Below are 112840 nucleotides of genomic sequence, written 5' to 3' on the forward strand. Positions count from 1 at the left end.
GAGGACTTACCAACAAAGAAGCTACGCGTCCACTGTGCAGTATCTGAAACAACACACAGATACAGGCAGACAGGAACCGAACCCTCGCAAGGGGATTCGTGACCTGGCTCTCTGTGTGACAGTTTCATAGAGTTACGGCGGCTATAGCGGTGGGGAAACGCCCGGTCCCATTCCGAACCCGGAAGCTAAGGCCACCTGCGCCGATGGTACTGCACTCGACAGGGTGTGGGAGAGTAGGACACCGCCGGAACATCATTCGCGAAGGCCCCCAGCTTATTAGCTGGGGGCCTTTGGCGTTTTTTGGGAAGATCCTTGGGTGAGTTGGGATCTTGAAGAGCTCGTAGTCAGCCGTACGTTGCGACTGCCCGATATCGGGGGGCCTGGCGGGGACGGCGTGGTCGCCACGAGGCAGTTCGATGCGATATTGATGTCCGTGGGGTTCAAGCTTTCCGGGGAACTCGTCGCGAGACTGTCGGGATCGGCCGCGGAGGCGGTGATCGATATGGCGGTGCGGGTGTTGCCGATCGTGCGCCGGATGGCCGGCGCGCATGTCGAGCACAATGTGTATTTCCAGGACTTTCCGGCGAATGTGCCTGACACCGTGGAGTTCTGGACCGCCCGTCTGCTGGACGCGCTCGGCGATGAGTCGGCGGCCGCGGCGGTGTCCGAGGGTTCGGCGCAGGGGGTGTTGAACCTGCTCGCTCTTCCCGAATACGGGAGGTATCAGCACGGCTATGCCGAAATGGTTGCGGCTCATGATGAGCTGATCGAGTCCGTGCGGGATCGGGTGACCGTGCTGCACCTCGGGCGGTCGCTCGAGGACGAGGTATCCGCTCTCTACCTGTCCCTGGCCGGACGGGCCACGCCGCTCGGTGCGGAAGATCTGCTGATTCTTCGGGAGTTGGCGCTCCGCTGTGCGTCCGGCCCGCAACCGGATTCGATTCCGGTGCGTGAGCACCGGGCGATCATCGACGAGGTCCGGCTCGCGGCGGGTGAGAAGCTGTTGGCCGACACCGTCACCGATGTGCTGCGCCTGGCATGCCTGCTTTCGGACGGCGACGTGTCGCTGTCGACTCCCACGCGGTTCCGTTCGCTGTCGCGGCGTTCGCGCCGTGGTCTACTGGCGGCATTGGATGCGGTGATCGCGGATCAGCCGGCCAAACTGGGCGATGTGGCCGCGCACCGGGAGGCGTGGAAGCGACTGGGTGAGCGCCTGCATCCGCACGAGTTCCCGCAGTGGGAGCATGCCGCAACGGTTTTCGAGGTCGCGCGGGGTGAGCGGCGCGCCCGGTCGTTCATGTCGCGGTTCGAGGCGTTGTTGGCGGTCGATGATGTTGTGGGCGCCGCACAGCTGTTGCGGGCCGCGCCCGGGTTGTTGTTCCGCTCTCTCGATCGCCTGTTGCGCACGGCCACAACGGATGCCGAGCAGGAGGCGGTGCTGGCTGCGGTCGAATCGACGATCGGCGAGGTGTCGGCTCGCGTGATCCTGTCCGTCCGTGAGCATGTGGACAACCGCGACGGTGTCGCGCAGCGGGTGTTCGCGAACCGTCTGGGCCGCGGCCGGGTACAGCCGGATGGCCGGGAACCGATCGACGCGAATGTCCTCGACCGCTTGCGCGTACTACTGGACGCAGAACTGAAGCGCCGCCTGCCCGCCCCGGCCCGGCTGGTGATCGATCCGGACGCCGTCGATATCGCTCTCCCCCTGGGCGGCAAGGCGATCAGCGGTGGCCTGGGTGTGCTGCCGCGCGGTTCGGTGTCGCCGGTGTACGGCGAGCGACTCCGGTTCTTCGTCTACTGGCGAGAACAGTCCGCGTCCACGGACTTCGACCTTTCCGCGCTACTGCTCGATCAGGATTACGAGCTGGATGGCTGGCTGTCCTACACCAACCTGACCGACGTGGGTGGCGTGCACTCCGGCGATATCACCGCGGCCCCCGACGGCGCGTCGGAGTTCATCGAGCTGGATCTGGACAAGGTGGTCGCGCACGCGATCGTGCCGCAGGTGAATGTCTATTCCGGCGAGGGCTTCGACGAGGTGGCCGAGTCCTTCTTCGGCTTCATGCTCCGGGATGGTGACCAGCGGGGCCTGCCCTACGAGCCGCGCACCGTGCGCATGAAGTCGGACCTGCGCGGTGCGGGGCGCGTCGCGTTGCCGCTGGTCTTCTTCCGTGCCCCGTCCGGAGAGTGGCGGGTGAAGTGGCTGCACCTGAATCTACGAGGTAAGCCGGTGTTCAATGCCGTGGAGAACAACGAGGTTTCGGCGTCGGCGCTCGCGCGCGCTGTGATCGATCGCCGATACCTGACCCTCGCCTACCTCGCACGCCTCATGGCCGGGGAGGTAACCCTGTGGGACGGGCGGTCTTTCGACGAGCCGGTCATGTTCATCGGCCTGACGCGCCCGGAGGGCTTGCCGGAGGGGTCGCAGGTGTTCACGCCGGAGAATCTGAGTGACCTGATCCCGGCTTGACTGCTACCGTGATGTCCGGCGAGGCCATGGGGGAGCTTCCTTCTAATTAAAATTCAGCTCCTCTGCTTTCCTTGCCGCCCGAGGCCCCCGGCTTACCGCCGGGGGCCTCGGCATTCGCCCCCCTGGACACAAATGAGAGCAGTGCTCTTGACTTGGATCGCTGGTTAGATGATCATTGTTCAAAACAAAGAGCACTGATCTCGGAGTCGCCATGATCGCCACTGTCTGGTCCACCCTCAACTTCACTCTCGCCTTCGTCTTCGAGCTGGTTGCCGTTGGCGCACTGGCCTATTGGGGTGTGCGTACCGGCCGCAGCCGTGTCGCGAAGATCCTCCGGGGCGCCGGCATGGCTGTCGCGGCCATGGTGCTGTGGGGGCTGTTCGCGGCTCCGGAGGCGAGTTTCTCGGTTCCGGTGGCCGCCGTCGCCACCAAGGTTCTGGTCTTCGGTGGTGCGGCTGCCGCGCTCTGGCAGCTGGGGCATCGGAGGCTCGCGGTCGCCTTCCCGCTGTTGGTGGTCGCGAACTTGGCGGCGATCCACTTCGGGCATCTGTCGCTGTGAAAATTCACGCGACACCGCGGGTATCGCCCCGATACGGTCAGACCATGATTTCTTTGCCGGCTCGGTGCCGGCTGCGCGGCCGTACCGAGTAGCCCTGGGAGTGTCTTCTCCGTCAGGGGGAATCGCGCTGTTCTCTTCCGGATCAGCACGAAGGACGGATGACCGTGCGTACCAATGTTTCTCGGCAAGACCTGGCTGTCGTTCGCAATCTGGGGATTCTCGCGCATGTGGATGCGGGGAAGACCACGGTGACCGAGCGGATGCTCTTCCTCACCGGTATCACCCACAAGCGCGGCGAGGTGCACGACGGCACCACCGTGACCGATTTCGATCCGCAGGAACGGGATCGGGGCATCACGATCTTCGCGGCGGCAGTCAGCTGTGAGTGGGCCGGGTACCGGTTCACCGTCATCGATACCCCTGGGCACGTCGACTTCTCCGATGAGGTCGAGCGCTCGTTGCGGGTATTGGACGGCGCCGTAGCGGTTTTCGACGCCGTCGCGGGGGTGGAGCCGCAGAGCGAGTCGGTGTGGCGGCGGGCGGATCGCTACGGGGTGCCGCGGATCGCGTTCGTCAACAAGATGGATCGCGCCGGGGCGGACCTGACGGCCGCGGTGGCCTCGATTCGCGCACGGCTGCACCCGGTTCCGCTGCTCGTTCAGCTGCCGGTGTTCGCCGGTGAGGATTTCGCCGGTGTGGTGGACCTCGTTCGCCTGCGGGAACTCAGGTGGGAGAACGGGTTCGCGGAGGGGCCGATCCCGGCTCATCTGGCGGACTCGGTGGCCCGGGCCCGCCGGGAGCTGGAAGAGGCGGTGGCGGAGCGGAGTTCGGCGGCGCTCGAGGAGTTCGTCGAACACTCCGCGCTGTCCGGCGACACCCTGACCGTCGCGCTGCGGGAGCTCACGCTCTCCGGTGAGGTGGTGCCGGTGCTGTGCGGCGCGGCCTACCGCGATATCGGTATCGAGCCCCTGCTCGACGCCGTGGCCGCGTACCTGCCGTCGCCGCTGGACCGGCCCGCGGTCGGGAGTGGTGACGGCGCCCGCGCGGCGGATCCGGCGGAACCGCTGGCGGCGCTGGCGTTCAAGGTGCATGCCACGTCGACGGGTCGGCTGACGTTCGTCCGCGTGTACTCGGGTGTGCTCCGCAAGGGGGACACGGTGCTGGATGCGGGCGTCGGCCGTCGCGAGCGGGTCGCGCGCATTCTGCGGGTGCAGGCGGACAGGCATGCGGAGGTGGAGTTCGCACAGGCGGGCGACATCGTCGCGCTGGTCGGCCCGAAGTCCGTGCGGGTCGGTGCGACTCTGTGCGCGCCGGACGCCCCGGTGCTGCTGGAACCCCCGGCTCCGACCGAGCCGGTGGTCTCGGTGGCGGTGGAGGTGAAGTCCGGTGCGGATCTCGAGAAGCTGGCGGTGGCGCTGGCCCGGCTCGCCGAGGAGGATCCGTCGCTCACGGTGCGGACCGATCCGGAGACCGGGCAGACGCTGCTGGCCGGACTGGGTGAGCTGCATCTGGAGGTCGTGGTGGAGAAGCTGCGCCAGGACCGCGGGCTGGCGGTGACGGTCGGGCGGCCGCAGGTGGCGTACCGGGAGACCGTGGTGCGCGGCGTGCGGGGCTTCACCTACCGGCACGCCAAGCAGGACGGCGGATCGGGACAGTGGGCGCACATCGTGTTCGACGTGCGGCCGCTCAGCGAATCCGAGCCCGGGGCCACGGGTTTCGAGTTCGAGTCCACGGTGGTGGGCGGCCGGGTGCCGGCGGAGTTCGTGCGCGCGGTCGAGGCCGGGTGCCGGGACGCGCTGGCCGAGGGCCCGCTCGCGGGTCATCCGGTCACCGGTGTCCGGGTCACGCTGACCGACGGCGCGACGCACTCCAAGGATTCGTCGGAGCTGGCGTTCCGGACCGCGGGCCGGCTGGGGCTGCGAGAAGCCTTGCGCGCCAGTGCGATGGCCGTGCTGGAGCCGCTGGCGGAGCTCACCGTCACCGTGCCGGAGGATGGTGTCGGCGCGGTGCTCGGTGACCTCGCGGCCCGGCGTGGCCGGGTCACGGGATCGGTCTCGCGGACCGGCACGGTGGTCGTGACGGCCACGGTCCCGCTGGCCGAGTTGTTCGGCTACGCAACGCGTTTGCGTAGTCGCACGCAGGGCCGGGGCACGTTCACGACGCGCCCGCTGGGCTACGCCCTCGCTCCGTAGCGGCGGGTGACCGGGGCCCGGTGACGGCGGCATTTCGATGCCGTTCGTCACCGGGCCCCGTGTCATGGGCGGCAGTCGTCAACACCCGAGGGGTTGATTGTTGTCGCGACTACAGTTACTGTTGTCGCAACAACAGATTTCCCCGATAGGAGACGACGATGATGTACTCGTTCACCGAAGAGGCCGTGATCACCGGCGATGTCGCCCGCATCTGGGCCGTCGCCACCGACGTCGACCGCTGGTCGGAATGGGACCCGCACGAGGAGAAGTCCCGCATCGACGGCGAGTTCGCCGCCGGAACCAAGGGCTGGGTGAAGCCGAAGGGGGCCCCGGCCGGGCCGTTCACTATCGTGGCCGTGGAGCCGGGACAGTCGTGGACCAGCGAGGCGGGCATCCCCTTCGGGAAGCTGCGCGGGCACCGCACCTACGAGCCGCTCGGCGACGGCACGGTCCGGGTGGCCGAGCACGTCGAGGTGCACGGGCCGATGGGCCCGCTGTTCAAGCTGATCTGGGAGAAGGGCATGCGCGCAGATATGCCGCTGACCTTCGCCGCATTGGAACAGGAGGCACTACGGCGTGGCTGAACCACGGGGACCGTTGATGAGTCCGGGCTTCTGGCTGCACCACGCCGCCCTGGAGTGGCGGGCGACGCTGGAACGCAATCTGCGCGCGCTCGGGCTCACCCCCACCCAGTTCAACCTGCTGGCCTCGGCCGGGTGGTTGAGCCGGGCGGGGGAGCTGCCGACCCAGCAGCAGGTGGCCGACATGTCGGGCGCGGATCGGATGATGGCGTCCAAGGTGATTCGCGGCCTGGAGGAGCGCGGCCTGCTGGCACGGCGCGCCGACCCGGCCGACGCTCGCGTGCTGCGCATCGAACTCACCGCCGAGGGCCGGGAATTGGCGAGCCGGGGCGTGCGGATCGCCGTCGACACCGACGAGCAGCTCTTCGGCGCGGACGCGGACCTGCTGCGCGAGCACCTGAAACCGATTGCCGCGCACCGGCTGCCGAACTGACGTCGCGGCCCTCGGCCGGCGCGCACGGGTGGTCAGCCCTTGACCAGGATGGCCCGGGTGTAGAGCAGCGCGAAGCCTTGACGCTGGACGTTCTGCTGGGATTTCGAGCCGGGCTGGGTGGTGACCACCGCGATGTCGCAGCCCGCCGCGGCCGCCTCGGCCAGGCGGACCGACAGCAGTGACGATTGCACGCCGTGCCGCCGCTGCGCGGGATGGGTTGCCGCGCCGGTGAGTTGGGCGATACCGCCGGACAGGCGCAGGCTCGCGCCGCCCGCCACGTCGCCGGCGCTCCGGGCGAGATACCGCTGGACGCCCGCCGCGCCGGTCAGGTCGCGCATGGCGCGGGCGATGATGTCGGCCGGGAATTCCTCGTGGGCGGCGACACCCTGGGTGTCGGGATGCGCGAAGCCGGTCGCGACCACGTCGAGCCAGGCGTCGAATTCGTCCTCGCCGCTGGATCGGATGTCGACGCCGTCGGCCACCCGCGCGGCGCGTTCGCCGTCGAGCTCCAGGCCGAGCACGTTTTCGAACGACACCAGCCGATACCCGCGTTCGGTGAGTAGTTCCGCGACGCCGGGGTCGCCGAGTTGGGAGACCTCGGCCTGCACCGGCGTCTTGCGGGCCGCGAACAGTCGCTCGATCTCGTCGAGCTCGGCCTCGTCCGGTATCCCCGCGAAGCCGAGCCCGGCCACCTTGTTCAGCGGCGACCCGTCCTCGGCGAAGGACGCCACCCCGCCCGCGATCGGGATCACGAAGCCGGCGTCCGGACCGAGTCGGTCGGCGGCGGCCGCGCTGCCCTTGGCGATCAGCTCGGTTTCGACGCCCTCGATGCGCGCGGCCAGCTCGGTTCCACAGAACAGCGTTCCCTGATCACTCGGCATGCGGTCGAGCCTAAAACGAGGATCAGCGGCTTCGCCCCCGATTTTCGCCCGGCCGGGTTCGCGCGGCGGCGTGCGGTTGCGGGGGTCACAGGGGCGTTGGTCGGGGCGCGGAGCCTGAAACGGCAGGCCGTAGGGTCGGGGCGTGGCTGTTGATGATGCGTGCGGTTCCACCGGTGGTCTCGTGGTCGGGTTCGACCTGGATATGACGCTGATCGACTCGCGGTCCGGAATCGCCGCGGTGTGGGACGCGGTCGCCGCGAAGACCGGGGTGCCGATCGATTCGGAGCTGGCGGTGTCACGGCTGGGCCCGCCGCTGGCCCACGAGGCAGCGCAGTGGTTCCCGGAGCACGAGGTGCCGGGGATCGTGGCCATGTACCGGGAGATGTACCCGGAGCTGGCGGTGCACGCGTCGGACCATCTGCCCGGCGTGGTCGATGCGCTGGCCGCCGTGCACCGGGCGGGCGGCCGGGTGCTGGTGATCACGGCCAAGAACGGCCCGCACGCGCAGCTGCATCTCGACCATCTGGGTCTGGCGGTCGACGAATTGGTCGGCGGCGCTTGGGCGGAGGAGAAGGGCGAGGTGCTGCGTGCGCGCGGCGCCTCGATCTATGTGGGGGACCATCTCGGGGACGTGCGGGCGGCCGCGGTGGCCGACGCGACCTCGGTGGCGGTGACCACCGGGCCCTACTCGGCCGAGGAGTTGTCGGCGGCGGGCGCGGACGTGGTGCTGCGCGACCTGACCGAGTTCCCGGTCTGGCTGGCCGCCCACCTGGCCGCGTAAGCGACTGGCTCGCAACCCATTCCCGGCGACGACGCTGGTCGTTGCCATCAGGGTGATTGCAATGCTGTCCGTTTCCGGTGGCCCTGGCTACTTTTCTGCACATGAGCACGAAGGTGTCCCGGTCGCTTGGCTTCCGGATCGCGGTGGGTATCGGAGCGGTGTCGCTGGTCGCGGGATCGGCGGCGGCCTGCGGTAGCGAATCGTCCGGAAGTGGTTCGGACACGGTCTATTTCGGGGTGTCCGGGCCGAAGACGGGGGGCTCCGCGGAATACGGCCGGCTCTGGCAGCAGGGGTTCGACCTGGCGCTGGACGAGATCAACGCGGCGGGCGGGATCGATGGCAAGAAGGTCGCGCTGAAGTGGGAGGATTCGCAGTCGGATCCGAAGCAGACGGTGCCGATCGCCACCAAGTTCGTGGGGGATCAGTCGATCGTCGCCGAGCTGGGTGACTTCTCCTCGCCCGCCTCGATCGCGGCGTCGCCGGTGTACAACCGCGGCAAGCTGGTGCAGTACGGATTCACCAACTCCTCGGTGGATTTCACCAAGGGCGGCGACTATTCGTGGAGCCCGTCGATCACCTTGGACGTGTTCCAGGAACGCAATGCCGAATGGGTGAAGTCCAAGGCCAAGAAGGTTTCGGTGGTGTACCTCGAAACCGACTGGGGTAAGCAGGCTTTCAAGTTCTTCGAGCAGTTCGCGAAGGAGAAGGGCATCGAGATCGCCTACTCCTCGCCGATTCTTCCGGACTCGCAGGACTTCCGGCCGGTACTGATCAAGGGCCGCGACGCGAACCCGGACGCCTTCGTGCATCTGGGTTACGGGCCGGACGGCGCGCTGGTGGTCAAGCAGCTGCGCGACGTCGGGTTCGCCGGGCAGTTCTTCGGCGGCCAGAACACCCCGCAGTTCATCGATCTGGCGGGCAGCGCGGCCGAGGGCGACATCGTGAACGGCGTGTTCACCCCGTCGGATCCGAGCCCGAAGATCCAGAGCTTCGTCACCAAGTTCAAGGCCAAGTTCAACACCGACCCGGGCGACTTCAATGTCTACGCCTACGACGCCCTCAACGTGCTGGTGAAGGCCGCCAAGACCGGCGGCGCGACCCGTGAGGGCGTGCTGAAGGGCCTGCGCGAGGTCAAGGACTTCGACGGCATCGGGCTGGGCACCTTCGCCTTCGATCAGCAGACCCGCCGCCCGAGCGGGGTGAAGCCGATCGAACTGGTGCTGCAGAACGGCAAATTCGTGCCGGTCGGAAGTAAGAAGTAGATGTTCGACACGCTCATCGCGGGTCTGGTCCACGGCAATGCGTACGCCCTCATCGCCGTGGGCATCACGCTGATCTTCGGGGTCAGCAATGTCATCAACTTCGCGCACGGCGCGATCTTCGCGTTCGGTTCGGTACTGGGCTGGTGGCTGATCGCCCAGCACGGGGTGCCGTGGTGGGCGGCGCTGGCCGTGGTGGTGGCGGTGACGGCACTGGTCGGCGTGGCCATCGATGTGCTGGCGGTGCGGCCGCTGCGCCGCGCCCCGGCCATCGCCGCGCTGCTGGCGACGGTGGCGGTGGGGCTGATCATCGAGAACGTGGTCGCCCTGGTGTTCGGCCCGGACACCCGGCCTTTTCCACAGGTGCTGCCCACCAACAATATTCGAGTCGGCGGTGTGCGCCTGGGCACGTCGGACGTGGTCATGTTCGCCATCACCCTCACGGTGATGGCGGGACTGTGGGCGTTCCTGCGCTACAGCCGCCACGGCCTGGCCATTCGCGCCACCGCGCAGGATCCGGACGCGGCCGCGCAGATGGGTATCGGGGTGGGCCGGGTGCAGTCGCTGGCCTTCGCCATCGCCTCCGGATTGGGTGGCCTGGCAGGTATCTTCGTCGGCCTCTACAACTCGAACATCTCACCGACCAGCGGCGGCATCGTCGGTATGACGGGGTTCGTGGCCGCCACCATCGGCGGGCTGGGCTCGATTCCGGGCGCGGTGGTCGGCGGATTCGTGCTGGGTCTGGTGGAGGCGTTCGGCATCTACTGGTTCGGTGACGGCTATCGGGATCTGATCACCTTCGGCCTGCTGGTGATCTTCCTGGTGCTGCGGCCCGGCGGCCTGCTGGCCCGGCCGCCCGCCATCGAATCCGAGCCCATGACCGGCACCTTCCTGGGCTCCGGCCGGGAACTGCGGGTGCGCTGGTGGCACGCGCTGATCGCGTTCGCCGTTGCGGGCGTGGCGATTCCGCTGGTCGCGGACGACTACGGCATTTCGGTGGGCACCCAGATCCTGGCCTACGCCATCATCGCGGTCTCCATGACGCTGGTGGCCGGGTCGGCGGGACAGTTGGCCATCGGGCAGGCGGGTCCGATCGCCATCGGCGCGTACACCTCCGCGGTGCTGACCGTGTCGCACGGCTGGGCCTTCCTGCCGGCCATCGTGGCCGCGGGCGTGGTCGCGGCGGTGGCGTCCTCGGTGCTGGCCGCGCCGCTGTGGCGGCTGGGCGGCCACTATGTGGCCATCGCGACGCTGGGCATCGGCATCGTGACGGTGGCGATCATCCGCAACTGGGAATCGGTGACCCGCGGCAGCTACGGCATCTTCGGCATCCCCGCGCCCAGCGTGTTCGGCTACGAATTCACCACGCACACCCAGGTTTTCCGTCTGGAGCTGGCGGTGCTGGCCGTCGTGCTGGCGGTCATCGTCGGGGTGCAGCGGTCCCGTCTCGGCACGGCCATCCGGGCCATCGGGGCCGACGAGGTGGCGGCGCGTTCGGCGGGTGTGCCGGTGCGCGACTACAAGGCGCTGGCGTTCGCGGTGGCGGCGTTCTTCTCCGGCATCGGCGGCGCGCTGCTGGCGCACCAGTACTCCTACATCGATCCGACGGTGTTCAACCTGCCGATGTCACTGCTGGTGGTGACCATCCTGGTGCTGGGCGGCACGGCGTCGCCGTACGGCGCGGTGCTGGGCGCGGCGGTGCTGATCGGGGTGCCGGAGGTGCTGCGGCTCGCACCGTCGTGGCGAATCGTGTTGTACGGCTTGGTGTTGCTGCTGGTGGTGCGGTTCCGGCCGCAGGGAATTCTGGTGAGGAGGGATCGTGTCACTCGAAACGAACAGGGCGCTGGAAGCGACCACAGCGCCGCGAACGAGTCCAGCCCGGTCGGCGTCTGATGCCGCCGAGGCGGTGCTGACCGTGACCGGTCTGCGCCGGGCCTTCGGCGGCGTGCGAGCCGTCGATGGAGTCGAATTCTCGATCGCGCCCGGCGAATTCGTCTCGATCATCGGACCGAACGGGTCCGGCAAGTCGACGACGGTCAACCTGATCTCCGGTGTGCTGACACCGGATTCCGGGGAAGTGCTGGTGCGCGGCAAGCGGATTCGACCGGGTCGCCCGGAGGCCGCCGCGGCGGCGGGCATCGCGCGGACCTTCCAGAACGGCCGGGTGTTCGGCAATATGACCGTCCGCGAGAACGTCGATGTCGGTCTCCAGCCCACTTTGCGTGCCACCCGGCCGCTGCGTGCACTGGCCGATATCCCGGTGCTCAAGTGGATTTCGCTGCTGGCCGAGCTGGGGGTGGCCTTGGTGCCGACTCCGGCGGCGCGCGCCGAACGACGCGCGACGGCGGCCCGCATCGACGCTCAACTGGCGCGTTTCGAGGAGCGACTGGTCCCGCGCGCCGACCACCCGACCTACACCCTGTCCTACGCCAACCGCCGCCGCACCGAGATCGCGCGGGCGCTCGCCTCCACGCCGGATCTGCTGTTGCTGGACGAACCGGCCGCGGGCATGAACCAGACCGAGACCGCCGAAATCGGCCGGCAGCTGGCCGAATTGAAGGCGCAGGGGCAGACGGTGCTGCTGGTCGAACACAAGATGGACCTGGTCCACGAGCTGTCCGACCGGGTGCTGGTGCTGGACGAGGGCCGGATCATCGCCGCGGGCACCCCGGACGAGGTGCTCGAGGATCCCCGCGTCATCGAGGCGTATCTGGGCCGCAGCCGGGCCGGGGGAAAGGTGGCCGTTGATGTCTGAGTTCGACGAACACGCCACCCCGATCCTCGAATTCGACCGTGTGGTGGTGTATTACGGCCCGTCGCGGGCGCTCGACGAGGTCTCCCTGACGGTTCGTCCCGGCGAGATCGTTTCCCTGCTCGGCGGCAATGCGTCCGGCAAGTCGACCACCATGAAGACCGCGCTCGGACTGCTGAAGCCGACCTCCGGCACGGTTCGCATCGACGGCGCCGACGTGAGCGGCACCCCGGCGTCCGCGCGGATCCGGGCTGGGCTCGCTTCGGTGCCGGAAGCGCGGCGGGTGTTCCCGGCCATGACCGTCGAGGAGAACCTGTTCGTCGGCGGCTACATCCGCAAGGAGCGGCGCGCCGTGCTGGCCGCCCGCGCCGCCGAGCTGTTCGAGCATTTCCCGCGGCTGGCCGAGCGGCGCGCGCAACGGGCGGGCACCCTGTCCGGTGGTGAGCAGCAGATGCTGGCCTTCGCCCGCGCGTTGATGAGCAAACCTCGCCTCATCTGCATGGATGAGCCGACCATGGGATTGTCGCCGCTGTTCGTGGATCGGGTGCTGGGTGAGATCGCCCGGCTCAATCGGGAGCTGGGCCTGGCCATCCTGATCGTGGAACAGCAGGCGGAACTGGCCCTGAGCATCGCGCACACCGCCAATGTGCTGCGCAGCGGCCGGATCGTGCTGCACGGTCCGGCGGCGGATCTGGTCGGCGATCCGGCCGTACGCGATGCCTACCTAGGAAAGGTGACGACATGACCGCGCGACGCCTGGGCTTCTTCACCCGGCTGGTCCGCACCGATCCGGCCGAGGACGCGGCCACGGTGTACCGGCAGGCCCTGGAACAGATCGACCTGGCCGAACGGCTCGGCTACGACACCGCCTGGGTGGCGCAGCATCACCTGGATCCGGACGAGGGCGGGCTGCCGTCGCCGTTCGTGTTCCTGGCGCACGCGGCCGCCCGCTTCCCCCGGATCGGCTTCGGGACGGCCATCGTGACCCTGGCGCTGGAGGATCCGATCCGGGTCGCCGAGGACGCGGCCGTGCTCGACCGGCTCTCGGACGGCCGCCTCGAACTCGGCTTCGGCGCGGGCGGGTCCCGGCACGCCTTCGAATTGTTCGAGGCGGCGGATGCCGACCGGCAGCGGCTGTACGCGGACAAGCTGGCGAGAGTGGTCGCGGCACTGGACGGTGCGCCGCTGATCGGGGACCGCGCGCTGAACCCGCCCGCGCCGGAGCTGCGGGATCGCCTGTGGCAGGCCACCTTCTCCTCGGGCGGTGCGGAGCGGGCCGGCCGGAGCGGCGACGGACTGCTGCTGTCGAAGGCGCAGCCGCGGGATCCGGCCGCGCCGGACGCCACGCTGTGGGAGATCCAGCAGCCGCTGGTCGACGCCTACCTCGATGCCCTGCCGTCGGGGACGAAGCCGCGAATCGGAGCGTCCCGAGGCGTTTTCGTGGCCGACGACCGCGACGAGGCACGCGCTCTCGCCGAGCGCGGGGCGTCGCGGTTCCTGAACCTGCTGGGCCGCGGCCTCGGCGGACCCGAGGCGGCGAACTCCATCGACGAGGTGCTGCGCGACATCTATATCGGCACTCCCGACGAGGTGGCGGAGCAGTTGTCCGCCGACACCGCCTTGCGGCACGCCACCGATTTCATCGTGCAGGCGCACCCGGTCGACCCGGGCCACGCCGCCACCCTGCGCTCGATCGAACTCATCGCCACCAAGGTTGCGCCGCAACTGGGTTGGCGATCCGACGAAAGGACCACCCCGTGACCGAAGCACCCGCATTCGAGGATGCGCCACCTGGCGGTCGCCACGCCGATGTCATCGATGCCGTGCTCGGCGCGCGGGCGGACGCGGTGCGGGCGCTGCGGGCGACACGCCCGGCGGTCGTGGAGCACACGCAGGGTGTCTACGAGGCCCTGCTGAATGGTCCGGGCGCTGCGGCCGTCGGCCGGGAGCGGCTGATCGCGGCGGCGGTCGCGGTGGCGGAGCTGGCGGGCGCGCCGGAGCTCGCGGCGCATTATTCGGGGCTGGGAACCGTGCCGGCGGAGGGCGATCCGGTGCTGGCCGCGATTCTGCGGCACGCGGCCCGGGTGACCAGCGCGCCCGCGGCCATCACCCGCGCGGATATCGATGCGCTGTCTGCGGTGGGGCTGTCCGAGCGCGACATCGTGACGGTGGCCCAGCTCATCGGGTTCGTGCACTACCAGGTCCGGCTGCTGGCCGGTCTCACACTGATCGGAGCGGAGCATGGGTGAACAGGTCGTGAGCGAGGTGCGCAGCGTCGAAACAGCGCGCCGCCCAAAGGGATTCACGCAGGAGCAGCTGGACTGGGTGCCGTGGGTCGAACCCATCCGATTGGACGATGCCGACGAGTTGCAGAAACCCCTGCTCGAGGGCGATCGGGGGATCGGGCCTTATTTTCGGCTACTTGCTCGCAACCCTGAGGTGCTGGCGCATCGCAGCGCCAACGACAAAGAGATCTTCTACGGTCGAGGGGGATTGACCCGCGCCGAGCGCGAACTCGCGGCGACCGTTACCTCCCGGCACAACGGGTGCGAGTACTGCGCCTCCGTTCATTCGCGTTTCACATCTGCGTTGTCCAAGCGGCCCAACGATGTGCAGCGGTTGCTGGACGAAGGCAACGAGGTGCGGATCGACGAGAGGTGGGACGCTGTCATCGATTTCGTGGACGCGCTCGCCGCGAACCCGCCCCGCGCCACCGATGAACAGCTGAACCGCTTGCGGCAGTTGGGGTTCGGTGCCGATGAGCTGCACGATCTGGTGTTGTCGGCGGCGTCGTTCTCGTGGGCCAACCGCCTGATGCTCACCCTCGGCGAGCCGGAGGTTCCCGCGTAATCTAGCGCTCTATCGACCTGGTTCTAGAAAGTTCGTCCGAAAACTTCCCTCGGTGGGTACCGGCTCGGTATCGTCCGGTTGGCAAACAGTCAGTGATGGCACTGGCAACCGTTCGGATCGGAGCACCACCATGGCGAACTTCCTTTCGGATGTTCTTTCTCAGACCCTCCTCAAGCTGCTGGCTACCGGCTCGGCGAGCCTTTCTGCCAAGTAGCCACGCGAGCGCCATCTTTCGGCAACTGAACGGGTGTCGGAGCGATGCGGAAGGGCTCGGCCTCGTATGTGAGGTTCGGGCCCTTTTTTCGTGTCCGGATTAGCCCGCGGGCCGCGGGGTACTCCGCCCCTGCGTAGGCTCCCGCCCTGGTCCGGCGGCGCGTCGCGAGGGTCGGTCAAATAAAAACTAAAAAGATCCTCCAAAAGTATTCCGTCCAGTTCGCCCGCTCTGTATCGTGATGAACGGCAAACGATCAGTGACTTTCGGGTCAATGCGACATCGGCCCGCGAGTTCCTCCCCCCGGACCCGCGTACCGAACTCGGGACGGTTCCCCTGCCTATACCCACCGTCCCGGGTGCGTCGCACGACCCGAAGTCACTGAGCCAACTTTCGGCTAACGCGCGGTAAGTCGAAGGTTCAAACGAAGGGCCCGATCCATGACGAGGGGATCGGGCCCTTCGGTATTGTCTGGCGCAATGTCACAGGAAACGAACGCGGGAAGAATGTACGCCGGGCAGCCCGTAGAAGACCGGCAGCGGCAGCGTCGTGCGCGTTTTCTGGAGTCCGGGCTCACGGTGTTCGCGCGCGACGGATACGCCAACAGTTCCGTCGGGGCCATCTGTAAGGACGCCGGTCTCTCCTCCAGACAGTTCTACGAGGAGTTCACGGGTCGTGAGTCGCTGCTGCTCGAGCTCTACGAGCACATCGATCGCGAGTCCCGGGAAGCCGTGGCGGCCACCATCGCCGAGCACTCCGACGCCAGCGCCATCGAGATCATCGACGCGGCGGTCCGCGCCTACATCGAGTCCATCGGACGCGACCCGCGCAAGGCCAGAGTCGCGCTCGTCGAAGTCGTCGGGGCGGGACCCAAGGTGGAGAAGTTCCGCCTGGAACTGCGCCGCGCCTGGGGTGCGCTGCTGGCCAGCGCCGCCGAGGACGCCGCCCTGCACGGTGAGATCCCGCCCGGGGACTACGAAATGCGCGTGCTCGCCATCATCGGCGCGGTGAACTACGTGGTCGACGCCTGGAGCGGTTCGGAGCCGCGGCAGCCGCTCGACGACGTCATCCGGGTGCTGCGCCGCATCATCATGGGCGCGGTCAGCGCCTGACCCGAACACCCACCTTCCGACGACCTTTCGCGCCCGTCCGCTGCCTCGCGGACGGGCGCGAACTTTGCGGGTAGCGTGCCGATCATGGAGACGGTGCCGATCCAGCTGCCCGACGGGACCACAGTGCCGGTGCGGCTGATCCCCGCCAAGGGCGCGCACCGGCATCCGATCACCGCCGACACGCCGCGCCCGGTGGTGGTGATCGCGCCCGGCCTGGGCGTGCCGGGGGAGTACTACTCGCTGTTCGGAATGCCGTTGGCGGAACGCGGGTTCGACGTGGCGCTGCTGGAGATCCGCGGCAACGGCGGTCAGCCGACGCCCGGCCCGGCCGGCTACGGCTATCAGGAACTGGTCGCGGTGGACTTCCCCGCCATGTTCGAGGCCGTGCGCCTGCGCTTCCCCGACAGCACCCCGTACCTGCTGGGCCACAGCATGGGTGGCCAGCTCGGCGTCATGTACGCCTCCCGGATCCGGGGCCGGCTGGGCGGGCTCATCCTCATCGCGTCCGGCACACCGCATTTCCGCGGCTACTCGGGGCTGGCCGCGGTCGGCAGCGCGGCGCTGTCGCTGACCGCCAACCTGGCCGGGTTCTGGCCGGGCGACACCATCACCGCGGGCGGCTTCGGGCGGCAGTCCAAGGCGCTCATCGCCGATTGGGCGCGCCTGGCCCGCACCGGCCGATTCCAGCCCGCCGGAGCCGATATCGACTACGAGGAGCGCATCGGGCGGCTGAAACTGCCGGTGCTGTCGATCACCATGACCGGCGATGAGCTGACCCCGCGCGGCTCGGCCCGCCAATTGCTCGCCAAGCTGCCCGAAGCCGACATCACCACCTGGCACAATCCGGCCCCGCTCGGACACAACGGCTGGATCAGCGATCCGGGTTCCACCATCGACTACGTCGAAAAATGGCTCCGGGACCGCTGATCCGACCGCGCGGCGACCGGGACCCCGTCAGGTGGTTCGCGCGCGCGGCGCGGTCATGTTCTCGGGACTGAGCAGATCGTCGAGCTCGGCCTTGGTCATCGCCCCGCGCTCGAGCACCAGGTCGTAGACGCTGCCGCCGGTGTGCAACGCCTCCTGCGCGATGGCCGCCGACTGCTCGTAGCCCAGCTTGGGCACCAGCGCGGTCACCAGGCCGATGCTGTGCGCCACCAGATCCCGGCAGTGCTCCCGGTTGGCGGTGATGCCGGTGATGCAGCGGCTGGTCAGGGTGACCGCGGCATTGCGCAGCATCATGGTGCCCATCATGAGGTCGTAGGCCATGATCGGTTCGGCCATGTTCAGTTCCAGCTGGCTGGCCTCGGCGGCCATGGTGACGGTCATGTCGTAGCCGATGAGCTGGAAGCAGACCTGGTTCACCACCTCCGGGATCACCGGATTGACCTTGCCCGGCATGATCGACGAACCCGGTTGCATGGCGGGCAGATTGATCTCGCCCAGGCCCGCGCGCGGACCGCTGGACAGCAGCCGCAGGTCGTTGCAGATCTTGGACAGCTGCACGGCGGCGCGTTTGAGGGTGGCCGAGACGGCCACGAAATCGCCGGAGTCCTGGGTGGCCTCGACCAGGTTCTCGGCCTGGGTGATGGGCAGCCCGGTGATCTCGGCCAGCTTGACGGTGACCAGCTCCGCGTAGCCGGGCGGGCTGGTGATGCCGGTGCCGATGGCGGTGGCGCCCATGTTCACCGCGAGCAGGTCCCCGCCGATGCGCTGGAGATGATTGATCGCCTCGCCGATCATGACCGCGTACGCGCCGAATTCCTGGCCCAGCGTCATCGGTACCGCGTCCTGTAGCTGGGTGCGGCCCATCTTGATCACGTCGCCGAATTCGACGGCCTTGGCGCGCAGCGCGTTCTGCAGTTCGCCCAGCGCCGCGGCGGCGTCCTGCAGGGACAGGTAGACGCCGAGCTTCACCGCGGTGGGGTAGACGTCATTGGTGGACTGCGAGCGGTTCACGTCGTCGTTGGGGTGCAGGAAACGGTATTCGCCCTTGCGGTGGCCCAGGATCTCGAGGCCCCGATTGGCGATCACCTCGTTGGCGTTCATATTGGTGGAGGTGCCCGCGCCGCCCTGCACCATGTCGACGACGAAATGCTCGCGCAGCCGGCCGACCAGCAGCTCGTCGCAGGCCGCCACGATGGCGTCGGCCTTGGCCTGGGCGAGCGAGCCGAGTTCCGCGTTGGCCAGCGCCGCAGCCTTTTTCACGTGGGCGAGCGCATTGATCAGGTGCCCGAACCTGCGCAGCTTTACGCCGGAGATCTGGAAATTCTCGACCGCGCGCAGGGTCTGCACGCCGTAGTACGCCGAGGCGGGCAGTTCGCGGGTACCGAGCGAATCATGTTCGGTGCGAATGCCGCCCAGCTGCTGCTGTGCCGCGATGGCCGCCGACAGCTGGGTGGAAACCATGCGCATGCGGTGTGCGACGAGCTGGGCGACCCGGGAGACCATGCGGTAGTAGCGATCCGGGTGCACGACCGCGAGTTCCCGCAGCGTTTCCCGGGGCACCGTCAGCACCACCGCGCCGGTGACGCTGCGCCCGGTAGCGGTGTGCGGGGTGTCGTCGACGAGCGCGAGCTCCGAGATCAGGCTGCCGGGGCCGAGCAGGGCCAGCTCGGTGACGTGGCCGGTGAGGCCCGAGGTGATCCGGATCTCGCCCTCGACCACGATGCCCGCCCACTCGCGCGGGGTGGACTCGTGGAACAGCACCGCCCCGGCCGGGTATTCGCGCCGTTCCGCGGTGGCGGTGAAGGCGCGGACGTCCTCGGGGTCGAGCCCGGTGGCCGCGGCGGTGCTGTTGATCAGCTCGTCCAGAGTGTCCACGTCGACTCCTTGCTCGGAAGGCGAAAACCGAACTAAGCAGTCGCAATCCTAGTGGCGGTCACTCGCCGCGGACGGCACCGTCCATCAGCTGCTGGAGGAAGAACTCGTAGATCAGCGCGGCCTGGAACGCCGACTGCTTGTTGTCGGCCGCGCCGCCGTGGCCGCCCTCGATGTTCTCGTAGTACCAGACGTCGTGGCCCTCGGATTCCAGCAGCGCGGCCATCTTTCGCGCGTGACCGGGGTGCACGCGGTCGTCGCGGGTGGAGGTGGCCAGCAGGATCGGCGGATAGGCCCGGTCCGCGCTGGTGTTCTGGTACGGCGAGTACTTCGAGATGTACTCCCACTCCTCCGGCTTGTCCGGGTCGCCGTACTCCGCGATCCAGGAGGCGCCCGCCAGCAGCAGGTGATAGCGCTTCATGTCCAGCAGCGGCACCTGGCACACGATGGCCCCGAACAACTCCGGATACCGGGTCAGCATGACGCCCATCAGCAGGCCGCCATTGCTGCCGCCGACCGCGCCCAGCTGCTCGTGCGTGGTAATGCCGCGCGCTACCAGATCCCGGGCGACGGCCGCGAAATCCTCGTACGCCTTGTGCCGGTTGGCCTTCAGCACCGAGGTGTGCCATTCCGGGCCGTACTCGCCGCCGCCGCGGATATTGGTCATCACGTAGGTGCCGCCGCGTTCCAGCCAGCCCATGCCGGCCGCGCCGCTGTAGGCAGGGCGGCGGGAGACCTCGAAACCGCCGTAGCCGGACATCACGGTCGGTCCCGGGGTGCCCCGGCGATCACGGTGGCGGATCACGAAATACGGGATCTCGGTGCCGTCGTCGGAACGGGCGAAGAACTGCTCGGTCTCCATGCCGTCGGCGTCGAAGAACGCGGGCTCCTGCTTCAGCACCTCCACCGCGCCGCCCACCGAACTCGACATGAGCGTGGCCGGACTGGTGAAACTACTGGTGGACAGCATGAACTCGTCGCCGCCCTCGAGCCGGTCCAGGTTCATGACGGTGGTGGTGGACATGGCCGGGGCGTCGGCCAGCGGGGCGCGGGTCCAGCCGTCCGGGCCGGGGGTGAGCACATGCAGTTCGGTCTGCACGTCGCGCAGGGTGGCCAGCAGCAGATGATGCTCGGTCCAGCTGTAGCCGTGCAGCGCGGTGTGCGGGTCCGGGGTGAACAGCACGTCGAAATCGCGTGCACCGGACAGGAATTCCTCGAAATTGGCGGCCAGCAGCGCGCCGGCCGGGTGGGTGGTTCCGTTCACCTCCCACGCCGTCTTCAGGCGTACCAGCAGCCAGTCCCGGAACCAGGACACGGTGGCGTCGGTGGGCGCCTCGATCAAACGCCGGCTGTCGCCGGACTCGAGCAGGTAGACCTCTTCGTTGAAGAAGTCGGTGGCGCGGCTCAGGTAGTGCCGCTCGTAGCCGGGGGTGCGGTCGTAGCCCGCCGAGACGGCCACGTCACCGGCCAGCCCCTCGTACACGAATTCCGCTTCCGCCAACGGGGTTCCGCGCCGCCAGCGCTTCACCACCCGCGGGTAACCGGAGTCGGTGAGCGAGCCCGGACCGAAATCCGTGCCCACGTACAGGGTGTCGTGATCGATCCACGCGAAATCGGATTTGGCTTCGGGTAGGTGGAAGCCGCCGTCCGCGGGCTCGATGAAAGTCTTTGTCTCGATGTCGAATTCGCGGACCACCTTGGCGTCCGCGCCGCCCCGGGACAGGCTGATCAGGGCGCGCCGCTGCTCCGGCCGCTTCACCGCCGCGCCGCCCCACACCCAGTTCTCGCCCTCGGTCGCCGAGAGCGCGTCCAGGTCGATGAGGATCTCCCAGTCCGGCTCGGCCTTCGCGTACTCGGCGAAGGTGGTGCGCCGCCACAGCCCCTTCGGGTGCTCGCGGTCACGCCAGTAGTTGTAGAGCCACGGGCCGCGCCGGCTCGGATAGGCGATGCGGGTGTCGGTGTCGAGCATGGCGAGCACCCGCGCCTCGAGTTCGCCGAAGCGCTCGGTGGACGCGAAACGCTCCTTCGACACCGCGTTCCGTGCTTGCGCCCAACTCAGCGCGCGTTCGCTCTCGACTTCTTCGAGCCACAGGTAGGGATCCGTCACGCCCGCTTCAACACCGGTCATGCCCTCATTGTTGCCCAGGCCGGTGTTCGCCGGTCGCGAACGTGTTGCCGGTGACAGCCGCGCCTCGTCAGTAGGATTGCGGCGTGTCGCCTGAGCCCCGGTTGTGGGAACAACACTGCTGCCTGCCGCTGCTGCCGATCGCGGACGTGACCGAGCTGACGCGGTATCCGCTGGGCTCGTATCTGTCGGTGAATATCGGGTATTCGCCGCAAACCACTCGTGAGTCGCTGGAACTCGTCACCCAGTTCCGGCGAGATGCGTTGACCGACGGCCGGTTCCGCCTGGTGCACAGCGTCGAGGACGCCTGGCCGGTCACGCCCACCGCCGAGTCCGAGGCCACCATCGCGCTGGCCTTCGACCTCGAGGACGCCGGGCCGCTGGACGGCGACCTCGACAATGTCGAGCTGTTCCACGAACTCGGCCTGCGTTCGCTGCTGCCCACCTACAACCACGCCAATGCCGCCGGCTGCGGCTGCCTCGACACCGAGGACACCGGCCTCACCGGCTACGGGCGCGACCTGATCCGCACCCTCAACGAGGTGGGCGTGTTTGCCGACGGCTCGCACTGCTCGCGCCGCACCGGCCTGGACATCGCCGAGACCACCAGCGTCCCGATGATCTACAGCCACTCGAATTTCGCGGCGCTGTGGGCACATCCGCGCAATATCGGCGACGAGCAGGCCAAGGCGTGCGCGGCCACCGGCGGCGTGATCGGCGTCAACGGCGTCGGCATCTTCCTGGGTCGCAACGAGCCCGACGACCACGCCGGTCGGGTGGAGGCGATGGCGGACCACATCGCCTACGGGGCGGAACTGGTCGGTATCGAGCACATCGGTGTCGGCTCCGACTACTCCTTCGACGCCGACGACTTCAACAACGAGCTGGCCACCAACCCGGAGAGCTACTCCGAGGAGTACACCCGGTACGGCCAATTGCAGTGGACGCCACCGGAAGATCTGCTCGGCACCTCGGGCGTGCGCGGCCTGGACGCGGCGCTCGCCGCCCGCGGGTTCTCCGACGACGACCGCGCGGCCGTCTTCGGCGGCAATTTCGCGCGCGTCGCCCGGCAGGTCTGGCGGGGGTGATTCGCCCAGCATGACGAACTGATCGGTCGCTTCTGGATCCTGGGAGTGACCGCTTTCACGTGGCCCGCGTCTCACCTGGGCGGGGGATGGCTGAGTGAGCACCCGGCAACAGGTCTAGTCTCGAACCCGTGACTTCCCACTACGATGTCGTCGTTCTCGGCGCTGGTCCCGGCGGTTATGTCGCCGCGATTCGCGCCGCTCAACTCGGCCTGCGAACAGCGATCGTCGAGCAGAAATACTGGGGTGGCGTGTGCCTGAACGTGGGCTGCATTCCGTCCAAGGCACTGCTGCGCAATGCGGAGCTGGCTCATATCTTCACCAAGGAAGCGAAGACCTTCGGTATCTCGGGTAACGCGACCTTCGACTTCGGCGCGGCGTTCGACCGCAGCCGCAAGGTCGCGGACGGCCGGGTCAAGGGCGTCCACTTCCTGATGAAGAAGAACAAGATCGACGAGTTCGACGGGACGGGCACGTTCACCGGTCCGAAGTCGCTCTCGGTCGCGCTGACCAAGGGCGGCACCGAGGAGATCACGTACGACAACGTGATCATCGCGACCGGTACCGAGACCAAGCTGCTGCCGGGCACCTCGCTGTCCGCGAACGTGGTTACCTACGAGGAGCAGATTCTCACCCGTGACCTGCCGGGCTCCATCCTCATCGTGGGTGCGGGCGCCATCGGCATGGAGTTCGGCTACGTCCTCAAGAACTACGGCGTGGACGTCCGCATCGTCGAGTTCCTCGACCGCGCACTGCCCAACGAGGACGCCGACGTCTCCAAGGAGATCACCAAGGCGTACAAGAAGCTCGGCATCACCATCACCACCGGTGCCGCCGTGCAGTCCATCGACGACGACGGCTCCAAGGTGACCGTCGCCATCAAGGACAACAAGTCCGGCGCCATCGAGACCGTCACCGTCGACAAGGTGCTGCAGGCCGTCGGCTTCGCGCCGCGCGTGCAGGGCTACGGCCTGGAGAACACCGGTGTCGCGCTCACCGACCGCGGCGCCATCGCGATCGACGACTTCATGCGCACCAACGTCCCCGGCATCTACGCCATCGGCGACGTCACCGCCATGCTGCAACTCGCGCACGTCGCCGAGGCGCAGGGCGTGGTGGCCGCGGAGACCATCGCGGGCGCCGAGACCCAGGCGCTGGGCGACTACCGGATGATGCCGCGCGCCACCTTCTGCCAGCCGCAGGTCGCCTCCTTCGGTCTCACCGAAGAGCAGGCCCGCGCCGAGGGCTACGACGTGAAGGTCGCCACCTTCCCGTTCACCGCCAACGGCAAGGCACACGGCCTCGGCGACGCGCAGGGCTTCGTGAAGCTGATCTCCGACAACAAGTACGGCGAACTCATCGGCGGCCACCTCATCGGCCCCGACGTCTCCGAACTGCTGCCGGAACTGACCCTGGCCCAGAAGTGGGACCTGACGGTCAACGAGCTGGCCCGCAACGTCCACACCCACCCGACCCTGTCGGAAGCCCTCCAGGAAGCGATCCACGGCCTCGCCGGCCACATGATCAACTTCTGACTCCGAAGGGTCTGGGGCCCGGCCCCCCACCGGCAACGGCCCGGTGCCAGCGAAACACGCTGGCACCGGGCCGTTTTCGTGGAGCCGTGAGTCAGTTCGCCAGGTGGAGGCGGCGGTGGAGGGCGTAGACGCGGTCGGTGAGTTCGGGGAAGGGGCCGGAGACCGGGATGCCGGGGGCGACCTCTTGGATGGCGAGGGGGCGGATCGGGCCCGCGGGGACGCCGAACTCGTTGAGCCAGTCGGTGAGCTGGGCGGTGGAGGCGGCGTAGACGATGCGGCCCAGGCCGACCCAGGCGTGGGCGGCCGAGCACATGGCGCAGTGTTCGCCGGAGGTGTAGACGGTGGCGGTCGCGCGCTGTTCGGGGGTGAGGTGGTCGGCGGCCCAGCGGGCCAGCTCGAATTCGGGGTGGCGGGTGGCGTCTCCACCGGAGACCCGGTTGCGGTCCTCGGCCAGGACTTTCCCGTCGGTGTCGACCAGCAGTGACCCGAAGGGCTCGTCGCCCGCGTCGAGGGCCTCCTCGGCCAGTTCCACGCAACGTTCCAGGTACTGCAGATCGGTATCGGCGGACATGCGGCTCCCTACTGGCGGTGGTAAGCGGCCTGGGCCGCTTCGATCTTCGCGATATTGGATTCGAGGATGTCGATCAGGCCGAACAGCTGGTCGGCGACCTGCGCGCCCAGGTCGGTGAGGGTGTACTCGACGACCGGCGGGATGGACTGCTGGACTTCGCGATTGACCATGCCGTCGCGTTCCAGGGTCTGCAGGGTCTGGGAGAGCATGCGCTCGGAGATGCCGTCCACGCGCCGGCGCAGGGCCGAGAACCGGTAGGGGCCCTCGCGCAGGGCGGCCAGGGCGAGCACGCCCCAGCGGCTGGCGACGTCCTGCAGGACCGGGCGGGAGGCGCAGTTGCGAGCGAAGACGTCGGCTTCCAGGGTCGGGTCGTCCGTGAAGGACTGTTCGGGAGGCCGTGCGGTCATGAGATTCAGATTACCTGTCATTCGGGTAGCGGTGCGGGAATGGGATGTGCTTACTATTAGTTAGTACACGTCGAGAGAGCAGTTCATTCCATCCACCTTGGAGGTAGTCATGACCGTCGCAGTCACCGGAGCAAGTGGTCAGCTGGGTCGTCTGGTCGTCGAGGCGCTGTTGAAGGACGGGTCGCAGCCCGTGGTCGCCGTGGTCCGCGATCCCGCCAAGGTGGCCGATCTGGCCGCACGCGGCGTCGGGGTGCGGGTCGCGAGTTTCGATGATCCGGCGGCGCTCGAGCGCGCCTTCGCGGGTGTCGACCGGGTCCTGCTGATCTCGGGCAACGAGTTCGGCAAGCGCGTCGCCCAGCACACCAACGTGCTGCGCGCCGCCGAGGCCGCGGGCGTGCGACTGCTCGCCTACACCAGCATTCCGCAGGCCGACCGCAATCCGCTGATCCTCGCGCAGGAGCACACCGGCACCGAGGCGGTGCTGGCCGGAGCCGCCATCCCGACCACCCTGCTGCGCAACGGCTGGTACTGGGAGAACTACGCCGGCGGCCTGGCCCACGCCGTCGAGAGCGGCGTGCTGCACGGCGCGGCCGGCGCCGGCCAGGTATCGGGCGCGGCCCGCGCCGACTACGCCGAGGCCGCCGCCCGCGTGCTCACCACCGACGGCCACGAGGGCAAGGTCTACGAACTCGGCGGCGACGAGACGCTCTCGTATGCCGAACTGGCGCAGGTGATCTCGGAGGTGTCCGGCAAGCCGGTGCGCTACCAGGACCTGCCGCAGGCCGACTACGCCGCCGCCCTGCAGGGCGCGGGTCTGGACGCCGGGTACGCCGCGGCGCTGGCCGACGCCGACGCCGGGATCGCGAACGGCATCCTGGCCGTCGACTCCGGTGACCTGCAGCGGCTGCTGGGCCGCCCGACCACTCCGGTGGCCGAGGTCTTCCGGGCCGCGTTGAGCTGAATCAGCGGACGGGCAGGCTCATCAGTACCAGTTGTGGGCCTGCCAGAACGCCCACGCGGCGTTCGGGCTGCCGTAGCGATCGACCATGTAGCGATAGGCCCAGCGCAGCTGGGTGAGCGGGTTGAACATCCAGTCCGGGCCCTCGCTGAACATCTTGTGCGCGGGGAGGGCCTGGGGCAGGCCGTAGGCGCCGGAGGACGGGTTGATCGCGAAGACCTGCCAGTCGCTCTCGTGGGTGATGATCTGGTTGAACGAATCCCATTGGTTGAACGGGACCATGAAGCGGGACATGGTCTGCAGGGCCGGCTTGGAGTACCGGGTGGCCGCGCCTACCAGTTGCAGCAGGGAAGCCGGATCCACCGGGAGCGCGGCGGGAATGCCGGTGTCCGAGATGGGGTTGGCGACTTCGGTGCGCGCGTCGGCCTGGCCGACGCCGACGGTGAGCGGCGTGAGGGCCGCCACCAGCAGTCCGAGCGCGGTGACCCGGATGGGATGCTTGCGGCCGCGGGAGTTCTGGAAAGCAGGCAACGCTCGGTCCTTCCGTGTCGTTCACGAAAAAACAGACCAATCCGTCTTCCAAACAGAAATCGACCGTACGCCCTTCGGCATTGTCGGAAGGGTCAGCGACACGCGGTGAAATACCTGATCAGAGGCGATTCGCTGGTCAGGCGGTCGGGCCGCTCCCAGAATCGGCTCGGCGAAGCAGTAATTCGCGCTCGATCTCATTGCCGGTGAGTTCGGCGGCCCGCTCGAAGGCGGCCCGCGCCTCCGCGGCCCGGCCCAGCCGTTCCAGCAGATCCCCGCGGACCGCGTGCAGTAGGTGATAGTCCGCCAGCACAGCCGACCCGGCGATCTTGTCCACCAGATCCAGCCCCGCGCCCGGCCCGTGCACCATGGCCACCGCCACCGCCCGATTCAGCTCCACGATCGGCGACGGAAACCGTTCGGCCAGTAGCGCATACAGTCCGGCGATGCGCCGCCAATCGGTGTCCGCGGCGGTCGGGGCCATCGCGTGGACCGCCGCGATCGCGGCTTGCAACGCATACCTGCCCGGCGCTCGCCCCCGGCCGCGCTCGAGCGTGTGCGCCCGGCCGAGCGCCGCGAATCCGCGCCGGATGTAGAGCCGATTCCACCGCGACCGATCCTGATCCGCCAGCAAGACCAATCCGTTGTCCGCATCGCTGCGGGCCGGGGTTCGCGACGCCTGCAGTTCCAGCAGCGCGGCCAGCCCGTGCGCCTCCGGTTCCTCGGGCAGCAGCCCGGCGAGTATGCGAGCCAATCGCACTGCGTCCTCGCACAATTCGGCCCGCACCCAGCGGTCGCCGGAGGTGGCGGCGTAGCCCTCGTTGAAGATCAGGTAGATCACCTCGAGCACCGAGTCCAGGCGCTGCGTCAGTTCCGGGCCCGCCGGCACCTCGTACGGGATCCGTTTGGTCGCGATGGTGCGTTTGGCGCGCACGATGCGCTGCGCCACAGTCGATTCCGGGACCAGATAGGCGCGCGCGATCTCGGTGGTGGTCAGGCCGCCCACCATGCGCAGGGTGAGCGCCGCCCGGGCCGGGGGCGTCAGGACCGGGTGGCAGGCGGTGAAGATCATGCGCAGCAGGTCGTCGGTGATGGCCGAATCAGGCTCGCCGGGCGGCTGCTCGGCCGTGATCGCCTCCCGGCCGAGCAGTTCCAGCTTGCGCGCGAAGTTCGCGTCCCGCCGGATGCGGTCCACCGCACGGTGTTTGGCGGTCACCATGAGCCAGCCGCCGGGATTCGGCGGGACGCCGTCGCGTGGCCACTGTTCCAGCGCCGCGACCAGCGCGTCCTGGGCGAGTTCCTCGGCGGTGGCGATGTCACCGGCCAGTCGGGTCAGGGCGGCGACCAGGCGCGGCCACTCGATGCGCCAGGCCGCCTCGACGGCCTGACGCGCCGCGTGCCCGGGTGTGCCCGCGCCGGTCATGCCGGCAGTTCGCCGGTCATGGCGGGGTCAGCCCTCGCCGTCGAGCTGCCGGACCTCCACGCCGATCTCCCACTCCGGTCCGTGCACGCGCAGGAATCGGCGCGCCCATTCCACCGCCTCCTCATTGGTGCGGGTCTGCAGCAGACAGTAGCCGCCGACGATCTCTTTGGATTCGGTGAACGGGCCGTCGATGACGGTCTGCGTGCCGCCGGCCTGCCGGATCCGGGTGCCCTCTTCGAGGGGACGCAGTCCGGCGGTGTCGAGCAGCACCCCGGCCTTGGTCATCTCCTCGATGAGCTCGTTCATGTCCTTCATGAGCTGGTCGTCGGGGCCGCCCTCGGGGGCCGCGGCGGGGTCGAGGCGGATCAGGATGAGGCTTCGCATGGTCGAATCTCCTTCTCGGGTAGCGGGCCCTGTTTCGGTCCCTCGACTACTCCTCGATCGGGGTGGGCCGGAATCGACACGGATCAGACCCACTGAACCAGTTGGATGACGATTCCGTTGGGATCCAGCGCCTGGAAGTACCGCTCGCCCCACGGCTCGGTCTCGACGGGCGTCACGATGGGCACGCCCTCGCCCTGGACGCGAGCGTATTCGGCGTCGATGTCGTCGACCACGAAGACCACCAGCAGGCCCTGGCCGGCGCTGCCCGCGATGCGGTCCGGCTTGAAGCTGCCCAGGCCGGTGCGCAGGTAGATGACGTCGAATCCGGCGTCGGGCCGGGTCAGGTTCACGAAGCCGTCGGCCGACATCTTCTCGGTGAACCCGAAGTGGTCGATGAGGAACCGCGCGGAGGTGGTCGGGTCGGGCACGTTCAGGGAGATCGCGGAAGCGGTGATGTTCAAGAGTCCTCCTGGGTGGTGCCGATAATCTCTGTACTAAGTACGCTATACTTTGTACGGAAATTCCGGACGGGTCGCAAAGTGATGACCATCACATCGATACGATCGGCGGCGGAGGTGACGCGAATGGCCGCACGAAGCGGGGAACGCAGCGGTGCGGGAGACCCGGTGCGCACGCTGGAACTACTGTGGCGCGAACCGGGATCCGGCGGTTCCGGGCGCGGGCCCAAACAACGCACCACGATCGAGGCCGTCATCGCGGCCGCCCTCGGGATCGCCGACACCGAGGGCCTGGCCGCCCTCACCATGCGGTCGGTCGCCGCGAAACTCGGCATCACGCCCATGGCCACCTACACCTACGTGCCCGGCAAGGCGGAATTGCTGGACCTCATGCTCGATGTGGTCTACCAGCGCATGAATCGCCACGATCTGACCGGAATGGCTTGGCGGGAAAGGGTTTCCACGATCGCGGCGGAGAACCGCGAAATGCTGAGCGCCCACCCGTGGGTCGCCTATCTGCCCACCACCCGGCCGCCCCTGGGCCCCGGCGTGGCCGCGAAATACGATCACGAACTGCGCGCCTTCGACGGTCTCGGCCTGTCCGACCTCGATATGGACGCGGCCCTCACCTACGTACTGGGCTTCGTCACCTCGACCGCTCAACTGGCCATCGACAGCGCCGCGGCCGCGGCGGAAAGCGGCCGCTCCGACCGTGATTGGTGGGAACGCGCGGCCCCGCTGCTGGCCCGCGTCTTCGACGCCGACCGCTACCCGCTGGCGGCCCGGGTCGGCGAGGCCGCAGGGCAGGCGCACGACAGCGCTTACAGCGCCGACCACGCTTACGAATTCGGCCTCGCCCGGGTCCTCGACGGCTTGGCCGCGTTGATCGAAAACCCCGGGCCCTGAACATTCTTCGGACCCTCTCCGAACGACAACGGGCCGCAACCGATATCGGTTGCGGCCCGCTTCGAGCTCGGTGGGATCAGGAGTGCGTGAGCACCACGTCCGCGAGGACCGGGGCGTCGTCACGCTCGACCACGGTCACCGCGATGACCAGCTCGCCGTCCTGCTGCCAGATGCGCGAGCGCAGCGTCTCACCCGGGTACATGACGCCGGCGAAGCGGGCGCGGAAACCCTTGACGCGCGAGACATCCGAGGCCAGCACGGTGTCGGTGGCGGTCTTGAGGACCAGGCCGTAGGTGCACAGGCCGTGCAGGATCGGGTTCGGGAAGCCGGCGTTGCGGGCGAACTCCGGGTCCGAGTGCAGCGGGTTGCGGTCACCGCACATGCGGTAGAGCAGCGCCTGCTGCGGCAGGGTCGGGGTGAGGACCTCGAAATCCGGGGCCCGGTCCGGCAGTTCGGCCTTGGCGCTCGGGCCGCGCTCGCCGCCGAAGCCGCCCTCGCCCTTGGCGAAGATGGAGGAGCGCGAGGTCCACAGCGGCTCGCCGTCGGAGCCGACCGCGGTGTCCTCACGCCAGATGACGGCGTTGGAGCCCTTGTCCCAGATCTCGGTGATGCGGCCGGAGATGGAGCCCTTGCCCGAGGCCGGGATCGGCCGGTGCACGATGGTCTCCTGGCTGCCGTGCACGACCTTGGCCAGGTCGATGTCGATGCCGTCGAACTTCACCTTCGGCGGCTCGGTCTCGTGGAAGGACGGCGCGACGGTCGCGAAGGACGGCAACACGGCCGGCTCGCGGTCGTCGAGGTAGGCCAGCTCGGCGGCGTCGGTCCAGCGGTTGCCGGCGCCCAGCGCCAGGTTGTAGGTCTGCACGTCACTGGCCGACCAGCTGAATTCGCGCGCCGGGATCTGCGCGCCGAGCGCCACGCTCAAGTCGATGGGCATGAAAAAGTTCTCCTCGTGATCGCGACCCACTCGGGATCCGATGGTTCAACGCGGCCGCCGAGTCCGCAAGCCTGCGCCCGCTGACCGGGTAGCGCGTTCACCGCGCTCGGCTCCACTTCTACGTGTGGTTATACGCCGGACCCGCCACCGGAAAGAGCGTTCGCGGTGGCGGATCCGGGTTCTTCAGTTGTGGTCACACACTCCGCCGGGATAGAGCGGTACGACGGGGTGTGTGGGTGGGTTGGGCGCGGACTCGACGTGACCCGACTCGCGCCCAACCCGATCCTGAACCGGGTTGGGACGGTTCAGGACGCCTTGTCGGCCGTGACCGGCGCGCCGTTCTTCGCCTTGGCGGCGATGTCGAGGGCGGCCAGGTAGCCGAAGGTGATCGCGGGTCCGATGGTCGCGCCGGGACCGGCGTAGGTGTGGCCCATCACGGGGGAGGAGGTGTTGCCGGCGGCGTAGAGGCCGTCGATGACACTGCCGTCCTCGCGCAGCACGCGGGCGTCGTTGTCGGTGACCAGACCGCCCTTGGTGCCGAGGTCGCCGGGGACCATCTTGACCGCGTAGAACGGGCCGACCTCGAGCTTGTTGAGGCACGGGTTCGGCTTGATGGTCTCGTCGCCGTAGTAGCGGTCGTAGGCGCTGTCGCCGCGCTGGTAGTCGAGGTCCTTGCCGGTCTCGGCGAAGCCGTTGAAGCGCTCGATGGTGGCGGCCAGGTTGTCGGCGGGGACGCCGATCTTCTCGGCCAGCTCGGCTGCCGTGGGGGCGACGACGATCAGGTCGTTTTCCATCCAGCGGGACGGAATCCGCTGGCCAGGCTGCAATCCGGCGAAGATGTAGCGAGACCGGTAGCGATTGTCGAACACGAGCCAGCAGGGCACGTTCTCGCCCGGACCCTCACCCTGCCCGTATTCGCCGCCGTACATGGTGTGCACGGCCTCGACGTAAGGAGCGGACTCATTACCGAATCGCTGACCTTGCGTGTTGATCATGATCGATCCGGGCAGGTTGCGCTCCGCGAGGCAGAACCAGGGCTTGCCTTCACCGCGGAAGGTCGTCGGACCCCACCACGAGTCGTCCATGAAGTCGATCGCGCCGCCCGCTTCGATGCCCGCGCGGATGCCGTCGCCGGTGTTGGCCTCGGCGCCGGTGGTCCACTCGGTGGTGATGGGCTCACGCTGGTACTTGTGCCGCATGTCGGCGTTGCGCTCGAAGCCGCCGCTGCCCAGGATCACGCCGTACTTGGCGTTGAACCGCACGGTCTCGCCATTCTCGGTGGCCTCGACGCCGGTGACCACGCCGTTCTCCACGATCAGCCCGGTGAGCGGAGTGTTCAGCAGCACCGGCACATTCGCGTCCAGCAGGCCCTTGCGCAGACCCGCGATGATCGCCTGGCCCATGCCGACCAGCGCCTTGCCGGTGGCCTTGCCCCACGCCCAGCGGGTGCCGACACGCAGCACGCGCAGGATGCCGCTGGGGTGGCGGCGGATCAGGTTGAGCTTCTTGTAGTCGGCCTGCATGACGACCACGTTCAGCGGCGCCTTGCTGTAGGGGGGCTCCAGGTTGAAGCGCTCGGCGCCCAGCACCTTCAGGTTGAACGGCTTGGGCTCGCAGGAGCGGCCGTCCGCCTTGCCGCCCGGGGCCTCCGGGTAGTAGTCGGAGTAGCCCGGCACCCAGGTCATCTTCAGCGCGGAGTGGTCCAGGACGTAGTCGAACGCCTCGGCGCCGCGATCGATGTAGGTATCGATCTTCTCCTTGGGCACCACATCGCCGATGATGCTGTAGAGGTAGGTCCGCGCCTCGTCGAGGTCGTTGCCCTTGCCCGCCGCCTTCAGCACCTTGTTGCCGGGAATCCAGACGCCACCGCCCGAACGCGCGGTAGAACCGCCGTAATGAGCGGCTTTTTCGATGAGCACCGTGCGCAGACCGTGGTGCGCAGCGGTGAGGGCGGCGGACATACCGGCGGCACCGCTGCCGACCACCACCACGTCGTAATCCCGATCAGTCATGTAGAACACGTTATAGAATCAATCCTGGTTTGGTCTATGTTGGTCTGGCAGATGGGACTGCTGAAGCGATGTTCTTCACAAAAACTCGTTTCAATTTCTAGTCTCGTTACCGTAGGGCCACCGGCCGGTACCCCCGATGGAAGGAACACAGCGTGCTGACCGACGCGCTTCGCAAGGAACTGGCTGACGAGCTCGCGGCGGCCGAACGGGATCGGACTCCGATCGACCCGCTGGTCGCGCGCTACCCCGAGATCGACGTGGTCGATGCCTACGAGATCCAGCTCATCAACATGCGGCAGCGGTTCGCCGGCGGCGCGAAGGTGGTGGGCCACAAGGTCGGCCTGTCCTCGCTCGCCATGCAGCAGATGATGGGCGTCGACGAACCCGACTACGGGCACCTGCTCGCGGAAATGGAAGTCTACGAAGACGTTCCGGTCGACACCTCCAAGTACCTGTACCCCCGGGTCGAGGTCGAGGTCGGGTTCATCCTGGGCGCCGACCTGCCCGGCGAGGACTGCACCGAAGAGGACGTCCGCAAGGCCACCGTCGCCTACGCGCCCTCCATCGAGCTGATCGACACCCGCATCAAGGAGTGGAAGATCGGCCTCTGCGACACCATCGCCGACAACGCCTCCTCGGCCGGCTACGTGCTCGGCCAGGCCCGCGTCGCGCCGGAACTGCTGGACATCAAGGCCATCGACGCCGTGCTGACCCGCAACGGCGAGGTCATCGCCGAGGGCCGCTCCGACGCCGTGCTCGGCGACCCCACCATCGCCGTGGCGTGGCTGGCCCGCAAGGTCGCCTCGTTCGGCGTGCGGTTGAAGGCGGGCGACATCGTGCTGCCCGGCTCCTGCACCCGTGCCATCGACGCCCGCCCGGGCGACGAGTTCATCGCCGAGTTCGCCGGACTCGGTTCCGTCCACCTGGGTTTCGCGTAAGCGCCGCCCCGACTGACACAGACCTCACCTGAGTAGGAGAAAGCCGTGACTGCAAGCAAAGTCACCGCCGCGATCGTCGGGTCCGGCAACATCAGCACCGATCTGCTGTACAAGCTGCTGCGTTCGGACAAGATCGAGCCGCGCTGGATGATCGGCATCGACCCGGATTCCGAGGGCCTCAAGCGCGCCCGCGGCCTGGGCCTGGAGACCTCCGCCGAGGGCGCGGACTGGCTGCTGGCGCTGCCGGAGAAGCCGGACCTGCTGTTCGAGGCCACCTCCGCCTACGTGCACCGCGCCTACGCGCCGAAGTACGCCGAGGCCGGCATCCGTGCCATCGACCTCACCCCGGCCGCCGTCGGCCCCGCCGTCATCCCGCCGGTCAACCTCGACACCCTGCGTGACGAGATGAACGTCAACATGATCACCTGCGGTGGCCAGGCCACGATTCCGATGGTGCACGCGGTGTCCCGCGTGGTGCCGGTCGACTACGCCGAGATCGTGGCGTCGGTGTCCTCGGTGTCCGCCGGTCCCGGTACCCGCGCCAACATCGACGAGTTCACCAAGACCACCTCGGCCGGTGTCATGAACATCGGTGGCGCCAAGCGCGGCAAGGCGATCATCATCCTGAACCCGGCCGAGCCGCCGATGATCATGCGCGACACCATCTTCTGCTCCATCCCCGAGGATGCCGACCGCGACGCGATCACCGAGTCGGTGCACCGCATGGAGAAGGCCATCCAGGAGTACGTGCCCGGTTACCGCCTGCTCAACGAGCCGCAGTTCGACGAGCCGTCGCTGGTTTCCGGTGGCATGGCGAAGGTTTCGATCTTCGTCGAGGTCGAGGGCGCGGGCGACTTCCTGCCGCCGTACTCGGGCAACCTCGACATCATGACGGCCGCCGCCACCCAGGTGGGCAATGTGCTGGCCGACCAGATCATCTCGGCTCGGGTGTAAGGAGAACCGACAGTGAGCAATTCGAACATTCTGAAGCCGTTCTCCGCGGATCTGGACGTCCGGGTCACCGACACGTCGCTGCGTGACGGCTCGCACCACAAGCGCCACCAGTTCGTGGTCGAAGAGGTCCGTGACATCGTCGCCGCCCTCGACAACTCCGGTGTGCCGGTCATCGAGGTCACCCACGGTGACGGCCTCGGCGGTTCCTCGTTCAACTACGGTTTCTCGAAGACCCCCGAGCAGGAACTGATCAAGGTCGCGGCCGAGACCGCCAAGCAGGCCAAGATCGCCTTCCTGATGCTGCCGGGCGTCGGCGTCAAGGAAGACATCAAGATCTCGCAGGACAACGGTGCGTCGATCTGCCGCATCGCCACCCACTGCACCGAGGCCGACGTCTCGATCCAGCACTTCAACATGGCGCGCGACCTCGGCCTCGAGACCGTCGGCTTCCTGATGATGGCGCACTCCACCACCCCGGAGAACCTCGCCAAGCAGGCCCGCATCATGGCCGACGCGGGCTGCCAGTGCATCTACGTCGTCGACTCCGCCGGCGCGCTGGTGCTGGAGCAGGTCTCCGACCGCGTCTCCGCCCTGGTCGCCGAGCTCGGCAACGACGCGCAGGTCGGCTTCCACGGCCACGAGAACCTGGGCCTCGCGGTCGCGAACTCGGTGTACGCCGTGCGCGCGGGCGCCACCCAGATCGACGGCAGCGCACGCCGTTTCGGCGCGGGCGCGGGCAACCTGCCGGTCGAGGCGTTCATCGGCGTCTGCGACAAGCTCGGCATCAAGACCGGCGTCGACTTCTTCGCCATCACCGACGCCGCCGAGGATGTCGTCCGCCCGGCCATGCCGAGCGAGTGCCTCCTCGACCGCCAGGCCCTGATGATGGGTTACGCGGGCGTCTACTCCTCCTTCCTCCGCCACGCCGAGCGTCAGGCCGAGCGCTACGGCGTCTCGGCTGCCGAGATGCTCGTCCGCGCCGGCCAGCGCAAGCTCGTCGGCGGCCAGGAAGACCAGCTGATCGACATCGCGCTGGAGCTCCAGCGCGAAAAGGAGAAGTCGGCCGCCAACGCCTGACGATCCAACGCTCGAAACAGGGCCGGGGAGAAATCCCCGGCCCTGTTTTGCGTCCGCGAGGCGATACGCATGGATAAAAAACCGAGATTCCAGGCCATTCAGAGTCTTCGTGATGCTGCCTAACGTTGTCGATGTTCGGTTCGACGGACGAACCGGAGACAGCATCGGAGGAGACGGTCATGCGTGCGGTGATTCAGCAGAGCTTGGGTGGGCCCGAGGTCTTGGAGGTCGTGGAGATCGACAAGCCGGAGCTGTTGTCGGGCGAGGTGCTGGTTCGGGTGCGGGCCAGCGGGGTCAATCCCGTCGACGTCGCGGTGCGGTCGGGAGCCTTCCCGTTGCTGGGACAGCCGCTCTTCGGCGTCGGGTGGGACATCTCGGGGGTGGTCGAGGCGGCGGGGCCCGGCGCGCGGTACGAGGTCGGCGAGGAAGTCTTCGGGATGCCGTTCTTCCCGCGCGCCGCAACGGGATACGCGGAGTATGTGGCCACGCCCTCGCGTCAGGTGGCGCGGAAGCCCGAGTCGCTCGATCACGTCGAAGCGGCCGCGCTGCCGTTGGCCGCGTTGACGGCGTGGCAGGGACTGGTGGACAAGGCGGGGGTGAAGGCCAGGGATCGGGTGCTGATCCATCGGGCCGCGGGCGGGGTCGGGCATCTGGCCGTGCAGATCGCGAAGGCGAAGGGCGCGTACGTGATCGCGCTCGCCAGCGCCGGCAAGCACGAATTCGTGCGCGGACTCGGCGCCGATGAGGTGATCGATTACCAGACAACGGATTTCACCGAGGCGGTGTCCGATGTCGACATCGTCTTCGACTCCGTCGCCGACGGGGAGCGGTCGCTGTCGGTGCTGCGGCCGGGCGGTGTGCTGGTGACCATCCTCGAACATGCGAATCCGGCGTTGGCGGCCACCGTCAAGGCGGCCGGTCGGCGGCTCGCCGGTGTCTCGGTGGAGCCGGATTACGCTGCGCTGGAGCAGATCGCGGAGTTGGCGGACGCGGGTCTGCTGCGCCCGACCATCGCCGAGGCGCTGCCGCTGGAGCAGGCCGGGAAGGCGCATGAGATCGTCGCGTCGGGGCAGACCGTGGGCAAAGTGGTGCTGACCGTCGAGTGAAGGAGAGCGGCGATGGATGTGCTGAGTGAGGCGCTGGCCTCGATGCGGACCGGCGCCCCGCACTCGGTGCGGACCGACGGCCACGCGCCGTGGGCGATGCGGTTGCCGCCCACGGTCGGCGCGGGATTCCACGTGGTGCTGCACGGCACCTGCTGGTTCTACCCGTTCGACAACGGCACGCGGCCGATCGAGCTGGGCTCGGGCGATGTGGTCTTCGTGCGTGACGGGGCCGGTCACGTGCTCGCCGACCATCCCGACACCGATCCCGAGATTCCCCGCCCCGAGCAGTTCATCACCTGCCCGCCGGTCGGCGCGCTCCGGCTCGGCGGCGACGGGCCGGCCGCCAGCCTGCTCTGCGGCAACTATCACCTGGACGGGCAGCGGCCGCATCCGCTGCTGCGGCAGCTGCCCGAGGTGATCCACCTGCCCGCCCGGCCCGACCGTTATCCGGAATTGGCCGCGGCCGTTCAGCTGCTGCGGGCGGAGCTGGACAATCCGCGCATCGGTTCGCACGGCATCGTGCCGGCGCTCATCGATTCGCTGTTGCTGTACATCCTGCGGGCCTGGGTCGAGGACCAGCCGCGGGCCGAAGCCACGGGCTGGGCCGCGGCGCTGCGGGATCCGGCTGTCGCCCCGGCCCTGGACGCCATGCACGGCGACCCGGCCGCACCCTGGACCGTCCAATCCCTCGCCGACCACGCGGGCCTGTCCCGCGCCGCCTTCGCCCGCCGGTTCAACGCCATGGTCGGCGAACCGCCGCTGGCGTATCTGACCCGCTGGCGGCTGACGACCGCGGCCCGCCTGCTCCGCGAGGACGATCTGGCCATCGAAAAGGTCGCGGCCCGAGCGGGTTACAGCTCGGAATTCGCGTTCGGGAAGGCGTTCAAGCGCGAATACGGTCTCGCTCCGGGGCAGTATCGCCGCCAGGCCCGAGCCGCCGCCTGAGAGTTATCCACAACCGTCCTCAACAAGAAAGGCCCCTGTGGATGAAATCCACAGGGGCACTTTTCTATCGCCAGGGTTCTGGAGGAACCCGACTTACAACCACGTATCGAGAGTGGTGGTCGTGAGGAAGTGTTCGAGGTCCGCGCGCCAGGGGGCGGGGGTCGTCTTCTCCGGTTCGATGGCCGTGTACTGGCCGCGGTAGAAGAGCAGCGGCCTGCCGGAGTCGGTGGACTCCGACAGGGCCTGTACCCGGCCGATCACGATGTAGTGATCGCCGCCGTCGAGCACGTTGTCCACAGTGCACTGGATCGTGGCCAACGCGCCGTCCAAAACCGGGAGGTCCAGTTCCGAGGTGTGCCAGTCGATTCCGGCGAACTTGTCGGGTTCGCGGGAACCGAAGCGGGCGCACACCGGCTGTTGCTCCTCGGCCAGCATGTTCACGGCGAAAGAGCCGTTGCGTTCGATCGCCTTCCAGGAGCGGGACTCCTTGGTGGGGCAGAACAGCACCAGCGGCGGATCGAGGGACAGGGCGGCGAAGGACTGGCAGGCGAAGCCGATCGGCGCCTTCTCCTCGCCCTCACCCTCGAAGGTGGTGATGACGGTGATGCCGGTGCAGAACTGCCCCAGCACATTCCGGAACTGACGGCCGTCGATGACGGGCGCGTCGATGGTCGCTTCCTTGGTCAATTCAGCCTCGGTCAATGTTCTGCCGCCCCTAGTCCGTGCTCGCTACTTGAAACCGACGGTGAAGTCGTGGCCCCACAGGCTGACCGCGGTGGATTCGCGGGCGATCCACGAGTGGTCGTCGACTTCGAGTCCCTCACAGCCGAATTCGATGTCGAATCCGCCCGGCGTCTTCATGTAGAAGGAGAGCATCTTGTCGTTGATGTGGCGACCCAGGGTGGCCGACATCTTGACCTTCTTGCGGTTCGCGCGATCCAGGCAGAGGCCGACGTCGTCGGAGTTCTCCACCTCGACCATGAGGTGCACGATCCCGGTCGGGTTGGGCAGCGGCAGGAACGCCAGTGCGTGGTGGCGCGGGTTGCAGCCGTAGAAGCGCAGCCAGGCCGGGTCGCCGTCGGCGGGACGGCCCACCATCTGCGGGGGCAGACGCATGGAGTCACGCAGCCGGAAGCCCAGCACGTCCTGGTAGAACGCCTGTGCCGCAGCGTCGTCGGTGCAGGTGAGGACCACGTGGCCCAGACCCTGCTCGGCGGTCACGAACTTGTGGCCGTACGGGCTGACGAACCGGCGGCCCAGGTACTGGGCACCGTAGAACGCCTCCAGCGTGTTGCCGGACGGATCCAGGAATCGGATCATGCCCTCGACGCGACGCTCACCGAGTTCTTCCTTGGTGCCCTCGGTGTAGGAGACCCCGGCCTTGTCCAGGCTCTCGCGCAGCTCCTGCAGGCCCTTGGCGTCGGTGACCTCCCAGCCGGAGACCAGCAGCCGGTCCTGCTCGCCGGGCACGATGATCAGGCGGGCGGCGAAGTCGTCCATGCGCAGGTAGAGCGCGTCGGGGTTGAGCCCGCTGCCCTCCATCATGCCGAGCACCTTGAGGCCGTACTCGCGCCAGGCCGCCATGTCGGTGGCCTCGATGCGCATGTACCCGAGTGCCTTGATACTCATGGTCACTTCTCCTTGACGCCGAGCAGGAAGTCGGTTGCCAGGCGGTTGAACTCGTCGAACTTCTCCAGCTGCGCCCAGTGGCCGCAGCCGCCGAACACGTGCAGCTGCACGCGCGGCACCATCTTCAGAGCCACGAGCGCGCCGTCGATCGGGTTCACGCGGTCCTCGCGGCCCCAGATCATCAGCACCGGCTGACGCAGCTTGAACGCGTCCCGCCAGATCATGCCCTTGGCGAAGTCGGCGCCGGCGAAGGACTTGCCCATCGCGCGGGTGGCGGCCAGCGATTCCGGCTGCGAGGCCGAGGCGAAACGCTCCTCGACGAGTTCCGGCGTGATCAGCTTCTGGTCGAAGACCATGATCCGCAGGAACGCCTCCAGGTTCTCCTTCGTGGGTTCGAAGTTGAACTTGGACAGCAGCTTGACGCCCTCGGTGGGGTCCGGCGCGAACAGGTTGGTGGACAGGCCACCGGGGCCCATCAGCACCAGCTTGCCGGCGCGGTCCGGGTAGTCCAGCGCGAAGCGGGTGGCCGCGCCGCCGCCGAGCGAATTGCCCAGCAGGTGCACGCGATCGGTGATGCCGAGGGTGTCGAGCAGGTCCTTCAGCGCCGAGGACGAGTGCACGAAGTACTGCGGGTGCTCGGTCGGCTTGTCGGACTGGCCGAAACCGGGCTGGTCGACGGCGAGGACGTGGAAGTCCTTGGCCAGCACCGGAATGTTCTTGGCGAAGTTCGACCAGGAGCTCGCGCCCGGACCGCCGCCGTGCAGCAGCACGATGGTGGGGCCGTTGCCGACGCCCGCCTCGTGGTAGTGCAGCTTCAGATCCGGACGCACCTGCGCGAAGCGCGAGGTGGACTCGTAGGTGATTTCCTCTACGGCGGTCACGGATTACACCATTCCGTCGGTGACCGGCAGGCCGAACGCGTGGGTGCCGTACATGACGTAGGCGCGCTCGGGATCCTGCGAGGCGTGCACGCGGCCGGCGTGGGCGTCACGCCAGAAGCGCTGCAGCGGAGTGCCTTCCACCAGGGCGGTGGCGCCGGCGGCCTCGAAGAGGCGGTCGACGGAGGCGATCACGCGGCCGGTGGCGCGCACCTGGTCGCGGCGGGCGGCGGCACGCATCTCGAACGGGACGTCCTTGCCCGCCACGATGCACGCGTACTCGTCGGCGATGTTGCCCGACAGCTGACGCCAGGCGGCGTCGATGTCACTGGCGGCCTCGGCGATGCGGACCTTGGCGAACGGGTCGTCCTTGGCGTTCTCGCCGGCGAAGGCGGCGCGCACGCGCTTGCCCTGGTGCTCGACGTGAGCCTCGTAGGCGCCGTAGCCCATGCCGATGATCGGCGCGGTGATGGTGGCGGGGTGGATGCTGCCCCACGGCATCTTGTACAGCGGGTCGGTGTTCTGCTCCAGGCCGGGCGACTTCAGTTCGCCCATGGTCCGCATGCTCAGGAAGCGGTGCTTGGGGACGAAGACATCCTTGACCACAACGGTGTTGGAGCCGGTGCCGCGCAGGCCGACGACGTGCCACACGTCGTTGACGACGTACTCGCTGCGGGGGATCAGGAACGAGCCGAAGTCGACCGGCTTGCCGTTCTTGATGACCGGACCACCGACGAAGACCCAGTCGGCGTGATCGGAACCCGAGGACCAGGCCCACGAACCGTTGACGGTGTAGCCCGAGCCGTCCTCGGTCACCACACCCGCGCCCATCGGGGCGTAGGAGGAGGAGATCCGGACCTCGGTGTCGTTGCCCCAGACCTCTTCCTGGGCCTTCTGGTCGAACAGGGCCAGGTGCCAGTTGTGGATGCCGAGGATGCCGGCACACCAGCCGGTGGAACCACACGCGCTCGCGAGCTTGCGGACGGTGTCGTAGAAGATCACCGGATCCGCGGCGTAGCCGCCCCACTGCTTGGGCTGCACGAGCTTGAAGAAGCCGGTCGCCTGCAGATCCTTGACGGTCTGGTCCGGAAGGCGGCGCAGATCCTCGGTCTCCTGGGCGCGTTCACGCAGGGTCGGCAGCAGCGCCTCTACCCGCTCAACTACTTCTTGCGTCATCTCGCCAGTTGCTCCTGCCTGGTGCTGAGACCGGAAGCGGTCTTCGTTTGCCCCTGAGAGTAGAACACGTTCTTATTCCTGTCGAGAACGCGGTTCACGCCCAGCTCAGAGCGCCCCCATCCTGGTAGTTGCTCCTATCGCTGGCAAACGGCCAGCCGATTTTGTAACGTGTTCTAGTACATCCACAGGAGGATCAGGAAATGGCGACAACCCCCCAAGGGCCCCGCGGAAAGGTCCGCGAGATCGATGTGGGCAGCGCGCCCACCCGCTTCGCCCGGGGCTGGCACTGCTTGGGCCTTGCCAAGGACTTCCGCGACGGCAAGCCGCACTCGGTCAATATCTTCGGCACCAAGCTGGTCGTTTTCATGAACAGCAAGGACGAGCTGAAGGTACTGGACTCCTATTGCCGGCACCTCGGCGGCGACCTCTCCATGGGTGAGGTCAAGGGCGACTCCATCGCGTGCCCGTTCCACGACTGGCGCTGGGGCGGCGACGGCAAGTGCACCGGCATCCCGTATGCCCGGCGCGTGCCCCCGCTGGCCCGCACCCGCGCGTGGACCACGCTCGAGCGCAACGGCCAGCTGTACGTGTGGCACGACCACGAGGGCAACCAGCCCACCGACGAGGTGACGATCCCTTACATCGAGGGTCCCTTCACCAACGCCGACGGCACCGGCTCGGACACCCTCAACGAGGGCTGGACCGACTGGACCTGGCACTCGCTGCTGATCGAGGGCTCCAACTGCCGCGAGATCATCGACAACGTCGTGGATATGGCGCACTTCTTCTATATCCACTACGCCTTCCCGACGTACTTCAAGAACGTCCTCGAAGGGCACGTCGCCACGCAGTACCTCGAGACCAAGGCCCGCCCCGACATCGGCAACGCGGCCAAGAATGGCATCGACGTGCTGCTCAAGTCCGAGGCGTCCTACTTCGGCCCGTCGTACATGATCAACCCGCTGCTCAACATCTACAGCGGCTTCGAGGTCAAGACGGTCCTCATCAACTGCCACTACCCGGTCTCGCAGGACTCGTTCATGCTGCAGTGGGGCGTGTCGCTGGAGAAGCCGAAGGGTCTGCCCGAGGCGCAGGCGGAGATGTTCGCCGCCAAGATGACCGAGGGCGTGTCCGAGGGCTTCCTGCAGGACGTCGAGATCTGGAAGCACAAGTCCAAGATCGACAACCCGCTGCTGACCGAGGAAGACGGCCCGGTCTACCAGCTGCGCCGCTGGTACGAGCAGTTCTACGTCGATGTCGCCGACATCGACCCGAAGATGACGCAGCGCTTCGAATTCGAGATCGACACCTCCAAGGCCAATGAGCAGTGGGGTCTCGAGGTCGAGGAGAACCTGCGCAAGAAGGCGGAGGCCGAGGCCGCCGCGCAGGAGGCGAACGCCTGATGACCACCTGGGCGAAGGCACCCGATTTCGCGGACCGGCCGGAACAGCGAGCGCAGGTGCGCGCCCAGACGGTCGTCGACAAAGAGCACTACATGGAGGCCGGACTGACGCCGATCGCGTGCCAGTCCTGCGGTACCGAGGTGCTCGTGCGCAAGCACAGCCACAACCAGAAGACGGTGCAGTGGACGGCCGACCCGGCCACCCACTGCCCGGTCTTCCGCAAGCTGGCCGAGGCCGGTCCCACCACCGGGAAGCCGGACTCCTGCCCGAACCTCGAGAAGACCATCGACCACGCGGTCGCCGAGGGAATTCTCGAGATCGACCGCTGACGTCGATCGACCTACCGGGTCGCTGCTACTCGTGCCCGCCGCGCCACAGCGCGGCGGGCACAGTGCGTCGAGGGGGAAATCCGTTCAGTCGAGCCGGAAGTCGGCGAAGTCGAATCCGGGCGCGACGACACAACTCACCAGCGCGTAGTCGTCTCCCGCCGGACGGGCGGCCTGGCTGACGCCGCCGGGAACCACCGCCTGCGGGCGCTGCCCCCGCTCCGCGTCGGGCCCGAGGACGACCTCCTCGCCGCCGATGTTCAGCAGCAGGGGCCCGCCCCGATGCCAGAACCAGATCTCGTCCGAGGTCACCGTGTGCGGCGCGGACCGCTCACCCGGCAGCAGCAGGAAGTAGATCGCGGTCGCGCTCGCGCGCGGGCCCGGATAGTCCGGCGGGGTGAATTCCACCTCGCTGCGCCAGGTTTCGCGATACCAGCCGCCCTCGGGGTGCGGCTGAAGGTCCAACTCTGCGGCCAGTGCCGGGCGGTCGTCGCTCATCGATTCACTGTAGGGCGATGCTCCAGGTGATGCCGTGCGGCGCGAGCGCGTCCAGGAACTCCGCGGCATCGAAGGCCTCGGCCGGGGCGAGCGCGCCCGCCCGGGTGCCGCCCGCGGCGAGCCGGGTGGCAACCTCGACGGTGAGCAGTGCCGAATCTCGGTAGGAATCACCGCCGCTGGCCACGGCCTGCGCGCGGGCGCCGGCCGGGCCGAAGGCGTCGACGATCACGTCGTAGCGCAGATCCGAGTCGGGGGCGTCCGGAATGAGATCCAGTGCGTCGGAAGTGAATCCGCTCAGGTTCGCGTGATACGCCAGTTCGATCGCGCCCGCCACGTAGGTCACGTCGGTGTGGCGCGGAATGGTGAGCACCGCCGACTGCGGGGACTTGGTCACGGCGGTCGGGGCGGTGTCGCCGGGGAACGTCAGTTCCCGATGCCGCGCGGCCGCGCCGGTGCGCAGCTCGCCGGTCTCGTAGTGCCAGCCGCCGTTCCGGAACCAATCCAGGTTGGCCAGTACGGTTTTCGCGCTGCCCTTGGAGCCATTGCCGCCGCTGCGGCTGCGGTGGGTGACCACCAATTCGACCGGGCCGGCCAGCCGGGGCACGGTCAGATCGGCCAGCAGGTCGGCGGCCAGGTTGTTGTCGGTGACCCCGGAGATCACCGTGACCCCGGCCTTTTCGGCCCGCGGCCCGTACTCGTCCAGCACCCGGCGCAGGAACTGCTGCTCGCCGGAGGTGTCGGTGTAGTGCGCGCCCGCCTCGATGGCCGCGGCCAGCACCGCGCCGCCGAGGTCGACGAAGGCGACCAGGCTGCTGATCACCACGTCCGCGCCGGTGAAGGCGGCGACCAGGGCGGCGTGATCGTCGAGGTCCGCGATCCGGATCTCGGCGTCGGGCAATCCGGCCGCGTCGGCGGCGGCGCGCAGGCGTTCGGCATTGCGGCCCACCAGGATCGGGGTGAGACCGCGGCGGCGCAGCTCGGCGAGGATGTACCCGCCGGTGTGGCCGGTGGCGCCGTAGAGGGCGATGGCGGGGGTGCGGTCCGTGTTCGTCATGAACCAAACAGTATTCGGCACTGGTGAGTGAATTAATGGCTGTAATGCTCATTAGAATGTCTATAACGCTCAGATGGCGAGTGATACGGTCGTAGCGTGGACATCCTCAGCGAGACCATCGCCGCCATTCGCACCGGCAATCCCGGATCGGGATTGTTCGTCCGGCACGCGCCCTGGGGCCGCCGGTATCCGCGCGTGCCGGGCGCGAGTTTCCATGTGGTGCTGCAAGGTTCGTGCTGGGTGCTGGCACCGGGCGGGGAACCCATCGCCCTGGGCGCCGGGGATGTGCTGTTCATGCCGCGCGGCGCCGATCACGACATCGTCGATACGCTCGGCAGTCCGATCACCGAGGTCGCCGCACCCGGGGAGCCGCGCGAGATCCCCGGGCCGGGCGTGCGCACCGCCCTGGTGTGCGGGGCCTACGAGCTGGGCCGCCGCCGCAGCCACCCGCTCCTCGACGAACTACCCGAATTCATCCATCTCCCAGCCCGTCCCGGCCGGCACCCGGCCCTGCGCGCCGCAGTGGATCTGCTCGCGGGGGAGATCGCCGAACCCCGTCCGGGGGCCGATGCCGCCATTCCGGCGCTGCTCGACACGCTGCTGCTGTTCCTGCTGCGCGCCTGGTTCGACGAGCAGGGCGACGACCGGACCGGCTGGGCGGGCGTGTTCGGCGACCCGGCGGTCGCGGCCGCCCTGCACGCCATTCACGACGCGCCGGACCGGGCCTGGACCGTGCCCGAGCTCAGCGCGCTGGCCGGAGTCTCCCGCGCCACCCTGGCCCGCCGCTTCACCGCCACCGTGGGCGAACCGCCGCTGGCCTACCTCACCCGCTGGCGCATGCTCACCGCCGCCCGGCTGCTGCGCGAGAGCGACACCCCGTTGGCGGGTGTCGCCCGCAAGGTCGGCTACCAGTCGGAATTCGCGTTCGCCAAGGCCTTCAAGCGCGAATACGGGCTGGCTCCAGGGCAATACCGGCGTGCCGAGGAGCCGCTGGAAGCCGTCGCGGTCTGAGGCCGCAGGACCGGGCCTGGGGTGGCCGCGCCTCGAACGGCCGGTAAACCGGAAGCGGGGAGGCGGCGGGTCGGCATAGGCTGGCAGCGTGACGGACTGGCGTGCACGCAAGGGGCCGATCGGGGTACTGACTGGCGCGGGCATCTCCACCGAATCCGGGATTCCGGATTTCCGTGGACCGCGCGGAGTCTGGACCGAGGATCCGATCGCGGAACTGCTCTCCACCTACCAGAACTACGTGGCCGATCCGGAGTTGCGGCAGCGGGCCTGGCTGGCGCGGCGCGACAATCCGGCCTGGACGGCGACACCGAACGACGCCCACCTGGCGCTGGCGCGGCTGGCGACGGCCCGGCAGGTCGGGATCATCACGCAGAACATCGATCGGCTGCATCAGCGGGCCGGTTCGGACTCGGTGGTGGAGATCCACGGCAACATGTTCGAAGTCGTCTGCATCGACTGCGAATTCACCGATTCCATGGCCGCCACACTGGAACGGGTCGCGGCCGGGGAACCGGACCCCGCCTGCCCGGAGTGCGGCGGGATTCTCAAGGCCGCCACCATCATGTTCGGGCAGCACCTGGACACCGATGCGATTCGTGCGGCGGTGCAGATCGCGGAGACGGCGGAAATCTTTCTGGCCGTGGGCAGTTCGCTCCAGGTCGAGCCTGCGGCCTCGATGTGCGCGGTGGCGGTGGACGCGGGCGCGGACCTGGTCGTGGTGAACGCCGAACCGACCCCGTACGACGAGTACGCCGCCGAGATCGTGCGCGACCCGATCGGGGTCGCGCTACCGCGGCTGGTGTCGGAGATCCTGGGGGACTGAGGGTTTCAGCTGAACGGGGAGTGCGGGCGGGCCTGGAGTTCGCCGTCGATCCAGATGTCGACCTTCTCGTTGTAGAAGCACGCCATTCCGGCTATCTTCTGGCTTTCCGGGAGCGGGGTGCGGTAGATCCAGACCAGGTCCCGGAATTCCTCCGTACCCAGCAGGACCGACCGGTATTCGGCGGTGCCCTTGTACGGGCAGTGCGTCTCGGTGTCCGACGGCGTCAGCAGGTCCAGGCGGAGATCGGTGAGCGGCAGGTAGTAGCGCGCCGGCAGCCCGGTCTCGAACAGGATGCGCGGGCTGTGCGAGTCGGCCAGCACCACACCGTTCAACTCCACACGGACGTGCCGCGAGCTGCCGAGGATGTCCACCCGGGTGTAGGGGTCGCGCGGGTGCACGTAGATCGGCTCGTCCTCCTCGAACCACTCCGTCATCGCCTGGAAATCGAGTTTCACCAGGTCGCGCAGTTCCGGGATCGGGGAGTCGAGGTGGCGTACGGCCGCGCCCGCCGCGACGACGCCGTCGGCCACCACATCGAACTCGGTGCCCGGCCCGCGGCTGGGGGAGGGGCGGGTATTGCCGTTCGGTTCCAGCTTCGCCCGCAGGTCGGCGACGGGCAGGTAGTAGGTGGGGTAGTGCGGGGATTCCCACACCAGGGTCGGATGGACGGTATCCGCGGCGAGTTGACCGCCGAGGTAGGCGCGTACTCGCTTGGAGCTCGGTTCGACGCGTACTCGGCCGCGCTGAGTCTCGGTCATACCGTCCGACGGTACGCCCGCCATGGAAACGGCTGGCGGCGAAGCGGATTCACCGCCCCGGCCGATTGCCCGAACCGAGGGTCGCGGAGGCGATTTTCCCCGGCTGACCAGGCCCGATAGGGTGGTCTGGCAATTTATGGGCAACACATGAAGGTGGCGGTCAGATGTCGGAACCGGTCGGCGCGAAGGTATCGGAGACCGGCGCAACACCCGAGCCGCCGCAGGGCCTGCGAACCGGGCTCCGACGTCGGCACATGACCATGATCGGCATCGGCGGCGCGATCGGCGCCGGCCTGTTCGTCGGCAGCGGCTCGGTCATCCGGACCGCGGGACCCGCGGCCGTGCTCTCCTACGCCGCCGCCGGGCTGGTGGTGCTGTGCGTGCTGCGGGCACTCGGGGAAATGGTGGTCGCCCGCCCGGTCGCCGGGTCGATGGGCGAGTACGCGCGCCTGGCCATGGGACCGTTCGCCGGGTTCACCGTCGGCTGGCTGTACTGGTACCTCTACGTCATCCTGGTCGGCGCCGAGGCGGTGGCCGGCGCGGCCATCCTGGGCGCCTGGATCGACCTGGACCAGTGGATGCTGTCGGCCGGGCTGCTGGTCATCATGACCGCGGTCAACCTGCTGTCGGTGAAGTCGTTCGGCGAATTCGAATTCTGGTTCGCCTCGATCAAGGTGGTGGCGATCGTCGGCTTCCTGGCCGTCGGCCTGGCCTGGATCTTCGGCCTGTGGCCCGGGTCGGAGGCCGGATTCGCGAACCTCACCGGGCACGGCGGTTTCGCACCCAACGGGGTCACCGGCATCTTCTCGGCGATCGTGGTGGTGATGTTCGCGTTCGGCGGCACCGAGATCGTCACGGTGGCGGCCGCCGAGACCACCGAACCCGCCAAGGCGGTCACCCGCGCCACCAACTCGGTGCTGTGGCGGGTCGGCCTGTTCTACGTGGCCTCGATCTTCCTGGTGGTGACGATCCTGCCGTGGAACGACGCCAAGGTGCTGCAGAGCCCCTTCGTCAGCGCCCTCGACCACATCGGCATCCCCGCCGCGGGCACCATCATGCAGGTCGTCATCCTGACCGCGGTGCTGTCGGTGCTGAACTCGGCCATCTACGTCTCCTCCCGCATGCTCTACGTCCTCACCCGCGACGGCGACGCCCCCGCCGCCCTGGTGAAGCTCAACAAGCGCGGCGTCCCCGCCCGAGCCGTCCTGCTCGGCACGGTCGCCGCCTGGGCCGCGGTCATCGCCTCCTACATCTCCCCAGACAAGGTCTTCACCTTCCTGGTGAACTCCATCGGCGTGGTCCTGGCCTTCGTCTACGTGGCGATCATGTTTTCCCAGCTACGCCTGCGCGCCCGCCTCCGCCGCGAAGACCCCGCCGCCCTCACCTACCGCATGTGGGGCTACCCCTACCTGAGCTGGGCCGTCATCATCGCCCTCTTCGCCGTCTTCGTGGCCATGGCCCGCAACCCCGACCAACGCAACCAGCTGATCGCCTCCACCGTCAGCCTCCTGGTGGTCATGGCCGCCTACCCCTTGCGCGCCAGGTTCGGCCGCAAGCCGCCGGTCCGCGAGGTCGAGGTGCTCCACCACTGACCGGACGAACTACTTCTCGACGGGCTTGACCACGACCGCGGTGCCGTAGGCGGCGACCTCGCTCATGGTGTTGGCGATCTCGTTGCAGTCGAAGCGCATGGCGATGACGGCGTTCGCGCCATAAGCCATGGCGTGTTGACACATTCGCATGATCGCCTCGTGCCGCGACTGGTACAGCAGCTGCGTGTACTCGTGAATCTCGCCGCCGCCCAACGCCCGGAACCCGGCCGCGAAGTTCGCGCCCAGGCCGCGGCTGCGTACGGTCAGGCCCGCGACCTCGCCGATCACCTGGACGATCTCCTGGCCCGGCACATCGTTCATGGTCGAGACCAGGATCGGGAATTGCGGGGCCGGAGGCTGCTGCGGCTGACCCTGCTGCGGGTAGGGCGCTTGGCCCTGCGGCGGGTACGGCTGCTGGCCCTGCTGCGGGTACGCGGGCTGGGACTGACCTTGCTGCGGGTACGGGTACTGCCCCGGCGGCGGCATGGGTTGGTTCATGAGCCGGATGGTACGGGGTGGAATCGAATACGGACCGCACCCTGTGGGTGCGGTCCGCGAACGGTGGGCGATCAGTCGTCGCCGAGGGTGATGGCTTGGTCCTCGGCGGGAGTGTGGGTGGCGGGGGCGTGATCGTCCATGTGGGACAGGAGCTTTCGGCCGGAGTAGAGGACGGCTACGGCGGCGGCGGTGCAGGCGGCGCCTACCCAGAAGGGGAGGGAGGCCTGGTGTTCGCCGAGTTTGCCCGCGAGGTAGGGGGCGGCGGCGCCGCCGGCGAAGCGGACGAAGCTGTAGGCGGCGGAGGCGGTGGAGCGTTCGACGGGGGCGGCCTCCATGACGGCCTCGGTGATCAGGGTGTTGTTGACGCCGAGGAACAGGCCGGAGAGGACCGTGCCGATGACGAGCACCGGCTTGTGGTCGGTGAATACGGCCATGACGGCCAGATCCGCCGCGAAGAGGGACAGCGCGAGGGCCATCATGGGCACGGTTCCGAAGCGGCGCTGCAGTTTCGGGGCGATGACCACCGAGGACAGGGCGAGTAGCAGGCCCCAGCCGAAGAAGATGAAGCCGATCGAATAGGTACCCATGTTCAGCGGGAAGGGGGTGTAGGCGAGGAGCGTGAAGAAGCCGTAGTTGTAGAGCAGGGCGGTCACGCTCACCAGCAGCAGCCCGGGGAAGGTGAGGGCCTTGAACGGGGCGGTGATCGAGGTGGGGTGCGCCGGTTTCGGCGACTCGGGCAGCAGCACGACCAGGGCGATGAAGGCGATGGCCATCAGCGCCGAGACGCCGAAGAACGGTGCGCGCCAGCTGAAGTGGCCGAGGAACCCGCCCACCAGGGGGCCCGCCGCGATACCGATGCCCAGCGCCGCCTCGTAGAGGACGATGGCGCGGGCGACGCCGCCGGAGGCCGCGCCCACGATGGTGGCCAGCGCGGTGGCGATGAACAGCGCGTTGCCCAGACCCCAGCCCGCGCGGAAGCCGACGATCTGCCCGACCGTGCCGGAACTGCCTGCGAGAGCGGCGAAGACGACGATGATGCTCAGGCCCGCCAGCAGTGTCTTCTTGGCGCCGAAGCGGCTGGAGACGACTCCGGTGATCAGCATGGCCACGCCCGTGACCAGCATGTAGCTGGTGAACAGCAGCGTCACCTGGGACGGTGAGGCGTGCAGCTGCTCGCCGATCGGCTTCAGGATCGGATCGACCAGGCCGATGCCCATGAACGCGATGACCGAGGCGAAAGCGACGGCCCATACCGATTTGGGTTGTCCGGGTTTGGATACCGCGGCGTTGTCGGGGCCGAGGGCGGCGGGGAAGGCGGGCCTGGTGATCGGGGCGCTGGTGGTCACGGGAGAGTCCTCATCTACGAATGATGGTGAGTCGCGGCTGCTTTCGTTCGAGTTGCGAGGTGCCGGGTTCAGGCTCCGGCGGCCTTGAAGGCTGCGGCGAGCTCGTCCAGGTCCCGGCTCAGGCGGGTGAGCAGGGCGGGGTCGAGGTCGGGAAGCCGTGCGGCGAGGGAGTTTCCGAGCTGGTCGCGTGCGGCGGCGAGCCGGTCTCGTCCCGCGGAGGTGAGCTCGACGACCACGGCTCTGGAGTCGTCGGGATCCTTGGTCCGCGTGGCGAGACCGGCCTCGGTCAGCCGTCCGATCAGCGCCGTTGCTGATGGTTGCGAGCATCGGTCGATGCGAGCGAACTCGCTGATCCGCAGGGGGCCGTACTCGTCGAGGGTCCCGAGGGCCCGCATGACGGCGTGCGGAACATCGATGCCGCCGAGAACTCCGGCCAGGCGGTTGAGCCGGGTGGTGGCGACGACGATGTCGACCAGCCGGTCCCCGGTGTCGTCCGGGGTGGGCTCGGTTGCCTGTCTCGGCTGCACCCCTAGATTGTTGCATAAGCTAACTATGTATTTACATAGGCTAACGATGTTTGGTCGGGTGAGATGCCGCACAACACGAACGGCCCGTGCGCAGCGAACTGCGCACGGGCCGCTTCCCGGAGAACTTCGCCGCTAGGCCGGGCGGGCCAGCGGACGCGCGGGAGTGCCGAAGAGCTGGGCGTCGGCGTGAGCGCGCTTGAAGAACAGGTGCGCGTCGTGCTCCCAGGTGATGGCGATGCCGCCGTGCATCTGCACGGTCTCGGACACCACCTGGTTGAAGGTGTCGATGGCGTGCAGGCGGGCGGCCTGGATGTCGATCGGGTCGACCGCGCCCTCGGCGAGGCCGGCGATCGCCAGGTAGCCCAGCGAGCGAGCCGATTCCACCAGCACGTACATGTCGGCCATGCGGTGCTTGAGGGCCTGGAAGCTGCCGATCGGGCGACCGAACTGCACCCGCGACTTCGAGTACTCGACGGTCATGTCGAGGCACTGCTCGGCCGCGCCGATCTGCTCGGCGACCATTGCGGCCCAGGAGATCTCGCGCAGGCGGGTGACGTCCAGCTGCCCCAGCGGCGCGGCCGCGACCGCGTCGAAGTCGACGCGGGCCAGCTTGCGGGTCGGGTCCTGGGTGACCACGACGGTGCGGGTGACACCCGCCGCGTCCGCCGCGACCTCGAACAGGCCGTCGGCGGTGAGCACCAGCAGGGTGTCCGCGAACGCGCCGTCGAGCACGTAATGCGCGGAGCCGGACAGGGTTTCACCGGTGGCCTGGACTCCGAAGGAGTCCCAGCCGGACACCCCGGCCCAGCACAGCGCCAGCGTCCGCGCGCCCTCGGCGACCTCGGGCAGCAGCCGCTCGTTGGCCTCGGTGTTCCCGGCCAGCAGCAGCGCCTGCACACCCAGCACGGCCGAGCCGAGCATCGGCGGCGCGGACAGCGTGCGGCCGAGTTCCTCGACCACCAGCAGGGATTCGACCAAGCCGACCCCGATGCCGCCGAATTCCTCCGGAATGGCCAGGGCCGCGACGCCGACCTGTTCGCACAGCAGCTTCCACAGCTGTTCGTCGTAGCCGCGGTCGGACTCCAGCCCGCGCCGCATGGCCGCGCTGTCGCCGTGCTTGGTCAGCACCGCGCGCACGGTGGTGACGAGTTCCTGCTGTTCGGCAGTGAGGCTCATGCGTTCGCTCCCAACGGGTAAAAGGTGCTCATGCCACGTTGCCGGCGCGCAGGGCGGCGGCGATGCGGGCGCGGTGCTCGGCCGGGGTGCCCCAGGCCGAACGCAGGGCGGTGACCTTGGTCAGCCACAGCGACAGATCGCATTCGGCGGTGTAGCCGATCGCGCCGTGCACCTGCAGCGCGATGCGCGCGGTCTGGTACGCCGCCTCGCCGCAGGCCAGCTTGGCCGCGGAGATGTCGCGACCACGGGTCTGCGCGTCCGCGCCCGACTCCAGGGTCAGGGCGGCCCGGTAGAGCAGCGGCAGCGCCATCTCCAGGCCGATGTGGGCATTGGCCAGGTGGTGCTTGATCGCCTGGTTGCGGCCGATCGGGGTACCGAACTGCTGGCGCTGCTTCACGTACTCGACACTGGTGTCCAGCATGGCCCGGCCCGCGCCGAGCAGCTGCGCGGCGGCGGCCAGCGCGGCGGTGTCGAAGGCGAGATCGATTGCCTCGCTGACGCCTTCGCCCTCGGCGAGGGTCTCGCCCGCGGCCACGGTGAACAGGCGGCGCGCGGCGTCCACCGACGTCACCAGGTCACCGGCGGCGCCCACCGCGATGCGGTCGCCCTCGGCGATCAGCACCAGGTCGGCGACATCGGCGTCCAGCGCCAGCGCCGAACCCGCGGAGCGGCCCGCGTTGGCGCCGGCCGACGCGGTCACCGCGAGGGTGCCCAGCTTCGCGCCCTCGGCCAGCTCCGGCAGCTGCTCGGCGGCGAGCGCCGAGTCCGGAAGCGCCTGCAGCAGTGCGGGAATCGCGGCGGCGGTCTCCACCAGCGGACCCGGCACGGCGGCCCGGCCGATCTCGGTGAAGGCCACGATCATCTCGACCGGGCCGGCGCCGAAGCCGCCGTTGTCCTCGGAAATGGTCAGCCCCAGCGCGCCCGCCTCGGCCAGCTGGCCGATCAGCGTGCGCCCGGCGGCGGCCTCGCCCTCACCCCACGCCCGGACCAGGCCGGGAGTCTTGGCGGCCTCGCCCATCTTGCGCAGGCTGGCGGCGAAATCGTTCTGTTCTGCGGTCAATGCGAATCGCATGTCGTCGTCCTCCCTGTGGCTATCGCGGCAGGCCGAGCAGGCGTTCGGCGATGATGTTGCGCTGGATCTCGTTGGTGCCGGCGTAGATCGGGCCCGCCAGCGAGAACAGGTAACCGTCGGTCCAGGCCGACTCCTGCTCCGCGGCCGCGCCGTGCAGGTCGAGCGCGGTCTCGTGCATGGCGATGTCCAGATCCGACCAGAACACCTTGTTCACCGAGGACTCCGCGCCCAGCTGGCCACCGTCGGCCAGGCGGGTCACGGTGGCCCAGGTGTTGAGGCGGTACGCCTCCGCGCCCACCCACGCGTCGACCACGCGGTCGGCGGCGGCGGTGTCGGACTCGGCGGCCGAGTCCTTCCACAGCTCGATCAGCTTGCGGGCGGTGGCGTTGAACCGGCCCGGCGCGCGCAGCGACAGACCGCGCTCGTTGCTGGAGGTCGCCATCGCGACCTTCCAGCCGTTGTTCGCCTCACCGATCACGTCCTGATCGGGCACGAACACGTTGTCCAGGAAGATCTCCGCGAAGCCCGGCTCGCCGTCCAGCTGCGGAATCGGCCGCACCGTGACGCCGTCCGCGGTGAGCGGGAACATCAGGTAGGTGAGGCCCTTGTGGCGCTGCGCCTCCGGGTCACTGCGGAACAGGCCGAAACCCCAGTCCGCGAACGAGGCCCGCGAGCTCCAGGTCTTCTGGCCGTTGAGGATCCAGCCGCCCTCGGTGCGCTTGGCGGTGGAGCGGATACCGGCCAGGTCGGAACCGGCCTCCGGCTCGGACCAGGCCTGCGCCCAGATGTCGTCCGCGCGCGCCATTCTCGGCAGGATGCGGGCCAGCTGCTCGGGGGAGCCGTGCTCGAACAGGGTCGGCGCGAGCAGGAAGATGCCGTTCTGCGAGACGCGACCGGGCGCGCCCGCGGCGTAGTACTCCTCCTCGAAGATGACCCATTCGGTCAGCGAGGCGTCACGGCCGCCGTACTCGGCGGGCCAGGCCACACACGACAGGCGGGCGTCGGCCAGCTTGGCCTCCCACTCGCGGTGCAGCTCGAAACCCGCCTTGGTGTCCATGGACGGCAGGGGAGCGGCGGGCATGTTCGCCGCCAGGAAGTCGCGCACCTCGGCGCGGAATTCCTCGGTCTTGCTGTCGAATTCGAGATCCACTTACTTTGCCCCGTCGTTCGTAGTGTCCGATGCACGGCTCGCCGTGGCCGCGGCCGCTTTCATGGACTTCGCGTCCATACCGCCCAATGAGCCCTGGCCGACCTCGGCATTGTGGGCGTGCGCGAAGTGATGCAGGCCGAACACGGAATCCATGCCGGCGCGCATCCCCATCAGGTCCTCACACTGGTTGACGGCCTTCTTGGTGAGCGCCAGCCCGAACTGCGGCATCTCCGCGATCTTCTCGGCGAGCGCGATGGTCTGCGCCTCCAGCTCCTCGCGCGGGACAACGCGATTCAGCATGCCCCACTCGTAAGCCTGTGCCGCGGTGAAGCGCTCACCGGTGAACAGCACCTCCTTGGCGCGGCGAGGTCCCAGCACCCACGGGTGCGCGAAGTACTCGACGCCCGGAATGCCCATGCGGACCACCGGATCGGAGAAGAACGCGTCCTCGGAGGCCACGATCATGTCGCAGGCCCACGCCAGCATGAGAGCACCGGCGATGCACGCGCCCTGCACCATGGCGATGGTCGGCTTGGGGATCTCCCGCCAACGCCGGCACATGCCCAGGTACACCTCGGACTCGCGCGCGAACCGCTGATCGCCGCCCGGCCGGTCCACGTGGTCCCACCACATGACGGCCTGGTTCTCGTAGGAGATGTGGTGGTCGCGGCCCTGCGTGCCGATATCGTGCCCGGCGCTGAAATGCTTTCCGGCGCCGGCCAAGACGATCACCTTGACCTCGGCGTCCTCGACGGCCTTGGTGAAGGCGGCGTCGAGGGCGTAGGTCATGACCGAGTTCTGCGCATTGCGGAAGTCCGGCCGGTTCAGCGTGACGACCGCGATCGGGCCGCGCTTCTCGTAGAGGACGACTTCGCCCTCATCGGGGATGGGCCCCAATTCCTGGCTCACGCCTTCTCCTCATCACGTAGGTTGCGCTTCAGCACCTTGCCTGCGGCGTTGTAGGGCAGCGCGTCGCGGAATTCCACGAACCGCGGCACCTTGAAGTTGGCCAGCATGGTCTTGGCCTTCGCGATCACGTCCTCGGCGGTCAGCTCCGACCCGGCCCGGCGCACCACGTACACCTTGCCGACCTCGCCCATACGCTCGTCCGGCACGCCGATGACCGCGGTCTCGGCGACACCCTCGATGCGGGCCATGGCCTGTTCCACCTCGGCGGGATACACATTGAAGCCGCCGGAGATGTACATGTCCTTGAGCCGGTCGGTGACCTTCATGTAGCCGCGCTCGTCGATGACGGCGACATCGCCGGTGTGCAGCCAGCCGTCCGGGTCGATGGTGGCGGCGGTGGCCTGCGGGTCGTCGAGGTAGCCGCGCATCACCTGGTCGCTGCGCAGCAGCAGCTCGCCGTTGTCGGCCAGCTTCATCTCGAAGCCGTCGATGGTGCGGCCGCAGGTGTTGGCGATGGTCTCGCTGGAGTCCTCGGGCCGGCACATGGTGCCGAAGCCGCCGGACTCGGTCTGGCCGTAGGCGGTCAGCACCACGTCGAAAGTCAGCTCCGAGCGCAGTCTTTCGATGAGCACGACCGGCACCGTGGCCGCACCGGTGACCGCGACGCGCAGGCTGGACAGATCCGCCCCGTCCCGCTCGGGGTGATCGAGGATGGTCTGGTGAATGGTGGGCGGACCGGTGAGCACGGTGATGCGCTCGGCGCTGATCAACCGCATGGTCTCGGGCACGTCGAAGACGGCCTGCGGCACGATGGTCGCGCCGGTGGCCAGGCAGGTGATGATGCCCGCCTTGTAGCCGAAGCTGTGGAAGAACGGCGGCACCACCAGATAGCGGTCGTCGCTGTTCAGGGTCGCGCAGTCGGCCCACGCGCGGGCACTGGTCAGCAGCTGCCGGTGCGCGATGAGCGCTCCCTTGCTGCGGCCGGTGGTACCGGAGGTGAACAGGATGTCGGACAGGTCGTCCGGCGAGACCGATTCGGCGCGTGCGACGACCTCGTCGAGGCTCACGGTCTCGGCCACCTTGCCCAGGTCGGACCAGGCGATGGCGTTCTCGACGGGCGCTTCGCCCTCGACCGGGATGACGACGACCGTCTCGATGCCCAGTTCCGGTGCGTGCGCGCGCAATTCGGCCAGCCGGTCGCGGCCGAGGAATTCACCCGCGATGAACAGCGCCTTGGCGTGCACCCGCGACAGCGTGTCCGCCGCCTCGTCGGCCACGTACCGGGTGTTCAGCGGCACGATGGTCGCGCCCACGTAGTGGGTGGCCAGCACCGCGCTCACCCAGTGGTGGGTGTTGGGCGCCCAGATGCCGATGCGGTCGCCGCGCTGGATGCCGCGGGCCATGAGCGCGCGGGCGGTCTCACGGACCGAGTCCAGCAGTTGCGACCAGCTCAGGCGCACGGCGCCGTCTGCCACGGCGGGCGCGTCACCGTAGGCGTGCGCGGCCGCGTGCAGAGCAAGTGGCGTGGTCTGCGGAGGAGATGTCACAGGGCTTCCTCGCTGTCCGGGAATGGGTCTAACAAAGCAAGTGCTTGGTAGGTTACTCTACCGACGTGAGCATGATCCAGACCCCCGAACCGGCCAGCGGGATTGAGCCCCCCGAGGACGCCGAATTCCGTGCTGAGGTGCGTGAATGGCTGGCCGAGAACCTGAACGGCCAGTTCCGCGAGCTGCGCGGTCTGGGTGGTCCCGGGCGCGAGCACGAGGCTTTCGAGGAGCGGCTCGAGTGGGACCGCGCCCTCGCCGCCGCCGGCCTCACCTGCCTGGGCTGGCCCAAGGAGTGGGGCGGCCGCGACGCCACCCTGCGCCAGCAGGTCATCTTCCACGAGGAATACGCCAAGGCCGACGCCCCGGCCCGGGTCTCGCACCTGGGTGAGGAACTGCTCGGCCCCACCGTCCTCGCCTTCGGCACCGAAGAGCAGAAGCAGCGCTTCCTGCCGGGCATCCGTAACGTCACCGAACTGTGGTGCCAGGGCTATTCGGAGCCGGGCGCCGGTTCGGACCTGGCCGCCGTCACCACCTCCGCCCAGCTCGAGGGCGACGAGTGGGTCATCAACGGTCAGAAGGTGTGGACCTCGCTCGCGCATCTGTCGGACTGGTGCTTCGTGGTCGCCCGGACCGAGAAGGGCTCGACCCGCCATCACGGCCTGTCCTATCTGCTCGTGCCCATGAAGCAGCCGGGCGTCGAGGTGCGGCCCATCATCCAGCTCACCGGGACCGCGGAATTCAACGAGGTCTTCTTCGAGAACGCCCGCACCGCCGCCGATCTGGTGGTCGGGCAGCCCGGCGACGGCTGGAAGGTCGCGATGGGCACGCTCACCTTCGAGCGCGGCATCTCCACGGTAGGCCAGCAGATCCGCTACGCGCGGGAGCTTGCCGATCTGGAGGCCGTGGCCAAGGAGAACGGCGCCATCGAGAACCCGGTCATCGCCGATCGCCTCGACAAGGCGTGGGTCGGCCTGCGGGTGCTGCGCGCGCACGTGCTGCGCACCCTGGAATCCGGCCACGACGGGGCGTCGGTGGATGCTCGTACCGCCGCCGGTCAGGCGTCGGTCACCAAGCTGCTGTGGGCTAATTGGCACCGCGACCTCGGTGAGCTGGCCATGGACGTGCTCGGCGCGCCCGGCCTGATCGCGGACGGCGAGGGCGATGACCTGAACGCCTGGCAGCGCATGTTCCTCTTCACTCGCGCGGACACCATCTACGGCGGTTCGAACGAAGTGCAGCGCAATATCATCTCCGAGCGCGTGCTCGGACTTCCCCGAGAGGCTCGACCGTGACCGACCTGTCCACCGCCCCCGAAATCACCCCCGGCCACAACCTGCTCGCGGGCAAGATCGCGGTCGTCACCGCCGCCGCGGGCACCGGCATCGGTTCGGCCACCGCGCGCCGCCTGCTCTCCGAGGGCGCGGACGTGGTCGTCTCCGACTGGCACGAGCGTCGCCTGAAGGAGACCGAAGAGGCGCTGCAGGCCGAATTCCCGGACCGCCGGGTCGCTTCGGTGCCCTGCGATGTCAGCTCCACCGAGCAGGTCGACGCCCTGATCGCGGGCGCCGTTGCCGCGTTCGGCCGCATCGACGTGATGGTCAACAACGCCGGTCTCGGCGGCGAGGTCCCGGTCGTCGACATGACCGACGAGCAGTGGGACAAGGTCCTCGACATCACCCTCAACGGCACCTTCCGCGCCACCCGCGCGGTGCTGAAGTACTTCCGCGAGGCCGGCCACGGCGGTGTCGTCGTGAACAACGCCTCGGTGCTCGGCTGGCGTGCCCAGCACGGCCAGGCCCACTACGCCGCCGCCAAGGCCGGCGTGATGGCGCTGACCCGCTGCTCGGCCGTCGAGGCCGCCGAGTACGGCGTGCGGATCAACGCGGTGGCCCCGTCCATCGCCCGCCACGCCTTCCTGGACAAGGTCACCTCGGGCGATCTGCTCGACCGCCTGGCCGCGGGTGAGGCCTTCGGCCGCGCCGCCGAGCCGTGGGAGGTGGCCGCCACCATCGCCATGCTCGCCAGCGACTACACCACCTACCTGACCGGTGAGGTCGTCTCCATTTCGAGCCAGCGGGCGTAATTCGATTCGGTTCGGCCGAATTAGTGCGTTCGGTCGATACGAAATGCTGTGGCGTGCGGTCGCAGCTTTTCTCACTGCCGCGTTCCCTCCGGGGGTGCGGCAGTGTCCGTTTTCGCCCGAGAAATAAATGGCTGGCGCGCCGACCCTGTCGTTGTGCAATCCTGGTTTAGGCCGGTACCGCTAGTCGAAGGGCACGACCCATGGGTCCGGATCGCCGTCAACAAGCAGCTCCTGAAGCCCACGCGGAAATGGAACTCGAGCTGGTGCGCGAGGTCGTCTTGGCGCGCCGCAGGCTCGACAATGTCGTTCTGGCCGCACTGACTTTGGGCGCGGAATTACTCGAGCACGACTCGGAGTGCGCCACCGCCATGCGGGCGGCGCAGATCCTCGAACAACACGCCGTGGACGAATCCGACGTGTCGCGTGATCCGCGCGCCGCGTTGCGGCAGGACATGATTCGCGATCGGGAGCGCGCCCGCCGCCTCGGCTTGTCCCGGGCCGCCGGGCACCTGGACAGCGAGGCCGATCAGCGCCGCCGAAAACGAACGGCCCTGCTGTGCGAGGTGCGGGCCGATCTGCTGGAGGTGGTGCGCACCTGCCGCCGCCTGCGCTACGACCAGGTCGCCTTCGTGGACGGCATCGCCCAGGGATTGTGCGCTGCCACAGACAAATTGGTGCTGGGCGCGGATATGGAGACCTATCGCGCGTGGCAGCGGGGAATGGTCCTGAAGCTCATCGAGGAACCCGCGCGGGGTGGCGCCCCGCCGCGCGTGATGGCCACGGTGGACGCCGGGCCGGGCCGGGATCCGCTCACGGTCGAATGGGACAGTCCGGAGCGCCGATTGGCGCTGGTGGCGCGAATGGCCCGGGCGGGCATCTCGCCGGTCATCATCTGTGACCGGCTGCTGGCCGATCTGTCGGTGTCCTCGCCACTGCGCTTCTCGATGCGCTGATCGCCAACCAACTAGGTGATGCAGCACTCACGGGCTACGGCCCGCCTCGGTCTGGACTGACGGAGCGGGGGAGCGAAGCGGAGGAGCGGAGGAGGGAAGACCGAGGTAACAGGGCCGTGGCCCCGCGACGCCGGAGGCGGCGCAATAGGACACTGCCCTGGACCAAGCAAATGCTTGGTTGTATATTGACGGGGTGACCCAACCTGACCCCTCCAAATCGGCACGTCGCACCGAGCTGCTCGGCCTCGCCGCGAACCTATTCGCGGAGCGCGGCCTGCGCGCGACCACGGTGCGCGATATTGCCGACGCGGCGGGGATTCTATCCGGGAGTCTGTACCACCACTTCGATTCCAAAGAAGCCATGGTGGACGAAATCCTGCGCGGGTTCCTCGACGATCTCTTCGGGCGCTACCGCGAGATCGTGTCCGCCGGCGTGCCCGCGCGCGACACCCTCGAGGCCCTGGTCACCGCGTCCTACGAATCCTTCGACCAGTTCCACGCCGCCGTGGCCATCTACCAGGCCGAGGCCAAACGCCTCAGTGGCACTCCGCGATTCGACTACATCGCCGAATACAACAAGGAGTTCCGCGAGCTCTGGCACCAGGTGCTCGCCAAGGGCGTCGCCGACGGCAGCTTCCGCCCGGAGATGGACATCGAACTGGCCTACCGGTTCCTGCGCGACACCGTGTGGGTGTCGGTGCGCTGGTACCAGCCCGGCGGCCGGATCACCGTGGACAACCTCGCCAAGCAGTACCTGACCATCGTGCTGGACGGGCTCACCAGCCCCGACCAGCGTGCCCAGCAGTAGTAGGAGATTCGGATGTCAGCACCGTCCCGCCGCCAGTATTCGCCGATGCGTGAGGCGTACGTGATCGACGCCGTGCGTACCCCGGTCGGCCGGCGGGGCGGCTCGCTGGCCGCCGTGCACCCGGCCGACCTCGGCGCGGCCGCCATCAAGGGCCTGCTCGAGCGCCACAACCTGGACCCGGCCGCCGTGGACGACGTGGTGTTCGGCTGCTGCGACACCATCGGCCCGCAGGCCGGCAATATCGCGCGCTCCTCGTGGCTGGCCGCCGGTTACCCGGAGTCGGTGCCGGGCGTCACCGTGGACCGTCAGTGCGGTTCCTCGCAGCAGGCCATCACCTTCGGCGCGCAGGCCATCATGTCCGGCACCGCCGAGGTGATCGTGGCCGGCGGCGTGCAGAACATGAGCGCCATCCCGATCTCGGCCGCCATGCTGGCCGGGCAGCAGTACGGCTTCGAGTCGCCGTTCGTCGGCGCCGAGGGCTGGGACCACCGCTACGGCACCGGTGAAGTGTCGCAGTTCAATTCGGCCACCATGATCGCCGAGAAGTGGGACATCTCCCGCAAGGAGATGGAGGAGTGGGCGCTGCGCAGCCACGACCGCGCCCGCAAGGCCATCGTGGACGGCAAGTTCGACCGCGAGATCATCCCGGTCGGCGAGTTCGCGATCGACGAGTGCCCGCGCGAGACCACCATGGAGAAGATGGCCGGTCTGCAGCCGCTCGCCGAGGGCAGCCGCATCACCGCCGCGCTGGCCAGCCAGATCTCCGACGGCTCCAGCGCCACCCTGCTGGCCTCCGAGTGGGCGGTCCAGGAGTACGGCCTCACCCCGCGCGCCCGCATCCACCACGTGAGCGCCCGCGGTGCGGACCCGATCTTCATGCTGACCGCGCCGATCCCGGCCACCCAGTGGGCGCTGGAGAAGACCGGTCTCACCATCCACGACATGGATGTCATCGAGATCAACGAGGCCTTCGCCTCGGTGGTGCTGGCCTGGATCAAGGAGACCGGCGCCGACCCCGACAAGGTGAACGTCAACGGTGGCGCGATCGCGCTGGGCCACCCGCTGGGCGCGACCGGCGCCAAGCTGTTCTCGACCCTGCTCAACGAGCTGGAGCGGGTCAACGGCCGCTACGGTCTGCTCACCATCTGTGAGGGTGGCGGCACCGCCAACGTCACCATCATCGAGCGTCTGGGCTAGTCCGGACCTTTACCGTTTCGAAAGCCGCACACCGGATTACGGTGTGCGGCTTTCGGCGTTCCAGGTCCGAAGTGTCCGCTTCGGGCGGACGATAGACCGGTTGACGGTCGGGCTGGTCCGGGGGTTGAACGCGATGGCGAACGAGAACCTGCCGAGAAGGGGGTTCCTGTTGGGAGCCTTCGGCATCGCGGGCATGGGCTACCTGGCCTCGGCCGCGGCCGAACCGTCGACCCTGCCGCCACCGCCGGTACCGGTTCCCGCGATTCCGGCCCCCTCGCTGACGCCGTTCAACTATCACTCGCCGCCGCTTCAACCCTTCGTCGACGAGCTGCCCATCCCCGAAACCCGCGCGGCGGCAGGAGAATTGGCCGCCACCTCCGGAGTCCATCGCTACCACCGGGACCTGCCGGAAACCCGGAGCTGGGGATTCGAGCGGCCGGTCCTCGGGCCGAACCTCGAAGCCTTCCGGGACCGGGTGGCCCGCATCGGTTTTCGCAACGAGCTGGGTCTCCACGTGCTGGCCCCGCATGTGGACGTCACCATGCACGGCGTCACCGAGGAGGACCGCACCGATCCGCGATTCACCGTGCATCTGCACGGCGGCGCGAATTCTCCCGACGCCGACGGGCATCCGCTGATCGGCTGGCGCAATGGCGGCGGCCCCCGCTTCGCGTACGGGAACCGCCAGGAAGCTGCGACGCTCTGGTATCACGACCACGCCATGGGGATAACCAGACTGAACATCCAGGCCGGACTGGCTGGAATGTATTACCTGCGCGACGAATTCGACACCGGCCGCGCCGACAACCCGCTCGGACTGCCCAGCGGAGAATTCGAGATCCCGCTCATCGTGCAGGACCGCACCTTCGATGCCGACGGCGACGTGCAACCCATGGTCGCCACCTATATTCCGCAGGGCTACAACCAATCCGGGCAGCTCGGCGACGTCTGCTGCGTGAACGGGGTGGTGTGGCCGCGACTCGACGTGCGGCGCACCCTCTACCGGTTCCGGCTGCTCAACGGATCCAACTCGCGCCCCTACATTTTCGAGTTCTCCAATGCCCAGCCGTTCTTCGTCATCGGCGGCGACCTGGGACTGCTCGACGCACCGGCGACCGCGCCGTGGGTACGGGTGAGCCCGGGCGAGCGGGTGGACCTGCTCGTCGACTTCCGCGGGATCCGCGACGGCGAGACGGTCGATCTCATCGATACCGCCCTCAACGATCTCGGCAACACCGTGTTCATGGCCCCCGAACTGCGCTCGGTCATGCGCTTCACCGGCGCGGGTGACGGCCCGGCCGCGGAGCTGCCACCCGTGCTGCGCGGCGGGCCCGGCCGCCCCGACCCGCTGGAACCGCTCCGGCGGCCGGACTCGGTGCGGACCGTGACGCTGATGGGCCTCAGCGATACCTCCCGGCCGGTGTCCTTCTCCACCATGATGTCGCTGAACAACCTGCCCTTCCTGAGCTCGGACATCGACCTGGCCCGGGCCGGGACCGTCGAGCAGTGGGACGTCGTCAACACCACACCGTTCGACCACCCCATCCACTGCATCTGGCCCGGCTGCGGGTGATCGGCCGCCAGCCCATCCTGACCTCGGCCTACTTCGCCGCCAACTATCCGCCGAGGTTCGGCGTTCGCTGGGCGCCCTCGGCCGACGCCTTCGCCCTCGGTCCCGAACAGGGGCCGCCGCAGTGGGAAGCCGGCTGGAAGGACACCGTCGAGTGCCCGACCGACACCATCACCCGGGTCCTGGTGCGGTGGCCCGCGGTGGCGGAGCTCGGATTCGATCCCGACGCGGTGATTCCGGTGCCGCCCGGCGCGGTGGCAGTATCACCGGGCTCGGACGCGGAGATGACGGATGGCATGACCGAACCCGCGGAGATCCGCGGCTATGTCTGGCACTGCCACAATCTCGATCACGCCGATCACGACATGATGCAGCGGATTCGCGTACAGCCCTGACGCCGGTGCGCGAAGTTTCCGATGCCGCACGGCATCTCGGCACATCCTCCTAGGCTTCTCGCATGCCGAATTCGGTGGAGGCCCGGTTCGAGAAGGTGGCACGCGCGGCCCGCCGCGTCCAGGACGCGGTGGAGCGGGTGCGCGCTCGCGCCGTGGTGGACCAGGTGCGGATCGAGGTGGCCGCGGACGGGCGGATCACCGCGCTGGCGCTACCGGATGCCGTTATGGCACAGTCTGTTTCGACCGCGCACGAGCGGGCTCGGATCCGCGCGCTGGACCGGGCCGCCGCGCTGCGCCGGGGGCTGAGCGACGATGCGGCAGTGGCGGACGCAGTGCGCCGACTGCTAGGCGCCGCCTCGGAGGCGTCGAATAGCTGTGTGTCGCAGAATATTTCCGACGCCGGCTGTGCGGATGCCCCGAACCCGTATGCGCTGCCGTGCGCCATCCGGCGGCGCTACGGGATGGATTGACGGCTCGAAGGTTGCCAGGCATTGTCTCCGTGGTGGATACGGCCTCGTCATTCGCCTGGCAATGATCTTGAGGCCCTGACGGCCGGCAATTGTCCGGGTCGCGCAGGGTTATGAGCTGTCAGTTTGCTCGGATTAGGATGGCCGCGGACGCATTTCAGGCCTTCGGGAGAAAGCGGGCAATTCATGGATTTGGGTGTCCGCTGGACGATGCACGGCGACGGGCGCACGCCCGCGCCCGGGGCCGTGGTGCGGCCCGACGAGCGGCTGTCGTGGCCGCGGACCTTCGGCCTGGGCGCCCAGCACGTGGTCGCCATGTTCGGCGCGAGCTTCGTCGCGCCGGTCCTGATGGGTCTCGACCCCAACCTCGCCATCATGATGTCCGGCGTCGCGACCGCCCTGTTCCTGCTGGCCACTCGCGGCCGGGTGCCCAGCTATCTGGGCTGCTCGCTGTCCTTCGTGGGCGTGGCGGCCGTGATCCGGGCGCAGGGCGGCAATAGCGCGACGGTTACCGGAGCCTGCCTGGTGGTGGGCGCGGCGCTGTTCCTGATCGGTCTGGCCGTACAGCGCTTCGGCGCGCGCATCATTCACGCCGCCATGCCGCCCGTGGTGACCGGCGCGGTGGTCATGCTCATCGGCTTCAATCTGGCCCCGGTCACCGCCGCGACCTACTGGCCGCAGGACCAGTGGACCGCGCTGCTGGTCATGCTGTTCACCGGATTAGCGGTGGTGGGCCTGCGCGGATTCTTCTCGCGCATCGCCATTTTCCTGGGCCTGGTGTTCGGCTACGGCCTGTCCTGGGTGCTGGACCGGGTGTTCGGGCGGATCCACTCGGCCGACGGCAGCGGCACGGTCACCGACCATTGGCGGCTCGACCTGTCCCGGGTGGCGCAGGCGGATTGGATCGGCCTGCCCAGCTTCCATGCCCCGGCCTTCCAGTGGTCGGCGGTGCTGGTCGCGCTGCCGGTGGTGATCGCGCTGGTCGCCGAGAACGCCGGGCACGTGAAGGCGGTCGGCGAGATGACCGGCAGCGACCTGGACGACAGGCTGGGCGCCGCCATCGCCGCCGACGGCGCGGCGTCCATGCTGTCCACCGCGGTCGGCGGCCCGCCCAACACCACCTACTCCGAGAACATCGGCGTCATGGCCGCCACCCGCGTGTACTCGACGGCCGCCTACTGGGCCGCCGCGTTCTTCGCGCTGCTGTTCGGCCTGTGCCCCAAGTTCGGCGCGATCGTGGCGGCCATCCCCGGCGGCGTGCTCGGCGGGATCACCGTCATCCTCTACGGCATGATCGGCCTACTGGGCGCGCAGATCTGGACCAATGCCCGGGTCGATCTGCGCAATCCGCTGAACCTGGTGCCGGCCGCGGCGGGCCTGATCATCGGCATCGGCAATGTGAGCATGAAGTTCACCGACACCTTCACCCTGAGCGGCATCGCGCTGGGCACGCTGGTCGTCATCACCGGCTATCACGTGCTGCGGGTGTTCGCCCCCGCGCACTTCAAAGGGGAAGAGCCGCTGCTCGACGAGGGCACTTCCTCATACGACGAATCAGGCGGGTAGGGAACGGGATTCGGACTCGGTCACCGCATCCGCCGCGCAGGGGAGTTGCAGGACGTACCAGGTGTGGTCGGTCGAGTACTCCAGATACTGCGAGGCGTCCGGATCGCAGGCCAGGCCCTCGACCCGGGTCCAGTGCCCGTCACCGGCGGCGATGGTGTCGGTGTAGCGGACGTGCAGGTGGCCGTGGAAGAGCAGGCCCGGCCGCAGCGTCTGCACCACCGTCTGGATGCGGTCCTGGTTGGGATAGCACTCCGGCTTGTCCTTGCGATTCCACTTCGGCTGCGAGGCGCGAGGTTTGTCGTGGGTGAGCAGCACGTCCACCGGCGAGCCGTCGGCCGCGAGCAGCTCCGACAGCTCGTCGTCGGTCATCTCCTCCTCCGGGAACCACAGCGTGCCCGCGGTGTCCGCCGATTTGGAGGAGCCGTAGCGGCGGCGTTTGCGGAGCTGTTCGGCCTTGCGCGCCTCCCAGGCCAGCCGCCGGCCCTTGTCGGTGGAGCGGGCGCCACCGAAGGCGGCGAAGGTGGTGCCGTCCCAGGTCCAGCGGTGTCCGCGGGGCGCGTACCGAAGGTGTTTGCGGCACATCAGGAAGCCCTCGTCGTCGCGCTGCTCGTCGTAGAGCTCGTGCAGCAGCGAGGTCTTGTCGTGATTGCCGTCGAGGAAGTACACGGTCACCCCGGCCCGCTTGGCCGCCTTGTTCACGACGTCGAAGTACCGCCGGCCGGACGCCATGTGCTCCCAGGCCCCGAAGTCGCCGACCGCGAACACCTTGTCGCAGTCGTTGCGTACCGCGACCCGCACCAGGTTCAGCGCGTGCTCGGCGTTTCCGTGCAGGTCACCGACAATCAGGACATTCCCCATCGCCACATGGTGGCATGCTCGAATTAGGCTGACCACATGAATTCTGTGTTGGTCACCGGAGCGGCCCGCGGTATCGGAAAAGCCATCTGCCTGCGGATGGCACAGCAGGGCTGGCACGTTTACGCGGGGGTCCGCAAACTGTCCGACGGCGAGGCGCTGACCGCCCAGAACCCCGCCATCACCCCGATCGTCCTCGACGTCACCAACCCCGACCAGATCGCGGAGCTCGACGCGGTGCTGCCCGCCGACCTGACCGCCGTGGTCAACAACGCGGGCATCGTCGTCGACGGGCCCGTCGAACTCCTCACTCCGGAAGAGCTCCGAAACCAGTTCGAGGTCAACGTCTTCGGCGCGGTCGCCGTCACCCAGGCGGTCCTCCCGCGGCTGCGCGCCACCCGCGGCCGGGTGGTGTTCATCTCGTCGCTGAGCGGCCGCATCTCCACCCCCGGCACCGGCGCCTACAACTCGTCCAAGTTCGCTCTCGAGGGTTTGGTCGACGCCCTGCGAGTGGAACTGCGCCCCTGGGGAATCCACACTTCCCTCATCGAGCCCGGCCCGATCGCCACCGACCTCTGGTTCGGTGCGACGGACATGGTCGACACCACCACCTCGCACCTGACCGACGAGCAGCGCACCCTCTACGCCGCGCACCTCGCGGGTCTGCGCAAGATGTCGCAGCAGGTTCCGAAGATCGCCGCCCCCGTGGGTTCGGTGGTCAAGAAGGTCGAAAAGGCGCTCACCGCAAAGCGTCCCAGCGCCCGCTATGTCCCGGGGATCGCCGGAAAGATCCAGGTCATCGCCACCGGCCTGACGCCGACCCCGGTCCTGGACACCCTCTTCGCCCTGGTGTCTGGTATCCGCAAGAAGTAGCGGCCGGTCTGAAAACAGAACCGCCGGTACCCATCGAGCTGGGTACCGGCGGCGGAAGCGCTTCGGGCGGTGCGTATTACGCGCCGTAGACCGGCTCCGGGGTGATGGCCTTGGCGAGCAGGTCGTTCACGACCGGGCCCAGGTCGGCCGGGTTCCAGCGGGCACCGCGATCGACGGAGACGCCGTGACGGTGGCCGTCCATGACGGTGACCTTGCCGGCCTCTACCTCGAACATACGGCCGGTGACGGCGGCGGACTCGGCGCTACCCAGCCAAACCACCAGGGGGGAGACGTTTTCCGGGGCCATGGCGTCGAAGCCGCCGTCCTCGGGAGCCGCCATGGTCTCGGCGAACACGGTTTCGGTCATGCGGGTGCGCGCGGCCGGGGCGATGGCGTTCACGGTAATGCCGTAGCGACCCATTTCAGCAGCGGCGGTAATGGTCAGGCCTGCGATACCGGCCTTGGCGGCGGAGTAGTTGCCCTGACCGACCGAACCGAGCAGACCCGCGCCCGAGCTGGTGTTGATGACGCGCGCCTGGGGCTGACGGCCCGCCTTGGACTCGTTGCGCCAGTATTCGGCGGCGTGACGCATCGGGGCGAAGTGGCCCTTGAGATGCACCTTGATGACCGCGTCCCACTCGTCTTCGCCGAGGTTGACCAGCATACGGTCGCGGACGATACCGGCATTGTTCACCAGAACGTCCAGACCGCCGAAGGTCTCAATGGCGGTGGCGACCAAACGACGCGCACCCTCCCAATCGGAGACATCGTCACCGTTCACCACGGCTTCGCCACCCGCGGCACGAATCTCCTCGACCACCTTCGCGGCACCGGAGTCCGGCTTGGGCGTGCCGTCGAGCTCGGCACCCAGGTCGTTCACCACGACCTTGGCGCCGGCGGCGGCGAAAGCCAGCGCGTGCGCGCGGCCAATGCCCTGACCCGCACCGGTCACGATGACGACGCGGCCGTCGCAGATCTTCTTGTCCGTCATATCGATTACCTCTTCGTGTGTTCGGTCGGTCTAGTGGCCTGAGACGGCGGGGACGTCCGCGGTGGAGGCTTCCAGGAAGGCGGGCTTCTCGCCGCCGCCGTGCACCAGCAGCGCGCTGCCGGTGACATAGGACGCGAGCGGGGAGGCCAGGAAGGCGGCGGTACGGCCGATGTCCTCGGGGGTCGCCATGCGCCCCATGGGCACTGTGGCGCTGACCGAGGCGATGCCGTCCTCGTCGCCGTAGTGCAGGTGCGAGGACTCGGTGTTGACCAGGCCGCAGATGACGGAGTTCATCCGCACCTTGGGCGCCCATTCCACCGCGAGCGACGAGACCAGGCTGTCCACACCGGCTTTCGCCGCGCCGTAGGCGGCGGTGCCGGGGGAGGGCCGGTGCCCGGAGACGCTGGAGATCATCACGATCGAGCCGCCGGTGTCCTGCTTCTGCATGACCTCGTTGGCGATCTGCGAAACCAGCAGCGGCGCGAGCAGGTTCAGCTGCACGATCTTCGAGTGGAAGTTGGCGCTGGCGTCGGCGGCCAGGGCGAAGGGCGCGCCACCGGCGTTGTTCACCACGGTGTCCAGGCGCCCGTACTTCTCGACGATCGTCTCGATGAGCCCGCGCACCGAATCCGTATCGCGCACGTCGCACGGCAGGAAGTCGATGGTGCGGCCATTGCTCTCGACGGGGGTGTCGCCGGGCCGTCGGGCACAGGCCACCACGGTCGCCCCCGCGTCGAGGAAGACCCGGCTGATGCCGGCGCCGACGCCGCGCACACCGCCGGTGACCAAGACGACCGAGCCGGACAGGTTTACTTCGATTCCCACCGTGCTAACCTACCAAGCACTTGCTTGTTTTGCCAACGATGGGACTCGCGATGGGGATCAACCGTCACACCGAAACCGAGGGCGTCGAAGTCGTCACTGTCGACTACGCCCCGGTCAACGCTCTGCCTTCCGACGGCTGGTTCGCCCTGGCCGACGCCGTCACCCAGGCCGGTAAGAACCCGGAGACCCGGGTCGTGGTGCTGCGCGCCGAGGGCCGCGGCTTCAACGCCGGCGTGGACATCAAGGAGATGAACGCCGACACCGGCCACACCGCCCTGATCCGCGCGAACCACGGCTGCTTCGCCGCCTTCGCCGCGATCTACGACTGTGAGGTCCCGGTCGTCACCGCCGTGAACGGCTTCTGCCTCGGCGGCGGCATCGGCCTGGTCGGCAACTCCGACGTCATCGTCGCCTCCGACGACGCGACCTTCGGCCTCCCCGAGGTCGACCGCGGCGCGCTCGGTGCGGCCACCCACCTGGCGCGACTGGTCCCGCAGCACCTGATGCGGACCATGTTCTACACCGCGGGCACCCTCACCGCGCAGCAGCTGCACCACTACGGCTCGGTCTTCAAGGTGGTGCCGCGCGCCGAACTGGACGCCGCCGCCATGGAGGTCGCCAAGAACATCGCCAACAAGGACGGCCGCGTGATCCGCGCCGCCAAGAAGGCGCTCAACGGCATCGACGTGCAGGACGTGCACCGCTCCTACCGCTTCGAGCAGGGCTTCACCATGGAGCTGAACCTCGCCGGTGTGGCCGACGAGATCCGGGCGCGCTTCGACGACGACCTGGCCGCTCAGAAGAAGGGGAAGTAAAGCCATGCGCGACAAGCGAATGAACCTCGACGAGGTCGTCGGTGAGCTGCGCAGCGGCATGACCATCGGCATCGGCGGCTGGGGTTCCCGGCGCAAGCCGATGGCGTTCGTGCGCGCCCTGCTGCGTTCGGACGTCACCGATCTGACCGTGGTCACCTACGGCGGACCGGACCTGGGCCTGCTGTGCTCGGCCGGCAAGGTCCGCAAGGCGTACTACGGCTTCGTGTCCCTGGACTCCGCGCCGTTCTACGACCCGTGGTTCGCCAAGGCCCGCACCGAGGGTGCGATCACCGTGCGCGAGATGGACGAGGGCATGGTCAAGTGCGGTCTGCAGGCCGCGGCGGCTCGTCTGCCGTTCCTGCCGATCCGTGCCGGATTGGGTTCGGCCGTGGTCGATTTCTGGGAGGGCGAGCTGAAAACTGTTCAGTCGCCTTACGAGACGGACGGCAAGACCGAGACCCTGGTCGCCATGCCCGCGCTGAGCCTGGACGCCGCCTTCGTGCACCTCGACCTGGGCGACAAGCACGGCAACGCCGCCTACACCGGCGTCGACCCGTACATGGACGACCTGTACATGCTCTCGGCCGAGAAGCGCTACCTGTCGGTGGACCGCCTGGTCGAGACCGAGGAACTGGTGAAAGCCGTTCCGACGCAGGCGCTCGTCCTCAACCGCATGATGGTCGACGGTGTGGTCGAGGCCCCCGGCGGCGCGCACTTCACCTTCTCCGGCAGCTACGGCCGCGACGAGAAGTTCCAGCGCCACTACGTCGAGGCCGCCAAGACCCCCGAGTCGTGGGCCGAGTTCAAGGCTCGCTACCTGGACGTGTCCGAGGCCGAATACCAGGCCGCCGTCAAGGCTTTCGCCGAGGAGCAGAAGTAATGACCGACACCACCACCATTACTCGGGCCGAGATCTGCGTCGTCGCCGCCGCCGAGATCTTCCGCGGCGCGGGCGAGATCATGGCCTCCCCGATGTCCACCGTCACCACCATCGGCGCGCGCCTGGCGCGGCTCACCTTCGAGCCCGACCTGCTGCTGTCCGACGGTGAGGCGCTGTTCTTCGCCGAGGTCCCGCCGATCGGCGGCAAGGCCCCGATCGAGGGCTGGATCCCGTTCTCGAAGGTCTTCGACGTCGTGAACTCCGGTCGCCGCCACGTGGTCATGGGCGCCAACCAGCTCGACCGCTTCGGCAACCAGAACCTGTCGGCGTTCGGCCCGCTGCAGCAGCCGACCCGCCAGATGTTCGGTGTGCGCGGCGCGCCGGGCAACACCATCAACCACGCCACCAGCTACTTCGTGCCCAAGCACAACAAGCGGGTGTTCGTGGACCAGGTCGACATCGTCTCCGGCATCGGTTACGACAAGATCGACCCGGAGAACCCGGCCTACCGGTTCCACCACCTGCACCGGGTGGTCTCGAACCTGGGCGTGTTCGACTACAACGGCCCGGACCACACCATGCGCGCGCTGTCGCTGCACCCCGGTGTGACCGCGGACGAGGTCGCGGAGAACACTTCCTTCGAGGTCGCCGGTCTGGCCGAGGCGGGCGAGACTCGGCTGCCGACCGAGGAAGAGCTCACCATCATCCGGACCGTGCTGGACCCGAAGGGTTTCCGCGAGAAGGAAGTGACAGCATGACCGCTCAGCGTTTGAAGACGCCGCTGACCGAACTGGTCGGCATCGAGCACCCGGTCGTCCAGACCGGCATGGGCTGGGTCGCCGGACCCGGCCTGGTCGCGGCCACCGCGAACGCGGGCGGCCTCGGCATCCTGGCCTCGGCCACCATGGACCTCGACGAGCTCGAGGTGGCCATCGCCAAGACGAAGGCCAAGACCGACAAGCCGTTCGGCGTGAACATCCGCGCCGACCTGTCGGACGCCCCGGACCGCATCGACATGATGATCCGCGACGGCGTCAAGGTGGCCTCCTTCGCGCTGGCTCCCAAGAAGGAGCTGATCGCGAAGCTGAAGGACAACGGCGTCGTCGTGATGCCGTCCATCGGTGCGGCCAAGCACGCGGTGAAGGTCGCCTCCTGGGGCGCGGACGCCGTGATCGTGCAGGGCGGTGAGGGCGGTGGCCACACCGGTTCCGTCGCCACCACGCTGCTGCTGCCGTCCGTGCTGGACGCCGTCGACATCCCGGTCGTGGCCGGTGGCGGTTTCTTCGACGGCCGCGGCCTGGCCGCCGCGCTGTCCTACGGCGCGGCCGGTGTCGCGATGGGCACCCGCTTCCTGCTGACCCAGGACTCCAGCGTGCCGGATTCGGTCAAGCAGGAGTACCTCAAGCGCGGACTGCAGGACACCGTGGTCTCGCTCAAGGTCGACGGCATGCCGCACCGGGTGTTGAAGACCGAGCTGGTCGAGAAGCTCGAGCACTCGGGCAATATCCGCGGCCTGTACGCCGCGCTGGTCAATGCCGCCAAGTTCAAGTCGATGACCGGCATGAAATGGACGACCCTGGCCAAGGAAGGCCTCAACACCCGCAAGCACAAGGACCTCACCTGGTCCCAGGTCATCATGGGCGCGAACACCGCCATGTACCTGAAGGCCGGCCTGGTGGAGGGCAACACCGAAGCCGGTGTCCTCGCCTCGGGTCAGGTCGCGGGCATCATCGAGGATCTGCCGACCGTGCAGGACCTGATGGAGCACATCATCACCGAGGCCATCGAGCGCATCGACAGCCTCAACCAGTACCGCGTCACCACTTCGGCCTGACGCCCCCGCACGTGCGCGGCCACCACAGCCCGGCCGCGCACTCCGGATCCGCACACCATCGGATCCACCCGCGCGCCGCATGTCCGGCGCACCGAGCCGCTCCCGGAACCTCTCGCCCGGGGGCGGCTTCGCGCATTCCGGGGACCGGTGATCGGCGTTCCGGCGGTTGCTGCGATATGTCTGAATTGTCGGCTATCTGAACGGCAGTGAAACCTCTCGGTTCGTGGGATCCGGCGGTGAGGTGTGCGGGTGGCGGGCCCGCTCGGGTCAATTGGCCTGGGGCGCTTGGTGATATTGGATACGTGGGGGTAAGCGCAGGCGTACGGTTTGTGAGCACCCCTAATGCGATCGGGACTTGTGCGGAAGGACATGGTGACCGGTACGATGACCGCGTTCCGCAACGGTCCGGCAATCGGGGCGACAGTGTGAGCTCGAAACCTGTCCCGAACCGCCTGCCGAGGAACGGGTTTTCGTACCCCCGGTGCGGAGACAAGCCAAGCGCGCGGTATCGATGAGGGGATGGCTGGCGCATGATCGTCGATCGTGCAATGCGACTGGTGGCAGTGATCGCAGCTGTCGCCGGTTCGGCACTGCTCGGGCCCGCTGCCGCTGACGCGCAGCCGGGCCTCCCACTCGACCCCGCGCCCGCCGGGCAGGATCCGGTGCTGCCCGCCCCGCAGTCTCAGCCCGTCGTCCCGCAATCACTGCCGGGGTCTCCGCAGTCGCAGGCCGTGGCCGTCACCCCGGTGGCCGGGCCTCTGGATCTGCTGTCCATTCTTTTCGGGCTCGGTACCGGTTCGGCAGGAGCGGCTGTCGGTTCGGCCGCCGTCGGTTCCGCCGGTCTGGGCACCGTGCTCGGTGGCACCGGTTCGGCTGCCCTGGGCTCCGGTTCGGCTGTAACCGGTTCCGCCGGTGCGGGATTGGGTTCCGCGGTGGCGGGCACCGGTTCGGCGGGAGCCGCCACCGGGTCGGCCGTGCTGGGCACCGGTTCCGCCGCGGTCGGTTCCGCCGGACTCGGTACCACCGGGGTGCTCGGCCTGGGTTCCGCCGCCGTCGGCTCGGCGGGCCTCGGCACCGGATCCGCGCTGCTCGGGCTGCTGCTCGGCACCGGCTCGGCCGCAACGGGTTCCGCCGCGGTCGGCTCCGCGGCCGTCGGCTCGGCCGGATTGGCCGCCCTGTGCACCGGTTCCGCCGCCGTCGGTTCCGCCGGAATCGGTTCCGCCGGTGTGGGTTCCGCGCTCGCCGGTTCGGCCGGTCTGGGCGCCGGCCTCGGCGCGGGTGCCGGTTCGGCAGGTATGGGCTCCGCGGCCGGTTCGGCCGGCGCGGGTTCGGGGGTGGGTTCGGCGGCCGGCGGTTCGACCGGCGCCGGTTCCGCGGCCCTCGGGTCCGCCAGTGTCGGAGGCCTGGGTTCGGGATCGGCCGAGCTGGGTTCGGCTGCCGTGGGTTCCGCGGCCCTGGGTTCGGCCGGTCTCGGGTCCGCCGCCGTCTGTGCTTCACCGTTGCTGCTGTTGCTGATTCCGCCGCCCGCCGTGCCCGGGCCGCCGCCGGTGCCGCTGGAGATTCCGCAGCCCCCGGCCGTCCCCGCGCTGCCCGCGGTGGTGGCCCCGGTGGCCGCGCTGCCCGAAGCCGAACCGCCCGCGCCGGCGCCGCCCGCGCCGAAGCCCGCTCCCGTTCCGGCCCAACCGGATCCGGACGTGAAGCCGACCTCGCACAACTCCCCGCTGCCGCCATGGAAACCGCTGTCGGTGATCGGCGGGCTGATCGCGATGGCGCTGGCGGGCACCGGCTCGGGTGCGGTGAGCTTCCAGAGCGCGGGCGCGGCGCAGGGCCGGGTCGACGCCGCGCGCGCGGCATTCTTCGGACCGAGGGCATGAGGGGACCGCGATGACCGAGAGCAAGGCTCATAGCATCGGGTCCTACCGCCGGGTGGCCGCCGCGGTGGACGCGGTGTGCGCGGTGGCGGCCGACTTCGACGCCACCGACCTCGAGGAAGTGGTGCTCGCCATCTCGGCGGAGCGCCGCCGTCCCATCGAGATCGCCAGCGCCACACTGGGTCCCGGCGTCTGCGGCCAGCGTCGCAGCTATCCGGACCGGGACGTGATCGTGCTGGCGCAGGCGCTGCCCAGTCGCGAGCACACCCTCGCGCACGAGCTCGGGCACATCGTGTTCGACCATCCGGGCGAGGCCGCGACCGAGGTGGTGCTGGAGGCCAGCGACGATCTGATCGCCTACATGCTGAGCCAGCGCGCGCATCAGAAGACCATCGAGCTGGGCGACGACGAGCAGTGCGAGTGGGAGGCCGAGACTTTCGCGAGCATGCTCATGACACGTCTGCGGGTCTTCAACAGCCGGGGCGCGGGCGTCTCGGTCCTTCGATTCGATGAGGCACTCGGATGACCGAGTCAGGCCCCGGAGGCGGCAGCTTGCGTAACCACGTAGGGGCCCTCGGGCATCCGCAGGAGGGCACAGTATGACCTTTTGGTTGATTGCCATGCTGGTCTGGATGGCCTCGGGGGCGCGCGTCGGGCGCGTGCTGGTGAAACCCGCGACGACGGCGCGGGTCGCGATCGTGATCGCGGTGGCCGCGGTGGCCTTGGCCGCGACGGTCGGGGTGCCGGAAATCGGTCTGGCCGTTGACCATCTGATCCCGGACGGCGTGCACGGCATGTGGCTCGGCGACCGGGTGGTGACGGCGTCCTGGATCATGTTCGCGACCGCCACCTCGGTGGTGGCCTCGGCCGCGTGGCCGGTGGTGTCGCGCCGCAACCTGCGGCAGATCGCCATGATGATCTACTCCGGCGGGGCGATCGCGATGATCCTGACGCTGGCCTGGTCGGTCACCTTCGGCTGGGCGATCGTGCTGCTGGAGTGCGTGTTCATCGTGATCACCGGTGTGCGCAACCTGGATTGGACCACCTTGGGCCGCGGGATCGCGCTCTATACCACCGGTACCGCGGTGGTCGGACTGCTGGCCGCGTTGTCCATCCGGCGTGCGGTGCGCGACGAGCCGATGCCGAAACCGGGTGATGAGGGCTGGTTCTGGCCGGTGTGGCAGATCGCGGCGCTGCTCATCGCGATCGGCGCGGTGTGGATCGTGATCGAGCTGTGGTGGCGGGCAAGGGTGCTGCTCAAGCAGATTCGCACCCTGCATCGGGTGCTGATCGCGCGGTTCCCGGAGGTGGTGGCACACGAACAGACCGGGACCGGCACTCAGCTCAAGGCTTCCGACCAGGTCGCGCAGATCATGGACGCGCTCTACCTGCAGTCCGGTGGCGGAGTGGAGTTGACCGCGGCGGGCTCGCCGCCCGTCTCGGTATCCGAGCGAGCGCGGCGGGTGGCCGAGTGGGCGCGGAATCCGTTCGGCGAGGTGGTGATCGACGGTCGCTGGATCTCGCCGCCGGCCGGTGTCAGTCCGCGCGGCTGGGTCCAGGCGATCGCCCGCGCTTATGACGCGGCGCCCGCGTCGGCCGTGGTCCAGGGCTCGGGGAAGCGGTAATCGGCCGCGCGGACACGTTGAGCGATTTACTCTTTCATTACTATTCGACCCGGTCGGACATTACCGTCCGGAAGGGCTCGAAGTTGATCACGCGGAGATCACCGACGCTTTTGTGATCTTGTCGCAAATGCGCAAGTCCCGTACCTCGCGTGATTGCCATGGGCGCGGCATTCCGGCGGGCCTTCGCGAGGAGACTTCGTATCCGAGGTTTCGTCTCATCGAACCCGCCGTGCGTGGTACGGGACTTTGCTTGTCACTTGTAGTTGTCAGTCGTGCTTGTCGCGGTTGGTGCAATGGGGCGAAACACTCGCAGTGCACAAAACGACATAGTGCACAAAACAACTGATTCGACCGTCCCGGAGTACCGGGACAGTGTTATGCCAGCTTTGTGCATAGTGCACCAGCGCAGAGGTCTACGCCACATGGCCTCAGCGGGCTGAGGCCGGTGCAACATCCTTCACGTGGACCACATGGGTCCGGCAGGACGCCGGTACTGCCCTGCAAGCAGTACCGGCGTCAGCCTTATGTCCGGTCTGGATCAAGCCCTGTAACAAACCAACACAGTGCGGCCTCCGAGCTAGCCGCACTGTGTTGCTCTGTGGCAGTGCTTATTCCGTGCCATCCGGAGGAATTTCGGGCAAACCTTCGCTTGCCCGCAATTTCTCCGCCATAGACGTGAGGAGATTCTGAGATTCTTCGGACAGGTCGAACGCCCTGCTCGACAGACGACGGAGTCCATAGCCCTGCAGCTGGGACAGCAGCTCGAGATCATGATCGATCTTCGCCGCGTAGATGTCGTTGAAGAAGTAGTCCGGTTTGACCTTGAAGAACTTTGCCAGAGCAGCCACCGTCTCATCCGACGGGTTCGTGCGCTGTCCCGACCGCAACTGCGACAGATACGGTTTCGAGATCGGATGGCCGGATGCCGTCAAGGCGGCCGCCACCTCTGCGTTCGTGTGCGGCTTACGCCCCGGGGGATGCACGGTTTCGAACAGCTTGTTCAGCCGCGCCGCGAAATCAGCCATTGTGAGCCGCCCAATTCCCTTCGCTGTACTAACAGTCGTTATCTCGGATACGTATCATTGATATTAGCGGCTCAGTAACTGAAAACCTACGCCTGATTCGCGATTTCCTTGAAGCTTCTAGGCGGTGATCCGGTTCACCCGCTGTGGCTTGGGCGTTTGCGGGGTCACCCCACCGTTCTTGCCAAGGGCTTAAGAGCCCCGGTTCTGGCCCGTCGCGGGGGTCTTCCCGGACGGGCCTCGGGTAGCCATAAGATAGCTGATGGATCATCTTCTTGTCTGTACCGGATTTTGTGTGGCGTACGCCACGTTCAGGGTTCAGACGGATGAACGTTCAACCTGGCCGAAAATCATTGAGAGACTAGATCCGTTCGATGATCGTGCCCGTCGCGAGGGCCCCGCCACAGCACATCAGGATCATGGCGGTGCTCTTGCCGGTGCGCTCCAGCTCGTGCAAAGCCGTTGTGATCAAGCGGGATCCGGTGCTGCCGACCGGGTGGCCCAGCGCGATGGCGCCGCCGTTGACGTTCACGCGATCGAAATCGGGCTTGTGCACCGAGGCCCACGACAGCATCACGGACGCGAAAGCCTCATTGATCTCGAACAAATCGATATCCGAGATGCTCATGCCGGAGCGCTCCAGCAGCCGCTCGCAGGCCTGGACCGGACCGTCGAGGTGGAATTCGGGCTCGCCACCGACCAGGCACTGCGACACGATGCGGGCGCGCGGACGCAATCCCTCACGCTGCGCGGCCTTTTCGTCCATCAGCAGCACTGCGGCGGCACCGTCGGAGATCTGCGAGGAGGTGCCGGCGGTGTGAATTCCGCCCTCCAGCACCGGCTTCAGCTTCGCGAGGCCCTCCCGGGTGGTCTCGCGCAGACCCTGGTCGCGGCTGATGTCGGCGAACTCACCGGTGAGGACGCCCTGTTTGTCGACCTGCGGCGCGTTCTTGATCGTCAGCACCTCGCGGTCGAAGCGACCCTCCGCCCACGCCTGCGCGGCCAGCCGCTGCGAACGCTCGCCGACCGCGTCGACATCGTCGCGAGTGATGCCGCGCCGCTTGGCGATTCGCTCGGCGGCCTCGAACTGATTGGGCATGTCGATGTCCCAGGACGCGGGGCGGCGAGGACCGGCTTCGGTTCCGACGTTGGCGCCCAACGGAACATGGCTCATGGACTCGACGCCACAGGCCAGACCGACCTCGATGGCGCCGGTGGAGATCAGACCGGCCACCAGGCCCGCGGCCTGCTGCGCGGAACCGCACTGATTGTCGATGGTGACGGCACCGGTCTGCCACGGCAGTCCGGCGTGCAGCCACGCGGTGCGGGTGACGTTGTTGCCCTGCTCGCCCACCTGCATGACACAGCCGCCGACAACCTGCTCGACCAGCGCGGGGTTCAGCTGCGCGCGCTCGAGCACGCCTTTCTGTGCCGCACCCAGCACCTCGGCGGCGTGCAGGCCGGCGAGCCAGCCGTTGCGCTTGCCGATGGGGGTGCGAGCGGCCTCGACGATGACGGGGGTACCCATGTGCTTTTCCTTCCGGATCAGAACTGCAACGAGTTCACGACCAGTAACGTAAGTCTGTTCCGGACTATTACCTAGTCCCTTCTCTTGTTCTACCCCCTGTGCTTCAATAGCGGTAGAACGTGTTTCAGTTGGTCAAAGGAGACCCCTGGTGGTTGACACTGCGGCCCGGCCCGGAGTGCCGGATGGATTCGACGTCACCGACCCCGAAATCTGGGCGAAGCGGGTGCCGGCCGAGGAGCTCGCCGAACTACGCAAAACCGCACCTATCTGGTGGAACCCCAAGTCGCCCGAGGTCGGTGGGTTCACCGACGACGGCTTCTGGGTGCTGAGCAAGCATGCCGATGTGAAGACCGTCTCGCGCCGCGACGACGTGTTCTCCACCTACGAGAACACTGCCATCCCGCGGTTCCAGGATGACATCACCCGCGAGCAGATCGACCTGCAGCGGTTCGTCCTCCTGAACAAGGACGCCCCGGAGCACACCAAGCTCCGCAAGATCATCTCCAAGGGCTTCACCCCGCGCGTCATCAACGGCCTGCGCGCCGAGCTGACCGCTCGCGCGGAGTCCATCGTGAAGGCCGCTGTCGAGGGTGGCACCGGCGACTTCGTCGAGCAGGTGGCCGCCGAGCTGCCGCTGCAGGCCATCGCCGAGCTGATCGGCGTGCCGCAGGAAGACCGCATGAAGCTCTTCCAGTGGTCCAACGACATGACCAGCTACGACGATCCGGACTCCGACGCCGACCCGGTCGTGGCCTCCACCGAGATCCTCGGCTACTCGTACCAGATGGCCGAAGCCCGTCGCGCCTGCCCGGCCGACGACATCGTCACCCAGCTGATCGAAGCCGACATGGACGGCGAGGCGCTGCTGCCGGAGGAATTCGGCTTCTTCGTCATGATGCTGGCGGTCGCGGGCAACGAGACCACCCGCAACGCCACCACCCACGGCATGATCGCCTTCATGGAGAACCCCGACCAGTGGGAGCTCTTCAAGAAGGAGCGGCCCAAGACCGCGGCCGACGAGATCATCCGCTGGGCCACCCCGGTCAGCTCCTTCCAGCGCACCGCGCTGGAGGACGTCGAGGTCGGCGGCGTGGAGATCAAGAAGGGCCAGCGGGTCATCCTGTCCTACCGCTCGGCCAACTTCGATGAAGAGGTGTTCGAGGACCCGTACACCTTCAACATCCTGCGTGACCCGAACCCGCACCTGTCCTTCGGCGGCACCGGCGCGCACTTCTGCATCGGCGCGAACCTGGCTCGACTCGAGATCGAGATCATCTTCAACGCCATCGCCGACCACATGCCCGACATCACCAAGCTGGGCGACCCCAAGCGCCTGCGCTCGGGCTGGCTCAACGGCATCAAGGAATTCCAGGTCGACTACAGCGGCGGCGGCTGCCCCGTAAAGCACTGAGCGACCGATGATTTGATCCGCCCTGTACCCCTCTCACTCCTCAGGGCGGAGACAAAACAGAAGCGGGCGACTGGATCTCATCCAGTCGCCCGCTTCGTTTTTCGAGGCGCTAGGCCTTCTTCGTCGTCGCCATGGCGCGGTCGGTTTCCCAGAACGCGCGCAGGGCAAGGATTTTGCCGTCCTCGTCCACCTTGTAGGTGAAGACGCCCTCGGCATCGATGATGTGCCCGCCCATGGTGGTGCGGATGCGGCCGGTATAGGCCACCTCACGCCCGCACGCGAACGAGTCGTCGAAGAGGAACTCGATCGACTCGGTCTGGGCGATCGCCTTGTCCCAGAACGCCGCGATCGCTTCCGCGCCACGGTGTCCCACGCCATCGGGATCGAAGAACGACGGACCGACCGGGTCCTCCACGATCCCGTCGGCGGCGAACAAGGCCACCCAGGCGGCCTTGTCCTTGGCGCGGACCGCGGCCTGCGAGGCCGCGCCCGCCACCCGCGCGGGGTGCTCGGTGGTGGTGGTCATCGCTGTTCGCTTCCCACGACCCACATCGAGAAGTACTGCGAGCCACCGCCGTACGCGTGGCCGAAGGCCTTGCGCGCGTTCTCCACCTGGTAGTCGCCCGCGCGGCCCATGACCTGCTTGGCGGCCTCGGCGAAGCGGATCATGCCGGACGCGCCGATCGGGTTGGAGGACAGCACGCCGCCCGACGGGTTGACCGGCAGCTTTCCGCCGATGGCGGTCTCGCCGGCGTCGGTGAGCTTCCAGCCCTCGCCCTCGGGCATGAAGCCCAGGTTCTCCAGCCACATGGGCTCGAACCACGAGAAGGGGACATAGATTTCGGCGGCGTCGATCTCGTCGAGCGGGTTGGTGATCCCGGCCTGCTGCCACAGCGCCTTCGCCGCGGCCTGGCCGGCCTGCGGGTTCACCTGGTCGCGGCCCGCGTAGGCCAGCGGCTCGGTGCGCATGGCGGTGCCGTGCACCCACGCCACCTTCTTGCCCTGCGCTTCGACGGCCTTGGCGGATTCCTCGTCACCGATCACGATGGCGCAGGCGCCGTCCGAGGACGGGCAGGTCTCGTCGAAACGGATGGGGTCCCACAGCATCTGGGACGCCATCACCGATTCCACGGTGATATCGGGCTGGTGCAGGTGCGCGAACGGGTTGCGCGCGCCGTTGCGACGATCCTTCACCGCGACCATGGCGCCCACGTGCAGCGGCGCGTTGGAGCGGCGGATGTAGGCGCGCACGTGCGGGGCGAAGTAGCCGCCCGCGCCCGCGCCGACCGGCATGGTGAACGGGACCGGGTTCGACAGCGCCCACATGGCGTTCGACTCGGACTGCTTCTCCCACGCGACGGCCAGCACCCGGCGATGCACGCCGGCCTGCACCTGGTTGGCCGCGACGACGGCGGTGGAGCCGCCGACGGAACCGGCGGTGTGCACGCGGAGCAGCGGTTTTCCGGTGGCGCCCAGGGCATCCGAGAGGAACAGCTCCGGCATCATGGAGCCCTCGAAGAAGTCGGGGGCCTTGCCGATGACGACGGCATCGATATCGGCCATGGTCAGGCCGGAGTCCGTGAGCGCCCGGTCGATGGCCTCGCGGATCATGCCCGCCATGGATACATCGGACCGTTTGGTCACGTGATGGGTCTGACCCGTGCCGAGGACGGCAGCTGCGTAGCTCATGAACGTGCCTCCAGGGTGGCCACCAGGTTCTGCTGCAACGCGGGGCCGCTGGCGGCATGCGCCAGTGCACGATTCGCGGTGCCATTGATGATTTCGCGGGCGGCGAAGCCGATGCGCTCCAGGCCGGCCGCGAACATGGGGTTGCCCGACAGCGCACCGCCGGACGGGTTGATCCGGGTGTCTCCGTTCAGGCCGATGGCCTGCTTCAGGATCAGCTCTTCGTGGGTGAACTGCGCGTGCAGCTCGGCGATATCGAAACCGCTTGTGTCGCCGCCGGTTACGGCGTTCGCCGCCTTGGCAGCGGACTCCGAGACGGTGAGGTCGCGGGCGCCCAGCACGGGGGAGTCGATGTAGTGCGCCATGCCGGTCAGCCAGGCCGGACGCTCGCACAGTTCGCGGGCCCGGTCGCCGACGGCCAGCACGATCGCGGCGGCGCCGTCGGTGATGGGCGCGACGTCGTGGGCGCGCAGCGGATCGTTGATCTTCGGTGCGGCCAGCAGCTTGTCGATGTCGCCACCGGTGGTGCGGGCGGCGACGGCGGCCATGTCGGCCTCGGTCCAGCGGCCGGCGTCCAGGCCCGCGCGAGCCTGCAGTCCGGCCATCGACAGCGAGTCGACGCCCAGCGGCGCGACCAGGTACGGGTCGGTCTGCAGACCCAGGATCTGGCGCAGGGTACCGGCCGACGACTTGCCGAAACCGTAGACCAGCGCCGTCTTCGCCTGTCCGGAGCGGAGTTTCACCCACGCCTCGTACAGCGCCCAGGCCGCGTCCATCTCCACGTGCGACTCGTTGATCGGCGGCACCGCGCCGATGGAGTCGATCGCCGAGATGAACGAGAACGCGCGGCCCGCAAGGTAATCCGAGGAGCCGGAGCACCAGAAGTCGATATCGGCGACGCCGACGCCGAGCTTCTGCTCGAGCTCCCGGAAGCACGGCGCGAGCATCTCCACGCCGTTGGTGGTGCCGAAGGTCTCCGGCACGTGCGGTGCGTGGGCGAATCCCACCACCGCGATGTCGGTTGCTGTGTTACTCAAGGTATTCAGCGCCTCTCTACAGGTGGTGCGCGAAGCTGTCGTAGTCGGCGTCGGGCTCGCCGGTCGGCCGGAAGTGGTCGATATTGGCCATGGACAGGCCCCACTCCTCGCGCGGCTTCCACACCGCCTCGATTCGCATGCCCATCCGGACCTCGCTCGCGTCGACGCCGAGCACCAGGTGCAGGAAGGGGATGTCCGCGCCGTCGAGCAGCACGTATGCGGCGACGTACGGGGGCTTGAGGCGCTGGCCCATGAACGGCACGTTCACGATGCAGAAGGTAGTCACGATGCCCTTGTCGGACACCTCGACGAAGTCGTCGGTCGGCGAGCCGTCGCGCGGGTCGGCGCCACGCGGCGGGAAGTACACCTTGCCGTCGAGCTTGGCGCGCGCGCCGAGCAGCTTGCCCTCCATCAGGCCCTTCAGGAAGACGGCTTCCTGCGGTGCGGCGGTGTGCTTGATCGAGAAGTCGACCGGGGTCACGATGCCGGTGACAGGCTCGGCGTCGTCGGCGGCAGCCGCCGGCGCGTTGGAGGTGTCACCCGGTTCGAAGGCCACGATGTCGTGGATGTGCCCGGTGCGCTCGGCGGCCCAGCGGGCGCGTACGCGCATGCCGGTCGAGATGTCGGCGGGGCTCGCCACATCCACCGCGTGCAGGATGGCGGTGTCGGCGCCGTCCAGCTTGATCAGCGCGTAGGCGAACGGCCGGTCGAACGGCTGGCTCGGCAGCGGTTCGGCCACCCAGGACCAGGTCTGCACGGTGCCGACGTCGGAGACGTCGACGAACTCCGCCAGCGGTTCCGCGGTCTTCGGATCGTATTCCGCGGGCGGCACGATGACGCGCCCGTCGGAACCCCGCACCCCGATGACCTTGCCGGCGCGCAGTTCCGTGAGGAAGCGCCCGATGGTCGGACCGGTGGAGCGGGTGTAGTCGAATTGCATCCGCAGCGGTGCGGACAGTACTTCGGTGTTCCCCAGAGTCACGAGATCGAGTAGAACAGGTTCTAGTGACGGTGGCAAGAGTACGGGCTGCGGCCCTGACGACCGGTCCCGAATGTTCTAGGAAGGAACACGGAAATGCGCTTTGGCTTGCAACTGGGATATTGGGGCGCGCAGCCGCCCGCCAATACGCGGGAGCTGATCGCGGCCGCGGAGGAGACCGGCTTCGACGCCGTCTTCACCGCCGAGTCGTGGGGCTCGGACGCCTTCACTCCACTGGCCTGGTACGGCTCCGACACCAGCCGGGTGCGGCTGGGCACCTCGGTCGTGCAGATGTCGGCCCGCACCCCCACCGCGACCGCCATGGCCGCGCTGACCATCGATCACCTCAGCGGCGGCCGGCACATCCTCGGCCTCGGCGTCTCCGGCCCGCAGGTGGTCGAGGGCTGGTACGGCCAGCCCTTCGGCAAGCCGCTCGCCCGCACCCGTGAATACGTCTCGATCGTGCGGCAGGTGCTGGCCCGCGAGGACAAGGTGACCAGCGCGGGCCCGCACTACCCGCTGCCCTACGCCGGTCCCGGCGCCACCGGATTCGGCAAGCCGCTCAAGTCGATCACCCACCCGCTGCGCTCGGACATCCCGATCTGGCTCGGCGCCGAAGGCCCCAAGAACGTCGCGATGACCGCGGAGATCGCGGACGGCTGGCTGGCCATCTACTACACGCCGCGCTTGGCCGACATGTACAACGAATGGCTCGACGAGGGCTTCTCGCGTCCGGGCGCGCGGCGTTCGCGCGAGGACTTCGAGATCGCCGCCACCGCCCAGGTGATCCTCACCGACGATCCCAAGGCCGAACTGGATCGGCTGCGGCCGTTCATGGCGCTCTACATCGGCGGCATGGGCGCGGAGGAACTCAACTTCCACGCCGAGGTGTATCGCCGCATGGGTTACGGCGAGCAGGTCGACGAGATCACCCGCCTGTTCCGCACCGGCCGCAAGGATGAGGCGGCCGCGGTGGTGCCCGACGAGCTGATCCTCGACACCACCATCATCGGCAACGAGGCGCAGGTGCGCGAGCAGTTGAAGGTGTGGGAGCAGGCCGGGGTCACCATGATGCTGGTCGGCGTCCGCGATATGGAGCAGTTCGAGAAGCTGCGTCCGCTCATCGAGTCCTGACGAGGCGTGATCGGGCCGAGTGCGCCCCGCTGAGCGGGGCGCACTCTTCCGGATTGTTCCCTTTCGGCAGTACGTCGCCGTACTCTGTGACCGGGGGCACGCCCGCTCAGTGGGACGGGTGCGAAAACAGTGGCTTGTCACACACAAGAACACGTTCTATTTTGGTCCCTGTGAGCTACAACATTGCGGACCTTGTCGAGCACACCATCGACCTCATGCCCGAACGTGTCGCACTGGTTGACGACACCCGCTCGGTCACCTACGCCGAGCTGGAGGACCGGGCCAACCGTCTGGCGCACTACCTGCAGGAACAGGGCGTGCAGCCGGGTGACAAGGTCGGCGTCTACTCGCGCAACACCATCGAGGCCGTGGAGGCCATGGTGGCGATCTTCAAGGCGCGGGCAGTCATGATCAACGTGAACTACCGCTACGTTGAGAACGAGTTGCAGTACATCTTCGAGAACTCGGACATGGTCGCGCTGCTGCACGAGCGTCGCTACAGCGACAAGGTGGCCAACGTGCTGCCGAACGTGCCCGCGATCAAGACGGTCCTCACCGTCGAGGACGGCACCGACCTGCCGCTGCCCCCGAGCGCCGTCGAATACGAGGCGGCCCTGGCCTCCTCGCACGGCGAACGCGACTTCGAGGACCGCACCTCCGACGACATCATGATGATCTACACCGGTGGCACCACCGGCATGCCCAAGGGCGTCATGTGGCGGCAGGAGGACTGGTGGCGCGTGCTCGGCGGCGGCATCAACTTCTACACCGGTGAATTCGTCGAGGACGAGTGGCAGCAGTCCAAGGGCGGCGCCAGCGGCAACGCGCCCATGGTGCGCTACCCGATCCCGCCGCTGATCCACGGCGGCGCGTTCACCGCGACCCTGCACAGCCTCTTCGACGGCGGCAAGGCCGTCATGCTGCCCGAGTTCAGCGGCCACGGCGTCTGCCGCGCGGTCCAGAACCACGGCGTCAACATGATCTTCATTACCGGCGACGCCATGGCCCGCCCGATCCTGGACGCGCTCGCCGAGGGCAACCCGGAAACCGGTGCGCCCTACGACCATTCGGCGCTGTGGGTGCTGGCCAGCAGCGCGGCGCTGTTCTCGCCGGTGCTCAAGGACGAGTTCATCGAGCGGTTCCCGAACGCGCTGATCACCGACTCCATCGGCGCGTCGGAGACCGGCTTCGGCGGTCTGGCCGTGGCCACCAAGGGCGCCACGCACACCGGCGGCCCGCGCGTGAAGATCGACGGCTCCACCAAGGTCATCGACGAGGAGGGCAACGAGGTCGCGCCCGGCTCCGGTCAGGTCGGCATGATCGCCCGCACCGGCAACATCCCGATCGGCTACTACAACGACCCGGTCAAGACCGCCGAGACGTTCAAGGAGTTCAACGGCAAGCGCTACTCCATCCCCGGCGACTTCGCCCGGGTGGAGGAGGACGGCACCGTCACCATGCTCGGCCGCGGTTCGGTGTCGATCAACTCCGGTGGCGAGAAGATCTTCCCCGAAGAGGTCGAGGGCGCGCTCAAGGCGCACCCGGACGTGTTCGACGCGCTGGTCGTCGGCGTGCCCGACGAGCGCTGGGGCAACCGCGTGGTCGCGGTCGTGGCCTGCCGCGGTGCGGCCCGCCCGACCCTCGAGGAACTGCGCCCGACCCTGGTCAAGGAGATCTCCTCCTACAAGATGCCGCGCAGCCTGTGGTACGTGGACGAGATCAAGCGCTCGCCCGCCGGCAAGCCGGACTACAAGTGGGCCAAGGCCGAGACCGAAGCCCGCGATGCCGACAACCACGCCCAGGCTTCCTCCAAGTAAGTGCTGAAAACCGATGCCCGCCTGCGCACCGCAGGCGGGCATCGGTCGTTCGACGACTGTTTCTTGTCGGTGGGCTGTGCGAGGCTGTCAGGCATGAGCGAGAAGGCGGGCGGCGCCGTATCGGATGATGTACTGCGGTCTTTCGAGTCGCATCGGCGCGAGTTGTGCGCGTACGCGTATCGAATGCTCGGGTCCTCGTTCGAGGCCGAGGACGCCGTGCAGGAGACCTTCACCCGGGCGTGGAAGTCCTATGACTCGTTCGAGGGCCGCGCCAGTGTGCGGTCCTGGCTGTACAAGATCGCCACCAATGTCTGTCTCGACATGCTCGACGGGCCGCAGCGGCGGGCCCGGCCGATGGACCTCAACGGGCCCTCCACGCCCGATTCGCAATTGCCCCCGCCGGAGCCGGATTACGTGTGGGTGGAACCGATTCCGAACGCGCTGGCCTTCGGCGCCGACCCGGCCGAGGCCGCCAGCACCAAGGACACCCTGCGCCTGGCCTTCGTCGCCGCGGTGCAGCATCTGCCCGCCAGCCAGCGCGCCATCCTGATCATGCGCGAGGTGCTGCGCTTCTCCGCCGGTGAGACCGCGGACATGCTGAACGTCTCGCCCGCCTCGGTGAACAGCGCCCTGCAGCGCGCCCGCGCCACCATGTCGAAGGTGCAGGAGACCGCGACGGTCTCCGATCCGTTCGACGAGCGCAACGAGCAGCAGCGCAAACTGGTCGACGATTTCGTGAAGGCCTTCGAGGCCTACGACATGAGCGCGCTCACCGAACTGCTGAAAGCCGATGTGGCGCTGTCCATGCCGCCGTTCTCGCTGTGGGTCTCCGGTCCGGAGAACGTGGCGGCCTTCATGCTGGGCACCGGCCAGGCCTGCCGCGATTCCCGCCTGGTTCCGCTCGGCGGCGCCAACGGCCTGCCCGCCTTCGGCCACTACAAGCCCGGCGACGAGCCCGGTGTCTGGATCCCGTGGTCCATCACGACCTTGGAGCTGGACGGCGACCGCATCTCCGGTCTCACCTTCTTCCTCGACACCGAGAAGCTGTTCCCGCTCTTCGGTCTCCCCCCGGAGCTACGCCCGAACTAGGCTCTCCGGCACGGGAGTTCACGGGCGCCGCAGCCCGGGGGAGGGGCGTCGTGACCGTCGAGCTGAACGCGGACGAGCAATGGGCGGAGAATCTGCGCCGCATGCTCGTGGGAGTGCGCCACGAAGCCGTCATGGCCATCGCCCGGCCGGTGCGGCCGGAGACCGAATACGGCGCGGAGGACACGGTTTTCCGGCAGTTGCACGAGGCCGGGAAGAAGGTGCGGCTGCTGTTGTCGACGGCCTACGTGGGCAGCCGGGGCCGGCAGTCGGTGCTGCGGCAGTTCACGCTGGGCTCGCAGATCCGGGTCACCGATACGGACTTCTGCAATGCGCTGATCGTCGATCGGGAGCGGGCGGCGCTGTGGGCGGCCGCACCGGGGCAGCAGCCGCGGGGGTATCTGGTGGCCGAGCCCGCCCTGCTCGGGGTGGTGCACCAGTTCGCCACCAGCACCTGGCATTCGGCGCGGAGGTTGCGGGACCACCTGGAACTGCGGGACGGCCTGGACTCGGTCGCGCTGGCGGTGGTCGAGCAGCTCCACGCCGGGGCCAAGGACGAGACGGCGGCGCGGGCGCTGGGGGTGTCGCTGCGCACCTATCGCCGCTATGTCGCCCAGCTCATGGCCCGGTTCGAGGTCAGCACCCGATTCCAGCTCGGGGTGCGGGTGCGTGAACTCGGGCTGTTGAGCTGAGCGACACCGGCGGACCGCGTCGGCGCCGCTCGACCGTCAGCGAGGCGAGTGCATCTCGTCCGCGTGCTCGCTCGCGTAGCGCTTGGCAGCGGGATAGTTGGCCTTGCCGCTCGGCTGCCGCATGACCGCGTCCACCAGCCAATATCCGCGCGGCGCTTTGTATCCCGCCACCTTGGCGCGCAGGTGTGCGTCCAGTTCGGCGAGGTCGAGCACGGCACCGGGTCGCGGTTGCGTCACCGCGGCCACGGCCTGCCCGAACCGCTCGTCCGGAATGCCGATGACCAGCGCGTCGAAGACGTCCGGATGGGACTTCAGCGCCGTCTCGACTTCCTCCGGGAAGACCTTCTCACCACCGGTATTGATGCATTCCGAGCCGCGCCCGAGCAGCGTGACGGTGCCGTCGGCCTCATAGCGCGCGTAATCGCCCGGCGCCACATACCGTTTGCCGTCGACCTCGACGAAGATCGTCTTCGTCTTCTCCGGGTCCTTGTAGTAGCCGAGTGGAACGTGCCCGGTCCGCGCCATCCGGCCCACCGCGCCGGGCACGGGCTCGACGAGCCGCCCGTCGTCGTCCAGCAGGGCGGACTGCGCGCCGAACCGCACCCGCGGTCCCCGGGTGTGGTCGGAATCCTTGGTGACCGTGGACAACCCGGTGCTGCCGCTCTCCGAGGACCCGATCACGTCGGTGATGAACAGGTTGGGGAAGGCCTCGAGGTACTGCTGTTTGAGCGAGTGCGAGAACAGTGCGGCGTGGCTGCTGAACGCCCAGAGGGTCGGAACCTTGTACCGACCCGCGTGGTACGCCTCCAGCAGCGGTTTGGCCATGGCGTCCCCGACCACGGTGAGTACGTGGACGCCGTGCCGCCGCACGGTCCGCCAGACCTCGTGCGCATCGAACCGCGGGACGAAAACCACGGTGCCGCCGGCGTTCAGGCCCATGAAGGCCGCCCACTGCGCCGCGCCGTGGATGAGCGGGGAGAGCGGGGCCATCACGATCCCCTCGGGCGCGGCGGCGGCGTTCTTCGCCAATTCCCATTCGTCCGAGACGTATTCGCCGGTCACGTGATTGATGCCGCCGCCGAGCGCCCGCCAGACGTCCTCGTGCCGCCACATGACGCCCTTGGGCATGCCGGTGGTGCCGCCGGTGTAGAGGATGTACGGATCGTCGCCGCTGCGCGGTCCGAAATCGCGTTCCGGGGATTGTGCGGCGAGCGCGTCGTCGTATTCGGTTCCGATGGCGAGTGTTTCGGTCAGGCCCGGAGCCGAGTCGCGTACCTCGGCGACGATTTCAGTAAATTCCGCTTCGTGGATAATTGCTTTCAGATCCGCGTTCTCGACGATATAGCGCACCTCGTCGGCCACATACCGATAATTCACGCTCACCGATACGGCGCGCAGTTTGTAGGTCGCCAGCATCGTTTCCAGCGCTTCGATGGAATTGCGGGAGTAGACGCCGACGTGATCGCCGACGCCGATGCCGCGGGCGGCCAGGTGGTGGGCGAGCCGATTGGCCCGCTCGTCGAGTTCGCGGTAGGTGAGGCGGCGGTCCTCGCAGATGAGGGCGGTCCGCTCCGGGACCGCGTCGACCGCGTGCTCGAACAGGTCTGCAACGTTGAAAGCCATGGATCCACCCTGGTTTTCGCGGGAGTGGAGCGCCGGTTCATCGGTTGGCAGGAAGCTGTCACGGCCGCCCGCGCCGGGGGTGTTCCGCGGGCCGATCCCCTCCTGTCCAGATGTAGACATGAACCCGGCCCGCGGTCCCTCTACCCTCGCCGCCGGGCCGACCACGATCAAGATCGGCAACCCACCCGTATCGGGTGGCAGCCGGATTTGCGGATTACCAGAGGGCGATGTCCGAGGTGTCGGGATCGGCCGTGGCGGGGTCGGGGTGACGGGGCGTGAGGCTGAAGAGCTCAACGTCGCGGTTCGGGAACGCCCAGCGCAGGCAGTCCATTTGGTATTCGGTGACGACTCCGGTGGCGGGGTCGCGGAGCAGGAGGGAATCGTCGTCGAGGATCCGGCGTGGGCACGGGGTGTTCCAGATCCGGTCGAATTCGGGGCTCGACCGGCAGGCTTCGCGGATCTCGCGGACGCGTTCGACCGGGGTGTTCGCCAGGGAGTACTCCGTGAGAGCCCAGACCAGGCGGTGAACGAAATCGGCCCAGTTGACCAGGTATTCGGATGCCCGAGGTTCGTTCATCGTGGCGACGATGACGTTGAGGGGGCGGTCGGGAGCGCCCAGCCGCGGATCCAGCCACGGGAACAGTCGGCAGGCCACCGCATTGGCCGCCAGAATATTGTTCTCGGGAACCTGGTGCAGGGAGGCGGGGCCGCGCAGGTTGCGCATGAAGGCCAGCATGCCGTCGGTCACCGAGCCCCCGGCCGCGGCCGACACCGACAGGTCGTCGCCGGTGGCGATCGACCACAGCACCCGCCGCCGGTTCACCGGTATCTCGAAGAGCACGGCCAGCGCGTTGAGCATGCTGGGATGCGGGAGGCGCTGTCCGTTCTCGATCTTCTCGTAGCCGCTGTGGGACATGTGCAGCGCCTCGGCGACGGCGCGCTGGGTCATGCCGAGGCGGAGTCGTTCCCGTTTGATGTACGCGCCCAGTGATATCCCGTGGGGGCCTTCGGACTCAGGACTATCGGCGCGCATCGATCACACAGGATAAGCCATGTAGAAGGGCTCCCACTGGTGACCGTCGGGGTCGAGGAAGGTGCGACTGTACATGCCGACCTCGGCCTCCTGGGCCTGGCGGTCGGAGTTGACCTCCTCCACGGCGCCCTCGGCGATCGCCGCCTCCAGCAGGGCGTCGACCTCGTGATTGCTGCCCAGCGCGAGCGCGTAGACGCTGCCGATGGTGCCGCGGGTGTCGCCGAGCGGGCGGCGGCCGAAGGTGGCGAAGAACTCGTGCGTCAGCAGCATGACGCAGATGTTGTCGTCGACCACGATGCACGCGGCATTGCCGTCGGTGAAGTCCGGATTCACCTTCCAGCCGATGGACTCGTAGAAGCGCTTGGACCGGTCCAGGTCGGCGACGGGCAGATTGATGAAGATCATCTTGCTCGGCATGGTGGCGCGTCCCCTCTCATTCGATGTACTGATGAGACGAACCGGGTGCGCGAAACTCATCGGTCGTGCGAGAGTGGCCGTTGGAGGTATCCGATGAACTACAGCTACCTGGTCGCCCTCACCGGCAGCGGCGGAACTGTTCCGCCGGAGCTGGGGGTGGTGCGGCGGCTGGTGCGGCGGGGCCATCGGGTGACGGTGCTCGCGGAAGAAAGCCTGGCCGAGGCGGTGGCCGCGACGGGCGCCCGGCTACGCCCGCGGGCCGGGGCCGGATTCGCCCGTGACACCGCCGACGAAATCGATGCCGAACGCCCCGACCTGGTGCTGGCCTCCTTCTTCGCGTTCGGGGCCATGGTCGCGGCGCAGGCCTGCGAGGTGCCGTTCTCGGTGCTGATCCCGGGCGTCTATCCGCTACCCGTGGAGGGCGAACCGCCGCCGGGCACCGGTTTCGGCCGGGCGCACGGGCCGGTGGGGCGGCTGCGCGATCGGCTGGTGGGTTCGCTGGTGCAGCGGCGCTGGGACGAGGAGCTACTACCCGAACTCAATGCCCTGCGCGCGGATTTCGGGCTGGATCGGCTGGCCCACTATCAGGATCAGGCGCGACTGGCCCGCCGGCAGCTGGTGTTGTCCAGTGCCGCTTTCGATTTCCCGGGGCAGGGCCCCGACGGGGTGCGCTGGGTGGGCCCGATCCTGGACGAACCCGACTGGGTCGCGGACACCTCCTGGACCCAGACCGACGGCGGCGATCCGCTCGTCCTGGTCGCGCTGTCGACCACCTTCCAACGGCAAACCGACTGCCTGCAAAGGATTTCCGAGGCCCTGGGCCAGCTTCCGGTGCGCGGCGTCATCACCACCGGCCCCGCCGTCGATCCGGCCGAGATCCACGCGCCCCCGAATGTGACGGTGCTGTGCGCGGCCCCGCACCGCGAGATCATGCGGCACGCCAGTCTGGTGATCACCCACGGCGGCCACGGCACCCTCATGAAGTCCTTCGCCGCCGACCTGCCGGTGGTGGTGCTCCCGCACGGCCGCGACACCGCCGACAACGCCGCCCGGGTCCGCGCGCACCGCGCCGGAATCGTGTTGCCGCGCACCGCGACTCCGCAGCGTATCGCCCGCGCGGTCCGCCACACCCTGCGCACCCCGGCCCACTATCGCGCCGCGGCCGAACTCGGCCGCGCCATCCGCCAGGACGGGCGGGGCCAGGCGCTGCTGCGTGAGCTGGAACCCTCGCCGGAACGTCCGGACCAGGTGGGGGAGCGGATCTACTCGGTGCGCGAACTCGAATCCTGAGGGCTAGCGTGGGCCGCATGGATTTCCTGGCGGTTTTGCGTGAGAAGTTGGACGAGTTCGGGGAGCTGATCACCCCCGGGGTCGATCCGAGCGCACCCGTTCCCAGTTGCGGGGACTGGACCTTCTATGACCTGGTCGACCATGTCGGGCAGGGGAATCTGTGGGTCACTACTGCCGTCCTGGAGCAGCGGGGAGACTTTCAGGGCGAGCCCGCGCCCAAGGACCCGGTGGAGCTGCGGGCCTGGTTCGACGGCACGGTGAAGTCGATCCTCGCGGCCGTGTCGGTCGATCCCGAGACCCCGGCCTGGACCTTCACCTCGCAGATGCCGCGCAAGGTCGGGTTCTGGCAGCGCCGCCGGGCGCAGGAAACCCTCATGCACCTGTGGGACGCGCAGGACGCGCTGGGCGCCGCCGCGCCGTTCGAGCCGGCGCTCGCGGCCGACGGTGTCACCGAGGTGTTCGAACTGTTCGCGCCGCGCATGGTGCTGCGCGGCCTGGCGAGCGAGCCGACCGCGGCGGTCGGCCTGCGCGCCACCGACACCGGCGACAGCTGGACCTACGGTCCGGGGACGCCGGTGGCCGAGATCTCCGGCACCGCATCGGATCTGCTGCTGGCGCTGTGGCAGCGCAAGGAGCTGAAGGACAGCGCGTTCAGCTGGCAGGGCAACTGGGCGGAGGGCGAGCGGGTGCTCGTCGGCCCGCTGGTGCCGTGACCGCGTAAACCGTTCGCGGACAGGCTGTTCGCTGTTCCTCGGACATGAAAAACGGCGAGGCGGTGGCCGGTATGGGAGCCACTACCTCGCCGTCGGCCGCTTTTGCAGGGTCGGCCGCGTCTCACCAGCCCGCAGGGGCGTGGAGTTCTTACCTACTGCGCGTCGGCGAGCATCGCGCCCAGGGCGCGCAGGTGATCGGTCGCGCCGCCGAGCGCGAACTCGTTGTGCTTGGCCGCGGTGAAGTACTGGTTCACGATGTGGTCGCGGTCGATGCCGACGCCGCCGTGCACGTGCACCACGGTGTGGGCGACGCGGTGACCGGCCTCGGCGGCCCAGAACTTGGCGGTGTGCACCTCGGCGGTGGCCGGGCGGCCCTCGGACAGCAGCCAGGCGGCCTGCTGCACGGCCAGGCGCACGCCCTGCACGTCGATGTAGCCGTCGGCGAGGCGCTGGGCCACGGCCTGGAAGCTACCGATCTTGCGGTTGAACTGCTCGCGCTCGCGGGCGTAGTCGGCGACCAGTTCCAGGCCCTTCTCGACCACGCCGAGCTGGGTGGCGGCCAGGCCGAGCCAGGCGCGCTCCAGCAGCCAGGTCAGGATCTCGGCGCCCTGTTCGACGGTGCCCACCAGTTCGGCGGGGGTGCCGGCGAGTTCGACCTCGGCCTCGGGGGAGCGGTCGGTGACGATCTGGTCCTCGACGCGCACCGAGGCGTGCGACGGGTCGACCAGGAAGACGGCGGGGGCGCCGTCGACGCTGGCGGACACCAGGATTCGGGCCGCCTGGCGGGCGAAGGGCACGGTGGTCTTGAGGCCGGTCAGCTGCCAGCCGTCACCCGCGATGGCGGTGGTGACCGGCTTGTCGAGCTCCCAGTTGCGCTCCTCGCTCAGCGCCGCGGTGAGGATGATCTCGCCGGTCGCGGCCTGCGCGGCCAGCTCCCGCTGGGCGGTGGAACCGAACTGGGCCAGCGCGCCGGCGCCGAGCACGATCGACCACAGGTACGGCACGGGGGCGACGGACTTGCCGATCTCGCGCAGGATGGCGGTCTGCTCCAGCACGCCGAAGTCGCTGCCGCCCACCGTCTCCGGCAGGGCCGCGGCCAGCACGCCGGTCTCGGCGAGCGAGCTCCACAGCGAGTCGTCGAAGCGCACGGTGCGGTCGCCCGCCGCGTCGGTGTTCTTGTCGAGTTCACGCAGCCGGTCGGCGGTGACGAGCTTGCCGGTGACCTCGGCGGTGAGGCGGGCCAGATCCTGCTGCGCCTCGGTGAGGGTGAAATCCATGATGGGTACCTTGGTTTCGAGTTAGCGCGCGGCGGCGGGCTGCTTGAGGGCGGTCATGGCGATGATGTCGCGCTGCACCTCGTTGGTGCCGCCGCCGAAGGTGAGGATCAGGCAGGCGCGGTGCATGCGCTCGAGGCGGCCGCGCAGCTGCGAGCCGGCCGAGTCCTGGCGCAGGTAGGCCTGCGGGCCGAGGATCTCCATCAGCGCCCGGTAGGCCTCGGTGGCCAGTTCGGTGCCGTAGACCTTGGTGGCGGAGGCGTCCCACGGGCGCGGGGCGGCGTCGCCGCCCTGGTCGGCGCGCGAGGCGATCTCCCAGTTGGTGAGCTTCAGGTATTCGACCTTCGAGTGGATCCGGGCCAGGCTGACCTGCACCCATTCCTGGTCGATGACGCGGGAGCCGTTGGCGGTCTTGGTGTTGCGCGCCCACTCGGTGACCTGCGCGACGGCCAGCGCCAGCGGCGCGGACGAGGTCAGCGCGACCCGCTCGTGGTTGAGCTGGTTGGTGACCAGCGCCCAGCCGCCGTTCTCCGGGCCCACCATGTCGGAGTGCTTGACCCGCACGTCCTGGTAGTAGGTGGCGCTGGTGTCCGGGCCGGCCATGGTGTGCACGGGCGTCCAGGAGAAGCCCTCGGCGTCGGTCGGCATGATGAACATCGAGATGCCCTTGTGCTTCTTGGCGCTCGGGTCGGTCCGGGCGGCCAGCCACACGTAGTCGGCGTAGGCGATGAGGGAGGTCCACATCTTCTGGCCGTTGATGATCCAGTCGTCGCCGTCGCGGACCGCGGAGGTGCGCAGCGAGGCCAGGTCGGTGCCGGCGCCCGGCTCCGAATAGCCGATGGCGAAGTGCAGCTGACCGGCGGCGATCTTGGGCAGGAAGAACTTCTTCTGCTCTTCGGTGCCGTAGTGCATGATGGTCGGCGCGACCGAGTTGATGGTCAGGAACGGCACCGGGGCGCCGGCGATGGCGGCCTCGTCGGTGAAGATCAGCTGATCCATGGTGGACCGGTCCTGGCCGCCGTACTCCTTGGGCCAGCCCAGGGCGAGCCAGCCGTCGCGGCCCATCTCCTCGACGACCTCGCGGTAGACGTTGCCCTCGCCGTATTCGCCGGTCTGGGCCGAAAGCGCTTGCCGCCGTTCGGGAGTGATGAGCTTGGTGAAATAGTCACGCAGCTCGGCACGCAGCTGTTCCTGTTGCGGCGTGTAGGCGATACGCATAGCAGTACCTCTAGCCTTCGTTTCTCGGTTCAGCCGATCATCGCACGCAAGTGAAACATGTTCCAGTATTGGTTCCGGTTAGGGCTACTTTGCTGTTCCGAGCACGGGTCTGCTTGTTAGGCTCGGGTGGAACCTGTGTTGAAGGAGAGAACTATGAAGGTGATCGTCGATTTCGATCAGTGCGAAGCGAACGGTATCTGCGTCGGAATCGCCCCTGACGTGTTCGATCTCGATGACGACGACAACTTGCACGTCAACGAGGTCGCGGTCACCGAGGACAACCGCAAGGACATCGAGTCGTCGGTGGCGCAGTGCCCCAAGGCGGCGCTGAAGCTGGTCTGAGGCCGGCACCGCCCGCCGGGGCCGGTCCTTGCCCGGCGGGTGGAACACGTTCTAGAGTCGGCCTCGTGAGCGAATCTGATGTGAGTCTTTCCGGCCGGGTTGCCGTGGTCACCGGCGCCGGCGCCGGGCTCGGCCGGGCCGAAGCCCTGGAGCTGGCCCGCGCGGGCGCGTCGGTCATTGTCAACGACCTTGCCGAAAACGACGCGGTCAGCGCAACCCTCGCCGATATCCGGGCGCTGGGCGTGAAGGCGGAGTTCGTCGGCGGCAGTATCGCCGAGCGGTCCACCGCCGACGCCATCATCCGTACCGCCGAGGAGTCCCTCGGTGGCTTGGACATCGTGGTGAACAATGCCGGGATCACCCGGGACAAGATGTTGTTCAACATGTCCGACGAGGACTTCGACGCGGTCGTCGCCGTGCACCTGCGCGGTCACTTCCTGCTGACCCGCAATGCGGCCGCCTACTGGCGCGCGAAGTTCAAGGAGACCGGTGCCCCCGTCTACGGGCGCATCATCAACACCTCCTCCGAGGCCGGTCTGCTCGGTCCCGCCGGCCAGGCGAACTACGGTGCGGCCAAGGCCGGTATCACCGCCCTGACCCTGTCGGCCGCCCGTGCCCTGGAGCAGGTCGGCGTGCGCGCCAACGCGATCGCGCCCCGCGCGCGTACCGCCATGACCGAGAACGTCTTCTCCGCGGCTCCCGACGAGGGCCCGGACCCGCTCTCGCCCGATCACGTCGCCCGCCTGGTGGCCTTCCTGGCCTCTCCGGCGGCCGAGGCCATCACCGGCCAGCTGTTCGTCGTCTACGGCCCGATGGTGGCCCTGATGGCGGCTCCCGTGGTCGAGCAGCGCTTCGACGCGGTGGGTGAGTTCACCCGTGAGGGCCTGGCCGCGAGCCTGGGCGGCTACTTCGCCGAACGTGGTTCGGACGCAACCTTCTCCGCCTCGTCCCTGAAGGACTTGGGCTGAGGTTTTCACCTCGATTTCCCGGTGTGGGGGCCGCGCGTCTGCTTGACAGACCCGGCCCCCGACCCTGCAGTTGATCGCGAGATCGATCATTGGTAGGAATGGGGATCAACTATGTGTGTCGCCTCACAATGCGGCATACCTCTGACGGTTAGGCTCACCTGAACACGTTCTCGAAACTGGACACCGGTTCAGAAAGAGTGCCTGTTCAAACCAGTGGAAACCTTCCCGAACCGTACGAGAACGTGTTCTAATCTTCGGCGGGACCGAGATCACAGTCAGATCTCGGTTGCTATCGCTAGGCAGGGGCAGGAGGAATAGCGGGAATGAATGAAGTCCTTGCCGTACCGCTGCGGGCGGTCGGAGGGTTCTTCGAACTCGCCGGCGCGGTCGCTCGCGCCGTGGTACGGCCCCCGTTCCAGCGACGGGAATTCATCGAACAGTCCTGGTTCATCGCCAGGGTCTCCATGTTTCCCACACTGATGGTGGCGATTCCGTTCACCGTGCTCGTGGTCTTCACCCTCAATATTCTTTTGCGGGAGATCGGCGCGGCCGACCTTTCCGGCGCGGGCGCGGCTTTCGGCGCGATCACCCAGATCGGCCCGATGGTCACGGTGCTCATCGTGGCCGGCGCGGGCGCGACGGCCATCTGCGCCGACCTCGGCGCGCGCACCATCCGCGAAGAGATCGACGCCATGAAGGTGCTCGGCATCGATCCGATTCAGCGCCTGGTGGTTCCGCGCGTGCTGGCCTCGATGTTCGTGGCCTTCTTGCTCAACGGCCTGGTGGCCGCGATCGGCATCCTCGGTGGCTTCGTCTTCTCGGTTTACCTGCAGGGCGTGAACGCGGGCGCCTTCGTCAACGGCATCACCCTGCTGACCCACCTGCCGGAGCTCGTCATCTCCGAGGTGAAGGCCATGCTGTTCGGTCTCGTCGCCGGTCTCGTCGCCTGCTACCTGGGCCTGAACGTCAAGGGCGGTCCCAAGAGTGTCGGCGATGCCGTGAACCAGACCGTCGTCTTCGCCTTCATGGCCTTGTTCGTCATCAACGTCGTCATGACCGCGATCAGCATCAAGTTCGCGGCTCGGTGATCTGATGGCTTTCGTAATCCAGTCTCGTTTTCCCAAGGTGACCAAGCGCTTTCAGCGCTTCACCGACGCGCTCGATTCGGTCGGCAAGCACGCCGTGTTCTACGCGCGCTCGATCGCCTCGGTGCCCAAGGCGCTGGTGCACTACCGCACCGAGACCATCCGGCTGATCGCCGAGATCTCCATGGGCACGGGCGCACTGGCGGTCATCGGCGGCACCGTCGTGATCGTCGGCTTCCTGACCCTCGCCGCCGGTGGCACCATCGCTGTGCAGGGTTACAGTTCGCTCGGCAATATCGGTGTCGAGGCACTGACCGGCTTCTTCGCGGCGTTCATCAACGTTCGCATTGCGGCGCCGGTTATTTCGGGCATCGGCCTGGCGGCGACGCTGGGCGCCGGTACCACGGCACAATTGGGGGCCATGCGCGTCTCCGAAGAGATCGACGCCCTCGAGGTGATGGCCATCCGGCCGATCCCCTTCCTGGTGGGCACCCGCATGCTGGCGGGCATCCTCGCCATCATCCCGTTGTACTCATTGGCGGTCATCGCCTCGTTCATCGCCTCGCGCTTCGCGACGGTGCAGATCTACGGCCAGTCGGCCGGTGTGTACGACCATTACTTCTCGACCTTCCTGATCCCCAGCGACATTCTCTGGTCCTTCGCGCAGGCGATCTTCATGGCCATGGCGGTCATGTTGATCCACACCTACTACGGCTATCACGCCGCGGGCGGACCGGTCGGCGTCGGCGTGGCGGTAGGTAATGCGGTGCGGGCCTCGCTGATCGCAGTCGTCACGGTGACGCTGCTGATGTCGCTGGCCATCTACGGCACCTCCGGCAATTTCCATCTCTCCGGGTAGGGGCGGGACGAACAACATGGTCCAACAACAAGGCGGGATGGCGAGCCCGATCGGCACGCCGTTCGTCCAGAAGCCGGCGCCGAAGCGCTACCTCGACCAGGGGTGGGTGATCCGGCTGGCCGGCGCCGGCCTCGTGCTCGGCCTGGTCGCCGTGGTGGTGTTCTGCCTGGTGAGTTTCTCCGGTGGTTTCACCAATACCGCACTGGTGACGGTCAATTCGCCGCGCGCGGGTCTGGTCATGGATCGCGACGCCAAGGTGAAGATCCGCGGTGTCGAGATCGGCCACGTCAAGTCGATCAACGAGACGCCCCAGGGCGCGCGCATCGAACTCGCCATGGATCCGGACAAGCTGAAGCTGGTGCCGGCCAACGCGACCGTGGACATCAACTCCACCACCGTGTTCGGCGCGAAGTACATCAACTTCGTCGAGCCGCAGAACCCCTCGGGCTCGCTGCACGCGGGATCCGTGGTGCAGGCCGAGGGCGTGACGGTCGAATTCAATACGCTCTTCCAGCATTTGAGCGACGTGCTCAACAAGGTGCAGCCCGAGAAGCTGAACGCCACGCTGACCGCGCTGGGCACCGCCCTGCAAGGTCGCGGCGAGAAGCTGGGCCTGCTGCTCTCGGACAGCGACGAGTTCCTGAAGCAGATCAACCCCTCGCTGCCGACGCTGCAGGACGATCTGCGCAAGACCGCCTCGGTCACCGGCACCTACGCCGACACCGTGCCGGATCTGCTGCGCATCACCGACAACATGCAGGTCACCGGCAAGACCATCACCGATGAGCAGGCTCGCGTGGACGATCTGCTGGCCAACCTCATCGGGCTGGCCGACACCTCGAACTCGGTGCTGAAGCCCAGCGAGGCTGATCTGACCAAGTCGCTGAACCTGTTGCGGCCCACCACGGATCTGCTCTTCGAGTACCGGTCGGCGCTCTACTGCACCATCATGACCTTCGGTGAGAACCTGCCGCTGATGGACGCGCTCATCGGTGGCAAGTATCCGGCCTTCGCCATGAACGCCAGCATCATGCCCAGCGGTACGCCGTACCAGTTCCCCGAGGACCTGCCCAAGGTGAACGCCACCGGTGGCCCGCACTGCGAGAACACCGTCGACCTGACGGGCGGTCAGAAGGCCAACTACCTGATGACCGATACCTCGGAGGGCCACATCTGGGCGCCGCTGACGCAGCCGCGCCCGTCCAAGACCGTCTTCGAGATCCTTTTCGACCAGCTGCCGGGGGTGGGTAAGAAGTGAAATTCAAACCGCACGCCACCACAGTCAAACTCAGTGTCTTCGGCCTCGCCATGCTGCTGATCCTGGCGTTGCTGGTGGTCGTCTTCAGCCAGATGCGGTTCGCCCGCGAGACCGGTTATCACGCGGTGTTCACCTCGTCCTCGGGCATGCTGCCCGGGTCGAAGGTGCGCATCGCGGGCGTGCCGGTCGGCTCGGTGAGCCGGGTCTACGTGGGCAAGGACAACAAGGCGCACGTCGACTTCGACGTGGACCGCAAGTACCGGGTCTACACCAGCACCAATGCGGCCATCCGCTACGAGAACCTGGTCGGCGACCGCTACCTGGAACTGATGGACGGCCCGGGCTCGGCGACCCCGCTGCGCTCCGGCGGCACCATCGATCTCGACCACGCCAAGCCCGCGCTGGATCTGGACATGCTGCTGGGCGGATTCAAACCGCTACTGCGCGGCCTGAATCCGACCCAGGTCAACAGCCTGACCGAGGCGCTGCTGCAGATCTTCCAGGGCCAGGGCGGCACGCTGGTCTCGCTGCTGAACAGCGGCGGTGACTTCGGCAAGACCCTCGCCTCGCGCGATGCCCTGATCGGCAGCGTGATCGAGAATCTGAAGACGGTGCTGGCCACCATCGACGACCGGGACAAGGCGTTCGGCACCACGCTGGACGAATTGCAGCGGCTGGTCAGCGGATTGGCCGCCGACAAGGACCCGATCGGTGCGGCGCTGCCCCGGATCGCCGGTGCCACCGGTGATCTCACCGAGCTGTTGAAGGCCGTCCGACCGGACCTGAAGAACACGGTTGACCAGCTGGGCCGCGCGGCCACAGTGCTCGACAACAGCCGTGGCGAGTTCCAGACGGTGCTCTCGGCGCTGCCGGAAACCTACAAGAAGCTGACTCGCATCGGCTCGTACGGATCGTTCTTGAATATCTATGCCTGCAGCACCGACGTCATGTTCACCGGACCCGACGGCAAGGACGTGCGTCTCGCTCTGCCCGGCAGCCAGTTCGACGGGAGGTGTGGATAAATCATGGGACAACGTGTGATCAACATCGGTGTCATCGGCATCGTGGTCATCATCAGCATCTGCCTCACCGCCCTGCAGTACGACCGGCTGCCGTTCATCCGCTCGGGTGCGCAGTTCACGGCGTACTTCTCGGACGCGGGCGGGCTGCTGCCCGGTGATCAGGTCCAGGTGGCCGGCGTGAAGTCGGGCCGGGTGGACACGGTGGCGCTGGACGGCCCGAAGGTGAAGGTGTCCTTCACCCTCGACGAGTCGATCGTGCTGGGCACCAAGACCTCCGCCGCGATCAAGACGAACACGGTGCTGGGCCGCAAGTCGCTCGAGGTGGCTCCGGCCGGGGACGGCGCGCTGAAGCGCGATCAGCCGATTCCCTTGGAGCGCACCACGTCTCCGTACTCGCTCAACGACGCGCTGCAGGATCTGTCCGGCACCGTGAAGGATCTCGACATGGACCAGGTCAACAAGACCCTGGACGCGCTGTCGACCACCTTCAAGGACACCCCGGCTCCGCTGCGCTCGGCGCTGGACGGCATCACCCAGCTGTCCAAGAGCATCAATACTCGCGACAAGGCACTGACCGATCTGCTGGGCAAGGCCCAGGGCGTCACCAAGGTGCTGTCGGATCGGGCGGCGAAGATCAATTCGCTGCTCGTGGACGGCAACCAACTGCTCGGTGAGCTGGATGCGCGCCGCGGCGCCATCACTCAGCTGATTACCTACATCAACGGCTTGGCCAAGCAGCTCAGCGGTTTCGTCAACGACAACGACGCGGCGCTGAAACCGGCGCTGAACAAGCTGAATTCGGTGCTGGCGCTGCTGCAGAAGAACAAGCAGAACATCTCGGACGCGCTCGACGCGCTCGGCCCCTACGCCGGTGCGCTCGGCGAGCAGGTCGGCAGCGGCCCGTACTTCCAGGCGTACATCGTCAACTGGAACAGTCCCGCGCTGCAGCTGCTCTCCGACGCGCTGGTCTGGCCGCAGAACCTGCCCGAGGCGTTCAAGAACATGCAGAGCGGCGGCATTCAGCAAAAGCCGATTATCACGGAGCTGCCGAAATGACGACATTGCTCGGTAAGGTCCGCGGCCTGCCGCGGTGGACTCGCGTCGTCGCGATCGTGGCGTTGGCCGCGATCGTGGCCGGCGGCGTGTACACCGGGGTCACCCGGATCGGCAAGCCGCAGATCACCGCCTACTTCCCGTCCACCGTCGGCCTGTACAAGGGCGACGAGGTGCGGATCCTCGGTGTCCGCGTGGGCACCATCGACTCCGTGGATCCGGGCAAGGACAAGGCCACGGTCAAGATGACCATCGACCGCGGCATCGACATCCCCGCCGACGCCAAGGCCGTGCTGGTCTCCCCGTCGGTGGTGTCGGCCCGCTTCATCCAGCTGGCTCCCGCCTACACCGGCGGCGCGAAAATGCACGACGGCTCGGTCATTCCGCTCGAGCGCACCGCCGTCCCGGTCGAATGGGACGACATCAAGGCCGAATTGAACAAGCTGGCGACCTCTCTCGGGCCGGTCGGCGAGGACAAGCAGGGCTCGTTCGGGCGCTTGGTCAACACCGCCGCCGACAACCTCGACGGCAACGGCCAGGCCTTCCGCGACACCCTCCGGGAGCTGTCGGCCACGCTGACCACGCTCTCGGACGGCCGCACCGACCTGTTCGGCACCATCAAGAACCTGCAGCAGTTCGTGGACGTGCTCTCCAAGAGCAACGACCAGATCGTGCAGTTCGGCGGCCGGCTCGCGTCGGTGTCGCAGGTGCTGGCGGGCGTATCCGGTGATCTCGGAGCGGGTTTGGACAACCTGGACTCCGCGGTCTCCGACGTGAAGAAGTTCCTCGACTCGCACGGCGGTGCGTTGAGCACCGACCTGGCGCAGCTCGCCGACGTCACCAACACGCTGGTTCAGAGCAGACCGCAGATCGAACAGGTGCTGCACACCGCGCCGACCGCTCTGGTGAACTTCTATCAGCTGTACAACCCCGCGCAGGGCACCGTCGCCGGCTATCCGGTGTTCGCCGGCTTCAACTCACCCTTGAGCTTCATCTGCGGCTCCATCGACACGCTTTCCACCGGTAACGGCCAGGAGAGCGCCAAGATGTGCGCGCAGTATCTGGCCCCGGTGATCCAAAACCTGGCGATGAACTACCCGCCGCTGCTGTTCAACGACGGCTCGAACGCGACGGCGCTGCCGAGCCAGCTGGTGCCCAGTACGCCCGATGTCGCCGCTCGTTATGCCGCGCAAGGGGAACGGGCGCCGGTCGGGATCCCGAACGGGCTGTCGGGTCTCGCCATTCCGGGAGGGAACTGATGAATACTCGTCGCCGCAGGGTGGCGGGCCTGGCGATCGGTGTCGCGGTCGCTCTGAGCGCCACCGGATGTGATTGGGACGGTCTCAACACCGTCTCCATGCCGGGTTCCGCCGGAACAGGTTCCGATGCTTGGCACATCAAGGTGCAGATGCCGAATGTCACGACGCTGACCCGCAATTCGCCGGTGCTGGTGAACGATGTGACCGTCGGCACCGTCACCGGGATCGATGTGGAGAACTGGCACGCGCTGGTCACCATCGGCCTGGACAAGAACGTGAAGCTGCCGGCCAACGCCGTCGCGAAGATCGGGCAGACCTCGCTGCTGGGCTCCAATCACGTCGAATTGGCCTCGCCGACCGACGTTCCGGCCAGCGGTGAACTGCACGACGGTGACCTCATCACGCTGGATCGGGCGGGCGTGTACCCGACCACCGAGCAGACGCTGTCCTCGCTGTCGGTGGTGCTCAACGGCGGCGGTATCAGCCAGCTGGAGAACATCACCCACGAGCTGAACACCGCCTTCACCGGCCGCACCGACGCGATTCGCGACCTGCTGCCGCAGCTGAACCAGATGGTCGGGACCCTCAATGCCCAGACCACCGACATCATCAACGCCATGAGCGGGCTCGACCGGGTGTCGGGAACGCTTGCGCAGGAAAAGGATCGGGTGGCCAGCGCCATCGACAACATCCATCCCGCGCTGACCGTGCTCGCCGACAAGCGGGAGAAGATCACCAACACGCTGACCGCGGTGGGTGACCTCAGCGATGTGGTGAAGCGGATCATCGACAATGCCGGTGACGATCTGAAGGCCGAGATCGCCGCTCTGGGACCGACTCTGGAACAGATCGCCAACACCAGCGACAACTTCGCCAGGTCGCTGAACATGATTCTGACCTTCCCGTTCCCCTTCAAGTACATCGACCGGTACATCCGCGGCGACTACATGAACGTGAAGATCACCTTCGATCTGACCGCGGCTCGCCTGGATTCCAACTTCCTGACCGGAACCCCGCTGGGTGGACGGTTCGGCGGTGTGGAAGGTGCGCTCGGCCAGGGGGCCGGCGTGGCGAGCGATCAGGGCGATCCCGCCAAGACCCCGCTGCAGCAACCGTCCTCGACCCAGCCGTCGCCGACCGTGCCCGGCCTGCCGGGCCTGAACATTCCGGGCCTGCCCTCCATTCCCGGAATCACCGTGCCGCAAGGGGATCCGGGCAAATGAAACTGAGTCGCTTCGTCAAGATTCAGCTCGCCATCTTCACCGTGCTGACCGTCATCGGTATCACGGTGATGGGTGGGGAGTATGTGAAGCTGCCCGCCATGTTCGGCATCGGCCGGTATGACGTGACGGTGCAGCTGGCCGCCACCGGCGGTCTGTACGAGCACGCCAATGTCGCCTACCGCGGAACCAATGTGGGCAAGGTGAATTCGGTGGTGCTGACCCCGCAGGGCGTCGACGCCAAGCTGTCCATCGACTCCGACTTCAAGATCCCGTCCGATGTGGACGCCTGGGTCAAGTCGGTCTCGGCCATCGGTGAGCAGTACGTGGATCTGGTGCCCAAGGACAACCCGCAGGGCGGCAACCTGCGTGACGGTTCGGTCATTCCGGTCGACCGCACCAAGCTGCCGATGGACATCGGCGGCATCCTGGACCGCACCGACCGGCTGCTCTCCAGCGTCGCCGACACCCGCCTGCAGCAGGTGATCGAGGAGGCGTTCGTCGCCTTCAACGGCGCCGGCCCCGATCTGGAACGGCTGATCGACTCCGCGTCGCTGCTGGTCCAGGAGGCCAAGACCAACACCGACGCCACCAAGGATCTGATCGACAAGATCGGCCCGCTGCTCGACACCCAGATCGAGTCCGACTCCGCCATCCGCGGGTGGACCAAGGATCTGGCGACGGTGACCGACCAACTGCGCGAACATGATCCGGCGCTGCGCAACGTGATCGACAATGGCCCGGGCGCCCTCAACAAGGCGACCAAGCTGTTCGATGACCTGAAGCCCACCGTGCCGCTGCTGGCGCAGAACCTGGTCAGCCTCGGCCAGGTCGGCGTCACCTACCACGCCAGCGTGGAGCAGTTGCTGGTGGTTTTCCCGCCGCTGATCGGTGCGCTGATGACGCTCGCCAAGGGCAGCCCGACCGAGTACGGCGGCAAGGTCGACTTCAAGATCGGCCTCAATGATCCGAAGGGCTGCACCACGGGCTTCCTCGCACCGGACGACCGGCGCTCGCCCAACGACTACACGGGTCCGCGGCCGGAGACCCCGAAGGGGCTGTACTGCAAGATTCCGCAGAACTCCCCGGACGTGGTCCGCGGTGTCCGCAACAACCCCTGTATGGACGTGCCGGGCAGGCGTGCGGCCACCGTCGAACAGTGCCACTCGCCCGAGGGTTACCAGCCGCTCGGCGACAACCCGGCCTTCGGTAAGCCGAACCCGGTGGACAACAACGGCAAGCCCACGTTCACTCCGAGTTCGCTGGAGACCGGCGGGCAACCGGGAGCCGCGCCTGCGAGTGTGACGACGAGAACGTACGATCCGAAGAGTGGCACGTATCTCGGACCGGACGGTGTACTCACCCGCCAGGCCGATATCGGGCCCGATGGTTCCGGCATCGTGCCGGCTAACTGGCAAACAATGCTTCAGGAGCAACAACGATGAGTGATCCCACGGTGGTGAACAGCAAGACCCGGCGGAAGGCCGTGCGGTCAGAAGGACCGCCGGTCCACGACGGCGATGCACCCATAGCGGAGGTCACCACCGTGCAGGTCGCGGGTGTCGAGGCTGCTGCCGCGACGCCCGAGGCCGAGACCCCCGAGGTCGCCGAAACCGACGCCACGACCGTGCAGACGGTCGTGACGCCGGAAGCCGGCGACGATGCGGGGGACGCTTCGGACGCGCCGGAATCGGCTGAGCCGGCGGACGAGTCGCTCGAGGTGGTCGAGGGCGCTCCGGCGGTCGCGGCCGACGCCGAGGACTCCGAGGCCGACGCCGACGCCGACGCGTCGAAGGACGGCCGCAAGTGGCCGGTCCTGTTGTTCGGCGCGGCGGCGGTGCTGTGCCTGGTCGCGCTGGCGACCAGCCTGATCTTCTGGATTCCGGCGCACAACACCGCGGACAAGAACGAGCAGCTGCGCGCGGACTACACCCAGACTGCCAAGCAGGCCGTCCTGAACATCACCACCATCAAGGTGGACACCGTCAAGGACGACATCAACCGGGTGCTCGCGGTGGCGTCGGGTCAGCTCAAGGACGAATACTCCTCCCGCAGCGACGCTTACGCCGATGTCATCAAGCAGGCGAACGTGAAGGCCAGCGGCCAGGTCGTGGAGACCGCCGTCGAGTCCTTCGACGACCACTCCGCCCAGATCCTCGTCGCCGCCAAGCAGAACCTCACCAACGCCGGCTCGGATCAGCCGCAGCAGCGGGTCTACCGATTCCGGGTGACGATCACCCACGACGGTGACCATTTCACCGCCTCGAAGCTGGAGTTCGTCTCGTGACCAAGAACCGCATCCGGATCTCGGCCATCGCGGCCGTCATGGTGGCCATGCTGGGGGCAGCCGGCTGGTTCGGCTACGACGCCTGGCATCTGAAGCAGCTCGATCACGCCCGCACCGATTCGGTGGCCGCGGCCCGCAAGACGGTGGAGTCGATGTTCAGCTACGACTTCAACTCCGTCGACAAGGCGCTGCCGAAGGTGGCCGACGATCTCTCCGGTGGCTTCAAGGACGACTACCTCAAGCTCGTCAACGAATCCATCGCCCCCGGCGCCAAAGAGAAGCAGCTCACCGTCATCGCCTCCACGCAGGCCGGCGGCGTCATCGACGTCGACACCAAGCACGCCAAGGTGCTGCTGTTCCTCAACCAGATGACCACCAGCAAGGACCAACCCCAGGCCACCGCCAGCGGCAGCCGAGTCCGGGTGGACCTCGACAAGAGCGGAGACCGCTGGCTCGTCTCCGAGGTCACCCCGATCTGATCGCGGATCACCCAGCACGACACCAAGCGCGCAGCTCCGGATTCGCCGGGGCTGCGCGCTTTTCGGTCGGGCCGGACGTCTCGGTGGGCAAAGTGGAAGCCGACCGTTCAGGATGTAGTGCATGGGAACGAAGAAGACGCCCTGGACTGCCGCCGACATTCCGGATCTGAACGGGCGCACCGCGATTGTCACCGGGGCCAGTGGCGGGCTCGGGCTGGAGACGGCGCTGCGGCTCGCGGAACGCGGTGCGCGGGTGGTCATGGCCTGCCGCAGTGCGGAGAAGGCCGGGGCGGCAGCCGATCTCATCCGTGCCAAGGTGCCGGCGGCCGAATTGTTGTTCGTGGAACTCGATTTGGCGTCGCTGGAGTCGGTCGGCAAGGCCGCGGTGCGGGTGCACGACCAGGTCGAGCAGGTTGATCTGCTGGTCAACAACGCTGGGATGCTGAGCCGGGTCCGGAGTCTCACCGAGGACGGGTTCGAGACGACGTTCGCGACGAATCATCTCGGGTCGTTCGCGTTCACCGGGCAGGTGCTGGATCTGTTGCGGGCCGCGCCGGCCGGGCGGGTGGTGGCCGTGACCACGGGGTTCGCCTCCAAGAAGGAGGCCCCGATCGATCTCGATGACCTGTTCTTCGAACGGCGGACCTACAAGGGATTCCAGGCTTACGCGCAGTCCAAGCTGGCCAATGTGCTGACCGCGTTCGAGTTGCAGCGGCGGCTCAACGGCACCGACGCCGCAGTGATGTCGATCGCCGCGCATCCGGGGGCGGCCGAATCGGATTTCGCCCAGAACCTCGGGCCCGCCGTCACCTTCCTGTCGCGACCGTCGCTGCGCTGGGTGTTCCGGTTCGCCATGCAGACCGTCGAAATGGGTGCGCTCCCAACACTGCGGGCGGCCACCGATCCCGCCGTCCAGCCCGGAGATCTCTTCGGGCCGTCCGGCTTCACCAAGGGCTACCCGATCCTGAACGAACCCAGTGCACAGGCGCTCGATCCGGAACTGGCGGCGCGGGTATGGGAAGCCTCGGAGCGGCTCACCGGAGTCACCTACGCGCTGTAGAACGACGAACGCCCCCTGGAAGATCCAGGGGGCGTTCGGTTTCCGTGGTCAGCGGATCAGGTCCGGATCCACGTCGTCGTCGGTGAGCAGCGCGCTGCCCGCGACCCGATCGGTGGCCAGGGCGTCGAGGAAGGCGCGCGCCCACCGGTCGACGTCATGGGTGAGGACCTGACGGCGCAGCGAGCGCATGCGCCGGCGGCGGGTGTCGCGGTCGTCGTCGATCGCGCCGAGCAGCGCATCCTTGACGCTGTCCAGGTCGTGCGGGTTGCACAGGTAGGCCTGCCGCAATTCCGCTGCCGCACCGGTGAATTCGCTCAGCACCAGGGCGCCGTTGAGGCTGCCCTGGCAGGCCACGTACTCCTTGGCGACCAGGTTCATGCCGTCGCGCAACGGTGTCACCACCATGACGTCGGCGGCCACGAAGAACGCGATCAGCTCCTCGCGCGGGATGGGGCGGTGCAGGTAGTGCACCACCGGGTAACCCACCCGGGCGAACTCGCCGTTGATGCGGCCCACCTGGCGTTCGATATCGCCGCGCATCTGGATGTAGGACTCGACGCGTTCGCGGCTCGGCGTGGCCAGCTGCACCATCACCGTGTCCGCGGGGTCGATGCGCCCGTCGTGCAGCAGCTCCTCGAGCGCGGCCAGCCGGATGTCGATGCCCTTGGTGTAGTCGAGGCGGTCGACGCCCAGCAGGATCGTCTTCGGATTGCCCAGTTCCGCACGGATTTTCGCGGCCCGCTCCCGAACGTCGCGGCGGCGCGAATACTCGTCCAGTTCGGTCGAGGTGATGGAGATGGGGAACGCGCCCACTCGCACGGTGCGGAAACCCACCTGCACCACACCGAGTTTCGAGCGCACACCCACATTGCCGCGCGAAGTCGGTTGTCCGGCCAGCCTTCTGGCCAGATACAGGAAGTTCTGCGCGCCACCGGGCAGATGGAAGCCGATCAGGTCGGCGCCCAGCAGGCCCTCGACGATCTCGGTGCGCCACGGCATCTGCATGAACAGTTCCACCGGCGGGAACGGAATGTGCAGGAAGAAGCCGATGGTCAGGTCGGGGCGGAGCATGCGCAGCATCTTGGGCACCAGCTGCAGCTGGTAGTCCTGCACCCACACGGTCGCGCCCTCGGCGGCCACCTTGGCGGTGTACTCGGCGAAGCGGCGGTTCACCTGCACGTACGCCTGCCACCACTGGCGGTCGTAGACCGGCCGCACGATCACGTCGTGATACAGCGGCCACAGGGTGGCGTTGGAGAAGCCCTCGTAGTAGTCGGCGACCTCGTCGCCGGACAACGGGACGGGATGCAGTTCCAGACCGTCTTCGACGATCGGTTCGAGTTCCACGTCCGGGACGCCGGCCCAGCCGACCCAGGCGCCCTTGTTATTGCGCAGTACCGGTTCCAGTGCGGTGACCAGTCCGCCGGGGCTGCGCTTCCAGCGGGTGGTGCCGTCGGGCAGTCGCTCCAGGTCTACCGGAAGCCGGTTGGCGACGACGACGAAACCGGAGCCGGAGCTATCCGGGTGCACGGGCCTATTCGCCTCGCGTCGGAGCGATGCCCAGCATCGACAGCAGCATGCGGCACTCGTCGGCGTCGGTGGCGTAGGCGGCCACGACACGCTGGGCCTGGCGTGCGGTCTCGTCGGCGAGCGGTTCCAGATCGTCGTCCGCGATGTCGTTTGCGCCGGTCTTCGCGGCCATCTCATGTCCTCTCGGAGAAGTCTGCTCGGTGCGAGGTGTCCATCGTATCTGCCAGGAAAGTCGAGTCCGACCGCTGCGTGCATTGCGAGCCCTAACCGCAATGGTGACCGGCGGGAGCGCCCGAGCGAAACGATCGTGGGCGCGCGACCTATACGGTGGACGGACGAACGCGTGGAACATCTGATGTAAGGGGTCGCAAGCATGCCGTTGGCGACGGTGAACGGAATCTCGCTGAACTACCAGGTCAAGGGAGACCGGTCCAAAGGCACCGACGTCAAGGGATCAGCGCCGCTGGTCGTGATGGTCATGGGCACCGGCAGCGGCGGCCGCGTCTGGGAACTGCACCAGGTGCCCGCCCTCATCGCGGCCGGATACCGGGTCTGCACCTTCGACAACCGCGGCATCGCGCCCTCCTTCGAATCGCCGGCCGGGATCACCATCGAGGACCTGGTCCGCGACACCGTCGCCCTCATCGAATTCCTCGGCGAAGGCCCGGTCCTGCTGGTCGGCCAGTCGATGGGCTCGCGAGTGGCGCAGGAAGTCGCGCTGGCCCGGCCCGACCTGGTGCGCAAGGCCGTCTTCATGGCCGGGCACGCGCGGCTCGACCAGTTCCAGCAGACTCTCGGACTGGGCGAGCAGGAACTCGATGACTCCGGCACCAAGCTGCCCGCCAAATTCGAGGCGGCGATGACCGCCCTGATGAATCTCTCCCCGGCCAGCATGGCCGACCCGCACACCGCCCGGGACTGGCTCGACCTGTTCGAATTCACCGGCGGCCCAGCCACTCCCGGCGTGCGGGCGCAACGCCGCATGGACCACGACTTCGACCGCCGGGTCGCCTACCGGGCGATCCGGGTGCCCTGCCTGGCGCTGGGCTTCGCCGACGATCGGATGATCCCGCCCTACCTTTCGCGTGAGGTCGCCGATATCATTCCGGGTGCGCGCTACCAGGAGGTTCCCGACGCCGGGCACTTCGGTTACCTGGAACAACCGGAGGTCGTCAATAAGATCCTTGTCGAATTCTTCGTGGCCTGAACGAAGTGTAGGTAACCGCCCAGCGGTAACGCCTGCCTTGCTAGGGTCGAATCAACGTCGGGGGCTCGTTCCAACACTGCGGTGGCTGAAACGATCCGCTACGTACCCGTACACAGCGCCAGTATCCAGTGAGGTGAAATGAGCACCAATCCCTTCGATGACGAAGACGGCCGGTTCTTCGTCCTGGTCAACGATGAGGAACAGCACTCTCTGTGGCCGGCTTTCGCCGAGGTCCCGGCGGGTTGGCGAGTCGTGTTCGGCGAGGACTCCCGCGCCGCATGCGTCGAGTACGTAGAGAAGAACTGGACGGACATGCGTCCGAAGAGCCTGCGTGACGCCATGGCGGCGGACGACGCGGCTCGTCAGGCGGCCCAGTCCTGACACTCTGCGGTTAGGCCGATACTGCGCGAACGACTTCCGAACGCGGCCGGCGACGCCACGAGCGTCGCACGGCCGCGTCCCGGTGTTCGCCGCGGCATCGCTCCGACCGGGAAGCCGGCTTTTCCGCGCAGCCGGCCAACCCGGTTATGATGGCACCGCTTTCCGCCTCCTTAGCTCAGTGGTAGAGCACCGCTCTTGTAAAGCGAAGGTCGTCAGTTCAATCCTGACAGGGGGCTCTGTTCCGCCTCCCCGCGACTTCTGCCGGTCGTGGGGAGCGTGGCCGGTTTCGCATCGGGCCGGCGGCCGGTCAGAAAGATCCTTGCCTTCCCAGGAAACTCCCAGGGATTGGCCAGGGTTCTCGCGGGGGCAGCGCAGAATATGAGGTCATGACCGGTGTGCCTGCGCAAGGACGCGAACCCGAGGCCAAAGTGCTCGTCGTCGACGACGAGCCGATGATCGTCGAGTTGCTGTCCGTGAGCCTGCGGTATCAAGGGTTCGAGGTGGCCAGCGCCGCCAGCGGCACCGAAGGACTCGACCGGGCCAAGACCTTCCGGCCCGACGCCATGATCATCGACGTGATGATGCCCGGCATGGACGGCTTCGGGCTGCTGCGGCGGCTGCGGGCCGACGGGATCGACGCGC

At 68.0% G+C, this 112840-nt stretch carries 111 protein-coding genes, 1 tRNA gene, 1 rRNA gene and 1 pseudogene (1 of these 114 cut by a window edge); 71 read left to right on the forward strand and 43 right to left on the reverse strand.

Translation table 11 applies throughout. The annotated features are described in order from the left end of the window. The first annotated feature begins 133 nt into the window (after nt 1–133). The 6 genes from rrf (at nt 134) to ACYVKL_RS22995 (ending at nt 6235) form a co-directional block, all read left to right on the forward strand. Nucleotides 134–250, forward strand: a 5S ribosomal RNA gene (gene rrf, locus ACYVKL_RS22970). A gap of 183 nt (nt 251–433) precedes the next feature. After that, nucleotides 434–2470: a TerD family protein gene (locus tag ACYVKL_RS22975; protein WP_379174284.1), complete on the forward strand. Its 2037-nt coding sequence runs from the start codon at nt 434–436 to the stop codon at nt 2468–2470. A gap of 211 nt (nt 2471–2681) precedes the next feature. Next, complete coding sequence (locus ACYVKL_RS22980) at nt 2682–3029, forward strand: YrdB family protein (protein ID WP_379174285.1); 348 nt, start codon at nt 2682–2684, stop codon at nt 3027–3029. Nucleotides 3030–3193: 164 nt separating this feature from the next. Beyond that, nucleotides 3194–5221 carry an elongation factor G gene (fusA, locus tag ACYVKL_RS22985; RefSeq protein WP_379174286.1) on the forward strand — a complete coding sequence of 676 codons (2028 nt, stop codon included), beginning with the start codon at nt 3194–3196 and terminating at the stop codon, nt 5219–5221. Nucleotides 5222–5379: 158 nt separating this feature from the next. After that, entirely contained in the window at nt 5380–5805 is a 426-nt protein-coding gene (locus ACYVKL_RS22990; RefSeq protein ID WP_213558335.1) for an SRPBCC family protein, read from the forward strand. After that, nucleotides 5798–6235 carry a MarR family winged helix-turn-helix transcriptional regulator gene (locus tag ACYVKL_RS22995; protein WP_379174287.1) on the forward strand — a complete coding sequence of 146 codons (438 nt, stop codon included), beginning with the start codon at nt 5798–5800 and terminating at the stop codon, nt 6233–6235. The genes ACYVKL_RS22990 and ACYVKL_RS22995 overlap by 8 nt, the downstream gene beginning before the upstream one ends. A 32-nt stretch (nt 6236–6267) precedes the next feature. On the opposite strand, the gene ACYVKL_RS23000 is transcribed toward ACYVKL_RS22995, so the two are convergent. Continuing rightward, the gene (locus ACYVKL_RS23000) at nt 6268–7095 is read right to left on the reverse strand and encodes a GNAT family N-acetyltransferase (RefSeq protein WP_379174309.1); all 828 of its coding nucleotides are present in this window, start codon (nt 7093–7095) and stop codon (nt 6268–6270) included. Nucleotides 7096–7258: 163 nt separating this feature from the next. Between ACYVKL_RS23000 and ACYVKL_RS23005 the strand changes: the two genes are divergently transcribed. The 10 genes from ACYVKL_RS23005 to ACYVKL_RS23050 all read left to right on the forward strand — a co-directional run bounded on the left by ACYVKL_RS23005 (nt 7259) and on the right by ACYVKL_RS23050 (nt 17008). Then, nucleotides 7259–7897 (forward strand): HAD family hydrolase, encoded by a 639-nt coding sequence (locus ACYVKL_RS23005; RefSeq protein WP_379174288.1) that lies wholly within the window; start codon nt 7259–7261, stop codon nt 7895–7897. 101 nt (nt 7898–7998) lie between these two features. Beyond that, nucleotides 7999–9159, forward strand: coding sequence for an ABC transporter substrate-binding protein (locus ACYVKL_RS23010; protein WP_379174289.1), 1161 nt, complete (start codon nt 7999–8001; stop codon nt 9157–9159). Continuing rightward, complete coding sequence (locus ACYVKL_RS23015) at nt 9160–11049, forward strand: ABC transporter permease (protein WP_379174290.1); 1890 nt, start codon at nt 9160–9162, stop codon at nt 11047–11049. A 22-nt stretch (nt 11050–11071) separates the two neighbouring features. Next, entirely contained in the window at nt 11072–11911 is an 840-nt protein-coding gene (locus ACYVKL_RS23020) for an ABC transporter ATP-binding protein (protein WP_379174291.1), read from the forward strand. After that, nucleotides 11904–12653, forward strand: coding sequence for an ABC transporter ATP-binding protein (locus ACYVKL_RS23025; protein WP_379174292.1), 750 nt, complete (start codon nt 11904–11906; stop codon nt 12651–12653). The genes ACYVKL_RS23020 and ACYVKL_RS23025 overlap by 8 nt, the downstream gene beginning before the upstream one ends. Continuing rightward, nucleotides 12650–13669 carry a putative FMN-dependent luciferase-like monooxygenase gene (locus tag ACYVKL_RS23030; protein WP_379174293.1) on the forward strand — a complete coding sequence of 340 codons (1020 nt, stop codon included), beginning with the start codon at nt 12650–12652 and terminating at the stop codon, nt 13667–13669. The genes ACYVKL_RS23025 and ACYVKL_RS23030 overlap by 4 nt, the downstream gene beginning before the upstream one ends. Continuing rightward, nucleotides 13666–14157: a hypothetical protein gene (locus ACYVKL_RS23035; protein WP_379174294.1), complete on the forward strand. Its 492-nt coding sequence runs from the start codon at nt 13666–13668 to the stop codon at nt 14155–14157. Before ACYVKL_RS23030 ends, ACYVKL_RS23035 begins: the two co-directional genes overlap by 4 nt. Nucleotides 14158–14164: 7 nt before the next feature. Beyond that, on the forward strand, nt 14165–14758 hold the full coding sequence (locus ACYVKL_RS23040; protein WP_357198717.1) for a peroxidase-related enzyme: 594 nt from the start codon (nt 14165–14167) through the stop codon (nt 14756–14758). A 690-nt stretch (nt 14759–15448) separates the two neighbouring features. After that, a complete protein-coding gene (locus tag ACYVKL_RS23045) occupies nt 15449–16081 on the forward strand; it encodes a TetR/AcrR family transcriptional regulator (protein WP_246598191.1) in 633 nt (210 codons plus the stop codon). A gap of 84 nt (nt 16082–16165) precedes the next feature. Beyond that, a complete protein-coding gene (locus ACYVKL_RS23050) occupies nt 16166–17008 on the forward strand; it encodes an alpha/beta fold hydrolase (protein ID WP_379174295.1) in 843 nt (280 codons plus the stop codon). 27 nt (nt 17009–17035) lie between these two features. Here the strand turns inward: ACYVKL_RS23050 and aspA are convergent, their stop codons facing one another. The 3 genes and pseudogenes from aspA to ACYVKL_RS23065 form a co-directional block, all read right to left on the reverse strand. Then, on the reverse strand, nt 17036–18487 hold the full coding sequence (gene aspA, locus ACYVKL_RS23055; protein ID WP_379174310.1) for an aspartate ammonia-lyase: 1452 nt from the start codon (nt 18485–18487) through the stop codon (nt 17036–17038). Nucleotides 18488–18568: 81 nt separating this feature from the next. Beyond that, nucleotides 18569–18901, reverse strand: a pseudogene (locus tag ACYVKL_RS23060) (cyclic nucleotide-binding domain-containing protein); the annotation flags it as partial. A 58-nt stretch (nt 18902–18959) separates the two neighbouring features. Further along, entirely contained in the window at nt 18960–21026 is a 2067-nt protein-coding gene (locus tag ACYVKL_RS23065) for a prolyl oligopeptidase family serine peptidase (protein WP_379174296.1), read from the reverse strand. 83 nt (nt 21027–21109) lie between these two features. Between ACYVKL_RS23065 and ACYVKL_RS23070 the strand changes: the two genes are divergently transcribed. Both ACYVKL_RS23070 and lpdA read left to right on the forward strand, forming a co-directional pair. Beyond that, nucleotides 21110–22111 carry a dipeptidase gene (locus ACYVKL_RS23070; RefSeq protein WP_379174297.1) on the forward strand — a complete coding sequence of 334 codons (1002 nt, stop codon included), beginning with the start codon at nt 21110–21112 and terminating at the stop codon, nt 22109–22111. A gap of 128 nt (nt 22112–22239) precedes the next feature. Further along, nucleotides 22240–23643 (forward strand): dihydrolipoyl dehydrogenase, encoded by a 1404-nt coding sequence (lpdA, locus tag ACYVKL_RS23075; protein ID WP_357198704.1) that lies wholly within the window; start codon nt 22240–22242, stop codon nt 23641–23643. A gap of 91 nt (nt 23644–23734) precedes the next feature. On the opposite strand, the gene ACYVKL_RS23080 is transcribed toward lpdA, so the two are convergent. Both ACYVKL_RS23080 and ACYVKL_RS23085 read right to left on the reverse strand, forming a co-directional pair. Further along, the gene (locus ACYVKL_RS23080) at nt 23735–24214 is read right to left on the reverse strand and encodes a nucleoside deaminase (protein WP_379174298.1); all 480 of its coding nucleotides are present in this window, start codon (nt 24212–24214) and stop codon (nt 23735–23737) included. Nucleotides 24215–24222: 8 nt separating this feature from the next. Continuing rightward, complete coding sequence (locus tag ACYVKL_RS23085) at nt 24223–24621, reverse strand: winged helix-turn-helix transcriptional regulator (RefSeq protein WP_213558323.1); 399 nt, start codon at nt 24619–24621, stop codon at nt 24223–24225. Between the two features lie 109 nt (nt 24622–24730). Between ACYVKL_RS23085 and ACYVKL_RS23090 the strand changes: the two genes are divergently transcribed. Beyond that, nucleotides 24731–25582: an SDR family oxidoreductase gene (locus ACYVKL_RS23090; RefSeq protein ID WP_379174299.1), complete on the forward strand. Its 852-nt coding sequence runs from the start codon at nt 24731–24733 to the stop codon at nt 25580–25582. 21 nt (nt 25583–25603) lie between these two features. On the opposite strand, the gene ACYVKL_RS23095 is transcribed toward ACYVKL_RS23090, so the two are convergent. From ACYVKL_RS23095 to ACYVKL_RS23110, 4 genes are all read right to left on the reverse strand, one after another. Continuing rightward, the gene (locus ACYVKL_RS23095) at nt 25604–26110 is read right to left on the reverse strand and encodes an aggregation-promoting factor C-terminal-like domain-containing protein (RefSeq protein WP_379174300.1); all 507 of its coding nucleotides are present in this window, start codon (nt 26108–26110) and stop codon (nt 25604–25606) included. Between the two features lie 136 nt (nt 26111–26246). After that, nucleotides 26247–27530, reverse strand: a complete 1284-nt coding sequence (locus ACYVKL_RS23100) for an RNA polymerase sigma factor (RefSeq protein WP_379174301.1) — start codon at nt 27528–27530, stop codon at nt 26247–26249. Between the two features lie 27 nt (nt 27531–27557). Continuing rightward, nucleotides 27558–27914, reverse strand: coding sequence for a YciI family protein (locus ACYVKL_RS23105; protein WP_379174302.1), 357 nt, complete (start codon nt 27912–27914; stop codon nt 27558–27560). Nucleotides 27915–27997: 83 nt separating this feature from the next. Further along, nucleotides 27998–28375, reverse strand: coding sequence for a VOC family protein (locus ACYVKL_RS23110; protein ID WP_379174303.1), 378 nt, complete (start codon nt 28373–28375; stop codon nt 27998–28000). A 123-nt stretch (nt 28376–28498) separates the two neighbouring features. Here ACYVKL_RS23110 and ACYVKL_RS23115 point away from each other — a divergent pair, with 123 nt between their 5' ends. Further along, nucleotides 28499–29278 (forward strand): TetR/AcrR family transcriptional regulator C-terminal domain-containing protein, encoded by a 780-nt coding sequence (locus ACYVKL_RS23115; protein WP_379174304.1) that lies wholly within the window; start codon nt 28499–28501, stop codon nt 29276–29278. A 76-nt stretch (nt 29279–29354) separates the two neighbouring features. On the opposite strand, the gene ACYVKL_RS23120 is transcribed toward ACYVKL_RS23115, so the two are convergent. Continuing rightward, on the reverse strand, nt 29355–30215 hold the full coding sequence (locus ACYVKL_RS23120) for a MaoC family dehydratase (RefSeq protein WP_357198686.1): 861 nt from the start codon (nt 30213–30215) through the stop codon (nt 29355–29357). 305 nt (nt 30216–30520) lie between these two features. Next, complete coding sequence (gene kstD / locus ACYVKL_RS23125; RefSeq protein WP_379174306.1) at nt 30521–32227, reverse strand: 3-oxosteroid 1-dehydrogenase; 1707 nt, start codon at nt 32225–32227, stop codon at nt 30521–30523. A 152-nt stretch (nt 32228–32379) separates the two neighbouring features. Between kstD and ACYVKL_RS23130 the strand changes: the two genes are divergently transcribed. The 5 genes from ACYVKL_RS23130 to ACYVKL_RS23150 all read left to right on the forward strand — a co-directional run bounded on the left by ACYVKL_RS23130 (nt 32380) and on the right by ACYVKL_RS23150 (nt 37247). Further along, nucleotides 32380–33165: a 2-keto-4-pentenoate hydratase gene (locus ACYVKL_RS23130; protein ID WP_213558315.1), complete on the forward strand. Its 786-nt coding sequence runs from the start codon at nt 32380–32382 to the stop codon at nt 33163–33165. 45 nt (nt 33166–33210) lie between these two features. Continuing rightward, complete coding sequence (locus ACYVKL_RS23135) at nt 33211–34119, forward strand: acetaldehyde dehydrogenase (acetylating) (protein WP_213558314.1); 909 nt, start codon at nt 33211–33213, stop codon at nt 34117–34119. Nucleotides 34120–34131: 12 nt separating this feature from the next. Then, nucleotides 34132–35196 (forward strand): 4-hydroxy-2-oxovalerate aldolase, encoded by a 1065-nt coding sequence (dmpG, locus tag ACYVKL_RS23140; protein ID WP_246598189.1) that lies wholly within the window; start codon nt 34132–34134, stop codon nt 35194–35196. Between the two features lie 179 nt (nt 35197–35375). Then, nucleotides 35376–36302, forward strand: a complete 927-nt coding sequence (locus tag ACYVKL_RS23145; RefSeq protein ID WP_379174307.1) for an NADP-dependent oxidoreductase — start codon at nt 35376–35378, stop codon at nt 36300–36302. 12 nt (nt 36303–36314) lie between these two features. Beyond that, a complete protein-coding gene (locus tag ACYVKL_RS23150) occupies nt 36315–37247 on the forward strand; it encodes an AraC family transcriptional regulator (protein WP_379174308.1) in 933 nt (310 codons plus the stop codon). A gap of 93 nt (nt 37248–37340) precedes the next feature. Here ACYVKL_RS23150 and hsaB read toward each other — a convergent pair whose 3' ends face one another. The 4 genes from hsaB to hsaA are packed head-to-tail and all read right to left on the reverse strand — an operon-like array spanning nt 37341 to nt 40930. Further along, nucleotides 37341–37949, reverse strand: coding sequence for a 3-hydroxy-9,10-secoandrosta-1,3,5(10)-triene-9,17-dione monooxygenase reductase subunit (hsaB, locus tag ACYVKL_RS23155; RefSeq protein ID WP_281423507.1), 609 nt, complete (start codon nt 37947–37949; stop codon nt 37341–37343). A 27-nt stretch (nt 37950–37976) separates the two neighbouring features. Beyond that, on the reverse strand, nt 37977–38876 hold the full coding sequence (gene hsaC / locus ACYVKL_RS23160; protein ID WP_379339979.1) for an iron-dependent extradiol dioxygenase HsaC: 900 nt from the start codon (nt 38874–38876) through the stop codon (nt 37977–37979). A 2-nt stretch (nt 38877–38878) separates the two neighbouring features. Next, nucleotides 38879–39757 carry a 4,5:9,10-diseco-3-hydroxy-5,9,17-trioxoandrosta-1(10),2-diene-4-oate hydrolase gene (gene hsaD, locus ACYVKL_RS23165; RefSeq protein ID WP_357198673.1) on the reverse strand — a complete coding sequence of 293 codons (879 nt, stop codon included), beginning with the start codon at nt 39755–39757 and terminating at the stop codon, nt 38879–38881. A gap of 3 nt (nt 39758–39760) precedes the next feature. Then, a complete protein-coding gene (gene hsaA / locus ACYVKL_RS23170; RefSeq protein ID WP_213558310.1) occupies nt 39761–40930 on the reverse strand; it encodes a 3-hydroxy-9,10-secoandrosta-1,3,5(10)-triene-9,17-dione monooxygenase oxygenase subunit in 1170 nt (389 codons plus the stop codon). Between the two features lie 200 nt (nt 40931–41130). On the opposite strand from hsaA, the gene ACYVKL_RS23175 reads away from it, so the two are divergent. Then, entirely contained in the window at nt 41131–42333 is a 1203-nt protein-coding gene (locus tag ACYVKL_RS23175; RefSeq protein ID WP_357198667.1) for a 3-ketosteroid-9-alpha-monooxygenase, oxygenase component, read from the forward strand. Further along, complete coding sequence (locus ACYVKL_RS23180) at nt 42333–42662, forward strand: hypothetical protein (protein ID WP_213558308.1); 330 nt, start codon at nt 42333–42335, stop codon at nt 42660–42662. The genes ACYVKL_RS23175 and ACYVKL_RS23180 overlap by 1 nt, the downstream gene beginning before the upstream one ends. 84 nt (nt 42663–42746) lie before the next feature. Here the strand turns inward: ACYVKL_RS23180 and ACYVKL_RS23185 are convergent, their stop codons facing one another. Continuing rightward, complete coding sequence (locus ACYVKL_RS23185; protein WP_379167970.1) at nt 42747–43157, reverse strand: cupin domain-containing protein; 411 nt, start codon at nt 43155–43157, stop codon at nt 42747–42749. 4 nt (nt 43158–43161) lie between these two features. Then, complete coding sequence (locus tag ACYVKL_RS23190) at nt 43162–44211, reverse strand: saccharopine dehydrogenase NADP-binding domain-containing protein (protein ID WP_379167972.1); 1050 nt, start codon at nt 44209–44211, stop codon at nt 43162–43164. Between the two features lie 96 nt (nt 44212–44307). Between ACYVKL_RS23190 and ACYVKL_RS23195 the strand changes: the two genes are divergently transcribed. Then, complete coding sequence (locus tag ACYVKL_RS23195; RefSeq protein ID WP_379167974.1) at nt 44308–45222, forward strand: AraC family transcriptional regulator; 915 nt, start codon at nt 44308–44310, stop codon at nt 45220–45222. An 88-nt stretch (nt 45223–45310) separates the two neighbouring features. Then, a complete protein-coding gene (locus ACYVKL_RS23200) occupies nt 45311–46045 on the forward strand; it encodes an SIR2 family NAD-dependent protein deacylase (RefSeq protein WP_379167976.1) in 735 nt (244 codons plus the stop codon). Between the two features lie 5 nt (nt 46046–46050). Here ACYVKL_RS23200 and ACYVKL_RS23205 read toward each other — a convergent pair whose 3' ends face one another. Continuing rightward, nucleotides 46051–46803, reverse strand: coding sequence for a DUF427 domain-containing protein (locus ACYVKL_RS23205; RefSeq protein ID WP_379167978.1), 753 nt, complete (start codon nt 46801–46803; stop codon nt 46051–46053). Between the two features lie 164 nt (nt 46804–46967). Here ACYVKL_RS23205 and ACYVKL_RS23210 point away from each other — a divergent pair, with 164 nt between their 5' ends. Then, nucleotides 46968–48395, forward strand: a complete 1428-nt coding sequence (locus ACYVKL_RS23210) for an amino acid permease (RefSeq protein WP_379167980.1) — start codon at nt 46968–46970, stop codon at nt 48393–48395. A gap of 9 nt (nt 48396–48404) precedes the next feature. Here ACYVKL_RS23210 and ACYVKL_RS23215 read toward each other — a convergent pair whose 3' ends face one another. The 8 genes from ACYVKL_RS23215 to ACYVKL_RS23250 all read right to left on the reverse strand — a co-directional run bounded on the left by ACYVKL_RS23215 (nt 48405) and on the right by ACYVKL_RS23250 (nt 56620). After that, complete coding sequence (locus ACYVKL_RS23215) at nt 48405–48893, reverse strand: YbjQ family protein (RefSeq protein WP_379167982.1); 489 nt, start codon at nt 48891–48893, stop codon at nt 48405–48407. 71 nt (nt 48894–48964) lie between these two features. After that, nucleotides 48965–50239, reverse strand: a complete 1275-nt coding sequence (locus tag ACYVKL_RS23220; RefSeq protein ID WP_379167983.1) for an MFS transporter — start codon at nt 50237–50239, stop codon at nt 48965–48967. Between the two features lie 68 nt (nt 50240–50307). Then, complete coding sequence (locus ACYVKL_RS23225; protein ID WP_379167985.1) at nt 50308–50766, reverse strand: MarR family winged helix-turn-helix transcriptional regulator; 459 nt, start codon at nt 50764–50766, stop codon at nt 50308–50310. Nucleotides 50767–50898: 132 nt separating this feature from the next. Beyond that, on the reverse strand, nt 50899–51942 hold the full coding sequence (locus ACYVKL_RS23230) for an acyl-CoA dehydrogenase family protein (protein WP_379167986.1): 1044 nt from the start codon (nt 51940–51942) through the stop codon (nt 50899–50901). A 28-nt stretch (nt 51943–51970) separates the two neighbouring features. Then, nucleotides 51971–53014: an acyl-CoA dehydrogenase family protein gene (locus ACYVKL_RS23235; protein ID WP_379167988.1), complete on the reverse strand. Its 1044-nt coding sequence runs from the start codon at nt 53012–53014 to the stop codon at nt 51971–51973. Nucleotides 53015–53033: 19 nt separating this feature from the next. Further along, nucleotides 53034–54164, reverse strand: coding sequence for an acyl-CoA dehydrogenase family protein (locus ACYVKL_RS23240; protein WP_213558299.1), 1131 nt, complete (start codon nt 54162–54164; stop codon nt 53034–53036). Further along, nucleotides 54165–55073 carry an enoyl-CoA hydratase gene (locus ACYVKL_RS23245; protein ID WP_357198637.1) on the reverse strand — a complete coding sequence of 303 codons (909 nt, stop codon included), beginning with the start codon at nt 55071–55073 and terminating at the stop codon, nt 54165–54167. Beyond that, complete coding sequence (locus ACYVKL_RS23250; protein ID WP_357198634.1) at nt 55070–56620, reverse strand: FadD3 family acyl-CoA ligase; 1551 nt, start codon at nt 56618–56620, stop codon at nt 55070–55072. The genes ACYVKL_RS23245 and ACYVKL_RS23250 overlap by 4 nt, the downstream gene beginning before the upstream one ends. Before the next feature lie 71 nt (nt 56621–56691). On the opposite strand from ACYVKL_RS23250, the gene ACYVKL_RS23255 reads away from it, so the two are divergent. From ACYVKL_RS23255 to ACYVKL_RS23295, 9 genes are all read left to right on the forward strand, one after another. Then, a complete protein-coding gene (locus ACYVKL_RS23255; RefSeq protein ID WP_213560678.1) occupies nt 56692–57912 on the forward strand; it encodes an acyl-CoA dehydrogenase family protein in 1221 nt (406 codons plus the stop codon). Then, a complete protein-coding gene (locus ACYVKL_RS23260; protein ID WP_213558297.1) occupies nt 57909–58703 on the forward strand; it encodes an SDR family oxidoreductase in 795 nt (264 codons plus the stop codon). Before ACYVKL_RS23255 ends, ACYVKL_RS23260 begins: the two co-directional genes overlap by 4 nt. A 248-nt stretch (nt 58704–58951) precedes the next feature. Next, nucleotides 58952–59656, forward strand: coding sequence for a hypothetical protein (locus tag ACYVKL_RS23265; protein WP_379167991.1), 705 nt, complete (start codon nt 58952–58954; stop codon nt 59654–59656). A gap of 193 nt (nt 59657–59849) precedes the next feature. After that, entirely contained in the window at nt 59850–60464 is a 615-nt protein-coding gene (locus ACYVKL_RS23270; RefSeq protein WP_213558295.1) for a TetR/AcrR family transcriptional regulator, read from the forward strand. A gap of 45 nt (nt 60465–60509) precedes the next feature. Continuing rightward, nucleotides 60510–61661 (forward strand): acetyl-CoA C-acetyltransferase, encoded by a 1152-nt coding sequence (locus ACYVKL_RS23275; protein ID WP_213560677.1) that lies wholly within the window; start codon nt 60510–60512, stop codon nt 61659–61661. Nucleotides 61662–61794: 133 nt separating this feature from the next. Then, nucleotides 61795–63234 carry a multicopper oxidase family protein gene (locus ACYVKL_RS23280; protein WP_379167994.1) on the forward strand — a complete coding sequence of 480 codons (1440 nt, stop codon included), beginning with the start codon at nt 61795–61797 and terminating at the stop codon, nt 63232–63234. Beyond that, complete coding sequence (locus tag ACYVKL_RS23285; protein ID WP_379167996.1) at nt 63168–63626, forward strand: cupredoxin domain-containing protein; 459 nt, start codon at nt 63168–63170, stop codon at nt 63624–63626. The genes ACYVKL_RS23280 and ACYVKL_RS23285 overlap by 67 nt, the downstream gene beginning before the upstream one ends. 62 nt (nt 63627–63688) lie before the next feature. Continuing rightward, the gene (locus tag ACYVKL_RS23290) at nt 63689–64096 is read left to right on the forward strand and encodes a hypothetical protein (protein ID WP_379167998.1); all 408 of its coding nucleotides are present in this window, start codon (nt 63689–63691) and stop codon (nt 64094–64096) included. Nucleotides 64097–64279: 183 nt separating this feature from the next. Further along, entirely contained in the window at nt 64280–65659 is a 1380-nt protein-coding gene (locus tag ACYVKL_RS23295; protein WP_379168000.1) for a uracil-xanthine permease family protein, read from the forward strand. On the opposite strand, the gene ACYVKL_RS23300 is transcribed toward ACYVKL_RS23295, so the two are convergent. Continuing rightward, the gene (locus ACYVKL_RS23300) at nt 65648–66517 is read right to left on the reverse strand and encodes a metallophosphoesterase family protein (protein WP_379168002.1); all 870 of its coding nucleotides are present in this window, start codon (nt 66515–66517) and stop codon (nt 65648–65650) included. The two genes, ACYVKL_RS23295 and ACYVKL_RS23300, sit on opposite strands and share 12 nt — an antisense overlap. A gap of 36 nt (nt 66518–66553) precedes the next feature. Between ACYVKL_RS23300 and ACYVKL_RS23305 the strand changes: the two genes are divergently transcribed. Then, nucleotides 66554–67387 carry an SDR family oxidoreductase gene (locus ACYVKL_RS23305; RefSeq protein WP_379168004.1) on the forward strand — a complete coding sequence of 278 codons (834 nt, stop codon included), beginning with the start codon at nt 66554–66556 and terminating at the stop codon, nt 67385–67387. Between the two features lie 76 nt (nt 67388–67463). Here ACYVKL_RS23305 and ACYVKL_RS23310 read toward each other — a convergent pair whose 3' ends face one another. Together ACYVKL_RS23310 and ACYVKL_RS23315 are read right to left on the reverse strand one after the other, a co-directional pair. Then, complete coding sequence (locus ACYVKL_RS23310; RefSeq protein WP_379168006.1) at nt 67464–68378, reverse strand: SDR family oxidoreductase; 915 nt, start codon at nt 68376–68378, stop codon at nt 67464–67466. Nucleotides 68379–68408: 30 nt separating this feature from the next. Next, nucleotides 68409–69203, reverse strand: coding sequence for an SDR family oxidoreductase (locus ACYVKL_RS23315; protein ID WP_379168008.1), 795 nt, complete (start codon nt 69201–69203; stop codon nt 68409–68411). A gap of 50 nt (nt 69204–69253) precedes the next feature. Here ACYVKL_RS23315 and ACYVKL_RS23320 point away from each other — a divergent pair, with 50 nt between their 5' ends. The 7 genes from ACYVKL_RS23320 to ACYVKL_RS23350 all read left to right on the forward strand — a co-directional run bounded on the left by ACYVKL_RS23320 (nt 69254) and on the right by ACYVKL_RS23350 (nt 76228). Further along, a complete protein-coding gene (locus ACYVKL_RS23320; protein ID WP_357089788.1) occupies nt 69254–70018 on the forward strand; it encodes an enoyl-CoA hydratase family protein in 765 nt (254 codons plus the stop codon). A 4-nt stretch (nt 70019–70022) separates the two neighbouring features. Beyond that, a complete protein-coding gene (locus ACYVKL_RS23325) occupies nt 70023–70898 on the forward strand; it encodes a CoA transferase subunit A (protein ID WP_379168011.1) in 876 nt (291 codons plus the stop codon). Beyond that, nucleotides 70898–71656 carry a CoA-transferase subunit beta gene (locus ACYVKL_RS23330; protein WP_379168013.1) on the forward strand — a complete coding sequence of 253 codons (759 nt, stop codon included), beginning with the start codon at nt 70898–70900 and terminating at the stop codon, nt 71654–71656. The genes ACYVKL_RS23325 and ACYVKL_RS23330 overlap by 1 nt, the downstream gene beginning before the upstream one ends. After that, entirely contained in the window at nt 71653–72732 is a 1080-nt protein-coding gene (locus ACYVKL_RS23335; RefSeq protein WP_213558286.1) for an NAD(P)H-dependent flavin oxidoreductase, read from the forward strand. Before ACYVKL_RS23330 ends, ACYVKL_RS23335 begins: the two co-directional genes overlap by 4 nt. 557 nt (nt 72733–73289) lie before the next feature. Next, complete coding sequence (locus ACYVKL_RS23340) at nt 73290–74606, forward strand: hypothetical protein (protein WP_379168016.1); 1317 nt, start codon at nt 73290–73292, stop codon at nt 74604–74606. Between the two features lie 10 nt (nt 74607–74616). Continuing rightward, nucleotides 74617–75129 carry an ImmA/IrrE family metallo-endopeptidase gene (locus ACYVKL_RS23345; protein ID WP_213558284.1) on the forward strand — a complete coding sequence of 171 codons (513 nt, stop codon included), beginning with the start codon at nt 74617–74619 and terminating at the stop codon, nt 75127–75129. Between the two features lie 73 nt (nt 75130–75202). Continuing rightward, nucleotides 75203–76228, forward strand: coding sequence for a hypothetical protein (locus tag ACYVKL_RS23350; RefSeq protein WP_379168018.1), 1026 nt, complete (start codon nt 75203–75205; stop codon nt 76226–76228). Nucleotides 76229–76836: 608 nt separating this feature from the next. Here the strand turns inward: ACYVKL_RS23350 and ACYVKL_RS23355 are convergent. Both ACYVKL_RS23355 and ACYVKL_RS23360 read right to left on the reverse strand, forming a co-directional pair. Next, nucleotides 76837–77253: a helix-turn-helix domain-containing protein gene (locus ACYVKL_RS23355; protein ID WP_011207048.1), complete on the reverse strand. Its 417-nt coding sequence runs from the start codon at nt 77251–77253 to the stop codon at nt 76837–76839. Between the two features lie 358 nt (nt 77254–77611). Beyond that, the gene (locus ACYVKL_RS23360; protein ID WP_357198592.1) at nt 77612–78778 is read right to left on the reverse strand and encodes a steroid 3-ketoacyl-CoA thiolase; all 1167 of its coding nucleotides are present in this window, start codon (nt 78776–78778) and stop codon (nt 77612–77614) included. A 145-nt stretch (nt 78779–78923) separates the two neighbouring features. Here ACYVKL_RS23360 and ACYVKL_RS23365 point away from each other — a divergent pair, with 145 nt between their 5' ends. Next, a complete protein-coding gene (locus tag ACYVKL_RS23365) occupies nt 78924–80189 on the forward strand; it encodes a cytochrome P450 (protein ID WP_357198812.1) in 1266 nt (421 codons plus the stop codon). A 109-nt stretch (nt 80190–80298) separates the two neighbouring features. On the opposite strand, the gene ACYVKL_RS23370 is transcribed toward ACYVKL_RS23365, so the two are convergent. The 4 genes from ACYVKL_RS23370 to ACYVKL_RS23385 are packed head-to-tail and all read right to left on the reverse strand — an operon-like array spanning nt 80299 to nt 83852. Beyond that, the gene (locus ACYVKL_RS23370; protein ID WP_379168020.1) at nt 80299–80715 is read right to left on the reverse strand and encodes a nuclear transport factor 2 family protein; all 417 of its coding nucleotides are present in this window, start codon (nt 80713–80715) and stop codon (nt 80299–80301) included. Further along, the gene (locus ACYVKL_RS23375) at nt 80712–81878 is read right to left on the reverse strand and encodes a thiolase domain-containing protein (RefSeq protein ID WP_213558282.1); all 1167 of its coding nucleotides are present in this window, start codon (nt 81876–81878) and stop codon (nt 80712–80714) included. The genes ACYVKL_RS23370 and ACYVKL_RS23375 overlap by 4 nt, the downstream gene beginning before the upstream one ends. Beyond that, a complete protein-coding gene (locus ACYVKL_RS23380; RefSeq protein WP_379168022.1) occupies nt 81875–82912 on the reverse strand; it encodes a thiolase domain-containing protein in 1038 nt (345 codons plus the stop codon). The genes ACYVKL_RS23375 and ACYVKL_RS23380 overlap by 4 nt, the downstream gene beginning before the upstream one ends. Nucleotides 82913–82928: 16 nt before the next feature. Further along, nucleotides 82929–83852, reverse strand: coding sequence for a Zn-ribbon domain-containing OB-fold protein (locus ACYVKL_RS23385; protein WP_379168874.1), 924 nt, complete (start codon nt 83850–83852; stop codon nt 82929–82931). Nucleotides 83853–83987: 135 nt separating this feature from the next. Here ACYVKL_RS23385 and ACYVKL_RS23390 point away from each other — a divergent pair, with 135 nt between their 5' ends. The 4 genes from ACYVKL_RS23390 to ACYVKL_RS23405 all read left to right on the forward strand — a co-directional run bounded on the left by ACYVKL_RS23390 (nt 83988) and on the right by ACYVKL_RS23405 (nt 88620). Beyond that, the gene (locus tag ACYVKL_RS23390) at nt 83988–85025 is read left to right on the forward strand and encodes an LLM class F420-dependent oxidoreductase (protein WP_379168024.1); all 1038 of its coding nucleotides are present in this window, start codon (nt 83988–83990) and stop codon (nt 85023–85025) included. Nucleotides 85026–85195: 170 nt separating this feature from the next. After that, on the forward strand, nt 85196–86842 hold the full coding sequence (locus ACYVKL_RS23395) for an acyl-CoA synthetase (protein WP_379168026.1): 1647 nt from the start codon (nt 85196–85198) through the stop codon (nt 86840–86842). Nucleotides 86843–86935: 93 nt separating this feature from the next. Then, the gene (locus ACYVKL_RS23400) at nt 86936–87931 is read left to right on the forward strand and encodes a sigma-70 family RNA polymerase sigma factor (RefSeq protein WP_379168028.1); all 996 of its coding nucleotides are present in this window, start codon (nt 86936–86938) and stop codon (nt 87929–87931) included. Nucleotides 87932–87981: 50 nt separating this feature from the next. Further along, nucleotides 87982–88620, forward strand: a complete 639-nt coding sequence (locus ACYVKL_RS23405) for a hypothetical protein (protein ID WP_379168030.1) — start codon at nt 87982–87984, stop codon at nt 88618–88620. Nucleotides 88621–88656: 36 nt separating this feature from the next. On the opposite strand, the gene ACYVKL_RS23410 is transcribed toward ACYVKL_RS23405, so the two are convergent. The 3 genes from ACYVKL_RS23410 to ACYVKL_RS23420 form a co-directional block, all read right to left on the reverse strand. After that, nucleotides 88657–90243 carry an acyl-CoA synthetase gene (locus ACYVKL_RS23410; RefSeq protein ID WP_379168032.1) on the reverse strand — a complete coding sequence of 529 codons (1587 nt, stop codon included), beginning with the start codon at nt 90241–90243 and terminating at the stop codon, nt 88657–88659. Nucleotides 90244–90457: 214 nt separating this feature from the next. Further along, nucleotides 90458–91276 carry a helix-turn-helix domain-containing protein gene (locus tag ACYVKL_RS23415; protein ID WP_379168034.1) on the reverse strand — a complete coding sequence of 273 codons (819 nt, stop codon included), beginning with the start codon at nt 91274–91276 and terminating at the stop codon, nt 90458–90460. 3 nt (nt 91277–91279) lie between these two features. Beyond that, a complete protein-coding gene (locus ACYVKL_RS23420) occupies nt 91280–91693 on the reverse strand; it encodes a VOC family protein (protein WP_379168036.1) in 414 nt (137 codons plus the stop codon). Nucleotides 91694–91786: 93 nt separating this feature from the next. Here ACYVKL_RS23420 and ACYVKL_RS23425 point away from each other — a divergent pair, with 93 nt between their 5' ends. Together ACYVKL_RS23425 and ACYVKL_RS23430 are read left to right on the forward strand one after the other, a co-directional pair. Next, on the forward strand, nt 91787–92983 hold the full coding sequence (locus tag ACYVKL_RS23425; RefSeq protein ID WP_379168038.1) for a glycosyltransferase: 1197 nt from the start codon (nt 91787–91789) through the stop codon (nt 92981–92983). A 17-nt stretch (nt 92984–93000) separates the two neighbouring features. Then, a complete protein-coding gene (locus ACYVKL_RS23430) occupies nt 93001–93696 on the forward strand; it encodes a maleylpyruvate isomerase family mycothiol-dependent enzyme (RefSeq protein ID WP_379168039.1) in 696 nt (231 codons plus the stop codon). A 152-nt stretch (nt 93697–93848) separates the two neighbouring features. Here ACYVKL_RS23430 and ACYVKL_RS23435 read toward each other — a convergent pair whose 3' ends face one another. Next, complete coding sequence (locus ACYVKL_RS23435) at nt 93849–94973, reverse strand: acyl-CoA dehydrogenase family protein (protein WP_379168042.1); 1125 nt, start codon at nt 94971–94973, stop codon at nt 93849–93851. A 21-nt stretch (nt 94974–94994) separates the two neighbouring features. Next, nucleotides 94995–96188 (reverse strand): acyl-CoA dehydrogenase family protein, encoded by a 1194-nt coding sequence (locus ACYVKL_RS23440; protein WP_213558271.1) that lies wholly within the window; start codon nt 96186–96188, stop codon nt 94995–94997. A gap of 153 nt (nt 96189–96341) precedes the next feature. Here ACYVKL_RS23440 and ACYVKL_RS23445 point away from each other — a divergent pair, with 153 nt between their 5' ends. From ACYVKL_RS23445 to ACYVKL_RS23505, 13 genes are all read left to right on the forward strand, one after another. Beyond that, on the forward strand, nt 96342–96530 hold the full coding sequence (locus ACYVKL_RS23445; RefSeq protein WP_213558270.1) for a ferredoxin: 189 nt from the start codon (nt 96342–96344) through the stop codon (nt 96528–96530). Nucleotides 96531–96595: 65 nt separating this feature from the next. Beyond that, complete coding sequence (locus ACYVKL_RS23450; RefSeq protein ID WP_213558269.1) at nt 96596–97498, forward strand: 3-oxoacyl-ACP reductase; 903 nt, start codon at nt 96596–96598, stop codon at nt 97496–97498. Between the two features lie 323 nt (nt 97499–97821). Continuing rightward, nucleotides 97822–98586, forward strand: a complete 765-nt coding sequence (locus ACYVKL_RS23455; RefSeq protein ID WP_379168045.1) for an MlaE family ABC transporter permease — start codon at nt 97822–97824, stop codon at nt 98584–98586. A 4-nt stretch (nt 98587–98590) separates the two neighbouring features. Beyond that, on the forward strand, nt 98591–99442 hold the full coding sequence (locus ACYVKL_RS23460; protein ID WP_379168046.1) for an MlaE family ABC transporter permease: 852 nt from the start codon (nt 98591–98593) through the stop codon (nt 99440–99442). A 37-nt stretch (nt 99443–99479) separates the two neighbouring features. Beyond that, the gene (locus tag ACYVKL_RS23465; RefSeq protein ID WP_379168048.1) at nt 99480–100700 is read left to right on the forward strand and encodes an MCE family protein; all 1221 of its coding nucleotides are present in this window, start codon (nt 99480–99482) and stop codon (nt 100698–100700) included. After that, nucleotides 100697–101722 carry an MCE family protein gene (locus ACYVKL_RS23470; protein WP_379168050.1) on the forward strand — a complete coding sequence of 342 codons (1026 nt, stop codon included), beginning with the start codon at nt 100697–100699 and terminating at the stop codon, nt 101720–101722. The genes ACYVKL_RS23465 and ACYVKL_RS23470 overlap by 4 nt, the downstream gene beginning before the upstream one ends. Before the next feature lie 3 nt (nt 101723–101725). Continuing rightward, nucleotides 101726–102778 carry an MCE family protein gene (locus ACYVKL_RS23475; protein WP_379168052.1) on the forward strand — a complete coding sequence of 351 codons (1053 nt, stop codon included), beginning with the start codon at nt 101726–101728 and terminating at the stop codon, nt 102776–102778. Further along, nucleotides 102775–104034 (forward strand): MCE family protein, encoded by a 1260-nt coding sequence (locus ACYVKL_RS23480; protein WP_379168055.1) that lies wholly within the window; start codon nt 102775–102777, stop codon nt 104032–104034. The genes ACYVKL_RS23475 and ACYVKL_RS23480 overlap by 4 nt, the downstream gene beginning before the upstream one ends. Then, entirely contained in the window at nt 104034–105257 is a 1224-nt protein-coding gene (locus ACYVKL_RS23485; protein ID WP_379168057.1) for an MCE family protein, read from the forward strand. Before ACYVKL_RS23480 ends, ACYVKL_RS23485 begins: the two co-directional genes overlap by 1 nt. After that, nucleotides 105254–106699: an MCE family protein gene (locus tag ACYVKL_RS23490; RefSeq protein WP_379168058.1), complete on the forward strand. Its 1446-nt coding sequence runs from the start codon at nt 105254–105256 to the stop codon at nt 106697–106699. Before ACYVKL_RS23485 ends, ACYVKL_RS23490 begins: the two co-directional genes overlap by 4 nt. Next, entirely contained in the window at nt 106696–107541 is an 846-nt protein-coding gene (locus tag ACYVKL_RS23495; protein WP_379168060.1) for a hypothetical protein, read from the forward strand. The genes ACYVKL_RS23490 and ACYVKL_RS23495 overlap by 4 nt, the downstream gene beginning before the upstream one ends. Next, complete coding sequence (locus tag ACYVKL_RS23500) at nt 107538–108020, forward strand: h domain protein (RefSeq protein WP_379168062.1); 483 nt, start codon at nt 107538–107540, stop codon at nt 108018–108020. Before ACYVKL_RS23495 ends, ACYVKL_RS23500 begins: the two co-directional genes overlap by 4 nt. Before the next feature lie 121 nt (nt 108021–108141). Further along, complete coding sequence (locus tag ACYVKL_RS23505) at nt 108142–109080, forward strand: oxidoreductase (RefSeq protein WP_379168064.1); 939 nt, start codon at nt 108142–108144, stop codon at nt 109078–109080. A 48-nt stretch (nt 109081–109128) separates the two neighbouring features. Here the strand turns inward: ACYVKL_RS23505 and ACYVKL_RS23510 are convergent, their stop codons facing one another. Further along, nucleotides 109129–110610, reverse strand: coding sequence for an alpha,alpha-trehalose-phosphate synthase (UDP-forming) (locus tag ACYVKL_RS23510; RefSeq protein ID WP_379168066.1), 1482 nt, complete (start codon nt 110608–110610; stop codon nt 109129–109131). A 4-nt stretch (nt 110611–110614) separates the two neighbouring features. Beyond that, nucleotides 110615–110782 (reverse strand): hypothetical protein, encoded by a 168-nt coding sequence (locus tag ACYVKL_RS23515; RefSeq protein WP_167659823.1) that lies wholly within the window; start codon nt 110780–110782, stop codon nt 110615–110617. Between the two features lie 201 nt (nt 110783–110983). On the opposite strand from ACYVKL_RS23515, the gene ACYVKL_RS23520 reads away from it, so the two are divergent. The 4 genes from ACYVKL_RS23520 to ACYVKL_RS23535 all read left to right on the forward strand — a co-directional run. Further along, nucleotides 110984–111817, forward strand: coding sequence for an alpha/beta fold hydrolase (locus ACYVKL_RS23520; RefSeq protein ID WP_379168068.1), 834 nt, complete (start codon nt 110984–110986; stop codon nt 111815–111817). Nucleotides 111818–111955: 138 nt separating this feature from the next. Beyond that, nucleotides 111956–112198 (forward strand): MbtH family protein, encoded by a 243-nt coding sequence (locus tag ACYVKL_RS23525; protein WP_019931522.1) that lies wholly within the window; start codon nt 111956–111958, stop codon nt 112196–112198. Nucleotides 112199–112362: 164 nt separating this feature from the next. Further along, nucleotides 112363–112434, forward strand: a tRNA-Thr gene (locus tag ACYVKL_RS23530). 150 nt (nt 112435–112584) lie between these two features. Then, nucleotides 112585–112840: the start of a response regulator transcription factor gene (locus tag ACYVKL_RS23535; protein ID WP_213558257.1), read on the forward strand. 482 nt of this gene lie beyond the right edge of the window; only the first 256 of its 738 coding nucleotides appear in the window; its start codon is at nt 112585–112587; its stop codon lies beyond the right edge, outside the window.

This window comes from Nocardia tengchongensis, assembly GCF_054781395.1.

Bases quoted from the DNA above. Each gene is read 5' to 3' on its own strand.
- ACYVKL_RS23105 (WP_379174302.1), bottom strand. From the start codon at position 27,914: ATGCGAAGCCTCATCCTGATCCGCCTCGACCCCGCCGCGGCCCCCGAG.
- ACYVKL_RS23355 (WP_011207048.1), bottom strand. From the start codon at position 77,253: ATGGCTGATTTCGCGGCGCGGCTGAACAAGCTGTTCGAAACCGTGCAT.
- ACYVKL_RS23525 (WP_019931522.1), top strand. From the start codon at position 111,956: ATGAGCACCAATCCCTTCGATGACGAAGACGGCCGGTTCTTCGTCCTG.
- ACYVKL_RS23385 (WP_379168874.1), bottom strand. From the start codon at position 83,852: ATGCAATTCGACTACACCCGCTCCACCGGTCCGACCATCGGGCGCTTC.
- ACYVKL_RS23300 (WP_379168002.1), bottom strand. From the start codon at position 66,517: ATGGGGAATGTCCTGATTGTCGGTGACCTGCACGGAAACGCCGAGCAC.
- ACYVKL_RS23390 (WP_379168024.1), top strand. From the start codon at position 83,988: ATGCGCTTTGGCTTGCAACTGGGATATTGGGGCGCGCAGCCGCCCGCC.
- ACYVKL_RS23065 (WP_379174296.1), bottom strand. From the start codon at position 21,026: ATGACCGGTGTTGAAGCGGGCGTGACGGATCCCTACCTGTGGCTCGAA.
- ACYVKL_RS23425 (WP_379168038.1), top strand. From the start codon at position 91,787: ATGAACTACAGCTACCTGGTCGCCCTCACCGGCAGCGGCGGAACTGTT.
- ACYVKL_RS22980 (WP_379174285.1), top strand. From the start codon at position 2,682: ATGATCGCCACTGTCTGGTCCACCCTCAACTTCACTCTCGCCTTCGTC.
- ACYVKL_RS23305 (WP_379168004.1), top strand. From the start codon at position 66,554: ATGAATTCTGTGTTGGTCACCGGAGCGGCCCGCGGTATCGGAAAAGCC.
- ACYVKL_RS23255 (WP_213560678.1), top strand. From the start codon at position 56,692: ATGATCCAGACCCCCGAACCGGCCAGCGGGATTGAGCCCCCCGAGGAC.
- ACYVKL_RS23330 (WP_379168013.1), top strand. From the start codon at position 70,898: ATGACCGACACCACCACCATTACTCGGGCCGAGATCTGCGTCGTCGCC.
- ACYVKL_RS23335 (WP_213558286.1), top strand. From the start codon at position 71,653: ATGACCGCTCAGCGTTTGAAGACGCCGCTGACCGAACTGGTCGGCATC.
- ACYVKL_RS23235 (WP_379167988.1), bottom strand. From the start codon at position 53,014: ATGCGATTCGCATTGACCGCAGAACAGAACGATTTCGCCGCCAGCCTG.
- ACYVKL_RS23430 (WP_379168039.1), top strand. From the start codon at position 93,001: ATGGATTTCCTGGCGGTTTTGCGTGAGAAGTTGGACGAGTTCGGGGAG.
- ACYVKL_RS23085 (WP_213558323.1), bottom strand. From the start codon at position 24,621: ATGACCGCACGGCCTCCCGAACAGTCCTTCACGGACGACCCGACCCTG.
- ACYVKL_RS23420 (WP_379168036.1), bottom strand. From the start codon at position 91,693: ATGCCGAGCAAGATGATCTTCATCAATCTGCCCGTCGCCGACCTGGAC.
- ACYVKL_RS23090 (WP_379174299.1), top strand. From the start codon at position 24,731: ATGACCGTCGCAGTCACCGGAGCAAGTGGTCAGCTGGGTCGTCTGGTC.
- ACYVKL_RS23010 (WP_379174289.1), top strand. From the start codon at position 7,999: ATGAGCACGAAGGTGTCCCGGTCGCTTGGCTTCCGGATCGCGGTGGGT.
- ACYVKL_RS23280 (WP_379167994.1), top strand. From the start codon at position 61,795: ATGGCGAACGAGAACCTGCCGAGAAGGGGGTTCCTGTTGGGAGCCTTC.
- ACYVKL_RS23440 (WP_213558271.1), bottom strand. From the start codon at position 96,188: ATGCGTATCGCCTACACGCCGCAACAGGAACAGCTGCGTGCCGAGCTG.
- ACYVKL_RS23345 (WP_213558284.1), top strand. From the start codon at position 74,617: ATGACCGAGAGCAAGGCTCATAGCATCGGGTCCTACCGCCGGGTGGCC.
- ACYVKL_RS23495 (WP_379168060.1), top strand. From the start codon at position 106,696: ATGAGTGATCCCACGGTGGTGAACAGCAAGACCCGGCGGAAGGCCGTG.
- ACYVKL_RS23275 (WP_213560677.1), top strand. From the start codon at position 60,510: ATGCGTGAGGCGTACGTGATCGACGCCGTGCGTACCCCGGTCGGCCGG.
- ACYVKL_RS23455 (WP_379168045.1), top strand. From the start codon at position 97,822: ATGAATGAAGTCCTTGCCGTACCGCTGCGGGCGGTCGGAGGGTTCTTC.
- ACYVKL_RS23150 (WP_379174308.1), top strand. From the start codon at position 36,315: ATGGATGTGCTGAGTGAGGCGCTGGCCTCGATGCGGACCGGCGCCCCG.
- ACYVKL_RS23520 (WP_379168068.1), top strand. From the start codon at position 110,984: ATGCCGTTGGCGACGGTGAACGGAATCTCGCTGAACTACCAGGTCAAG.
- ACYVKL_RS23080 (WP_379174298.1), bottom strand. From the start codon at position 24,214: ATGTCCGCCGATACCGATCTGCAGTACCTGGAACGTTGCGTGGAACTG.
- ACYVKL_RS23490 (WP_379168058.1), top strand. From the start codon at position 105,254: ATGAAACTGAGTCGCTTCGTCAAGATTCAGCTCGCCATCTTCACCGTG.
- ACYVKL_RS23185 (WP_379167970.1), bottom strand. From the start codon at position 43,157: ATGAGCGACGACCGCCCGGCACTGGCCGCAGAGTTGGACCTTCAGCCG.
- ACYVKL_RS23025 (WP_379174292.1), top strand. From the start codon at position 11,904: ATGTCTGAGTTCGACGAACACGCCACCCCGATCCTCGAATTCGACCGT.
- ACYVKL_RS23310 (WP_379168006.1), bottom strand. From the start codon at position 68,378: ATGACGGACAAGAAGATCTGCGACGGCCGCGTCGTCATCGTGACCGGT.
- ACYVKL_RS23050 (WP_379174295.1), top strand. From the start codon at position 16,166: ATGGAGACGGTGCCGATCCAGCTGCCCGACGGGACCACAGTGCCGGTG.
- ACYVKL_RS23215 (WP_379167982.1), bottom strand. From the start codon at position 48,893: ATGAACCAACCCATGCCGCCGCCGGGGCAGTACCCGTACCCGCAGCAA.
- ACYVKL_RS23415 (WP_379168034.1), bottom strand. From the start codon at position 91,276: ATGCGCGCCGATAGTCCTGAGTCCGAAGGCCCCCACGGGATATCACTG.
- ACYVKL_RS23325 (WP_379168011.1), top strand. From the start codon at position 70,023: ATGCGCGACAAGCGAATGAACCTCGACGAGGTCGTCGGTGAGCTGCGC.
- ACYVKL_RS23015 (WP_379174290.1), top strand. From the start codon at position 9,160: ATGTTCGACACGCTCATCGCGGGTCTGGTCCACGGCAATGCGTACGCC.
- aspA (WP_379174310.1), bottom strand. From the start codon at position 18,487: ATGGTTTCCACCCAGCTGTCGGCGGCCATCGCGGCACAGCAGCAGCTG.
- ACYVKL_RS23100 (WP_379174301.1), bottom strand. From the start codon at position 27,530: ATGACCGGCGCGGGCACACCCGGGCACGCGGCGCGTCAGGCCGTCGAG.
- ACYVKL_RS23480 (WP_379168055.1), top strand. From the start codon at position 102,775: ATGACGACATTGCTCGGTAAGGTCCGCGGCCTGCCGCGGTGGACTCGC.
- ACYVKL_RS23445 (WP_213558270.1), top strand. From the start codon at position 96,342: ATGAAGGTGATCGTCGATTTCGATCAGTGCGAAGCGAACGGTATCTGC.
- ACYVKL_RS23515 (WP_167659823.1), bottom strand. From the start codon at position 110,782: ATGGCCGCGAAGACCGGCGCAAACGACATCGCGGACGACGATCTGGAA.
- ACYVKL_RS23375 (WP_213558282.1), bottom strand. From the start codon at position 81,878: ATGAGCTACGCAGCTGCCGTCCTCGGCACGGGTCAGACCCATCACGTG.
- ACYVKL_RS23265 (WP_379167991.1), top strand. From the start codon at position 58,952: ATGGAACTCGAGCTGGTGCGCGAGGTCGTCTTGGCGCGCCGCAGGCTC.
- ACYVKL_RS23030 (WP_379174293.1), top strand. From the start codon at position 12,650: ATGACCGCGCGACGCCTGGGCTTCTTCACCCGGCTGGTCCGCACCGAT.
- ACYVKL_RS23475 (WP_379168052.1), top strand. From the start codon at position 101,726: ATGGGACAACGTGTGATCAACATCGGTGTCATCGGCATCGTGGTCATC.
- hsaC (WP_379339979.1), bottom strand. From the start codon at position 38,876: ATGAGTATCAAGGCACTCGGGTACATGCGCATCGAGGCCACCGACATG.
- ACYVKL_RS23145 (WP_379174307.1), top strand. From the start codon at position 35,376: ATGCGTGCGGTGATTCAGCAGAGCTTGGGTGGGCCCGAGGTCTTGGAG.
- ACYVKL_RS23465 (WP_379168048.1), top strand. From the start codon at position 99,480: ATGGCGAGCCCGATCGGCACGCCGTTCGTCCAGAAGCCGGCGCCGAAG.
- ACYVKL_RS23205 (WP_379167978.1), bottom strand. From the start codon at position 46,803: ATGACCGAGACTCAGCGCGGCCGAGTACGCGTCGAACCGAGCTCCAAG.
- ACYVKL_RS23370 (WP_379168020.1), bottom strand. From the start codon at position 80,715: ATGACCACCACCACCGAGCACCCCGCGCGGGTGGCGGGCGCGGCCTCG.
- ACYVKL_RS22990 (WP_213558335.1), top strand. From the start codon at position 5,380: ATGATGTACTCGTTCACCGAAGAGGCCGTGATCACCGGCGATGTCGCC.
- ACYVKL_RS23175 (WP_357198667.1), top strand. From the start codon at position 41,131: ATGGCGACAACCCCCCAAGGGCCCCGCGGAAAGGTCCGCGAGATCGAT.
- kstD (WP_379174306.1), bottom strand. From the start codon at position 32,227: ATGACTGATCGGGATTACGACGTGGTGGTGGTCGGCAGCGGTGCCGCC.
- ACYVKL_RS23045 (WP_246598191.1), top strand. From the start codon at position 15,449: ATGTCACAGGAAACGAACGCGGGAAGAATGTACGCCGGGCAGCCCGTA.
- ACYVKL_RS23410 (WP_379168032.1), bottom strand. From the start codon at position 90,243: ATGGCTTTCAACGTTGCAGACCTGTTCGAGCACGCGGTCGACGCGGTC.
- ACYVKL_RS23115 (WP_379174304.1), top strand. From the start codon at position 28,499: ATGGCCGCACGAAGCGGGGAACGCAGCGGTGCGGGAGACCCGGTGCGC.
- hsaA (WP_213558310.1), bottom strand. From the start codon at position 40,930: ATGACGCAAGAAGTAGTTGAGCGGGTAGAGGCGCTGCTGCCGACCCTG.
- ACYVKL_RS23295 (WP_379168000.1), top strand. From the start codon at position 64,280: ATGGATTTGGGTGTCCGCTGGACGATGCACGGCGACGGGCGCACGCCC.
- ACYVKL_RS23210 (WP_379167980.1), top strand. From the start codon at position 46,968: ATGTCGGAACCGGTCGGCGCGAAGGTATCGGAGACCGGCGCAACACCC.
- ACYVKL_RS23360 (WP_357198592.1), bottom strand. From the start codon at position 78,778: ATGGGTACCCCCGTCATCGTCGAGGCCGCTCGCACCCCCATCGGCAAG.
- ACYVKL_RS23180 (WP_213558308.1), top strand. From the start codon at position 42,333: ATGACCACCTGGGCGAAGGCACCCGATTTCGCGGACCGGCCGGAACAG.
- ACYVKL_RS23400 (WP_379168028.1), top strand. From the start codon at position 86,936: ATGAGCGAGAAGGCGGGCGGCGCCGTATCGGATGATGTACTGCGGTCT.
- ACYVKL_RS23320 (WP_357089788.1), top strand. From the start codon at position 69,254: ATGGGGATCAACCGTCACACCGAAACCGAGGGCGTCGAAGTCGTCACT.
- ACYVKL_RS23350 (WP_379168018.1), top strand. From the start codon at position 75,203: ATGACCTTTTGGTTGATTGCCATGCTGGTCTGGATGGCCTCGGGGGCG.
- ACYVKL_RS23485 (WP_379168057.1), top strand. From the start codon at position 104,034: ATGAATACTCGTCGCCGCAGGGTGGCGGGCCTGGCGATCGGTGTCGCG.
- ACYVKL_RS23230 (WP_379167986.1), bottom strand. From the start codon at position 51,942: ATGAGCCTCACTGCCGAACAGCAGGAACTCGTCACCACCGTGCGCGCG.
- ACYVKL_RS23290 (WP_379167998.1), top strand. From the start codon at position 63,689: ATGCCGAATTCGGTGGAGGCCCGGTTCGAGAAGGTGGCACGCGCGGCC.
- ACYVKL_RS23460 (WP_379168046.1), top strand. From the start codon at position 98,591: ATGGCTTTCGTAATCCAGTCTCGTTTTCCCAAGGTGACCAAGCGCTTT.
- ACYVKL_RS23505 (WP_379168064.1), top strand. From the start codon at position 108,142: ATGGGAACGAAGAAGACGCCCTGGACTGCCGCCGACATTCCGGATCTG.
- ACYVKL_RS23190 (WP_379167972.1), bottom strand. From the start codon at position 44,211: ATGACGAACACGGACCGCACCCCCGCCATCGCCCTCTACGGCGCCACC.
- ACYVKL_RS23435 (WP_379168042.1), bottom strand. From the start codon at position 94,973: ATGGATTTCACCCTCACCGAGGCGCAGCAGGATCTGGCCCGCCTCACC.
- ACYVKL_RS23120 (WP_357198686.1), bottom strand. From the start codon at position 30,215: ATGCCCATCGACTTGAGCGTGGCGCTCGGCGCGCAGATCCCGGCGCGC.